The organism is Massilia sp. UMI-21, assembly GCA_015277795.1.
Classification (GTDB): domain Bacteria; phylum Pseudomonadota; class Gammaproteobacteria; order Burkholderiales; family Burkholderiaceae_D; genus Telluria.
In genome coordinates this window covers 1,551,786-1,664,622 of record CP063848.1, presented here as the reverse complement: position 1 = coordinate 1,664,622, position 112,837 = coordinate 1,551,786, and the positions used below count along the sequence as shown (strand labels likewise).

At 66.3% G+C, this 112,837-nt stretch carries 111 protein-coding genes, 2 tRNA genes and 3 pseudogenes (2 of these 116 only partly in view); 65 read left to right on the top strand and 51 right to left on the bottom strand.

Going from position 1 to position 112,837, the window contains the following annotated elements; all coding sequences use genetic code 11:
* Positions 1-493 carry the 3' end of a sugar nucleotide-binding protein gene (locus tag IM543_07420; GenBank protein ID QOY95666.1) on the top strand. Its footprint begins 1,826 nt before the window's first position, so the window shows 493 of its 2,319 coding nt (coding positions 1,827-2,319); its start codon lies beyond the left edge, outside the window; the stop codon is at positions 491-493.
* Between the two features lie 143 nt (positions 494-636).
* Entirely contained in the window at positions 637-2,406 is a 1,770-nt protein-coding gene (locus IM543_07415; protein ID QOY95665.1) for a cation:proton antiporter, read from the top strand.
* 7 nt (positions 2,407-2,413) lie between these two features.
* On the opposite strand, the gene IM543_07410 is transcribed toward IM543_07415, so the two are convergent.
* A complete protein-coding gene (locus tag IM543_07410) occupies positions 2,414-3,226 on the bottom strand; it encodes an aspartyl protease family protein (GenBank protein ID QOY96564.1) in 813 nt (270 codons plus the stop codon).
* A 327-nt stretch (positions 3,227-3,553) separates the two neighbouring features.
* On the opposite strand from IM543_07410, the gene IM543_07405 reads away from it, so the two are divergent.
* Positions 3,554-4,801: a CoA transferase gene (locus IM543_07405; protein ID QOY95664.1), complete on the top strand. Its 1,248-nt coding sequence runs from the start codon at positions 3,554-3,556 to the stop codon at positions 4,799-4,801.
* Positions 4,802-4,925: 124 nt separating this feature from the next.
* Here IM543_07405 and IM543_07400 read toward each other — a convergent pair whose 3' ends face one another.
* On the bottom strand, positions 4,926-5,249 hold the full coding sequence (locus IM543_07400) for a hypothetical protein (protein QOY95663.1): 324 nt from the start codon (positions 5,247-5,249) through the stop codon (positions 4,926-4,928).
* 136 nt (positions 5,250-5,385) lie between these two features.
* Positions 5,386-7,572: a TonB-dependent receptor gene (locus IM543_07395; GenBank protein QOY95662.1), complete on the bottom strand. Its 2,187-nt coding sequence runs from the start codon at positions 7,570-7,572 to the stop codon at positions 5,386-5,388.
* Between the two features lie 258 nt (positions 7,573-7,830).
* Between IM543_07395 and IM543_07390 the strand changes: the two genes are divergently transcribed.
* A complete protein-coding gene (locus IM543_07390; protein QOY95661.1) occupies positions 7,831-8,853 on the top strand; it encodes a DUF1311 domain-containing protein in 1,023 nt (340 codons plus the stop codon).
* 4 nt (positions 8,854-8,857) lie between these two features.
* On the opposite strand, the gene IM543_07385 is transcribed toward IM543_07390, so the two are convergent.
* From IM543_07385 to IM543_07370, 4 genes are all read right to left on the bottom strand, one after another.
* On the bottom strand, positions 8,858-9,730 hold the full coding sequence (locus IM543_07385; GenBank protein QOY95660.1) for a hypothetical protein: 873 nt from the start codon (positions 9,728-9,730) through the stop codon (positions 8,858-8,860).
* 17 nt (positions 9,731-9,747) lie between these two features.
* The gene (locus IM543_07380; protein QOY95659.1) at positions 9,748-10,533 is read right to left on the bottom strand and encodes a hypothetical protein; all 786 of its coding nucleotides are present in this window, start codon (positions 10,531-10,533) and stop codon (positions 9,748-9,750) included.
* On the bottom strand, positions 10,530-11,039 hold the full coding sequence (locus IM543_07375; GenBank protein ID QOY95658.1) for a hypothetical protein: 510 nt from the start codon (positions 11,037-11,039) through the stop codon (positions 10,530-10,532). Before IM543_07375 ends, IM543_07380 begins: the two co-directional genes overlap by 4 nt.
* Before the next feature lie 61 nt (positions 11,040-11,100).
* Positions 11,101-11,391 (bottom strand): DnaJ domain-containing protein, encoded by a 291-nt coding sequence (locus IM543_07370; GenBank protein QOY95657.1) that lies wholly within the window; start codon positions 11,389-11,391, stop codon positions 11,101-11,103.
* Positions 11,392-11,681: 290 nt separating this feature from the next.
* On the opposite strand from IM543_07370, the gene IM543_07365 reads away from it, so the two are divergent.
* From IM543_07365 to IM543_07355, 3 genes are all read left to right on the top strand, one after another.
* Positions 11,682-13,451: a glutamine--tRNA ligase/YqeY domain fusion protein gene (locus IM543_07365; protein ID QOY95656.1), complete on the top strand. Its 1,770-nt coding sequence runs from the start codon at positions 11,682-11,684 to the stop codon at positions 13,449-13,451.
* Between the two features lie 271 nt (positions 13,452-13,722).
* Positions 13,723-15,540, top strand: a complete 1,818-nt coding sequence (locus IM543_07360; protein ID QOY96563.1) for a CHASE domain-containing protein — start codon at positions 13,723-13,725, stop codon at positions 15,538-15,540.
* A gap of 243 nt (positions 15,541-15,783) precedes the next feature.
* Positions 15,784-16,575 carry a glycine-rich domain-containing protein-like gene (locus IM543_07355; GenBank protein ID QOY95655.1) on the top strand — a complete coding sequence of 264 codons (792 nt, stop codon included), beginning with the start codon at positions 15,784-15,786 and terminating at the stop codon, positions 16,573-16,575.
* Positions 16,576-16,680: 105 nt separating this feature from the next.
* On the opposite strand, the gene IM543_07350 is transcribed toward IM543_07355, so the two are convergent.
* From IM543_07350 to IM543_07340, 3 genes are all read right to left on the bottom strand, one after another.
* Complete coding sequence (locus IM543_07350) at positions 16,681-16,950, bottom strand: hypothetical protein (GenBank protein ID QOY95654.1); 270 nt, start codon at positions 16,948-16,950, stop codon at positions 16,681-16,683.
* Between the two features lie 257 nt (positions 16,951-17,207).
* The gene (locus IM543_07345; GenBank protein ID QOY95653.1) at positions 17,208-17,435 is read right to left on the bottom strand and encodes a hypothetical protein; all 228 of its coding nucleotides are present in this window, start codon (positions 17,433-17,435) and stop codon (positions 17,208-17,210) included.
* The gene (locus tag IM543_07340; protein ID QOY95652.1) at positions 17,432-18,355 is read right to left on the bottom strand and encodes an NAD(P)H-binding protein; all 924 of its coding nucleotides are present in this window, start codon (positions 18,353-18,355) and stop codon (positions 17,432-17,434) included. Before IM543_07340 ends, IM543_07345 begins: the two co-directional genes overlap by 4 nt.
* 180 nt (positions 18,356-18,535) lie before the next feature.
* Here IM543_07340 and IM543_07335 point away from each other — a divergent pair, with 180 nt between their 5' ends.
* The 3 genes from IM543_07335 to IM543_07325 all read left to right on the top strand — a co-directional run bounded on the left by IM543_07335 (position 18,536) and on the right by IM543_07325 (position 21,412).
* Entirely contained in the window at positions 18,536-19,564 is a 1,029-nt protein-coding gene (locus tag IM543_07335; protein ID QOY95651.1) for a CDP-6-deoxy-delta-3,4-glucoseen reductase, read from the top strand.
* Positions 19,565-19,650: 86 nt separating this feature from the next.
* Positions 19,651-20,919 carry an MFS transporter gene (locus IM543_07330; protein ID QOY95650.1) on the top strand — a complete coding sequence of 423 codons (1,269 nt, stop codon included), beginning with the start codon at positions 19,651-19,653 and terminating at the stop codon, positions 20,917-20,919.
* A gap of 115 nt (positions 20,920-21,034) precedes the next feature.
* Entirely contained in the window at positions 21,035-21,412 is a 378-nt protein-coding gene (locus IM543_07325) for an HPF/RaiA family ribosome-associated protein (GenBank protein QOY95649.1), read from the top strand.
* 39 nt (positions 21,413-21,451) lie between these two features.
* Here IM543_07325 and IM543_07320 read toward each other — a convergent pair whose 3' ends face one another.
* The gene (locus IM543_07320; protein ID QOY95648.1) at positions 21,452-22,261 is read right to left on the bottom strand and encodes an ABC transporter substrate-binding protein; all 810 of its coding nucleotides are present in this window, start codon (positions 22,259-22,261) and stop codon (positions 21,452-21,454) included.
* A gap of 104 nt (positions 22,262-22,365) precedes the next feature.
* Between IM543_07320 and IM543_07315 the strand changes: the two genes are divergently transcribed.
* Together IM543_07315 and sbcB are read left to right on the top strand one after the other, a co-directional pair.
* Positions 22,366-23,343 carry a GGDEF domain-containing protein gene (locus tag IM543_07315; GenBank protein ID QOY95647.1) on the top strand — a complete coding sequence of 326 codons (978 nt, stop codon included), beginning with the start codon at positions 22,366-22,368 and terminating at the stop codon, positions 23,341-23,343.
* Positions 23,344-23,427: 84 nt separating this feature from the next.
* The gene (sbcB, locus tag IM543_07310; protein ID QOY95646.1) at positions 23,428-24,876 is read left to right on the top strand and encodes an exodeoxyribonuclease I; all 1,449 of its coding nucleotides are present in this window, start codon (positions 23,428-23,430) and stop codon (positions 24,874-24,876) included.
* A gap of 111 nt (positions 24,877-24,987) precedes the next feature.
* Here sbcB and pyrF read toward each other — a convergent pair whose 3' ends face one another.
* Entirely contained in the window at positions 24,988-25,809 is an 822-nt protein-coding gene (gene pyrF / locus IM543_07305) for an orotidine-5'-phosphate decarboxylase (GenBank protein ID QOY95645.1), read from the bottom strand.
* A gap of 158 nt (positions 25,810-25,967) precedes the next feature.
* Between pyrF and IM543_07300 the strand changes: the two genes are divergently transcribed.
* From IM543_07300 to IM543_07260, 9 genes are all read left to right on the top strand, one after another.
* The gene (locus IM543_07300; protein QOY95644.1) at positions 25,968-26,579 is read left to right on the top strand and encodes a LemA family protein; all 612 of its coding nucleotides are present in this window, start codon (positions 25,968-25,970) and stop codon (positions 26,577-26,579) included.
* 12 nt (positions 26,580-26,591) lie between these two features.
* Positions 26,592-27,458: a TPM domain-containing protein gene (locus IM543_07295; GenBank protein QOY95643.1), complete on the top strand. Its 867-nt coding sequence runs from the start codon at positions 26,592-26,594 to the stop codon at positions 27,456-27,458.
* Between the two features lie 11 nt (positions 27,459-27,469).
* On the top strand, positions 27,470-27,979 hold the full coding sequence (locus IM543_07290; protein QOY96562.1) for a TPM domain-containing protein: 510 nt from the start codon (positions 27,470-27,472) through the stop codon (positions 27,977-27,979).
* Positions 27,980-28,090: 111 nt separating this feature from the next.
* Positions 28,091-28,636, top strand: a complete 546-nt coding sequence (locus tag IM543_07285) for a CPBP family intramembrane metalloprotease (GenBank protein ID QOY95642.1) — start codon at positions 28,091-28,093, stop codon at positions 28,634-28,636.
* Positions 28,637-28,777: 141 nt separating this feature from the next.
* Positions 28,778-29,542, top strand: a complete 765-nt coding sequence (locus IM543_07280) for a glucose 1-dehydrogenase (protein QOY95641.1) — start codon at positions 28,778-28,780, stop codon at positions 29,540-29,542.
* A gap of 67 nt (positions 29,543-29,609) precedes the next feature.
* The gene (locus IM543_07275; GenBank protein ID QOY95640.1) at positions 29,610-29,831 is read left to right on the top strand and encodes a hypothetical protein; all 222 of its coding nucleotides are present in this window, start codon (positions 29,610-29,612) and stop codon (positions 29,829-29,831) included.
* Between the two features lie 315 nt (positions 29,832-30,146).
* On the top strand, positions 30,147-30,461 hold the full coding sequence (locus tag IM543_07270; GenBank protein QOY95639.1) for a hypothetical protein: 315 nt from the start codon (positions 30,147-30,149) through the stop codon (positions 30,459-30,461).
* Between the two features lie 97 nt (positions 30,462-30,558).
* Positions 30,559-30,960, top strand: a complete 402-nt coding sequence (locus tag IM543_07265) for a VanZ family protein (protein QOY96561.1) — start codon at positions 30,559-30,561, stop codon at positions 30,958-30,960.
* 171 nt (positions 30,961-31,131) lie between these two features.
* Complete coding sequence (locus IM543_07260; protein ID QOY95638.1) at positions 31,132-31,725, top strand: hypothetical protein; 594 nt, start codon at positions 31,132-31,134, stop codon at positions 31,723-31,725.
* Between the two features lie 121 nt (positions 31,726-31,846).
* Here IM543_07260 and IM543_07255 read toward each other — a convergent pair whose 3' ends face one another.
* From IM543_07255 to IM543_07235, 5 genes are all read right to left on the bottom strand, one after another.
* Positions 31,847-33,673, bottom strand: coding sequence for a glycoside hydrolase family 2 (locus tag IM543_07255; protein QOY95637.1), 1,827 nt, complete (start codon positions 33,671-33,673; stop codon positions 31,847-31,849).
* Positions 33,670-34,758 (bottom strand): galactokinase, encoded by a 1,089-nt coding sequence (gene galK / locus IM543_07250; GenBank protein ID QOY95636.1) that lies wholly within the window; start codon positions 34,756-34,758, stop codon positions 33,670-33,672. The genes IM543_07255 and galK overlap by 4 nt, the downstream gene beginning before the upstream one ends.
* Positions 34,755-35,885 carry a M24 family metallopeptidase gene (locus tag IM543_07245; GenBank protein QOY95635.1) on the bottom strand — a complete coding sequence of 377 codons (1,131 nt, stop codon included), beginning with the start codon at positions 35,883-35,885 and terminating at the stop codon, positions 34,755-34,757. Before IM543_07245 ends, galK begins: the two co-directional genes overlap by 4 nt.
* The gene (galT, locus tag IM543_07240; GenBank protein ID QOY95634.1) at positions 35,882-37,006 is read right to left on the bottom strand and encodes a galactose-1-phosphate uridylyltransferase; all 1,125 of its coding nucleotides are present in this window, start codon (positions 37,004-37,006) and stop codon (positions 35,882-35,884) included. The genes IM543_07245 and galT overlap by 4 nt, the downstream gene beginning before the upstream one ends.
* 641 nt (positions 37,007-37,647) lie before the next feature.
* Complete coding sequence (locus tag IM543_07235) at positions 37,648-39,162, bottom strand: dipeptidase (protein QOY95633.1); 1,515 nt, start codon at positions 39,160-39,162, stop codon at positions 37,648-37,650.
* Positions 39,163-39,276: 114 nt separating this feature from the next.
* Here IM543_07235 and IM543_07230 point away from each other — a divergent pair.
* Positions 39,277-40,142, top strand: a pseudogene (locus IM543_07230) (pirin family protein).
* Here IM543_07230 and IM543_07225 read toward each other — a convergent pair.
* Both IM543_07225 and IM543_07220 read right to left on the bottom strand, forming a co-directional pair.
* A complete protein-coding gene (locus IM543_07225; GenBank protein QOY95632.1) occupies positions 40,128-40,535 on the bottom strand; it encodes a hypothetical protein in 408 nt (135 codons plus the stop codon). The pseudogene IM543_07230 and the gene IM543_07225 overlap by 15 nt on opposite strands.
* 43 nt (positions 40,536-40,578) lie before the next feature.
* The gene (locus tag IM543_07220) at positions 40,579-40,986 is read right to left on the bottom strand and encodes a hypothetical protein (protein QOY95631.1); all 408 of its coding nucleotides are present in this window, start codon (positions 40,984-40,986) and stop codon (positions 40,579-40,581) included.
* A 357-nt stretch (positions 40,987-41,343) separates the two neighbouring features.
* On the opposite strand from IM543_07220, the gene IM543_07215 reads away from it, so the two are divergent.
* Positions 41,344-42,366 (top strand): asparaginase, encoded by a 1,023-nt coding sequence (locus IM543_07215; protein ID QOY95630.1) that lies wholly within the window; start codon positions 41,344-41,346, stop codon positions 42,364-42,366.
* Between the two features lie 9 nt (positions 42,367-42,375).
* Here the strand turns inward: IM543_07215 and IM543_07210 are convergent, their stop codons facing one another.
* Positions 42,376-43,236, bottom strand: a complete 861-nt coding sequence (locus tag IM543_07210) for a hypothetical protein (protein ID QOY95629.1) — start codon at positions 43,234-43,236, stop codon at positions 42,376-42,378.
* Positions 43,237-43,373: 137 nt separating this feature from the next.
* Between IM543_07210 and IM543_07205 the strand changes: the two genes are divergently transcribed.
* The gene (locus IM543_07205) at positions 43,374-44,168 is read left to right on the top strand and encodes a hypothetical protein (protein ID QOY95628.1); all 795 of its coding nucleotides are present in this window, start codon (positions 43,374-43,376) and stop codon (positions 44,166-44,168) included.
* A gap of 113 nt (positions 44,169-44,281) precedes the next feature.
* Here the strand turns inward: IM543_07205 and IM543_07200 are convergent, their stop codons facing one another.
* Both IM543_07200 and IM543_07195 read right to left on the bottom strand, forming a co-directional pair.
* A complete protein-coding gene (locus IM543_07200; protein QOY95627.1) occupies positions 44,282-44,971 on the bottom strand; it encodes a fumarylacetoacetate hydrolase family protein in 690 nt (229 codons plus the stop codon).
* Positions 44,972-45,024: 53 nt separating this feature from the next.
* A complete protein-coding gene (locus IM543_07195) occupies positions 45,025-47,733 on the bottom strand; it encodes a GAF domain-containing protein (protein ID QOY95626.1) in 2,709 nt (902 codons plus the stop codon).
* A 314-nt stretch (positions 47,734-48,047) separates the two neighbouring features.
* Here IM543_07195 and IM543_07190 point away from each other — a divergent pair, with 314 nt between their 5' ends.
* Complete coding sequence (locus tag IM543_07190; GenBank protein ID QOY95625.1) at positions 48,048-49,463, top strand: beta-lactamase family protein; 1,416 nt, start codon at positions 48,048-48,050, stop codon at positions 49,461-49,463.
* Positions 49,464-49,468: 5 nt separating this feature from the next.
* Here IM543_07190 and IM543_07185 read toward each other — a convergent pair whose 3' ends face one another.
* On the bottom strand, positions 49,469-50,527 hold the full coding sequence (locus IM543_07185; protein QOY95624.1) for a galactose mutarotase: 1,059 nt from the start codon (positions 50,525-50,527) through the stop codon (positions 49,469-49,471).
* A 336-nt stretch (positions 50,528-50,863) separates the two neighbouring features.
* Between IM543_07185 and IM543_07180 the strand changes: the two genes are divergently transcribed.
* Positions 50,864-51,886 (top strand): porin, encoded by a 1,023-nt coding sequence (locus IM543_07180; GenBank protein QOY95623.1) that lies wholly within the window; start codon positions 50,864-50,866, stop codon positions 51,884-51,886.
* A 67-nt stretch (positions 51,887-51,953) separates the two neighbouring features.
* On the opposite strand, the pseudogene IM543_07175 reads toward IM543_07180, so the two are convergent.
* A pseudogene (locus tag IM543_07175) lies at positions 51,954-52,181 on the bottom strand (IS1595 family transposase).
* A 327-nt stretch (positions 52,182-52,508) separates the two neighbouring features.
* Positions 52,509-52,988, bottom strand: coding sequence for a chemotaxis protein CheW (locus IM543_07170; protein QOY95622.1), 480 nt, complete (start codon positions 52,986-52,988; stop codon positions 52,509-52,511).
* A 326-nt stretch (positions 52,989-53,314) separates the two neighbouring features.
* On the opposite strand from IM543_07170, the gene IM543_07165 reads away from it, so the two are divergent.
* On the top strand, positions 53,315-55,867 hold the full coding sequence (locus IM543_07165; protein ID QOY96560.1) for a response regulator: 2,553 nt from the start codon (positions 53,315-53,317) through the stop codon (positions 55,865-55,867).
* Between the two features lie 25 nt (positions 55,868-55,892).
* Here IM543_07165 and IM543_07160 read toward each other — a convergent pair whose 3' ends face one another.
* Positions 55,893-57,530, bottom strand: coding sequence for a M28 family peptidase (locus tag IM543_07160; protein ID QOY95621.1), 1,638 nt, complete (start codon positions 57,528-57,530; stop codon positions 55,893-55,895).
* Positions 57,531-57,668: 138 nt separating this feature from the next.
* Here IM543_07160 and IM543_07155 point away from each other — a divergent pair, with 138 nt between their 5' ends.
* Positions 57,669-58,076, top strand: a complete 408-nt coding sequence (locus IM543_07155) for an antibiotic biosynthesis monooxygenase (GenBank protein QOY95620.1) — start codon at positions 57,669-57,671, stop codon at positions 58,074-58,076.
* Positions 58,077-58,085: 9 nt separating this feature from the next.
* Here the strand turns inward: IM543_07155 and IM543_07150 are convergent, their stop codons facing one another.
* The 6 genes from IM543_07150 to acs all read right to left on the bottom strand — a co-directional run bounded on the left by IM543_07150 (position 58,086) and on the right by acs (position 65,938).
* On the bottom strand, positions 58,086-59,231 hold the full coding sequence (locus IM543_07150) for a HAMP domain-containing histidine kinase (GenBank protein QOY95619.1): 1,146 nt from the start codon (positions 59,229-59,231) through the stop codon (positions 58,086-58,088).
* Positions 59,232-59,392: 161 nt separating this feature from the next.
* Positions 59,393-60,394 carry an ADP-glyceromanno-heptose 6-epimerase gene (gene rfaD, locus IM543_07145; GenBank protein ID QOY95618.1) on the bottom strand — a complete coding sequence of 334 codons (1,002 nt, stop codon included), beginning with the start codon at positions 60,392-60,394 and terminating at the stop codon, positions 59,393-59,395.
* A 23-nt stretch (positions 60,395-60,417) separates the two neighbouring features.
* Positions 60,418-61,392 (bottom strand): lipopolysaccharide heptosyltransferase II, encoded by a 975-nt coding sequence (waaF, locus tag IM543_07140; GenBank protein QOY96559.1) that lies wholly within the window; start codon positions 61,390-61,392, stop codon positions 60,418-60,420.
* Between the two features lie 198 nt (positions 61,393-61,590).
* Positions 61,591-62,940: a hypothetical protein gene (locus IM543_07135; protein ID QOY95617.1), complete on the bottom strand. Its 1,350-nt coding sequence runs from the start codon at positions 62,938-62,940 to the stop codon at positions 61,591-61,593.
* A gap of 756 nt (positions 62,941-63,696) precedes the next feature.
* Positions 63,697-63,787 (bottom strand) — tRNA-Ser (locus IM543_07130).
* Between the two features lie 150 nt (positions 63,788-63,937).
* Positions 63,938-65,938 (bottom strand): acetate--CoA ligase, encoded by a 2,001-nt coding sequence (gene acs / locus IM543_07125; protein QOY95616.1) that lies wholly within the window; start codon positions 65,936-65,938, stop codon positions 63,938-63,940.
* A gap of 192 nt (positions 65,939-66,130) precedes the next feature.
* Between acs and IM543_07120 the strand changes: the two genes are divergently transcribed.
* From IM543_07120 to IM543_07100, 5 genes are all read left to right on the top strand, one after another.
* Positions 66,131-66,733 carry a TIGR00645 family protein gene (locus IM543_07120; GenBank protein ID QOY95615.1) on the top strand — a complete coding sequence of 201 codons (603 nt, stop codon included), beginning with the start codon at positions 66,131-66,133 and terminating at the stop codon, positions 66,731-66,733.
* A 21-nt stretch (positions 66,734-66,754) separates the two neighbouring features.
* Positions 66,755-68,290: a fumarate hydratase gene (locus IM543_07115; protein ID QOY95614.1), complete on the top strand. Its 1,536-nt coding sequence runs from the start codon at positions 66,755-66,757 to the stop codon at positions 68,288-68,290.
* 65 nt (positions 68,291-68,355) lie between these two features.
* The gene (murI, locus tag IM543_07110; protein QOY95613.1) at positions 68,356-69,225 is read left to right on the top strand and encodes a glutamate racemase; all 870 of its coding nucleotides are present in this window, start codon (positions 68,356-68,358) and stop codon (positions 69,223-69,225) included.
* 84 nt (positions 69,226-69,309) lie between these two features.
* Positions 69,310-69,385: transfer RNA gene (locus IM543_07105), tRNA-His, on the top strand.
* Between the two features lie 148 nt (positions 69,386-69,533).
* Entirely contained in the window at positions 69,534-70,337 is an 804-nt protein-coding gene (locus IM543_07100; protein QOY95612.1) for a hypothetical protein, read from the top strand.
* Here IM543_07100 and IM543_07095 read toward each other — a convergent pair whose 3' ends face one another.
* Positions 70,338-70,772: a hypothetical protein gene (locus tag IM543_07095; protein ID QOY95611.1), complete on the bottom strand. Its 435-nt coding sequence runs from the start codon at positions 70,770-70,772 to the stop codon at positions 70,338-70,340.
* A gap of 14 nt (positions 70,773-70,786) precedes the next feature.
* Positions 70,787-71,410 carry a hypothetical protein gene (locus tag IM543_07090; GenBank protein QOY95610.1) on the bottom strand — a complete coding sequence of 208 codons (624 nt, stop codon included), beginning with the start codon at positions 71,408-71,410 and terminating at the stop codon, positions 70,787-70,789.
* A gap of 133 nt (positions 71,411-71,543) precedes the next feature.
* Here IM543_07090 and IM543_07085 point away from each other — a divergent pair, with 133 nt between their 5' ends.
* The 5 genes and pseudogenes from IM543_07085 to IM543_07065 all read left to right on the top strand — a co-directional run bounded on the left by IM543_07085 (position 71,544) and on the right by IM543_07065 (position 74,279).
* Positions 71,544-72,131: a hypothetical protein gene (locus IM543_07085; GenBank protein QOY95609.1), complete on the top strand. Its 588-nt coding sequence runs from the start codon at positions 71,544-71,546 to the stop codon at positions 72,129-72,131.
* 85 nt (positions 72,132-72,216) lie between these two features.
* Positions 72,217-72,450, top strand: coding sequence for a hypothetical protein (locus tag IM543_07080; protein ID QOY95608.1), 234 nt, complete (start codon positions 72,217-72,219; stop codon positions 72,448-72,450).
* Positions 72,451-72,692: 242 nt separating this feature from the next.
* Positions 72,693-72,946 (top strand): annotated as a pseudogene (locus tag IM543_07075) (DUF1353 domain-containing protein).
* A gap of 167 nt (positions 72,947-73,113) precedes the next feature.
* Positions 73,114-73,860, top strand: a complete 747-nt coding sequence (locus IM543_07070) for a hypothetical protein (GenBank protein ID QOY95607.1) — start codon at positions 73,114-73,116, stop codon at positions 73,858-73,860.
* Between the two features lie 164 nt (positions 73,861-74,024).
* Positions 74,025-74,279, top strand: coding sequence for a hypothetical protein (locus IM543_07065; protein ID QOY95606.1), 255 nt, complete (start codon positions 74,025-74,027; stop codon positions 74,277-74,279).
* Between the two features lie 309 nt (positions 74,280-74,588).
* On the opposite strand, the gene IM543_07060 is transcribed toward IM543_07065, so the two are convergent.
* Both IM543_07060 and IM543_07055 read right to left on the bottom strand, forming a co-directional pair.
* Entirely contained in the window at positions 74,589-75,002 is a 414-nt protein-coding gene (locus tag IM543_07060) for a type II toxin-antitoxin system HicB family antitoxin (protein ID QOY95605.1), read from the bottom strand.
* A gap of 204 nt (positions 75,003-75,206) precedes the next feature.
* Positions 75,207-75,389, bottom strand: coding sequence for a type II toxin-antitoxin system HicA family toxin (locus IM543_07055; GenBank protein ID QOY95604.1), 183 nt, complete (start codon positions 75,387-75,389; stop codon positions 75,207-75,209).
* 239 nt (positions 75,390-75,628) lie between these two features.
* Here IM543_07055 and IM543_07050 point away from each other — a divergent pair, with 239 nt between their 5' ends.
* On the top strand, positions 75,629-75,799 hold the full coding sequence (locus IM543_07050; protein QOY95603.1) for a hypothetical protein: 171 nt from the start codon (positions 75,629-75,631) through the stop codon (positions 75,797-75,799).
* 247 nt (positions 75,800-76,046) lie between these two features.
* Here the strand turns inward: IM543_07050 and IM543_07045 are convergent, their stop codons facing one another.
* Positions 76,047-76,796, bottom strand: a complete 750-nt coding sequence (locus tag IM543_07045) for an MBL fold metallo-hydrolase (GenBank protein QOY95602.1) — start codon at positions 76,794-76,796, stop codon at positions 76,047-76,049.
* Positions 76,797-77,047: 251 nt separating this feature from the next.
* On the opposite strand from IM543_07045, the gene IM543_07040 reads away from it, so the two are divergent.
* Positions 77,048-77,341: a hypothetical protein gene (locus IM543_07040; GenBank protein ID QOY95601.1), complete on the top strand. Its 294-nt coding sequence runs from the start codon at positions 77,048-77,050 to the stop codon at positions 77,339-77,341.
* Between the two features lie 31 nt (positions 77,342-77,372).
* Here IM543_07040 and IM543_07035 read toward each other — a convergent pair whose 3' ends face one another.
* The 5 genes from IM543_07035 to dusA form a co-directional block, all read right to left on the bottom strand.
* On the bottom strand, positions 77,373-78,986 hold the full coding sequence (locus IM543_07035) for a chemotaxis protein (protein ID QOY95600.1): 1,614 nt from the start codon (positions 78,984-78,986) through the stop codon (positions 77,373-77,375).
* Between the two features lie 526 nt (positions 78,987-79,512).
* Entirely contained in the window at positions 79,513-79,953 is a 441-nt protein-coding gene (locus IM543_07030; GenBank protein ID QOY95599.1) for a thrombospondin type 3 repeat-containing protein, read from the bottom strand.
* A gap of 173 nt (positions 79,954-80,126) precedes the next feature.
* A complete protein-coding gene (locus IM543_07025; protein QOY95598.1) occupies positions 80,127-80,471 on the bottom strand; it encodes an energy transducer TonB in 345 nt (114 codons plus the stop codon).
* Between the two features lie 75 nt (positions 80,472-80,546).
* Positions 80,547-82,310, bottom strand: a complete 1,764-nt coding sequence (locus tag IM543_07020) for an MCP four helix bundle domain-containing protein (GenBank protein QOY96558.1) — start codon at positions 82,308-82,310, stop codon at positions 80,547-80,549.
* 354 nt (positions 82,311-82,664) lie between these two features.
* Positions 82,665-83,714, bottom strand: a complete 1,050-nt coding sequence (dusA, locus tag IM543_07015; protein ID QOY95597.1) for a tRNA dihydrouridine(20/20a) synthase DusA — start codon at positions 83,712-83,714, stop codon at positions 82,665-82,667.
* A gap of 204 nt (positions 83,715-83,918) precedes the next feature.
* Here dusA and IM543_07010 point away from each other — a divergent pair, with 204 nt between their 5' ends.
* The 4 genes from IM543_07010 to IM543_06995 all read left to right on the top strand — a co-directional run bounded on the left by IM543_07010 (position 83,919) and on the right by IM543_06995 (position 88,680).
* A complete protein-coding gene (locus IM543_07010; protein QOY95596.1) occupies positions 83,919-86,012 on the top strand; it encodes a tetratricopeptide repeat protein in 2,094 nt (697 codons plus the stop codon).
* Positions 86,013-86,208: 196 nt separating this feature from the next.
* Positions 86,209-87,060, top strand: coding sequence for a Lateral flagellin (locus IM543_07005; protein ID QOY95595.1), 852 nt, complete (start codon positions 86,209-86,211; stop codon positions 87,058-87,060).
* A 105-nt stretch (positions 87,061-87,165) separates the two neighbouring features.
* The gene (locus IM543_07000) at positions 87,166-88,023 is read left to right on the top strand and encodes a hypothetical protein (protein QOY96557.1); all 858 of its coding nucleotides are present in this window, start codon (positions 87,166-87,168) and stop codon (positions 88,021-88,023) included.
* 66 nt (positions 88,024-88,089) lie between these two features.
* Positions 88,090-88,680, top strand: coding sequence for an acyltransferase (locus IM543_06995; GenBank protein QOY96556.1), 591 nt, complete (start codon positions 88,090-88,092; stop codon positions 88,678-88,680).
* Between the two features lie 5 nt (positions 88,681-88,685).
* Here IM543_06995 and IM543_06990 read toward each other — a convergent pair whose 3' ends face one another.
* The 8 genes from IM543_06990 to IM543_06955 are packed head-to-tail and all read right to left on the bottom strand — an operon-like array spanning position 88,686 to position 96,250.
* On the bottom strand, positions 88,686-89,810 hold the full coding sequence (locus IM543_06990; GenBank protein ID QOY95594.1) for a DegT/DnrJ/EryC1/StrS family aminotransferase: 1,125 nt from the start codon (positions 89,808-89,810) through the stop codon (positions 88,686-88,688).
* Between the two features lie 53 nt (positions 89,811-89,863).
* Entirely contained in the window at positions 89,864-91,966 is a 2,103-nt protein-coding gene (locus IM543_06985) for a flagellar biosynthesis protein FlhA (protein QOY95593.1), read from the bottom strand.
* Positions 91,963-93,102 (bottom strand): flagellar type III secretion system protein FlhB, encoded by a 1,140-nt coding sequence (flhB, locus tag IM543_06980; GenBank protein QOY95592.1) that lies wholly within the window; start codon positions 93,100-93,102, stop codon positions 91,963-91,965. Before flhB ends, IM543_06985 begins: the two co-directional genes overlap by 4 nt.
* Positions 93,092-93,871, bottom strand: a complete 780-nt coding sequence (fliR, locus tag IM543_06975) for a flagellar biosynthetic protein FliR (GenBank protein ID QOY95591.1) — start codon at positions 93,869-93,871, stop codon at positions 93,092-93,094. The genes flhB and fliR overlap by 11 nt, the downstream gene beginning before the upstream one ends.
* A 16-nt stretch (positions 93,872-93,887) precedes the next feature.
* On the bottom strand, positions 93,888-94,157 hold the full coding sequence (fliQ, locus tag IM543_06970) for a flagellar biosynthesis protein FliQ (protein ID QOY95590.1): 270 nt from the start codon (positions 94,155-94,157) through the stop codon (positions 93,888-93,890).
* Positions 94,158-94,187: 30 nt separating this feature from the next.
* Positions 94,188-94,982 (bottom strand): flagellar type III secretion system pore protein FliP, encoded by a 795-nt coding sequence (fliP, locus tag IM543_06965; protein ID QOY95589.1) that lies wholly within the window; start codon positions 94,980-94,982, stop codon positions 94,188-94,190.
* Positions 94,979-95,347, bottom strand: coding sequence for a FliM/FliN family flagellar motor switch protein (locus IM543_06960; GenBank protein ID QOY95588.1), 369 nt, complete (start codon positions 95,345-95,347; stop codon positions 94,979-94,981). The genes fliP and IM543_06960 overlap by 4 nt, the downstream gene beginning before the upstream one ends.
* Positions 95,348-96,250: a hypothetical protein gene (locus tag IM543_06955; GenBank protein QOY95587.1), complete on the bottom strand. Its 903-nt coding sequence runs from the start codon at positions 96,248-96,250 to the stop codon at positions 95,348-95,350. It lies immediately after the preceding gene.
* A gap of 331 nt (positions 96,251-96,581) precedes the next feature.
* Between IM543_06955 and IM543_06950 the strand changes: the two genes are divergently transcribed.
* The 17 genes from IM543_06950 (at position 96,582) to IM543_06870 (ending at position 110,162) form a co-directional block, all read left to right on the top strand.
* Positions 96,582-96,929 (top strand): flagellar hook-basal body complex protein FliE, encoded by a 348-nt coding sequence (locus tag IM543_06950; protein QOY95586.1) that lies wholly within the window; start codon positions 96,582-96,584, stop codon positions 96,927-96,929.
* 91 nt (positions 96,930-97,020) lie between these two features.
* Positions 97,021-98,721, top strand: a complete 1,701-nt coding sequence (fliF, locus tag IM543_06945; GenBank protein ID QOY96555.1) for a flagellar M-ring protein FliF — start codon at positions 97,021-97,023, stop codon at positions 98,719-98,721.
* A complete protein-coding gene (fliG, locus tag IM543_06940; GenBank protein ID QOY95585.1) occupies positions 98,705-99,727 on the top strand; it encodes a flagellar motor switch protein FliG in 1,023 nt (340 codons plus the stop codon). The genes fliF and fliG overlap by 17 nt, the downstream gene beginning before the upstream one ends.
* Positions 99,724-100,416: a flagellar assembly protein H gene (locus IM543_06935; protein QOY95584.1), complete on the top strand. Its 693-nt coding sequence runs from the start codon at positions 99,724-99,726 to the stop codon at positions 100,414-100,416. The genes fliG and IM543_06935 overlap by 4 nt, the downstream gene beginning before the upstream one ends.
* Positions 100,413-101,729 carry a flagellar protein export ATPase FliI gene (gene fliI, locus IM543_06930; GenBank protein ID QOY95583.1) on the top strand — a complete coding sequence of 439 codons (1,317 nt, stop codon included), beginning with the start codon at positions 100,413-100,415 and terminating at the stop codon, positions 101,727-101,729. The genes IM543_06935 and fliI overlap by 4 nt, the downstream gene beginning before the upstream one ends.
* Positions 101,730-101,737: 8 nt before the next feature.
* Complete coding sequence (locus tag IM543_06925; GenBank protein QOY95582.1) at positions 101,738-102,172, top strand: flagellar export protein FliJ; 435 nt, start codon at positions 101,738-101,740, stop codon at positions 102,170-102,172.
* 67 nt (positions 102,173-102,239) lie between these two features.
* Positions 102,240-103,634 carry a flagellar filament capping protein FliD gene (gene fliD, locus IM543_06920; protein QOY95581.1) on the top strand — a complete coding sequence of 465 codons (1,395 nt, stop codon included), beginning with the start codon at positions 102,240-102,242 and terminating at the stop codon, positions 103,632-103,634.
* Positions 103,635-103,656: 22 nt separating this feature from the next.
* Positions 103,657-104,046 carry a flagellar export chaperone FliS gene (fliS, locus tag IM543_06915; GenBank protein ID QOY95580.1) on the top strand — a complete coding sequence of 130 codons (390 nt, stop codon included), beginning with the start codon at positions 103,657-103,659 and terminating at the stop codon, positions 104,044-104,046.
* Positions 104,039-104,356: a hypothetical protein gene (locus tag IM543_06910; protein QOY95579.1), complete on the top strand. Its 318-nt coding sequence runs from the start codon at positions 104,039-104,041 to the stop codon at positions 104,354-104,356. Before fliS ends, IM543_06910 begins: the two co-directional genes overlap by 8 nt.
* Before the next feature lie 8 nt (positions 104,357-104,364).
* The gene (locus tag IM543_06905; GenBank protein ID QOY95578.1) at positions 104,365-105,477 is read left to right on the top strand and encodes a flagellar hook-length control protein FliK; all 1,113 of its coding nucleotides are present in this window, start codon (positions 104,365-104,367) and stop codon (positions 105,475-105,477) included.
* A gap of 24 nt (positions 105,478-105,501) precedes the next feature.
* Complete coding sequence (locus IM543_06900; protein ID QOY95577.1) at positions 105,502-105,972, top strand: flagellar basal body-associated FliL family protein; 471 nt, start codon at positions 105,502-105,504, stop codon at positions 105,970-105,972.
* A 76-nt stretch (positions 105,973-106,048) separates the two neighbouring features.
* Positions 106,049-106,747 (top strand): FliA/WhiG family RNA polymerase sigma factor, encoded by a 699-nt coding sequence (locus tag IM543_06895; protein ID QOY96554.1) that lies wholly within the window; start codon positions 106,049-106,051, stop codon positions 106,745-106,747.
* A gap of 49 nt (positions 106,748-106,796) precedes the next feature.
* The gene (gene motA, locus IM543_06890) at positions 106,797-107,708 is read left to right on the top strand and encodes a flagellar motor stator protein MotA (protein ID QOY95576.1); all 912 of its coding nucleotides are present in this window, start codon (positions 106,797-106,799) and stop codon (positions 107,706-107,708) included.
* Positions 107,709-107,710: 2 nt separating this feature from the next.
* Entirely contained in the window at positions 107,711-108,649 is a 939-nt protein-coding gene (locus tag IM543_06885) for an OmpA family protein (GenBank protein ID QOY95575.1), read from the top strand.
* A gap of 43 nt (positions 108,650-108,692) precedes the next feature.
* Positions 108,693-108,977 (top strand): flagellar biosynthesis anti-sigma factor FlgM, encoded by a 285-nt coding sequence (gene flgM, locus IM543_06880; GenBank protein QOY95574.1) that lies wholly within the window; start codon positions 108,693-108,695, stop codon positions 108,975-108,977.
* Positions 108,974-109,414: a flagellar export chaperone FlgN gene (gene flgN, locus IM543_06875; GenBank protein QOY95573.1), complete on the top strand. Its 441-nt coding sequence runs from the start codon at positions 108,974-108,976 to the stop codon at positions 109,412-109,414. The genes flgM and flgN overlap by 4 nt, the downstream gene beginning before the upstream one ends.
* Entirely contained in the window at positions 109,401-110,162 is a 762-nt protein-coding gene (locus IM543_06870) for a glucosaminidase domain-containing protein (GenBank protein QOY95572.1), read from the top strand. Before flgN ends, IM543_06870 begins: the two co-directional genes overlap by 14 nt.
* Before the next feature lie 16 nt (positions 110,163-110,178).
* Here IM543_06870 and flgA read toward each other — a convergent pair whose 3' ends face one another.
* On the bottom strand, positions 110,179-110,892 hold the full coding sequence (gene flgA, locus IM543_06865; GenBank protein ID QOY95571.1) for a flagellar basal body P-ring formation protein FlgA: 714 nt from the start codon (positions 110,890-110,892) through the stop codon (positions 110,179-110,181).
* 81 nt (positions 110,893-110,973) lie between these two features.
* Between flgA and flgB the strand changes: the two genes are divergently transcribed.
* The 4 genes in view from flgB to IM543_06845 are tightly spaced (at most 27 nt apart) and all read left to right on the top strand, a layout consistent with a single transcriptional unit that may run on beyond the window.
* The gene (gene flgB, locus IM543_06860; protein QOY95570.1) at positions 110,974-111,333 is read left to right on the top strand and encodes a flagellar basal body rod protein FlgB; all 360 of its coding nucleotides are present in this window, start codon (positions 110,974-110,976) and stop codon (positions 111,331-111,333) included.
* Between the two features lie 27 nt (positions 111,334-111,360).
* Positions 111,361-111,765 carry a flagellar basal body rod protein FlgC gene (gene flgC, locus IM543_06855; protein ID QOY95569.1) on the top strand — a complete coding sequence of 135 codons (405 nt, stop codon included), beginning with the start codon at positions 111,361-111,363 and terminating at the stop codon, positions 111,763-111,765.
* A 2-nt stretch (positions 111,766-111,767) separates the two neighbouring features.
* Positions 111,768-112,466, top strand: coding sequence for a flagellar basal body rod modification protein (locus tag IM543_06850; protein QOY95568.1), 699 nt, complete (start codon positions 111,768-111,770; stop codon positions 112,464-112,466).
* A gap of 10 nt (positions 112,467-112,476) precedes the next feature.
* Positions 112,477-112,837 carry the 5' portion of a flagellar hook-basal body complex protein gene (locus IM543_06845; protein QOY95567.1) on the top strand. 827 nt of this gene lie beyond the right edge of the window, so the window shows 361 of its 1,188 coding nt (coding positions 1-361); the start codon lies at positions 112,477-112,479; the stop codon falls past the right edge of the window.

Below are 112,837 nucleotides of genomic sequence, written 5' to 3'. Positions count from 1 at the left end.
CTTCTTCGGCCCCTGGGACCAGCACAACTTCGTCACCCTGGCGTTGAACGCCTTGGCCCGCGGCGAGTCGTTCACCGCCTCGAACGACCTGACCATTACGCCGACCTACGTGCCCGACCTGGTGCATGCCTGCCTGGACCTGGCGATCGACCGCGAGGCCGGCATCTGGCACCTGGCCAACGGCGGGGAGCTCACCTGGGCCGAGCTGGCGCTGAAGGCGGCCGAGCGGGCCGGCATCGACGCCAGCCGGCTGGAAGCGCGTTCGATCGCCTACCCGGCGGCGCGCCCCGCCTACTGCGCCTTGACGAGCGAGCGCGGCATCCTGCTGCCGCGCCTCGACCAGGCCCTGGACCGCTACCTCGAACTGCGCAACGTGCACGACCCGGAGATCGAGGAACTCCAGCACACCGCCGAAAGCCGCCAGCCGGTGGCCAGCGGGCACCGCCAGCAGGAAGAAACGCCGCCCGAGGCGGTGCAGGCGGGCAATTGCTGATGCCTTAGCAGTACGCAGGCAAACCTGGGTCCCGGCGCAGGCCGGGACCCGATATCGTGCCTCAGCCCTTGGCTGCATGGCGCCGCTCCCTGTACGCACGCTACAATTGCCCCGCCATCCATCAACCAGCGGGCGCCACCAACGTGCAAGAACAACACGCCTTCCCCTTCCTGCGGGAAATCATTCTTTTCCTGATCCTCTCCGGCATCCTGATCCCCACCCTGCAGCGCCTGCGCATCAACCAGGTGGTCGGCTTCCTGGCGGTCGGCATGCTGGTCGGGCCCTTCGGCCTGGGCCTGCTGGCCGATGAGGTGCCGCTGCTGGCCTTCCTGACCTTCCCGCGCGACCAGGGCATCGCGGCGCTGGCCGAGATCGGCGTGCTGTTCCTGATGTTCATGATCGGCCTCGAGCTCTCGGCCGCGCGCCTGTGGGCGATGCGGCACTGGGTGTTCGGCGCCGGCAGCGCGCAGGTGCTCATCAGCGCCACGCTGATCGGCAGCGCCCTGCTGCTCGCCTACGGGCTGGACACCCAGAGCGCCGTCATCATCGGACTGGTGCTGTCGCTGTCGTCCACCGCCGTGGTGATGCAGCTGCTCGCCCAGCAGCAGGCCACCGGCAGCCCGCTCGGCCAGGCCGCCTTTGCCATCCTGATGCTGCAGGACCTGGCCGTGGTGCCGATCCTGCTGCTGATCGGCGCCCTCGGCGGTGGCGGTGGCGGCGGCGCCAGCGACAGCGTCGCGCTGCTGGCCCTGGTCACCTTGGCCAAGGCCGCCCTGGCCATCGCGCTCATCTACCTGGTCGGCGGGCGCGTGGTCCACAAGCTGTTCCGCTCCTTTGCCGAGCATCGGCAGCCGGACGTCTTCATGGCGCTGATCCTGCTCAGCACCTTCGGCATCGCGGGCCTGGCGGCAAGCGCCGGCCTGTCGATGGCGCTGGGCGCGCTGATCGCCGGGCTGCTGCTGGCCGAGACCGAGTTCAAGCACGAAGTCGAACTGATGGTCGAACCCTTCAAGGGCCTGCTCATGGGCCTGTTCTTCATGACCGTCGGGATGAGCATCGACGCGCGCCAGATCTTCGAGGCCCCGCTGCTGCTGGCCGGAATGCTGGCCGGCCTGGTGCTGTGCAAGGCGCTGGTGCTGGCAGGCCTGCTGCGCATCGGCGGCCAGCCCTGGAGCCGCGCGATCGAGGGCGGCCTGCTGCTGGGCCAGGGCGGCGAATTCGCCTTCGTGGCGATCGGCTACGCAATGACCTCGCAGGTCCTCGACCCGGGCCTGGGGGCACGCGTGATGCTGGTGGTCGGCCTGTCGCTGTTCATCACGCCGGTGCTGGCGCGCCTGGGCCGTGCCATCGGTGAGCGCCACGAGAGCGCCCGCAACGAGCTCAATGCGGCCGGCGACGCCCAGGCGCTGGCCTCGGCGCGCGGACGCGTCATCATCGCCGGCTTCGGGCGCGTGGGCCAGCAACTGGCCAAGCTGCTGGGCGAGCAGAACATCCCGTTCGTGGCCTTCGAGGCCGACGCCAAGCTGGTGTCCAGGCTGCATGGCGAGGGCAAGCCGGTCTACTTCGGCAATGCGGCGCGCCCGGAACTGCTGCGCCGCGTGCATGCCGGCGAGGCACCGGCCATCGTGCTGACCATGGACCACCCGGCCTCGGCGCTGCAGGCGGTGCGCGGCATCCGGCGCGAATTCCCGCACGCGCGCCTGTTCGTGCGCTCGCGCGACGAGAAGCACGCGCGCGCCCTGCGCCAGGCCGGCGCCAGCGTGGTGGTGCCGGAGACGCTCGAAGCGAGCCTGCAGCTGTCGGCCTTCGTGCTGGAGGCGATGGGGCTCGACGAGCGCACCGTGGGCGGCATCGTCGACCATGAGCGCGACCTGTTCAGCGCCAGGCTGCTGGAGCCGGAAAGCACGGCGTGAGTACCGTTCACGGCAGCCGCGCCCCGCCCTGGCGCTCGTTGCCTTCTCGGCGGCATAGCGCAATGCGCTTGGCGCGCTGATCGATCAGCACCACGAATTCCTGGAGCACGTGGGCGCCCACGAGCATTTCCGGGAACCGGTCCGACACGCGCACATCCACGTCGGGCAGGCTGGCGGCGCCGATCGTGACGGGGCCGGGCACGACCCCGCGCCAGGTGTCGATGCGGGTATTGGTGAGCGTTCCCGCCCCCGCCGGCGCCAACGGCGCCTGCGACACCCGCGTGTACAGGGCCTTGGGCATGACGAGGCCGATGTTGGCGCCGGTATCCAGGTTGGCCTCGGCCCGGATGCCGCCGATGGACACGGGGACGCGAAATGCGCGCTCGTAGGGCAGAATGCCTTCGCCGGCATCTGGCAAGGACATCCGGCGGCTGAATGACAGGGTTTTTCCGTGGTAGTCCAGCACCAGCAAGCCGTCGGCGAAAAAATCGCGTCCGATGATGCCGTGAAAGCGCGCCCCGGCCGGCATGCGGCTGCCATAGTCCCGGGCGATGAGCTCGACTCCCTGCATTTCCAGGCCGCCCAGCGCGAGCGAGTCGAGCCGCACCGTATCGACCACAGCCGCCTGCACGCCATCCGAGGTGCTGGCCTTGCCATGCGGCCTCAAGCCCAAGGCGCCGACCAGCGTCGTATCCGCACGTCCGACCCCGCTTGCCCCCGTATCGATGGCAAACCGGTACGGACCGCCATTGTTGACGCGGGCTTGCACATAGATGCGTCCGTCGACGACCTCGAACGGGACGTGCACCACCGGATCCATGCCTGCCGTAGCGCGCAGCCGGCAGGCGTCCGGCCCGCGTGCGGACACGGCTGCGCCGGCGGAGTCCGCCGGGGGCGCCGGGGCAGCCTGCGCCGCTCCCAGGACGGACAGGCAAAGCATGGACAACAGGGGCAACGAGGTGGTCATTGGGCGCTCCAGGAATGAGAAAGCCTCAGTATTCCGGTGACGCCCTGCTGCTGCACGGGTTTTGCGACGAATCCCCATGGGCGCCGACGAACGCATGAACGGCCGCGCGCAAGCGACGAAGCATCGCGCGCGGGCAGCTATAATCGGGCTTGGCTCGACTAGACAACCTGCAGGAACAAGATGAATCCTCACTCTCCCGCCGCGCTGCCGAAGGCGCTCGGCCACATCCGCGTGCTCGACCTGTCGCGCGTACTCGCCGGCCCGTGGTGCTCGCAGAACCTGGCCGACCTCGGCGCCGACGTGATCAAGATCGAACGCCCCGGCAACGGCGACGACACCCGCGCCTGGGGACCGCCCTACGCCACGGACGCCGAGGGCCGCGCCACCAGCGAAGCCGCCTACTACCTGTCGGCCAACCGTGGCAAGCGCTCGGTGACGGTGGACATCGCCAGCAGCGAAGGCCAGGCCCTGTTGCGCGAACTGGTGAAGCATTGCGACGTGGTGCTGGAGAACTTCAAGGTCGGCCACCTGAAGCGCTATGGACTGGACTACGAGAGCCTGAAGGCCATCAAGCCCGACCTGGTCTACTGCTCGATCACCGGCTTCGGCCAGGACGGCCCGTATGCGCACCGCGCCGGCTACGACTTCCTGATCCAGGGCATGGGCGGCCTGATGTCGGTCACCGGCGAACGCGACGACCTGCCGGGCGGCGGCCCGCAGAAGGCCGGGGTGGCCCTGACCGACCTGATGACCGGCATGTACGCCACCGTGGCCGTGCTGGCCGCCCTGACCCACCGCGACCGTACTGGCGAAGGCCAGCACATCGACATGGCCCTGCTCGACACGCAAGTGGCGATGCTGGCCAACATGGGCAGCAACTACCTCAACAGCGGCAAGCCGCCCAAGCGCTGGGGCAATGCGCACGCCAACATCGTGCCCTACCAGACCTTCGCCTGCGCGGACGGCCACCTCATCGTCGCCACCGGCAACGACGGCCAGTACCAGAAGTTCGTCGACGCCGGCGGCCGCCCGGAACTGGGCAAGGACCCGCGCTTCGCCACCAACCCGCTGCGCGTGCAGAACCGCGATGTGCTGGTGCCGCTCCTGGCGGAGATGGTGAAAGAAAAGCCGCGCGACGCATGGATCGCCCTGCTGGAAGCGGTCGGCGTGCCCTGCGGGCCGATCAACGACCTCAAGGAAGTGTTCGCCAACGAGCAGGTGCAGGCGCGCGAAGTCGCCATCGAGCTGCCGCATCCGACCGCGGGCAAGGTGAAACTGGTGAGGAACCCGATCCGGATGTCGGCCACGCCCGCCACCAGCGACAAGGCCCCGCCGCTGCTGGGGCAGCACACCGATGAGGTGCTGCACGATGTGCTGGGGCTGGGCGAGGCGGAGATTACGGCGCTGCGCGAAAAAGGCGTTGTTTAGTAGGGTGGACGGCTTCGCCGTCCGCGCGTTCAAACGGTCTTTGTTCTGCCCAGCCGGTCTTCAATTCAATAGGTGGCTGGACGCGCGGTCGGCATAGCCGACCACCCTACAATCGCGACTGCATTCAGTGCAGCTGGTGCTTCAGGTCCGACAGCACATCGTGCACCCGCGTCACCACCGACGCGACCTGCGGCGACGGCTGCTGGCTGCGGCACATGCGCTTGGCTTCGTCGCCCATTTCTTCCAGCCGGTCGATGCACTCGACCATCCGCGACTGGTCGTTCGACTGCATCACGCGCTGGGCTTGCGGCATTTCGTGGGCGATCTTCTGGATGCAGTCCCGGATCTCGTCCGGCGCCCCCTGGTCGTTCCGGGTAACCTCTTCGGCCTGGTTGACGGTCTGCTGGATCTGGCTGAAACGCTGTTGAATTTCGGCAGCTTGTAACATGATTGCCCTCCTGAAAGTGATGCGGCAAGTCCGCTGGAATCCATCACTTTAGACCTCCCGGCAGGGATAGCAAGCCCCCGTTTCAGTGGTGCGCGTGTCAAGCCTGGGGCTTGCCCGGCCGCGCGGGACAGGTAGCTCAGTAGCGCGCCTCCAGTGTCAGCCGCGCCATGGCAAGGCCCGGGAAGACGCTGCTCCGGCGCAGCGTGCCGGCCGTGTCGACGTAGCGCGCGTCGTCGATGAAATCCTGCCGCAGCAGGTTCGACACGGCAAAGCGCAGCTGGTAGCGCGGCTTGAACTTCCAGAGCGCATACACGTCGAGGTCGCGCCGCACGCTCTGGTAGCCGAACTGGTTGGCGTTGATGCGCACCGGTCCGCCGCTCTTGAACGCAAAACTGCCGCCGGCGCTGAACTTGCCGCCGGGCCTGCGGTAGTCCAGGCCCACCGTGCCCGAGACCGGGGTCTGCTGGTCGAGGCGGTTGTCCGGCCCCGGCACCGCCTCGACACGCGACCAGTTGCGCGATACGCTCGCGCGCAGGTCGAGGTCCGGCCCGCCCTGCCGCAGCGCCGACCAGGGGAACTTGGCTTCCAGTTCCAGGCTGCGCGTGAGCGCGCTGCCGTCGTTCACCGGCGTCTGGATCCAGCGGCCGTTTTCCAGCAGCAGTCCCTGGCGGGTGAAGTCCCGGATGCGCCGCATCGACACGCTGGCGCTCAGCAGGGCCTTCTCGCCCCAGTAGTGTTCATACGAGGCGTCGATGCCGGTAGCCAGTTCCGGCTTCAGAGCGGGGTTGCCGCGGTAGTCGGGTTGCGTCTGGCTGTTGTTGGGCGTGGTGAAGCGGCGCGGAATCAGGCTGCTGGCGCCTGGCGCCTTGTAGGTGCGGGTCAGGGCCAGGCGCAGCTGGTCGCGGCTGCCCTGCAGCTTGTACAGGGTCTGGGCCAGCGGGCTCCAGACGCTGCTTCGGTTGCGCGTGGTCGCGAAGGTATTGCCCTCGCTGCGCGTGTCCAGGCCTTCCCAGCGCAGGCCGGCGTACATCGACCAGCGCGGCGTGATGTTCCACTCGTCCTGCGCGAACAGCGCCAGGCGCTTGACCGTGGCTTCGTAGCGCTCGTCGGCATGCACGCTGCGTCCGGTGTCCGGGAAGGCTTCGTCCTCGATGCGCGCGTCGTCGCGCAGCGTGAGGCCGCCGTCCCAGCCCATCGACAGCGCGTGATCCGTCTTCCAGGGCGTGGAATACTTGCCTGTCGAGGACAGGCCGCGCTCGGAAGTCCGGCTCAGCACGACCGCATCGCGGCCGCGCACGCCCAGGCTGTCGTCGTGCTCGCGCCAGGTGCCGCGGCTGCGCATGCCGTTCACGCCGAACTTGAGATCGATCCTGGCGCCCTCGGCCAGGCCGCGCACCCAGTTCAGGTCGGAGCGCAGGATCGCATTGCTGCCCTGGTTGGCAGTGTCGCGCAGGTCGTAGAACGGCGCCGGCCCAAGCAGGGTGTCGGTGACCGCGTAGCCGTGGTAGTCGTTGCGGTTGGCGGCGACCAGCGACTGCCAGGTGAGCGTACCGCCCTTCCGGCCGGTCCAGTTGATGCGCGGCGCAAGGCTGAGGCTGTACGGCCGCCCCCTGTCCCTGGAACGGGTGCGGCGCAGCATGGCCAGCCGGCCGTCCGGGGTGGTCAGCGTTTCCTCCACGGGCGACTGGCGGTCGTAGTCGAAGGCCATGGCGTTCGCGCTCACGGAGTAGGACATGGCATCGCGCCGGTCGGACATCTGCAGGCTGGCGTTGGGATTGGTCGCGTCGCGGCTCCTGCCGACACCGAGGCGCAGTTCGCGCTGGGCCTTTTGCACTGCCTTCTTGAGCACGATGTTGATGGTGCCGGCGATCGACTGGGTCGAGAACTCGGCGCTGGCCGCGCGCAGGATCTCGATGCGCTCGATGAGATCGGGCGAGAGCTGGTCGATCGAAAAGCCGGCAGGCGCGCGCTCGCCGTTGACCAGGATTTGCGTATAGCCGCTGCCCAGGCCGCGCATGCGGATCTCGCCGCCGCGCCCGGATGCGCCGCTGACCGTGATCCCCGGCAGGCGCTTGAAGACGTCCAGCACCGAGGTGTCGCCGTAGCGCTTGATCTCTTCGCTGGTGACGACGATCTTGCTGGCGGTGTCGTCGCGGCGCGGGTCGTAGGCGTTGGGGCTGGCCTTGACCTCGACCTGCTGGATCGGCGCCGGCGGGTCGGCTTTCTCGGCCGGCGCAGGTGTGGTGGCAAGGGAGGCGGAGGTGGTCTGGGCGGTCGCGGGCAGCGAAGCGAGACAAAGCGCAATGATGGATGGGCGAAGCATGAAGCGAAAGCTCGGTACAAGAAGGATGTGCATTCTCTCCTGATTCGGGCATGGCATTGCCGGCCTGGCAAAAATTACCTGTCCGGCATACCGATCAGCTCCCGGCCAGGACTGGCGCGAGCAAGCGTAGCCGCAAGGCAATCAGCATCGCCACGCCCCGCCGCGCGCTGGCGACGCCCCCATCCCGGCTGGAGCCAGTGTGCCGCCGGGTCGACGAAATGCGCTAAGGTATTGCCACAATCTACTTGCCGCCTGCCTATGCCCGCCCTGTCGCATCGCCTTCCCTTGATCGCCTTCCTGTTCGCCGGCCTGGCGCAGGCAGCGCCGTTCCCGAACACCAGCCATTTCGGCCTTCCCTTTTCGCACGACGAGGCCTGGTACCGCCAATGCATGCGCGTCGAAGCGCGCAGCGCGCCCGGTTTCGGCGAGCGGGCTCCCGCGCCGGGCTGCGACGCCAGCCGGCTGTATTACGACCGGCGCGCCCAGGCCGGCGCCACGGCGGCCGAGTGGCGGCAGGTGCGCGAGTGCGCGCTGGCACGGCAGGACCATGCCGTGCTCATGATGCTGTATGCGAACGGCTTCGGGGTGCCGAGGGACACCGACATCGCGGTCCACCATGCCTGCCGGCTCGGGTTCACGGCGAAAGCAGAAATGGAGGGGCGCATCGCCCACCTGACCGGCCCGCGCCGCCCGGGGGCGGTGTTCGACCAGTGCGACGACATCACCAGCGGCTACATGTTGACGGTGTGCGCCGGCCTGCGCGAGCACCAAGCTGAACGCGGACGCAAGGCGCGTCTGGACCGGATCGCGCAGGCGCTGCCGCAAGGCGCCCGTCCCGCGTTCGCCGCCCTGCGGCGCGCGGCCGACCGTTACGCCGCCGCGGCCGAAACCGACATGCAGGGCACCGCGGCGCCGGGGCGGGCGATCGCACGCAAGGGCGCACTGCAGGCGCGCTTCGCCGCTACCCTGGACGCGGTACTGGGCGACAGCTTACCCAAGGCCTCGCAGCAGGACCTGGCCCGCATCGACGGGGAACTCAATACCGTGTATCGAACGCTGATGACGCCGACGCCCTCCGAACGCGGGCGGCCCGGGCGCATCGGCGCTTCGAGCATCACCCGTACGGAGCTGCGCCAGGCGGAGAGGCGCTGGATCGCGTACCGCGACGCCTTTCTCGCGTTTCGTGCGCGGCTGCCGTCGGGCGCCGGCCCGGATGCGATCCGGGTGGCGCTGACCGGGCAGCGGCTGGACGCCCTGAAGGACATCATGCGCTACCGCTAAGCCCTTACGGCAGGTCCGGGTCGAGTTCGGAGCCGGCGTAGCTTTCCAGCTCGGTGAAGAGCTGCTTCATGCTCGCCTTGCCCTTGATGTGCTGCAGCACCGTGCAATGCTCGCGGTAGTTCGCGATGCGCTCGGCGATGATCGCCTGGTGCGTGGCAGGCACCTGGGCCATCAGCGCGGCCCAGCCGGCTTCGAAGTCCGGGTCGTTCTTGCGCACCGACTTCACCAGGCGCTCGAACTCCTTCTGCCCGGTGCGCGCCGTGATTCGCCCGCCGCCCTCGACCGCGAAGATGATCGCCAGCGCGATCACGCCTTCGGCGTTCAGGTCAGGGTCAATGATCGGGCCTTCGTAGTGGTGGCGGCGCAGCCACTGGGCCGCGCGCACGATCGCCTGGACGCCCTGGCGCTGCTTGAGCTGGCCCAGATAGCGCTCGTAGCCCGACCAGCTTTCGCCCGGATCGGCGGTGCACAGGTCGACGAACAGTTCCTTCAGGCGGCGCTGCGAATAGACCGGGTCGAGATCGTACTCGCCCACCAGGCTGTCCTCCGGCAGCGCGGCCAGGTCCTTCACCAGCCGGAAACCCTGCTGGAACACCAGTTCGGCGCCCTCCTCGATCAGGATGTCGAGGGCGTCGAGGTCGTCGTCGGAGTCGACCAGGTGCTCGAGGCCGAGCGAGACCCCGCCCACGGTCAGCAGCATGGCGCGCCCGATGCCTTCGGCGGTGCGGTCGTTGGTGAACTTCTCGGCCACCATCGCGGTGATGCCGGACAGCTCGTCGGCCAGCACCGCGGTTTCCTCCGGCGTCGCTTCACCCGGCAGCAGCCGGATGGCGCGCACCAGGCGCGGCAGCTTCTCGATAATGATCGCTGGCAGCATTGTTCCCGATGCCCCGCTCACGAGAAGATGTCCGTGCCCATGCTGCGGCGGTTGCCGCGGCGCGGCATGCTGCGCACCGACGGCACCTGCTTGCGCAGGCGGTACAGCAGTTCGCGCGTGCTGCGCTGCATGAAGGGCGACTCTTCATCGGGGTCGTCCGGCAGCTCGACGTCGGCCATCTCGGCGCTGTGGCGGAATTCCGGGAACAGCTCGAGCAGCGAACGCTCCCAGCCGTCCTCGCTGGCCTTGGCCAGGTCGACCGCCAGCGGCGCGATGTCGCTGTCGCCGCTGGTCTGGGCGGTGACGTAGCGGCCCTTGGCCAGGATTTCGCCGGCCAGCTCGAGGATCTCCTTCGGCGCCAGCGACCACAGGATCGCGAACACGGTGGCGCCGTGGTCGGTGGCGGAGGCCTCCTGCAGCAGTTCGTGGCGGCGCGCTTCGTCGTCGTTGGCGTAGACGATGGCGTGCACGTGGTTGAACAGGTTCTCGGCGATGCGCTCCGGGTCGTCCTCGATCAGGTTGTCCGGCCAGGTGGCGGCGATGTAGGCCAGGCTCTCGGCCCAGGCCCTGGGCGGCACCAGCATGGTGGCGAGCGAGGTCTTGGAGCCGTCGAAGCCGGACAGGTGCAGCGCGGTCACTTCCGGCGGCAGGGTCGACAGCACTTCGACCACGGCGTAGTCGCCATGCTCGTCGGCCGCCTGCGAGAACGCCTCTTCGGCGTGCTCGAGCGAGCCGGCCAGCACCAGCTCGCTGACCTGCCTGGTCAAGGCCGGCAGGTTGGCCTTATTCGCTTGGTCGCTCATTCGCGCTCTCCATCGGCATCGAACAGCTGGGTGAAGTCATCGGTGGCGGCCGAGTCTTCCATGTCGTCGTCGTCGCCTTCGTCGCCTTCGGCCAGGCGGTCGAGCGAGCGGTCTTCGTCGTCCCAGCGTCCCTGGTTCTTGTACAGGAAGGCGGTGATGATCGCCTGGCGCGCCAGTTCCGGATAATTGGCGGTCATCGCATCGAACATGGCGCGGCCTTCTTCGCCGTCGCACTCGGCCATCGCGAACACGGGCGCCGGGTCGCTGCCATCGTAGTCGGCAGCCTCGCGCATCAGGCCCTTCGGGTCCTTGAACCTGATACAGTCAACGAGCGCGAAGGCCATCAGGTTGACGTCGTCCAGGCCCGCGCCGCTCGCATATTCCGAGACCAGTGCGCTGACCATCATGTTGTAGTTCTTCTTGTTGGGCGGATCGCCCAGGGTGCCCTCGATCTGCCCCTCCAGTTCGCGCGACTGGAACGAGAATTCGGGATGTACGTTTTTCATTGTGGTTCCTGTTGATTCGTTGTTGGGCGCATGGCGCGGCCCGCCAGGCAGGCGGCGCCGCCTACGCCTGCAGGTTCACGCCGTTCAGCGCGAACAGCGAGCGCCACAGCTCGAAGGCTTCGGCCTCGGCGTCGAGCACGATGCGGTGGTTGACGCTCTGGTTGTATTCGGCGCGCTTCACGGGGTCGGACAGGATTTCATAAGCCTTGGTGACGGCCTTGAAGCGGGCCTCGGCGCCCGGCGCCGCGTTGCGGTCGGGGTGGTAGCGCATCGCCAGCGAGCGATAGACCTTCTTGATCTCGTCGTCGCCGGCATTCGGGGCGACGCCGAGGATCGCGTATAAATTTTCCAACTGGAATTCTCCCGAGGAGTGGCGACAACGTAGGCCGCAGTAGCAAATGCCGCAAGCGAACGCAAGGCGGCAAAAGCGAGATTATCCTATAGAAATCGACCATGTGCCCAGAACGGGCTGCACGGTCTGTGGCAAGCGTTTTTGATGATGGCGCCTTGCGACGAGACCGAATTGTCTCGAGTATGTATCCGGCAAACGCGGCCCACCGTGCGCTTTACCACATACCGGAACGGATGCCCCCTGCCTTACGGTAAAATGTCGGCAACTTACCTATCCCAAACTCCTTTTTCATGAGCAACGAAAAGAACAACCCGGCGACCGCGGCGAAGGGCAGCAACCCGGCCCCATCGTCTAACTTCCTGCGCGCCATTATCGAACACGACCTGGCGACCGGCACCCACGTGCGCGAGGGCATGCCACCCGTGATCACGCGTTTCCCTCCAGAACCGAACGGCTACCTGCACATTGGCCATGCCAAGTCGATCTGCCTGAACTTCGGCCTGGCGCGCGACTACAACGGCCGCTGCCACCTGCGCTTCGACGACACCAATCCGGAGAAGGAAGACCAGGAATACGTCGACACCATCATGGATTCCGTGAAATGGCTCGGCTTTACCTGGGAACAGGGCGACGGCGACTACCTGCATTACGCGAGCGATTATTTCGACAAGCTGTACGAAATGGCCGAGTACCTGATCCGCGAAGGCAAGGCCTACGTGGACAGCCAGAGCCCGGAAGAAATGGCGAAGAACCGCGGCAATTTCGGCACGCCGGGCACCAATTCGCCCTTCCGCAACCGTCCGGTCGAAGAATCGCTGCAACTGTTCCGCGACATGAAAGCCGGCAAGTACAAGGACGGCGAGCACATCCTGCGCGCCAAGATGTCGGAAGACGCGATGTCTTCGCCGAACATGACCAACCGCGACCCGGCGCTGTACCGCATCCGCCATGCGCACCACCACCGCACCGGCGACAAATGGTGCATCTACCCGATGTACGACTACACGCACCCGATCTCGGACGCGCTGGAGAACATCACCCATTCGATCTGCACGCTCGAATTCCAGGACCACCGCCCGATGTACGACTGGCTGGTGGACACGCTGGCCGAGGGCGGCTTCTTCGCGCGCCCGGTGCCGCGCCAGTACGAGATGGCGCGCCTGAACCTGACCTACGTGGTCACGTCGAAGCGCAAGCTGCGCGAACTGGTGGATACCGGCGTGGTGACCGGCTGGGACGATCCGCGCATGCCGACCATCGTCGGCCTGCGCCGCCGCGGCTACACGCCGGAATCGATCCAGCTGTTCTGCGAGCGCATCGGCGTGTCCAAGGCCGACGGCTGGATCGACATGAGCACGCTGGAAGGCGCGCTGCGCGACGACCTCGACCCGAAGGCGCCGCGCGCGATCGCCGTGCTGCGCCCATTGAAACTCATCGTCGACAACTTCCCGGAAGGCGAAGCGGTCGAGTGCAGCTCGCCGGTCCATCCGCACCACCCCGACATGGGCGTGCGCAGCTTCCCGTTCACGCGCGAGCTGTGGATCGAGCAGGAAGATTTCATGGAAGTGCCGACCAAGGGCTACCACCGCTTCACCCCGCCCGTGGGCGAGCAGCCGGGTTCGCGCGTGCGCCTGAAATACGGCTACGTGGTCGAGTGCACCGGCTTCGACAAGGACGAGAACGGCAAGGTGACGGCGGTGCACGTGAAGTATTTCGAGGATTCGAAATCGGGCACCCCGGGCGCGGACAACTACAAGGTCAAGGGCAACATCACCTGGGTCAGCGCGGCCACCGCACTCGAGGCCGAAGTGCGCCTGTACGACCGCCTGTTCCTTGAACCGCAGCCGGACGCCGGCGGCAAGGACTTCAAGGCCGCCCTCAACCCGAACGCGCTCGAGACCGTCACGGCCTACCTGGAACCGGGCATGAAGGACGCCGTGGCCGACCAGCGCTTCCAGTTCGAGCGCCACGGTTACTTCGTGGCCGATCGCGTCGATTCGCAGCCGGGCAAGCCGGTGTTCAATCGCGTGACCACCCTGAAGGATAGCTGGGGCAAATAAGGCTGTACGCCATCCTGCCGATGGCATAGCCGCCGCGGTGCAGGCATAGGCAGGTTCTCCGTCCGGGCGGGGGACCTGTTTTATTTCCTGCTAGAACGTTTCCATCTTGTCCACATCGTTGCATATCTGCCATACCTAGTCGTCCTGATAGGTACTTCGTTGCGTAAAGAAGCTTAGCGTATGAATGTTTGTCGCATTATCGCGACGAGTTCACTAGCAAGCGAGATTACGGACCATGTCTGCCCGCCGTTCCTCCACCCATCTTGTCGTGCTGCCGACGACGATGTTGACTGGGGCGCTGCTGTCCGTGACGGTCGGCACCGCCCTCTACCTGGCCACCGCCGAGACGATCGAAACCGATGCCCAGGCACGCTTTCGCGGCATGGCGCGTACCGCGCAGCACGCGATCGACACCCGGATCAAGAGTTATGCCGACGTCCTGCGCGGCATGGCCGGGCTGTTCCGTGCCAGTTCCGAAGTCGGTCCCGACGAATTCCGCCGCTACGTCGAGCAGCTCGACACGCCGCGCAACTTCCCGGGCATCGAGGTCATGAATTACGCACGCACGGTCGGCCCCGAGGGTCTGCCGGCGGTCCATGCGGAAGCGCGCAGCCGCCTGCGCCGGTACGGCATGCCCGAGCCTGCGAAGCTGCATCCCATACCCGGGCGCGACAGCTACACGGTCCTGATCTATGTGGAGCCCGCCACCCCGCAAACGCTTTCCAAGCTCGGCCTCGACCTGGAAGCCCGCAGCTACATTCGCCGCACAGCGGCGGAGTCGCGTGACAACAATACCATCGCCGCCTCGGGTTTCCGCGTCAGGGCAATGCCCGGCCCCATCCAGAACGTGCTCGCGATGCGCTTGCCGGTCTATCGCAGCGACATGCCGAACGACACCGTCGCCCAGCGCCGCGCCGCCTATCTCGGCTCGGTCGGTATCGGCTTCGGCGTCAACCGGATGGTCAGCGGCGTACTCGAGGGATTCCCGGTCCATGGGGCGCGCCTCGTGCTCACCGACCTCAACGATGTGCCGCCGGAGCCGGGCGAGGACCAGTCCGACGCGGTCCTCTACGACAGCCACGCGACGTCGACGATCCGCCCGCCATTGCCCGACGGCGCCGACGTGCTCAAGGCCAGCCTGCCGATCGAATACAACCAGCGCAAGTGGCGCGCCGATTTCAGCATCGCAAAATCCGCGCTGTATACGCGCTTCGACTTCTACTATCCCTGGCTGGCCGCCCTCGCCGGCACGCTCAGCACCGCCCTGCTGTATGCGCTGTTCCAGACCATGGCCTCGGCGCGCCGCAGCGCCCTGCGCATGGCCGAGGACATGACGCGCGAACTGCGCGCCAGCCAGGCCAAGCTGCAGGCCACCAACGAGAAGCTGCGCCAGCTGGCCGCGCACGCGGAACAGATCAAGGAAGCGGAGCGCAAGCGCATCGCGCGCGAGATCCACGACGAGCTCGCGCAAAACCTGCTGGCATTGAAGATCGAGGCCGAGTTCCTCGCCAACCGCACACGCGACCGCCATGGCCGCCTGCACGAGCGCGCCGCGGCGACGGTGCGCCAGATCGACCTGAGCATCCGCAGCGTGCGCCAGATCATCAACGACCTGCGCCCGAACGTGCTCGACCTGGGCCTGAACGCGGCGGTGGACTGGCAGGTGAGCGACTTCGGGCGCCGTACCGGCATCGAATGCGAGCTGGTCGAGGATGAAACCGAATACCACCTCGACGACCAGTGCGCCACCGCCCTGTTCCGCATCCTGCAGGAGTCGCTCAACAATGTGGCCCGGCATGCGCGCGCCAGCAAGGTGCGGATCGACCTGCACCGGCACGCCGACATGCTGACCATGACGATCCGCGACAACGGCGTCGGCATGCAATCGGGCAGCCGCAACCGCAACGGCTCGTTCGGCCTGGTCGGCATCGAAGAGCGCGTCAACATCCTCGGCGGCAGCTTCTCGATCAGCAGTGGACCGGATACCGGCACCACCGTCGTCGTCAGCATTCCCGTCACCGGATGCCTGCCCGGCACTTCCGATTCCCTGTTCCTCGACAGCGATATCGCATTGCCGCTGATCGCCTGACACTGGCGTGAACGTTCTATTTGTTGTCGCGTTTCTACACAGCAGTTAATCGGTTGATAGAACTCAACGTTTAGCCTGACCGGACGCAGGACAATTGTTATCACTGCCACCGGTCAAGACGCAGTTCTTGGCTTCCGATTAATGCGAAACGTTCTTCCAGGAGGATCTTCTGAGGTACCGCTTCAAAACCAGGGATAAAAAAGAATGCCTTAACTAACAGGTCTATTACAAAAGGTGAACATTATGTCGACTAACGAATTCGCAGCATTCGAAGCACTTGATCTCGCTCCGATCAAAATGAAACTGATGCATGTGGAATCCGGTGAAGGCTGGTCCGCGCTGCGGGCCGATGCAGTCGAAACGGAGTACCGCCGTTTCCTCTTCCTGATGAAGAAATACCCCGACGCCGAGGCTTCGCCGACCGTCGACGTCGACACTTTCTGGCACTACCACATCCTCGACACGATGAAGTACGCACAGGACTGCGAAGCGGTGTTCGGTTACTTCCTGCACCACTATCCCTACGTCGGTATCGGCGTCGACGCCGTCGAGGGCGCCCAGGTTCAGGCAGGCGAGCGCATGCGCATGATCTACGAAGCGGAATTCGGCGCCGAGCCAGCTGCCAACGACGCAAATGCATTCTGGACCTTGCCGGCACAGCCGGGCAAGGCTGCCAATGCCGCCTACGCATGGTGCTCCTCGCCCAACAAGCCGGGCGCAGCCGCCAGCGCCGCGTATGCATGGTGCTCCTCGCCGAACAAGCCACGCGAAGCCGCCAGCGCCGCATATGCATGGTGCTCGTCGCCGAACAAGCCGGGCGAAGCCGCCAACGTCGCGTATGCATGGTGCTCCTCGCCAAACAGGCCAGGCGAAGCCGCCAACGCCGCGCATGCATGGTGCTCATCGCCGAACAGGCCACGCGAAGCCGCCAACGCCGCATACGCATGGTGTTCCTCCCCGGGCAAGCCACGCGAGGCCGCGAATCCCGCGTACGCATGGTGTTCCTCGCCGGGAGTGCCGTCGCAGGCAGCGTGAATCGCGGGATACGTCGCCGCACAGGGCAAGGAGCCGGGGCCTGTGCCCCGACTCCCCTTCGACGGCCGGCATGGCGACAACAGCGCCATCCCGGCCTTTTTACTTTCAAGCCGCCAGGGCCTGCGCTTCTCCTTGCGGCCTGACCATCAAGGCGCGCAGCTCACGGATGCTGAACTCGCTTTCCTCATGCATGCGCAGCAGGAGCGTGGCGCCGACCGGCAGGGTGTTGTGGCGGATCTTGCTGATCACCGGCGGGGCCACTTCGAGCAAGCGCGACAGCGCGGCGTCGTTCTTCAGGCGCAGCCGGGCAATGATGGCGTCGAGGAGGCGGTTGGGGTCGTATTCCGCACCGGGCGGAAGGCGTCTGATAGGCATGGTTTCTTTCAGGATTGTTAATAATTTGTCACTTTGCGTGATCTGTCGCGAATTATTTGCATACAAAGCCGAAACGGCGTCATTCGTACGGCGTTTGTCTTTACAGACAGAATGATACACACTCGGCTTGTTGTTTGCACAATCCAGCCCTTCCCCATTAGCATGCAGCATCCGCACAGGCGTGCCGATGCCTCCGGCGGCGGCCGGAAGCATCGGTCGATGAAGGGGATGCCGCCCCGGCGCGGGCGGCCGGCGGCTTACTTCTTCTTGCCGGGAGCGGCCTTGGCCAGGCTGCTCGCCTGGTACAGGGCGCGCGCGTCCTGGTGGGCGCGTTCGACGGTGCGCATCTCGGGCTTGTCGTCGTGGGCGACGAAATATTCCTTGTCCTGCGCGGCGACGACGAGCTTGATCGCGGCGGCGTCGGCGACACCGTATTTTTCGACGATCAGGGTGGTCACTTCGTCGAGGTATTCTTCATAGGTCATGCTGGCCTCTCTTTCTGAGGGCACGATTGTACGGGAGCCGCGGCCAGCTGCGCCAGCGCCGCCGCGACATCGGGGTAGCGCAGGCGCACGCGCAGTTCGCGCTTCAGGCGCGTATTGTCCAGGCGCCGCGATTCCGACATGAAGGACAGCAGCGCCGGCGTGACCACGGTCTGCAGCTGCGCGCGCGGCAGGCGCGGCGGACGCGCCAGCGCGAAGGCATCGGCCACCGCGTCGAAATAGTCGCCCATCTTCATGCGCGTGTCGTCCACCGCATGCACCGCCCGGCCTGCCCCGCGGGCGCGGAACAGCGCCAGCAGCACGATGCGCGCCAGGTCGTCGGCGTGGATGTGGTTGGTGTACACGTCGTCTTCGGCACGCAGGGCCGGCGTGCCCTGTTCCAGGCGCCTGATCGGCAGGCGATCGGCCGCATAGATGCCCGGCACGCGCAGGATGGACAGGCGCGCGCCGTTCGCCAGCGCCCAGGCGCGCAGCACCCGTTCGGCATCGACGCGCCGCTGCGCCCTGGCGTTGCGCGGCGCCACCGGCCGCGATTCGGGCACCAGTTCGCCGCCGCAGTCGCCATACACGCCGCTGGTGCTCACGTAGACCAGGCGGCTGACCGTCCCGAGCGCGGCCGCCAGGTGGCGCGTGCGGTGGTCGAGCGCTCCTTGCGGCTGCGGCGGCGCCAGGTGCAGGACCCAGTCGGCCAGCCCGCGCAGGCGGCGCAGGGTCGCCGGATGGTCGAGGTCGGCCACGATCGGCACGGCCCCGGCGGCGCGCAGCTCGGCGCAGCGTTCGCGCCGGCTGGTGAGCGCAAACACCCGGAAGCGCCCGGCGAGCAGCGGCAGCAGGCGCATGCCGACGTCGCCGCAGCCGACGATGAGCAGGCGTGGACGGTGGAAGGCGGAAGGCTCGGTCATGGTAGCAGGGGCGGCGGGGGCGGGATGAAAGCCTGCCACTCTAGCACAGCCGAATCGGCGCCACGGCAGCCGGCGTTTCACGGCGCGCGGAACGGCGGTGTAGAATACCGGCCTGTCGTACCGAGCAATTTTCTTTCTTATCAACGGCTTGCCGTCCGCAGCCACCAACCCAGATCCTGCATGAGCTTCCAGATCACCGTCCAGCCCAGTGGCCACCAGTTCAGCTGCGAGGCCGATGAAACCGTCCTCTCCGCCGCCCTCCGCGCCGGCATCGGCCTGCCCTACGGCTGCAAGAACGGCGCCTGCGGCTCCTGCAAGGGACGGGTGGCGCAAGGCGAGGTGGCCCACAAGCCACACCAGCAGCGCGCCCTGACCGACATCGAGAAGAGCCAGGGCATGTCGCTGTTCTGCTGCGCGGTGCCGCAGCAGGACCTGGTGATCGAGGCGCGCGAGGTCGGCGGCAGCTCGGACTACCCGGTGCGCAAGATGCCGACCCGGATCGCCGGCATCGACAAGGTCGCGCCCGACGTCGCCATCGTCACGCTGCAGCTGCCGGCCAACGAAGCGCTGGCCTACCGCGCCGGCCAGTACATCGAATTCCTGCTCAAGGACGGCAAGCGCCGCGCCTACAGCATCGCCTGCGCGCCCTCGTTCAGCGGGCCGCTGGAACTGCATATCCGGCACCTGGCGGGCGGCCTGTTCACCGACCACGTCTTCGGCGCCATGAAGGAGCGCGACATCCTGCGCTTCGAAGGCCCGCTCGGCACCTTCTTCCTGCGCGAAGAATCGGACAAGCCGATCGTGCTGCTGGCCTCCGGCACCGGCTTCGCGCCGGTCAAGGCCCTGGTCGAGCACCTGATGCACCTGAAGTCGACCCGCCCGGTGCGCCTGTACTGGGGCGGCCGCCGCCCGCAAGACCTGTACATGGACGAGCTGTGCCGCGCCTGGGAAACCACCCTGCCCGACTTCCGCTACATCCCGGTGGTCTCGGACGCGCTGCCCGAGGACGCCTGGCAGGGCCGCAGCGGCTACGTGCATGCGGCCGTGATGCAGGACATTCCCGACCTCTCGGGCTACCAGGTCTACGCCTGCGGCGCCCCGCTCATGGTGGAATCGGCGCGGCGCGACTACGTGGCGCAGTGCGGGCTGCCGGAGGACGAGTTCTTTGCCGATGCGTTTACGACCGAGGCGGATCTGGCGCAGCCCTGAAGCTTTACCCCGCCCTACGACGGCAAGGGCCCAATTCGGGCACAATGCAGAGCCAGCCTTCCCAGCATTGTCCCCGAAAGTCCTTCATGTCCCTGCTGTCTCCTTCCAGCGGCCTGGCCGTCCTGCGCAACCGCAACCTCTCCTTCTACCTGTCGGCCCGCTTCCTCGGCACCCTCGCGGTGCAGATGCAGAGCGTCGCGATCGGCTGGCAGGTCTACCAGATCACCGGCAGCCTGTTCGACCTCGGCCTGATCGGCCTGGCGCAGTTCGCGCCCTTCCTGGTGCTGATCCTGTGGGCCGGGCACGTCGCCGACCGCCACAACCGCCGCAATATCGTCCTGCTGTGCATGGCCACCCAGCTGCTGTGCAGCCTGCTGCTGGTCGGTTTCACCGCCGCATCGTCCTCGACCGGGAGCAATGTCGTCTGGCCGGTGTTCGCGATCCTGGTGCTGTTCGGCTCCGCGCGCGCCTTCATGATGCCGGCCTCGCAGGCGGTGCTGAAGAACCTGGTACCGGACCGCGACTTCAGCCAGGCCGTGGCCCTGGGGTCCTCGACCTTCCACGTGGCCGTGATCGCCGGCCCGATCGTCGGCGGCCTGCTGTACGTGTTCGGCCCGATGACCGTGCACATGGTCGCGGCCAGCCTGCTGACGGTCGCGGTGCTGTGCATGGCGCGCACCCGCGCCGCGCCGCAGGCGCGCAGCCAGGGGCCGGTGAGCTGGACCTCGCTGCTGCAAGGCTTGCGCTTCGTGCGCTCGCGTCCGATCGTGCTGGGCGCGATCTCGCTCGACCTGTTCGCGGTGCTGTTCGGCGGCGCCACCGCCCTGCTGCCGGCCTACGCGCATGACGTGCTGCACGCCGGCCCCACCGCGCTCGGCATGCTGCGCACCGCCCCGGGCGCCGGCGCGGCCCTGTGCTCGGTCCTGCTGGCCTTCTTCCCGATTACGCGCCGGGTCGGCCTGTGGATGTTCGGCGGCGTCGCCGTGTTCGGCCTGTGCACACTGGTGATGGGCTTCACCGACAGCTTCCCGGTGGCCCTCGCCGCCCTGTTCCTGCTGGGCGCGGGCGACATGGTCAGCGTCTACATCCGCCACCTGCTGGTGCAGTTCGAGACCCCGGACGACATCCGCGGGCGCGTCAGCGCGGTGAACTCGGTCTTCATCGGCGCTTCGAACGAGCTGGGCGAATTCGAATCGGGCGTCACCGCCGGCTGGCTCGGCCTGGTGCGCGCGATCCTGCTGGGCGGCGCCGCCACGCTGGCGGTGACGGGGCTGTGGGCGCTGCTGTTCCCGGTGCTCTCGCGCATGGACCGGTTCCCGCATCACGACAAGGAAACGGCGGCGCAGTCGGTGTGACAGATTACAAGATGTCGGGCTTGCAACCTGGACGAGTGCCCCAATTTCCTTAACAGGACGCGGCCGAATCGACGCCGCGGGTACCATGAGCAGTCACGACAACAGGAGCAAACCTATGCAAATCAACGTCAATACCGACCGCACCATTACCAACCACCAGGGCCTGGACGAGCACGTCGACAGCGTGGTCCGCGGCGCGATCGACCGTTTCGCTGAACACATCACCAATGTCGAAGTGCACCTGAGTAACGAAAACAAGGAAAAACACGCCGATGGCGGCAACTCTTGCATGATGGAAGCACGTGTGCGCGGCTACCAGCCGGTCGTCGTGCACGAGCATGCCGACGACTTGCGCCAGTCGATCAAGAACGCGGCCGGCAAGCTGGCACGCGCCCTCGACAGCGCCCTCGGCCGCCTGCAGGACAAGGACCGCCACGGCCACGGCGCACCGGCGCTCGATCCGCTGGAAGACAAGCACCTGACCGATTCGTAATCGGCGCGCGCACGCCCGGCTCCTGGGCGTGCGTTTTTTTCAGGCCGCGGCGCCTTCCACCATCCCCCGCAAGGTACGCAGGTAGCGCAAGCCCGCCAGCGCGCGGCTGCCGTACCACGACATCATTTCTCCATCGACCAGGAACACCGGGATGCCGAGCTGCTTCTCGAGCGCGTCCGCATGCGTTTCCGTGAAGCGATAGGGCTCGGTGGACAGCAGGACCGCGTCCAGCCCCTGCACCAGTTGCGCCGACCAGTCGAAGCGCGGGTAGCGTTGCTCGCCCAGGTCCGGCACGCGCCAGCCCAGTTCGGCCAGCATGGCGGCAATATAGGTGTCTTTCGACACACTCATCCATGGATCCTGCCAGATGCAGTACAGCACGCTGCGCGCGGGCGTCGGCGGCAGCGTCCGCAAGCGCGCGAATTCCTCCTCGAACGCGGCGCACCAGCGCTCGGCGGCCTGCGCCGCGCCGAAGATGCCGCCCATCAGCCGCGCCAGCGCCAGGTTGTCGGCCGGCGCCAGCGGATGCGTGACCACGATGTTCGGCACGAAGGCCGCGAGCTGCTCGACCGTCGGCTTTTCGTTCTCGTCGATGTTCACCACCAGGTGGGTCGGCGCCAGCTTGCGGATCTTCTCGATGTTCACGTCCTTGGTGCCGCCCACCTTCGGAATCGACGCCACGAGCGCGCCCGGATGGATGCAGAAACCGGTGCGGCCGACCAGTTGGCCAGCCAGGCCGAGCTCGCACAGCAGTTCGGTGATCGAGGGCACCAGCGAAACGATACGGGCGCCGGCTGCCGGCGCATGGTGGCGCCCGAGGGCGTCGGTCAGGTGGGAAGGCGTCGTCATGGCCGCCATTTGACCACTGTTGTTTCTGGAACGCCAGCCCACGCGCATGCGTTGCAATGAGTTATCATTCCACAACGTAATGACGCTTTCTTCTTGAGAACACCTTGGACCCGATCGGCACCTTCGGTGCATCCCCCTACACCACGCGCGACCTGGCGCTGTTCCGCGATGCCGACGACCCGGCGCTCGCCGCGGCGCTGGCCCCCTGCGCCGTGATCCGGGTGGCGGCCGGCCAGCGGGTCGAGGACGGCTTGCGCGCACGGCTCTACATCGTGCTGTCGGGCGCGCTGGAAGTGGCGCCCGACGCCCATAGCGGCAACGAAGACACCGGCGCAGGCATGCACACCTTGCGCGTGCTGCCCGGCGAAAGCGTGGGCGAGCAGGCGGTGCTGGACGACGCGGTGAACCTGGCCGCGATGACCGCGCTGGAAGACTGCGAACTGCTGGTGATCGAACCGGAACTGGTATGGCAGCTGATCGACCGCTCGAACGTGCTGGCGCGTAACCTGCTGCGCCTGCTGTCGTTCCGGGTACGCCATGCCAACGCCCAGCTCAGGCGGCGCCAGAAGCTCGGCGAGTTCTACCGCCAGATGTCGCTCAACGACGGCCTGACCGGCCTGTACAACCGCGCCTGGCTCAATGAGATGCTGCCCAAGCTGGCCGCGCGTGCGCGCCAGGACGGCAGCCCGCTGTCGCTCATCATGATCGACCTCGATCACTTCAAGCGCTTCAACGACACCTACGGCCACCTTGCCGGCGATGCCGCCCTGTCCAGCGCCGCCGGCGTGATCCGCGAATCGCTGCGCCCCTCGGACTTCGCGGTGCGCTATGGCGGCGAGGAGCTGCTGGCGGTGCTGCCGGACACCCAGGCCGGCCTGGCCGGGATGGTGGCCGAGCGCCTGGCCGAACGCCTGCGCACGGCGATGGTGTTCCCCGACATGCGCCTGCCGCTACCCCACATCACCGGCTCTTTCGGCGTGGCCAGCCTGGCGCCCGGCGGCAACGAGCACGAACTGGTGGCGGCGGCCGATGCCGCGCTCTACCGCGCCAAGCAAGCCGGCCGCGACCGCGTCAGCATCTGAAGGGCTGAGCACAACGGCTGACGGCGGGCGCGATCTGTGCCACCATGGCGCCTGCCCGCCCACGGGACGACACCACAAGAACACATGAGCACGCATACCTTCCTCTGGCACGACTACGAAACCTTCGGCGCGACACCGCGCCGCGACCGCCCGGCCCAGTTCGCCGCCATCCGCACCGACGCCGAACTCAACGAGATCGGCGAGCCGATCATGCTGTACTGCCGGCCGGCGCCCGACTTCCTGCCCGATCCGCAATCCTGCCTGATCACCGGCATCACGCCGCAACACTGCCTGGAACATGGCGTGCCGGAACATGAATTCGCGCACCAGATCGAGGCGGCGTTCAGCGAACCCGGCACCATCGGGGTCGGCTACAACACCATCCGCTTCGACGACGAAGTGACGCGCCACCTGTTCTGGCGCAACCTGATCGACCCGTATGCGCGCGAGTGGCAAAACGGCTGCGGCCGCTGGGACTTGCTGGACGTGGTGCGCATGACCCATGCGCTGCGGCCGGGCGGCATCGAGTGGCCCCGCAAGGAAGACGGCAAGCCCAGCTTCCGGCTGGAAGACTTGAGCCGGGCCAACGGCCTGGCCCACGAGGCGGCGCACGATGCGCTGTCGGACGTGCGCGCCACCATCGCCCTGGCACGCCTCATCAAGCTGAAGCAGCCCAAGCTGTTCGACTTCTGCCTGGAGCTGCGCCGCAAGGACCGGGTCGCCGCCGAGATGGGCCTGCACCTCGACCCCGGCCAGCGCCAGCCCTTCCTGCACGTGTCCGGCATGTTCCCGGTCGAGAACGGCTGCCTGGGCCTGGTCTGGCCGCTGGCCCAGCACCCCACCAACAAGAACGAGATCCTGGTCTGGGACTGCCGCCACGATCCATCCGAACTGTTCACCCTCGACATCGAGACGATCCGCACCCGCCTGTTCACCCGCAGCGCCGACATGCCGGAAGGGATGACGCGCCTGCCGATCAAGAGCGTGCACCTGAACAAGTCGCCGATGCTGGTTGGAAATCTGAAAACCCTGCAACCGGAGATGGCGACGCGCTGGGGGATCGACGTGGCGCAGGCCCGCGCGCACGCGGCGCTGGCCGCGGGCGGGCCCGACATGAGCGCGATCTGGGCCGAGGTGTTCAAGAAGCCGGCCCCCGGCGCCGCGGTGGACGTCGACGAAGACCTGTACGGCGGTTTTGTCGGCAACGGCGACCGGCGCAAGCTGGAATCGCTGCGCCACGACAAGCCGGAAGCGCTGGCCGGCGTCCGCCCCTCGTTCGAGGACGAGCGCCTGTCCGAACTGTTCTTCCGCTACCGCGCGCGCAACTTCCCGCAGACCATGTCGCCAGACGAGGCGGAGCTGTGGGAAGCGCACCGGGCGGCGCGCCTGTTCGAAGGCGCGGGCGGCGCACGCACGGTCGACCAGCTGTTCGGGGAGATCGATGCGCTGTCCGAGAACGCGGACGAGCGGGCCGAGGAGATTCTCGGCGCGCTGTACGACTATGCGGAAATGATTGCGCCGAGCAGGTATTGAGTGCGTGCACTGCAGGCGCTGCGCACGATGGGTGCGTTGGCGCCTGCAGTGCGCACCTGGTCCCCGGCCTGCGCCACGTTCCCAGTGCGCCGGCAAACCGCCAGCGCGTCCTTAGCCGCGCGCCGCATTGATCGCGTCGCGCGTCTCCAGCGCCACGCGCCTTGCCGCCGCCGCGAAATCCTCGCCGGCCTGCGGTGTCGCGTACAGGATCGCGCGCGATGAATTGATCATCATCCCGGCGCCGTTAGCGCTGCGCCCGGCCTTGACGGTCGCTTCCACATCGCCGCCCTGGGCGCCGACGCCCGGAATGAGCAGCGGCATGTCGCCCACCAGCTTGCGCACCTGCGCAATCTCTTCCGGGAAGGTCGCGCCCACCACCAGCGCCAGCTGGCCGTTGCGGTTCCATTTATCGGCCACCAGCCCGGCCACGTGCTGGTACAGCGGACGGCCGCCCACGTCCAGGAACTGCAGGTCCGAGCCGCCCGCGTTCGAGGTGCGGCACAGCACGATCACGCCGCGGTCGGCCCATTCCAGGTAGGGCTCGACCGAATCGAAACCCATGTAGGGGTTGACCGTCACCGCATCCGCGCCGTAGCGGTCGAATGCCTCGCGCGCGTACTGGTGCGCGGTGGCGCCGATGTCGCCGCGCTTGGCGTCGAGCACCAGCGGAATGTGCGGATACTGCTCGCGCAGGTAGCGGCAGATCTGTTCCAGCTGCGCTTCGGCGCCCAGCGCCGCGAAATACGCGATCTGCGGCTTGAACGCGCAGGCCAGGTCGGCGGTGGCGTCGATGATCGCCTTGCAGAACCGGACGATGGCGTCCGGTTGGCCCTGCAGCTGCGCGGGAAAGCGCGCCAGGTCCGGATCCAGCCCGACGCACAGCAGGGAGTCGTTGCGGGTCCATGCCGCGGAAAGTTTGTCGATGAATGTCACGTCGGCCCCTTGTCAGTCGATTATTGCAAACCAATATTGTACCTGCCGGCCCCACCGCCGGCAGTCCAGGGGCGGATATCGCCCCCGAAGATGCGCCAGAAGTTCTTTACATCATGTATATTTTGACCATTCGACAACTTGGCATGGACAAAGCGATCATGACATCTACCTTCTTCCCGCGCTGGATGCGCGCCCTGGCCCTGGCCATCCTGACCGGCTCGCTGCTGTCGGGCTGCGGCTACAACGAGTTCCAGACCAAGGACGAGGCAACCAAGGCTGCCTGGAGCGAGGTGGTGAACCAGTACCAGCGCCGCGCCGACCTGATTCCGAACCTGGTCAACACGGTCAAGGGCTATGCCTCGCACGAACGCGAGACACTCGAGGCGGTGACGCGCGCACGCGCTGCCGCGACCAGCTTCCAGATCACGCCGGAGGTGCTGAACGATCCGGCAGCGTTCAACAAATTCCAGCAGGTGCAGGGCGAACTGTCCGGCGCACTGTCGCGCCTGATGGTCGTGTCCGAGAAATACCCCGACCTGAAGGCCGACACCAGCTTCCGCGACCTGCAATCGCAGCTCGAAGGCACCGAGAACCGCATCACGGTGGCGCGCCAGCGCTATATCGCGGCGGTACAGGACTACAACGTCACCGTGCGTAAATTCCCGAACAACCTGACCGCCATGGTGTTCGGCTACGAGACCAAACCTTCGTTCACCGTCGAGAACGAAAAGGCGATCTCGACCGCGCCTACGGTCGACTTCGGCAAGTAAGGCCGGTACCCGATGCGCGCGCCGTCCGGACACCGCTATCTCCGCGCATGGTGGGCCCCGCTGTTGGCCTGCCTGCTGGCCTTCGTCCTGGCCGCTCCGGCATTCGCCCAGCTCAAGCCGGTACCGGCGCTGAGCGGCCGCGTGGTCGACGAAGCCGGCATGCTCGACCCGGCCCAGCGCGAGCGCCTGACCGCGGTGCTGGCCGACTACGAGGCGCGTACCGGCAGCCAGATCGCCGTGCTGCTGGTCAAGTCGACCGAGCCCGAGGCGATCGAGCAGTTCAGCATCCGCGTCACCGACGCCTGGAAGCTGGGCCGCAAGGGTGTCGACGACGGCGTGCTCCTGATGGTGGCGCGCGACAATCCGAGCGCGCTGCGCCGCCTGCGCATCGAGGCCGGACGCGGGGTGCAGGGCGTGCTGACCGACGCCCAATCGAAACGTATCCTGCAGGACGTGATCGCACCGCACTTCCGCCAGAATCATTACTACGAAGGCTTGGTGGCCGGTGTCGGCGCGATCGCCACCTTGCTCAACAAGGAAAGTTTCCCTGCACCCGCCCAGCAACAAAGCCCGCAGCGCCAAGTCCAACAGGACAGCGGCGGCGGCTTCTCGCTGTTCGGCATCATCGCGCTGTTCGTCGTCATCAGCATGCTGCGTTCGATCTTCCGGCCGCGCCGCAGCCGGCTGTCGCCGAACCACTGGGGCCAGCGCCGCAGCAGTGGCCTGGGTAATGTAGCGACCGGCATCATCCTCGGCAACATCATGGGCGGCATGGGCCGCGGGGGCGGCGGTTTCGGCGGCGGTGGCGGCTTCGGCGGCGGCGGCTTTTCCGGCGGCGGCGGCAGCTTCGACGGCGGCGGCGCCTCGGGAGACTGGTAATGGGTATCGAGATGGGATTCACTCAGCGCATCCAACGCGCCTGGCGCCACCTGGGCAGCAGCAGCGGCGACGCCAAGCGCGCCTTCCCGGAAGCGACGCTGACGGCGATCAGCGAAGCCATCACGGCCGGCGAGCAGACCCACCGCGGAGAAGTGCGCCTGATCATCGAAAAGGCCCTGCCCTTCGACGAGGCCTGGGAAGGCGTCACCAATCGCCAGCGCGCGCTGGCCCTGTTCGCCGACTATGGCGTGTGGGACACCGAGGACAATTGCGGCGTACTCATCTACATCAACCTGGCCGAGCACAAGGTGGACATCGTGGCCGACCGCGGCATCGACCGCAAGATCGACCGCGCCACCTGGCAGGGGGTGTGCCGCACCATGACCGAAGGCTTCCGCGAAGGTCGCTTCCACGACGCGGCGCTGGCCGCCATCGGGCAGGTCAACGAACTGCTGCGCCAGCATTTTCCTGCCGACGGCAACCGCGCCAACGAGTTGCCGGACAAGCCGCTGATGCTGTAAGCGGGCTCCTTCCAGGACAGGCGGGCGGGCGTGCGCCCGTTTGATTCAGGTCTGCGATCGCGCACGCCCGCCGCTTAACATGGGCGCCTCTCCAGACAAAGGAGGTGCGCCTTGGCTATCCGGATCACGACCCTCCCGCCCCGCTGGGCCCACTGGCGCTGCAGCCTGCAAAGACGACCCTTCGTCACCGCGGCGGCGCTGGGCGCCTGCCTGGGCATCCTGTCGAGCTGCTGTGCCCTCCTGTTGCTGGGCGTATCGCTGCAACTCCTGCCGCCCGAACAATGGGGAGATTCCGCGGCCTCCAGCCTGCGCAATCTCGGCCGGGGCACGATATTCGTGCTTGCCGTGATCTATGCCCCCTTGATCGAATCCTTCGTGGGCCAGCTCATACCGATGGAAATCCTGCGCCGGTTCCGGGCCCACCCGGCCGTTTGCGTGCTGCTGGGCGGCGTCGTGTTCGGCGCAGGCCATTCCCTGACGAGCGGCCTGGTCCATGGCATCGCCAGCTTCGCGGCGGGCTGCGTGTTCGCCTGCGCCTACGTCGCCATGCGCTGGGCCGGCATCAGTGCCAGCTTCCTTGCGGTAAGCAGCGCACATGCGATGCATAAGCTGATGCTGCTTTTCGTCTTCGCGCCCCTGGTCCCGCCTGCGTTCTAGCGAAGCCGGTCATTCCGGCAGCCGAGGGGCCAGCGCTGGCCGGGTGGAATTGCCGTTTGTCCGGCTGGCGTGGCGCGCCTGCTTGAGACCGCCCTGCCCGGCTGTTTACAATGGCCGTTTTTCACCTGCCAGGAACCTGCCATGAGACTAGCCAACAAAACCGCAATCGTTACCGGCGCCAGCCAGGGCATCGGCCTTGCCTGCGCCACCCGCCTGGTGCAGGAAGGTGCGCGCGTCATGCTCGTCGACGTCCGCCCTGAAGGCGCGCAGGCCGCGGCTGCGCTGGGCGAGGCCGCACGCTTTCATCAGGCCGACGTCGGCATGAAGGCCGATGTCGACGCCATGCTCGCCGCCGCGCTGCAGGCCTTCGGCCAGATCGATATCCTGGTCAACAATGCCGGCGTCACGCATGCGGCCGACTTCCTCGAACTGGCGGAAGAAGATTTCGACCGCGTCCTGCGGATCAACCTGAAATCGATGTTCCTGTGCAGCCAGGCAGCAGCGCGCGAGATGGTCAAGCGCCAGACCGGTTGCATCATTAATATGTCCAGCGTGAATGCCGAACTGAGCATCCCGAACCAGGTACCGTATGTCGTGTCGAAGGGCGGCGTCAACCAGTTGACACGGGTGGCGGCGATCAGTCTTGCCGCCCACGGCATCCGCGTCAATGCCATCGGTCCCGGAACGATCCTGACCGAACTGGCGAAGAAGGCCGTGCTCGGCAGTCCGGAAGCGCGGCACACGATCCTGTCGCGCACGCCGCTCGGCCGCTGCGGGGAGCCCGAGGAAGTGGCCGCCATCTGCGCCTTCCTGGCCAGCGAGGATGCCTCCTACATGACTGGCCAGACCCTGTACGCGGATGGCGGGCGCATGGCGCTGAACTACACCGTGCCGGTGCGCGAGTAGACGCTGTCCGGGCAGCGGTCGTGGAAAAATCGTAGAAAAATCGTGGGGGCGAATTAAACGAACAGATATGCAAAATATCAATGTCCGGTATCTGTATACTAAATTGGACATATATTTCGCGCTGCAACATACTGCAGCTGTCTCCACTATTCTCCTCCAAGAAAATAGTTTTAAGCCCGCCTCGAGCGGGCTTTTTTTTATCCTGGCGCTGCCCGGCCAGCGCCCCCTGCACGATATTGATGAGATTGCGGAAATCCGATTCCGTTCGCTGTCCAGGGTTCACCTTTGATCGCCGTCACATCGTGGTCACAATCGATCCATATAATTTGAATCACCTGCGATACACGTAACCGATATGCGTGATGGCAGCAGGTGTGCTGCACCGGGTGCAACACACCAACCGAACATGCGTTTCTTGGCCTGATCTTGGGTTGTGCCCGCCAGTTCCTGGCGGGCATTTTTTTCTTCGCATTAGCAACACGCCAATAAAAAAATGCCGGCAGAGCTTGAAGCTGCCTGTGATTTGGCTATGATGAAGCTCCCACCCTGCAGTTTTACTTCGCCGCAGGGTTGCGGAGACAATTCGATAATGGGAGCCTGTCCTATGAATCTACGTGCATCCGAGACCTACGCGCATCCACCCGAATCGAACGCCGGCCGCCGCCACCATGCCGACGGCAACCTGGTGTTGAGTGAGCTCAATCCCCTGGCCGTCATCGACCGGCTCGACGGCGACAGCGTGCCGCTGAACCTGCTCACTTTCGGCAGCGTGCGCGAAATCTGCCCCAAGTGCCGCCACACCCATCTCAAACTCGTGCTGCGGCAGGACAGCGTTCGCATTGCACACCTGTTCTGCGCGGACTGCGAAAGCTGTTTCGACGCCCATTACCCGAACGGCGCGCCCGCGCTGACGATCTGAACCCTTAAGCGCGACGCCAAGGCGCCGGACGGCGGCCGGTGTGGTCTCCAGAACGACAGGCATGGTATCGTTGGCATTTGCCCAGCGATTCATCGTCATGCCCGCTTTCCTGTCGCTCCTGCTGTTCGACCCCCGCCTGCGTTCCGCCCGCATCAAGACTTCCCTGGTGCTGTATGCGGGGGTGATTGCAGCCGGATCGATTCCCGGCGCCCGCGCCGAGGTCGGCGAATACGCGCCCGGCGTGGTGCTGCACGGCCTCACCTACGCCTTCCTGACCCTGTTATGGTTCCTCGGCAGCACGGGCAGCGGTGTCGCGCGCGCGGCCAAGGCCGTGCTCGCGATCGCCCTGATGGGCGCGGCCGACGAGCTGGTACAGAGTTTCCTGCCCTACCGCAGCGGCGACGTGAATGACTGGATGGTCGATGTCACGGCGGCGCTGCTCACCAGCGCCCTGCTGGCCGTGCTCGTGCGGCGGCACGGCCCCCTGCGCCAGCGCTGACCAGTTCCGCCGCGGAAAAGTCCGCCGGCCTCGTGGGCACTTTGATGCAGCTCAGCTCCAACCCGGGTCAGCTGGAACGCTGACGCGCTTCTTCCCTCTCACTCCAGTGGCACGTGGCATCGTCACGCATCCCAATATCCACGACCGAACAACCACCATAAGGAGTTGATCATGAAGCAAAAACACCAGAGCATGATCCTGGCGGGCTTGCTGGCTGTAGCGCTGGGCACGACCGGGTGCGCCGGCATGCGCGGCGGCGGCGAGTCATCGGGCGACGCAGGCGGCAGCGCGACCTCGGGCGGTGCGACCGGCACCGGCGGCTCCAGCAGCTATGGTGCCGGCAGCGCCACCGATGCCTCCGGCAACCCCACCGGCAGCAGCGGCAGCTCGAGCAGCTCGGGCACCATGGACAGCGGCACCTCGGGCAGCTCCGGCACCAGCGGCAGCAGCGCGTCGGGCTACGAGCAGTCCGGCAGCTCGGGCGCGCTGGGCAGCACCGGCGCTTCCGGCACCCCGGCCGCGGCCAGCGCCATCCCCAACAGCACGGTGCTCGCAATCGAGGTCATCCCGCGTGAAAGCGCGGGCAGCGCAGGGAGTTCTGGCAGCGCAGGCAGCACCGGATCGAGCGGCGCGGCCGGCGCCAACAGCTACCGCGTGACGGTGCGCATGGACGACGGCAGCACCCAGGTCATCACCCAGGACACCACGCCCGTGTTCCGTAGCGGCGATCGGGTGAGCGTCGCCGACGGGGTCATCCAGCCCTGAGCTTCCCCGGCGTCCCGTCGCGCCGTGTAACACGCAAAGAACAACGCGCATCCTGCGGTGCGCGTCCTGGCCGAGCGGTTCGGCGGCCAGCTCGCGCTCGCCGCCGCCATGCCGCGCCCACTCAAGGCATGCCCGTGCCTCCCGGAATGCCATCTCCTTCGGCTTCGACTTCCTTCCTTTGCAGCGCCACGTTGCGGGTGGCGGCGCTGATCACCTCCAGCGGCAGCTTCGGCGTGCGGTCCGCATTCAGCAGGCCGTTCGCTTCCTGGAAGGTGTCGGTGAACTGCGTGTAGCAGAAGCCGCTGAACATGAAGGTTTCGTTCACGACCCTCAGCAAGTCGCGGTACAAGGACAGGTAGCTCTCCGCCGAGTGCGCCCGCGAATAGCCCCAGGTGGTCTTGTCCGCGTCCGGATCCTGCTTCGGATCGTAGGCGATGCCGCCGAACTCGGTGAGAACGATCGGCTGGCCGCGGTGCGGGAAACCGTCCAGGGTCAGGATGCGGCCGCCCGGACGCCGCTGGTCGAACAGGGTGCGTACCGGGTCGGTGACCGCATAGCGCGCCTCCAGCTTTTCCGGGTCGCAGTCGTAGTCGTGGATGCCGAGGATGTCGGTGGCCGAGGCTTCCCAGCCATCGTTGCCGATCACCGGCCGGGTCGCATCGAGCGTGCGCGTCAGGTGGTACAGCGCCTCGACCGCGTTGCGGTGGGCCTGGGTCAGGGTCAGGTTCGGCACGCCCCAGGATTCGTTGAAGGCGACCCAGACGATGATGCAGGGATGGCTGTAGTCGCGCTGGATCGCCTCGGTCCACTCGCGCACCATGCGGGTGATCGCGCGCGAGCTGAAGCGGTAGGCCGAAGGCATTTCTTCCCACACCAGCAGGCCGAGCTTGTCGGCCCAGTACAGGAAGCGCGGGTCTTCGATCTTCTGGTGCTTGCGCACGCCGTTGAAGCCCATCAGCTTGACCAGTTCGACGTCGCGCTTCAGGTGCTCGTCGGACGGCGCGGTCATGAAGGATTCCGGCCAGTAGCCCTGGTCGAGCACCAGGCGCAGGTGGTAAGGGCGGCCGTTGAGCATGAAGCGGTCGCGGTTGATCGAGACCGAACGCAGCGCCGTGTACGAGCGGATCCGGTCGAGCACGCGGTCGCCGCAGCGCAGGGTCACCTCGGCGTCGAGCAGGGTCGGGCGTTCCGGACTCCACAGGATTTCGTTGCGCGAGTCGTCGATGCCGGGGTCGGACAGCGCGATCTTGCGGTTCGCCTCGCCCTGCAGCAGCTTGTAGTAGTCGTCCGCCAGCAGGTGCTCGCCGTGCCAGATCTTGACTTCGACAAACAGCTCCTGTTGGGTATGGCCGGCCGCGAACACCTCGCAGCCGATCTCGTAGGTCTCGAAGATCGGGGTCCAGCGCAGCGAGGCGATGTAGGTGTCTTCCACCTGCTCGACCCAGACGGTCTGCCAGATGCCGGTGGTGCGCGGATACCAGATCGAGTGCGGCTCGAGCAGCCAGTCCTGCTTGCCGCGCGGCTTGGCCAGGTCGGCCGGGTCGTCCTCGACGAAGACCGTCACCACCTGCTTGCCGTCGGCCTTCATGACGCCGGTGATGTCGGCCTGGAACGGGGTGTGTCCGCCCTCGTGCTCGGCCACCAGGCGGCCATTGACCCAGACCCGGGCCGCATAGTCGACCGCGCCGAAATGCAGGATGGTGCGCTTGTCGTTGGGCAGCAGTTCGAACTCGCGCTCGTACCAGACCGCACGGTGGAAACCGGTGTCCTGGATGCCGCTCAATTCCGTCTCGACGGCGAAGGGCACGTTGATCTCGTGGGTCCACTCCGCCACGTCGTGCGGCAGGTGGTAGTCCAGTTCGTCGTCGAAGCAGAAGCGCCACTTGCCGTTCAGGTTGATCCAGTTGTCGCGCACCAATTGAGGACGGGGGTATTCAAACTGATTCATTGTTGTCCTTTCTGTTCAGTCGGAACCGGAATGAGGATCCGGCCCTGTCGTCCGTTCTTGTTATAGGCCGCCAGCGCGGCGGCGGCCGCTTCCTGCGCCTGTCCTGCCCGGCACAAGGCCACGCAGGCTCCACCGAAGCCGGCGCCGGTCAGGCGCGCACCCAGCACGCCGGGCGCCGCACGCAGCGCTTCGCACAGCGCGTCCAGTTCGGGGATCGAGACTTCGTAGTCGTCGCGCAGGCTGAAGTGCGAGGCATTCATCAGTTCGCCGAAACGCTCGGCACTGACGCCTTGCGCCGCCTCCTGCACCCGCAGGTTTTCGTGTACCACGTGGCGGGCCCGCTCGCGCATCGGCGAGGGCAGGTTTTCCACCGCGGCCGGGTCCTGCACGTCGCGCAGCGCCTGCACGCCCAGCTTGCGCGATGCCTCCTCGCACTCGGCGCGGCGCTCGTTGTACTTGCTGGCGGCGAGCTTGCGCGCCACGCCCGAGTCGATCACGATCAGCTCGGCATCGGGCGGCATCGTGACCAGGCGGTGTTCCAGTGTGCGTGCGTCGATGAACAGCATGTTGTTCTCGTCGCACAGGCTGGACGCCATCTGGTCCATGATGCCGCAGTTCACATGCGCGAACTCGATCTCGGCGCGCTGGGCGATGCGGGCCAGCCTGACGTCGTCGAGCTCGAAGCCCAGCAGCGCGCGCAGCGCCCGCAGGGTCGCCACCTCGAGCGCCGCCGACGAGGACAGGCCCGAGCCCACCGGCAGGTCGCTCGTGATGTAGACGCGCACCGGCGGCACCTCGATGCCTTCGGCCTGCAGCAGCCGGATGCAGCCCTCGATGTAGCTGCCGTAGCCTTGGGGCGCGCTGCCGTCGTGCGGGAAGGTGACGGTATTGTCGAAGGCCGGCGAGTAGAAGTGGAAATGCTCGTCGCCGCTGCGGCTTATCGCCACCAGCGTGCGCTGCGGTGTCGCCACCGGCAGCATGAACCCGTCGTTGTAGTCGGTATGCTCGCCCAGCAGGTTCACGCGTCCGGGCGCCGACGCGTTGACATCAGGCGCGCCGCCGAAGAAGGTGTCGGGATTCATCATGATGATGCTTGCGCCTCCAGCCAAAGGGGCCGCTTGCGGCCGTGTACGTCCGCCGCCGGCCAGCCGGGGTCGAACGTGAGATTCTCGAGCCCGTCGGGGCCGAGCAGGAAAGTGTCTTCGATTTTTACGCCCGCGAAGCTCGGGTTGAGGGCGAACGCCATGCCCTCTTCCAGCAAGGTGGCGGTGCTCGGGCCGGCCACGATCTCGCGCGCCGCGTAGCCGGTGATGCCGCCCTGGTGGTGCTCGCGGATCGCCGCTTCGCGGTCGGCATGCCGGTAGGCCGCGTCCAGCGCGTGGTACACGGCCGACAGCGACTTGCCCGGCTGGACCGCGGCCAGGCCGGTGGCCTCGACCTCCATCAGGGCGCGCTGTTCGTCCAGCGGCGCCGCACCCGCGAAACTCACGAAGCGGGTCAGGTTGGCGTACAGGCCGTGGCGGCGCGCGCAGAACACCAGCATGGCGCGCGCGCCGATCCGCTCCGCGGTCGGGGTCGGATGGCGGTAGGCCGGCAGGCGGCGCTCGCCGGCGGCCAGGATCAGGGCCGGGTGGATGCCGCGCCGCCACAGCGCTTCGGCGCCGGCGCCGGCCAGTTCGTATTCGGTCCAGTCGGGCCGTGCGCGGCGCAGCACCTCGCCCATGGCCTCGGCGGCTTCGCGGCCGAGCAGGCGGTAGCGTTCGCGCTCGTTCGGGCCCAGCACCATGCGGCGCTGGCGCAGCGCGTTCGGCAACGGCTGTTCGCCCCCTGCCGGGCCGCCCATTCCTCCAGCGGCGGGCCGGTCGGAAAAGATGCTGCCCCCGGCTGCCGCATTCTGCACATGGCGCTCGCGCAGCTCGGGTTCGGCCCAGGGCGCGATGTGGAAGGTGAAGCCGGCGGGCAGCTCCTCGGCACGCAGGCGCTCGGCCTCGATGGCGTCGGTCAGGATGCAGGCTTCATCGAGCGTCACCAGCACCTCGGCCACGCCGTCGTCGGTAGTCTGCAGCACCGCACTCGAGCCGCCCGCGGTCACCCAGGCGAACCAGTCGACGCCGCGCAGGCGGATCGCACCGCCGCCTGCCGCGGCCAGGTGCGCGCGCAATACGGCCAGCTTGTCCGCGACCTCGGCGGCGCGCTGCTGGAGCGCGCTCATGCGCGGCGCTCCGCGCCATCGGCCGGAACGCCGGCCTCGTCCAGGCTGACCTCGACCTGCTGCAGTTCGTAGGCCGTGGTCTCGGGCAGCACGTCCATGGCGAACATGCCGGCCGCCAGTTCGGTGCCGGCCAGGTACTTCAGGCGGTCCCTGGTCCGGTAGGGCGGATAGAACTGCGCATGCAACTGGGTTTCCGGATGCTCGGCGCCGTCGGTCGGCGCCTGGTACCAGGCCATCAGGTAGGGGAAAGGACGGTTCCACAGGGCCTCGAACTTGAGCAGCACGGTCTTGAGCGCGCGCGCCAGGCCCTCGCGCTGCGCTGGCGCCACGGCGGCGAAGTCGCGGCAAGGGGCGGTCGGCATCACCCATACCTCGTAGGGATAGCGGGCGCAGGCCGGCACGAAGGCGATCGCGTGCTCGTCCTGGTACAGCACGCGCTTGCCGTCCGCGGCTTCGTCGCGCGCCATGTCGCACAGCAGGCTGGTGCCGTGCTGCAGGAAGTATTCGCGCTCCTGCGCCAGCTGGCGCGCCGGCACCTCCGGCACGAAGGGATAGGCATAGATCTGGCCGTGCGGATGGTGCAGGGTCACGCCGACCTCGGCGCCGCGGTTCTCGAACGGCAGTACGTAATGGATGTGCTGGAGGCGCCCGATGCGCGAGGTGCGGTCGCCCCACACCGACAGCAGCAGCGCGATGCGCGACAGGGGCAGCGCAGCCAGCGCGGTGCCCGGGTCCTGCGTGAACACGACTACCTCGCAGTGGCCGTTGGCAGGCGCGGTCGGCACCGTGACCACGGGCGGATCGTGCGATTCCAGCGCCAGCGAGGGAAAGCGGTTGTCGAACACCGCGATCTCGTAGTCGCCGGCCGGCATCTCGGTGGGATGCTGCGCATCCGTCGTCGGCGCCAGCGGGTTGTACTGCGGCGGCGGCTGGTAGGTGCGGTTCTGGCGGAAGGCGGCATACGTCACCCATTCGCCGCGCAGCGGGTGCCAACGCAGGTGCGGATTGGCATGCTGGGGATCGGCGAAGGGGCTGGGCGCAGTGATGCCTTCCGGAATCGGCTGCGTGCTGTACAAGGTGATGTTGCGTCCGTCCGGCTTCTCGAGATCTTTGCTGTGCATGGCATCCAAAAAATGTCGGGCAAGAAAAAGCATGGAACGCGAGCCGACACCGGGATCACCGGTGTCCTCGCGGTCAGTAGCAACGATCCTATCATGCAGCTTTCGCCACATTTTCCCTCTAGCACGGAGGCATTTTCCAGCCATCAATGTAACGGCGGTGCAGGGGCAAAGCCGCATGCCTGGCCCGCCCTGTGGCTCCTAGGGAAAGGCCCGAACGCCCATTCTGCGCAGCCTTGTCTTGTAGGCGCAGTCCTACACTACAATCAGAAGTATTTACACATTTTGGCGCGTCAAAAACCTACGAGCTCGACATGGCCGCGACAGTGGCCGCCCGCGCCTGGCGACCAAGAAAAAAGGCTCTGTCAGCTTTAGCGATGGATGAGGCCTGAACTGCTGAGCTTTTCCCTGGTCGAACACCTGTCTCTATCGGCAGGAAGCGGCCGTGAAAATACCCAGACTCCGGGACGCAAACCTGGATACGCGCACCAGGCGGTCAAGCTACCGGGTGCTCGACGGCGCACGGGCCATTGCTGCGGAACAGTTGTTGCGCATCGCGACCGGCGTCAACAACAGATAACGGTGACAGCGTCCAAAAAAAACCCCGGCATTGCCGGGGTCCGTCGCTGGCGATGGTGGGTGGCCTACTTCGCCAGCTCGACCAGCACCGCCGTGTACATCTGCAGGTTCAGCAGCAGCTGCTTTTCGGTGATGAACTCGTGCTCCGAGTGGCCGGTGTAGACCTTGCCCGGCATCGCCGGACCGAAGCTCACCGCTCCCGGGAACAGGCGCGAGTTGGTGCCGCCGCCGACGGCGACCGGCGCCGGGTTCCGCATGCCGGTGAAGTACGAGAACACGGACATCAGGGTCGGCAGCTGCGGCGCGCTCTTCTGCAACCACGGGTCGCTGATGCGTACCGTGACGTCGGCCAGCGGCAGCCGGCGTGCCTGCCATGCGGCCAGGGCGGCGTTGACCTCGCCCGTCAACTGCTCGCCGGTCTTGCCCTGCGGGCGGCGCATGTTGATCGACACCTCGATGCCATCCTCGCGCTGCTTGATGACGGTCGGGGCGAACGTCATCGGACCCATGAAGCTGTCGCGGTAGGCGATGTTGCCGAACTTCTCGCCGTAGATGCCGGTGCCGACCATCTCGTTGAGGAAGTTCACCACGCCGCCGGCCGTGGTGGCGGCCCAGGGGCGCACCGCCAGCGCGTCGGCCAGCATGCTCACCGCGTTGACGCCGTCTTCCGGCTTGGAGGAATGGGCCGATACGCCCTTGGCCTTGATCGCCAGATTGCTGCCCTGCCAGCTGAAACTGTATTGCATGCCCTGCTGTGTGGCGCCGCGGGCGCGGATCGCCCGCTCGATCTCGGGCGTGGCGTTGGCGATGAGGGCATTGGCGTCCTCGGGAATCTGGCTGCCGAAGAAGCCGCCGCCGAATTGCGCGACATAGGGCTGGCCTTCCGGCGCCGGCGCCGCGCCGGCCTTCGGCACCGTCACGGCCACCGTGCCGTAGCCCTTCTCCGCCGTCACCGCCGGATACTCGGCGTCGAGCGTGATGTTGACCTGCGGCGGCTGGTGGGTCTTGAGGAATTCGACCAGCGGGCCCCAGTCGGACTCCTCGCCCATGTAGACGTAGAGTTCGATGCGCTTGGACAGCGGCAGTGCCTTGTCGCGGATCGCCTTCATCGCGTACAGCGCGGTGGCGATCGGCCCCTTGTCATCCTCGGCGCCGCGCGCCAGCAGCTTGCCCGGTTCGCTGGTACGGTCGAGCACGAAGGGCGACTTCTTCCACTTTCCCGGGTCCACCGGCTGCACGTCGCCGTGGGTGATCACCCCGACGCGCTCGCTGCCTTGTCCGAGTCCGATGACCACGGTCCAGCCGTGGTCCGCATAGTCCAGGCCGAGACGCTGGGCTTCGGCCTTGAGGGCTTCCTTGAAGGCGATGTGAACGGGGTTCTTGTCGGACGGGACGGCCTTGTCGGCCACCGTGTTGTAGCTGACCAGCTTGGCCAGGGTGTCGACGATGTCCTTGCGGTAGGTGCTCGCCGCGTACTTGGCGGTCTTGACGGCGACCTCGCTCGGGGGCGTGATGGCCGCGGCTGCGGGCAAAGCGATGGATGCCAGCAGCAGGCTGGCAAGCAGGGTTTTTCTAATCATGGGTCGCCGTCTCCAGGTTGCAAAAGCGCAAAGAGTCTAGCACAGGCGTGTGCGACCGGCAGGCCGGCTTCGGGTATCGTGAGGCGCCCATCCCACTGCCCGGAGTCCACCGCCATGCCCCTTAGATCCGTCCACCGCCTGCACCCCGCGTTGCGCGACGATATCGGCGACCTGATCACGCAGCGCCCGCTGCCCGGCCGCCTGGTCGACCAGATCGATCCCTTCCTGTTCCTCAACCACCACGGCCCGCAAACCTATCCGCCGCACAACCGCGGCCTGCCCTTCGGCCCGCACCCGCACCGCGGCTTCGAGACCGTCACCTTCATCCTCGAGGGCATGCTGGCCCACCGCGACAATGCCGGCCACGAAAGCATCATCCACGCCGGCGGCGTGCAGTGGATGACGGCCGGGCGCGGCATCGTGCATGCGGAGGTGTCGCCGCGCGCCTTCCTCGAGCGCGGCGGCCCGATCGAGATCCTGCAGTTGTGGATCAACCTGCCCGCGCGCCTGAAGATGAGCGAGCCCGCCTACACCGGCCTGCAGCGCGCCGACATCCCGGCCCTATCGGTCGACGACGGCAAGGTGACCCTGAACCTGATCGCGGGGGAATGGGAGGGAAGCGCGGGTCCGCTGCGATCGCTGACCGGGGTATTCATGAGCACCCTGGAGATGCGGACGGGAGGCAGTATCCGCTTCGGCGGACTGGACGGGCGCAACGTGTTCCTCTACGTCGCGCGCGGCGTGGTCCGGGTCGGCAATCATGCCGACCCGGTGAGTCCGATGCACCTGGTGGAGCTGGACCAGGCCGGCGACACCGTCGAGATCCGCGCCAGCCAGGATGCGGTCGTGGTGTCGGCCATGCCGACCCGATCCGCGAACCGGTGGTGTTGCATGGCCCCTTCGTGATGAACACGCGCGAGCAGATCGCGCAGGCCATCAGCGACTACCAGGCCGGACGCTTCGGCTCAGCGCTGGGCTAGCGCGACCAGGCGGCCGTCCGGGCTGGTGATGCGCACCGTGTCGGGCATGCGGCGCAGGCCAGACTGCTCGAAGCTGAGCCGCACATCCTTGTCCATCGCGGCGAAGCGGTATTTGCCGACGCGGACGATCTCGGTCGGCCCGTCACCGAAGTCGGCATACAGCTTGCGCTGTTCGCCATGCCTGGTGCCGGTGATGCGCAGGATGCGGCCATCGTCGAGTTCGTATTGCCCCTGTACGCTGTGGAAGGTGAAGGCCCCGATCCGGGCTTGCTGGGCGCCGACGATGTCGACGCGGCCGGCATCGGCGCCTTGCGGCGCGGCGCCGGCGACACCCGCGGCGCTCAATGTGATGAGGGCGGCAGCGGCTGCCGGCAGGAATGTGGTGCGGATCATTGCGGAATCCTTTCAGGTCGAAGTGGATGAGCCAGCACAGCGCTTAGCGCTGGGCCAGGGCGAGCTGGCGGCCGGCCACGGTGCTGACCCGCACCGAGTCCGGCACACGGCGGCTGTTCGGACGCTCGAACGCGAGGCGCAGGTCCTTGCCCATCGCGACGAAGCGATTCTTGCCGACGTGGACGATCTCGGTCGGCCCGTCGCCGAGGTCGGCATACAGGGTGCGCTTCCGGCCGTCGACCTTGCCGGTCACGGTCAGCATGCGGCCGTCATCGAGGCCGTATTCGCCCTGTACGCCGTCGAACATGAAGGGGGCGAGCTGGGTCTGCTTTGGCTGGGCGCCGACGACGTCGACGCGGCCGGCGTCGGCTTGCGGCGCGGCGGTGGCGGCACCGGTGGCGCTCAGGGCGAGGAAGGTGGTGGCGGCGGCCAGCAGGAGTTTGGTGCGCATGATCGGTCCTTTATCGGGGAAGAGGGTCGAACCTGTGCGGCTGGGGTCTCGCGCCGCGCGGTCCACATGGTCGGTTTCGCCAGCGCTTGTGCAGGTTTGTCTGGCGATGGAGGAAGTGTAGCGAGCCGCCGCCCAGCCTCAAGCCGCAAGCGCCGAAACGCGGAAAACACATGACGAAATGCGTAAAACCGATGCCGGACGGGAGGTGCATATTCGTGTGCTTCCCGCATGTCTGCACGCCGTGCAGATGTGTCGGACAGCCTGGATTGGCGGGCGAAAACCGCTGGTGCGGAACGTGCGTCGGATGGCATGCAGATGCCTTACAGTAGGGATGTTTACCATCCACATGAAGCCTTTATGCAAGCCATTCCTCTGGTCGCCACCACGCGCGGCTACCCGGATACCGGGAACGTCGTCGAGAACCTGCACGCCGGATCGATCGCCGTGGTCGACGTGCAGGGTCGCCTGTTGCACGCGGCCGGCGACCCGCACTACCCCACCTTCACGCGCTCGGCACTGAAGCCCTTCCAGGCCCTGCCCTTCATCCTGTCGGACGGTCCGGCGCGCTTCGGTTTGCACCGCGACGAACTGGCCCTGCTGTGCGCCAGCCATTCGGGCGAGGACAAGCACCTGGCAGGCGTGGCCTCGATCCTGAACAAGATCGGCCTCGATCCCGGCCACCTGGAATGCGGCTGCGCCACCCCGCTGTTCTACGAGTTCACCGGCCAGCCGACGCCCACGGACCGCGACTGGACGCCGCTGCACCACAACTGTTCGGGCAAGCACAGCGGCTTCCTGGCCTGGTGCCGCCTGCACGGCGCACCCACGCGCGGCTACGTCGAGCGCGGCCATCCGCTGCAGGAAGCGATCCGGACCACGCTGGCCGAGACCGTCGGCATGGCGCCCGAGCGCATGCCGGTCGGGCTCGACGGCTGTTCGGCGCCGAACTACGCGATGCCCCTGTCGAAGCTGGCACACCTGTATGCACGCCTGGCGCAAGGCGCGGCCGACCCGCAACTGGGGGGCGCCATGGGCATGCTGTGCGATGCCATGACGGCGCGGCCGGACATGGTCTCGGGCACCGCGCGTACCGACCTGGCCTGGATGACGGCCGGCGGCGGCGACTGGGTGGCCAAGATCGGCGCCGATGCGGTGCAGGCGATCGGCATCCGCTCGGCCGGCCTGGGCATCGCCATCAAGATCGCGGACGGCAACAGCCGCGCCCTGCATCCGGCCGTGTACGGCGTGCTCGACCAGCTCGGCCTGCTGAACGACGCACGCCGCGCCCAGCTCGAACAGTTCCGCCAGCCGCCCATCCGCAATGCGCGCGGCGCCGTGGCGGGCGACATCCGCACCCTGTTCACGCTCGGCACGCCCTGATGCCCGCGCTCAGGCCGCCAGGCGGCGCAGCATGGCCGCGATGGCGTCGATCACCGTGGCGTTGTCCCAGTAGCTGTTATGGGCCAGCGGGTTCCAGCTGCGCAGCAGCAGGCTGGCCACGCCGCCGCTGCTGGCATTGACCACCCGGTCTTCCACCAGTTCGCGGTAGCCGCCGGGCAGCGGCTGCAGCGGCCATCCCAGCACATCGTCCGGATCGTAGAAGTTGATCCACTTGAACAGCCCGGTCGGGCGGTCGATCGGAATGATGTGCATGAGCTTGTGCGCCGCGATGAACACCGGAATATTGCAACCGGTCGTGACCAGGGCGGCGCAGGTGCCGGCCCCGAGAAAGGTCTTTTCGCTGGCGGTCAGCGCACGTCCGAGGGTGGTGGCCGCCCAGGCATCGATGTTGCGCCAGATGCCCGCGCCCACCGGCTGCCCTTTCGCCGCCTTCTGGGCATCGTAGATGTAGCTCGACAGCACATGGCAGCCGAGCGACTGGGCCACGAAGACCACCGGCATCGCCGGCCGCACGGCGTGCGCCGACAGCAAGGCCAGGGCGATCTCGCCCTGGGCCAGTTCGTAGACCGAGCCCGGAATCTCCTTGCGGTTCTCCAGACCGGCCGCGTCGCCGAAGCCGAACAGCACGAACTTGCGCAGGCCGGGGTAGCGCACGATGCCGCGCTCGCTGGTCATCTCCCAGATGGCGTGCTGGTTGTCCTGCAGGATCTTCTGGTAGTACACCGAGCGCATCACCACCTGTCCCGCCAGCGCGCCGAGCTGCCCGCGCAGCCGGTCCATCAGGCCGTCGGCATAGGTGGGCGGCGTTTCACCCATTCCGTGCACGGTAATCAGCGCCACGTCGCTCATGGCATCCTCCCCTTCCCGGCCGCGTGTTGTGGGACCGCTGCGGCTGTCTGATCGATGCAGACAGCGTACCAGTTTTTCCGCGCTTGCCGGCGCGCGCGGGTGCGCTACCATGGCGCTTTCCCTCCACGTGGATCCCGATGTCCGACCCGCTCTTTCCCCGCTACCGCGAGGCGATCCGCGGCCTCGACCTGGCGCAGGTGGCGACGCCCGCCCGGATTCCCGCGGCCTTCCTGCTCGGCCGCGAAGGCCGCTACAGCGCCCATTACATTCCCTTCGAATCGGTGCACGCGCAGGCGCGCGTCGTGGTCGTTGGCATCACCCCGGGCTTCGCGCAGTGGCGGAACGCCATGCGCGAAGCGCAGCGCCGGCTGGCCGCCGGCGGCGATGACGACACGGTGCTGCGCGCCGCGCGCCTGGCCGGCGCCTTCAGCGGCGCGATCCGCCCCAACTTCGTGGCGCTGCTCGATGCGATCGGGGTGCAGCGCTGGCTCGGCATCGCCAGCTGCGCCACCGTGTTCGACCAGGACGCGGGGCTGGTGCAGGTGAGCGCGATCCTGCGTCATCCTGTTTTCGTCGATGGAAAGAATTACAGCGGCTCGCCCTCGCCGCTGAAGAACGGCTTCCTGCGCGAGATGGTAGCGCGCTGGTTTGCGCACGAGGCCCGCCAGCTGCCGGACGCGCTGTACATCCCGATGGGCGCCAGCGTCGGCGAGACCCTCGACTGGCTGGTGACGCAAGGGGTGATCCGCCCCGGCCGCGTGCTGCACGGCTTGCCGCATCCTTCGGGGGCGAATGCGGAGCGGGTGGCCTACTTCCTGGGCCGCAAGGAGCGGGCCGCGCTATCGGGCAAGACCAACGGCGCCCGGATCGATGCGGCGCGCGAAGGCTTGCTGGCGCAGATGGCGACGCTGCTGGCGGGCCGCGGTTCGTAGGGCGGACCGGGCCACGAAAGGCGGCGATGGCGGCCGCGCGTCCAGTTCCTGCATGAGCGAATGTACCGCTATTCTTCGTCCGGTTGAGCGCGCGGTCGGCGAAGCCGACCACCCTACATGATCGACAGCGCGAAGGTCGCGACGCCATCCACGCCGCCGCGCACCTGGTCGCCCGGCTCGAGCGCCGCCACGCCGGCCGGCGTGCCGGTGTAGATCAGGTCTCCCGGCGCCAGCGTCACCAGGCGCGACAGGTGGCTGATCACGTCGGCGACCGGCCAGATCATCTCGTTCAGCTTGCCCTCCTGGCGCAGCGCGCCGTTCACCTCGAGCCAGATGCGCGCATCCTGCGGATGGCCGAGGGTGGCGGCCGGAATGAGCGGGCTGCACGGCGCCGAGGCATCGAAGCCCTTGGCCATGTCCCACGGCCGGCCGGCGTCCTTGGCCAGCGCCTGCAGGTCGCGCCGGGTCAGGTCCAGGCCCACGCCATAGCCCCAGACCAGGGCCAGCGCGGCGGCCGGATCGACGTCAGCGCCGCCGGCGCCGAGCGCCACCACCAGCTCGACTTCGTGGTGCAGCTCGCCGGTGGCGGGCGGATACGGCAGCGCGCCGGCGGCGGGCACCACGGCGTCGGCCGGCTTGGTGAAGAAGAACGGCGGCTCGCGGCCCGGATCGCTCCCCATCTCGCGCGCATGGGCGCCGTAGTTGCGGCCGACACAGAACACGCGGCGGATCGGGAAGCGCTCGAGGCTCCCCGCCACGGCCAGCGATGGCGCGACGGGGGCGGTGATGACGTAACTGGGCATGCGACACCTTTCATGGACTGGACGCCCATGATAACCGTGCGGGAAGGACTTCGTCAGGCGCCGCCTGGCGATGGCTGCGGCCGCGCGCGCGCCGCGCTGGCGCCGACCGACTCCAGCACCCGCATCAGCGCGGTCATGTCGACCGGCTTGACCAGGTGGTGCGCGAAGCCGGCTTCGACGGCCCGCTCGCGGTCGCGGGCCTGGCCGTAGCCGGTGATGGCCACCAGCACCGTGTCGCGCGTCTCGGGCATGGCGCGCAACTGCTCGGCCAGGTGGTAGCCGTCGATGTCGGGCAGGCCGATGTCGACCAGCATCGCGTCCGGCCGCTCGGCGCGGGCACGGCGCAGGGCCGAGCGGGCGTCGTACTCGACCGCGGTGCGATAGCCCTGCACGTTCAGGAGCTGCGACAGGCTGTCGGCTGCGTCGGCGTTGTCGTCGACCAGCACCAGGCGCAGCGGCCGCTCCAGCCGGGGATGCGCGTCTTCGGGCGGCGCGCCGGCGCCGCCCGCCTCCGGCGCCGCGTCCACGCATGGCAGCGCGAGGGTGAAGCTGCTGCCCATGCCGACACCTTCGCTGTGCGCGCCGACTTCGCCCTGGTGCAGTTCGATCAGGCGCTTGACCAGGGTCAGGCCCAGCCCGAGGCCGCCCTGCGAGCGAGCCAGCGTGCGCGCTCCCTGCGTGAACAGGTCGAACACGTTGGGCAGCAGTTCGGCCGGCATGCCGGAGCCGTTGTCGCTCACCGTCAGGCGCATCCTGCCGGCGCCGCTTTCCAGCGCCAGCGCGATCCGCCCGCCCTTCTGGGTGTACTTGGCGGCGTTGTTGAGGATATTCGCCACGCTCTGCACCAGCCGGGTCTGGTCGCCGCGCACGTACACGGGCACCGGCGGCAGCGCCAGCGCTATCGCATGGCCCTTTTCCTCGACCAGCGGACGCGCCTGGTCTAACGCGCCCGAGACGATGTCGCGGAAGTCCACCACGCCCAGCTTGAGCTTGACCAGGCCGCGCGTGACCCGCGAGACGTCGAGCAGGTCGTCGATCAGGCGGCTCATGTGGCGCACCTGGCGGCTGATGATGGTGCTGGTCTGGCGGATGCGCGGTTCGTCCTTGAACTGCATCGACAGCAGACTGGCCGAACTGCTGATCGGGGCCAGCGGATTGCGCAGCTCGTGCGCGAGCATCGCCAGGAATTCGTCCTTGGTGTGGCTCAGGCGCTCGGCCTGCACCCGCGCCGCGCGCTCGCTCTGCAGCAGCGCGTCGCGTTCCTGCGCCGACTTCTGCGCCACCTCGTACAGGCGCGCATTGTCCATCGCGATCGCCGCCTGCGCCGCCACCGCGGCGACGATGCGTTCGGTGCGTTCGGTGAACACGCCGGGCTCCGGATGGCCGAAGAACAGGCCGCCCAGCACCTGGCCGGCGCGCGACACGACCGGCACCGCCAGGTAGCTGCGCACCGCCACGTGGCCGGGCGGCATGCCGGCCTGCGACAACTGCGCCGGCCCGAGCGCGGCGTAGCGCGGGTCGCGCGTGATGTCGTCGCTGCGCACCGCGCCTTCGCCGGCGAACATCGGGCGGAACAGTTCGGCGGCGCGCGGCTTGCCCAGCCCTTCCACGTCTTCGCGCAGGGCGCCCGACAGCGTGTAGAGCTGGAGCCGCTGGCCATGTTCATCCTCGGCGTTGTAGAAGAAGGCGCCGAAGCGCGCGCCGGCCAGCTCGGTGCCGGCGTCGGTGATCGCCTGCAGCAGCGTGTCCAGGTCGAGCGTCGAGGCCAGCGCCTGGCCGGTGCGATTGACCATTTCGAGCACCCGCTTCTCGTCGCGCAGCGATTCCTCCACGCGGGCGCGCCGCACCACTTCGCGGGTATGGTTCGCCACGTCCTCGGCCATCGCCACCTCCTGGTCGCTCCAATGGCGCGGGCACCGCTCGTGCAGGTAGAACACGGCGGCCAGCCGTCCCTCCTCGATCAGCGGCACGATGATCATCGAACGCGCGCCGATGCTGGCATAGCCGGTCGCGTAGTGCGCGGCGCGCGTGTCGAGCGCGATATCGTCCAGGCGCAGGGTGCGCCCGGTGCGCAGCTGCGCGACGACGGCCGGGCCAAAGCTGTCGAGCTCGCGCGACTCTCCGGCCAGGCTGGGGATGCTGCCGTCGGTCCAGTCGCGGCCCACGCTGATGGTGCGCCCGGCGGCATCGATCTCGCCATAGCCGACCCGGCCCACGCCGAGGCATTCGCCGGTGAGGCGGCTGGCCGACGCCATCACGTCCACCGCGTCGACCAGCCCGCGCAGCGTGTCGCTCAGCTTCAGGTGGAAGGCGTGGCGCTGCTCGGCCTGCACCTTCGAGGTACAGTCGGACAGCACGAAGTACACGCCGATGACCTCGCCGTCGTGGCGCACCGGCGAGATCGAGGCCGAAAAATAGCGCCGTTCGAGCATGCCGTTGCGGTAGAAGTCCGTCAGGGCACTCTCGAACTGGACGGGCCGGCCCGACAGTGCTTCGAGCATGTAGGGCCGCAGGCGTGGCCACAGCTCCGGGCGCACCATCGGAAACGGCTGCCCCATGGCGGCCGGGTGCTTGTCGCCGAGCAGCAAGGCATAGGCGTCGTTGTAGAACAGCCGCAGTTCGGGGCCCCACATGATCGCCATCGGAAAATGCGAGGCGCCGATCAGGTCGGCGATCGCGCGCATGCCCTCCGGCCAGTTGTCCGGTTTGACAGATGGAAAGACAGGCCATGGACGATCGTCCGCCTGGGCGGACAGCGTCATGCCGCCGTCCGTCGGAAGGGAAAGACTGCTTTCGTTGCGCATCAGGATAGTCCCAGTTCGATTCCGCGCGGCGTCCGGTCGCAAGGATGGGCACCCTGTCGCCGTCGATTGTTGTCTCGCCGCTAACTTTTTTATAATCGGGGGATTATAGCGAGCAATCTGAATGGGCCGCGCCCGCTACGATCCGCCCCGGTGGCGGCAGCGATGCAAGAGGAATATCCGCCATGCATCAAACCGCCCGCCACGGCCGATTTGCGGCGACTTTCCTGCGCCACCGGCTTACCATACTTGCAAAACATCAATAAGAGGATGCAATGCGCGGCGACAAACCATGGAATCGGGCACGCGGCCTGGCCTTCCTGCCCTGGCAACTGACTGCCGTCCTTGCGGCGAGCCTGTGCGCCGGTGCGGTCCGGGCCGATGCGCTCGACGATGCGATCAGGCGTGAAATGCAGCGGCGCCAGGTTCCCGGCGTGGCGGTGGTGGTGGTCAAGGACGGCAGGATCGTGCGCGAACAGGGCTATGGCCTGGCCAACGTCGAGCATGGGGTGCCGGTCACGCCGGACACCATGTTCCAGTCGGCCTCGGTGGGCAAGACCTTCACCGCGGCCCTGGTGCTGCTGCTGGAGAAGGACGGCAAGCTGACACTCGACGACCCGGTTGCGCGCCACCTGCCGGGCGCGCCCGCAGCCTGGCAAGGCATCACGATCCGCCACCTGCTCACGCACACGTCCGGCCTGGGCGACCCGTACACGAAGATCGACCTGCGCAAGGATTACACCGACGAGGAGTTGATCGCGCTGGAAGCGGCGATGCCGCTGCTGTTCGCACCCGGCGAACGCTTCGCCTACAGCAATGCGGGCTACCACCTGCTCGGCTTCATCTGCAACCGGGTCGGCGGCAAGTTCTTCGGCGAGCAGCTGAAGGAGCGTCTGTTTGCGCCGCTCGGCATGGGGGCCGACGTGATCAGCGAGGCCGATATCGTTGCGCACCGCGCCGCCGGCTACGAACGGATCGACGGCAAGCTGCGGAACCAGCGCTGGGTGGCGCCCAGCCTGAACCGGACCGCCGACGGCGCAATCTACCTGAGCGCACGCGACCTGGCGCGCTGGGACCTGGCGCTCGGCGGCGAGACCATCCTCGACGCCCGCATGAAACAGGCCAGCTGGACCCCGCCCCGGCTGGCGGACGGCAGCCAGGGACCGTATGGCTACGGCTGGTACGTGGGCACGCAGAACGGCCACCGCACGATCCAGCACGGCGGCGCCTGGCAAGGCTTCAAGAGCGTGATCCTGCGCTACCCGGACGATCGCCTGAGCGTGATCGTGCTGGCCAACTCCGCCGCGGCGCGCCAGGGCAGGATCGCCGACCTGGTGGCCGCGCACTATGTGCCAGCGCTGGCCCCCACGCGTGCGCCGGCCATCGCCGACGGCAAGCCGGGCAGCACCGCACGGGCGCGCCGGGCGATCGGCGAACTGCTGGCCGGCCGCGTTCCCGCCGGCCTGTCGGACAGCGAGCGCGGCCGCTTCACGCAACACTGGGTCACCCAGATTGCCGCCGAGTTCCGTGATTTCGGCGCCCTGCAATCGGTCGAACTGCTGGCGCGCAGCAGCGAGGGCGCGCGCGAGCGGGCGCGCTACCGCTTCCTGTTCGAGAACGAGACCATGCTGGTGTCGCTGCACCTGGGCGCCAATGGCCTCATCGAACGGCTCGGGCTGTCGTTGGAATAGCGCGCTTACCGGACTGAAAAGCGAAAGCGCGACGCGGTCTGGTACACCTCTCCCGGGCGCAGGATCACGTTCGGGAAATGCGGCTGGTTGGGCGAATCCGGGAAGTGCTGCGGCTCCAGGCAGAAGCCGCTGCGGTAGCCATACATCCGCCCTTTGCCGGCCAGCGAGCCGTCGAGGAAGTTCCCGCTGTAGAACTGCACGCCCGGCTCTTCGGTGAACAGTTCCAGCACCCGGCCCGACACCGGTTCCAGCACGTGGGCGGCCCGGGTCATCGCCTTGCCCGGCGGCTTGTTCAGCGCGAAGCAGTGGTCGTAGCCCTGGCCGTTGCGCAGTTGGGTATCGTCCTGCCCGATGCGCGCCCCGATCGCCTGCGGCGTACGGAAATCGAAGGGCGTGCCTGCCACCGGCGCCAGCGCCCCGGTCGGGATCGATTCGGCGTCGATGGCGACGAACGCATCGGCGTCGATGGTCAACAGGTGCCCGAGGATGTCGCCGCTGCCGTCGGTTCCGGCGGCCAGGTTGAAATAGCTGTGCTGGGTCAGGTTGACCGGGGTGGCCTGGTCGCTCACGGCATGGAAGCGCACCGCCAGTTCGTTGCTGTCGAGGAGCGTGTACACGACGGTGACGTCGAGCTTGCCCGGGTAGCCCTGCTCGCCGTCGCGGCTGGTATAGGCCAGGCGCAGGCTGTCGCCGTCCACGCCGGCCTGCCACTTCACCTTGTCGAAGCCTGGCGCCCCGCCGTGCAGGTGGTTGTTGCCGTTATTCGTGGGCAGGCACACTTCGCGGCCGTCGAGCGTGAACTTCCCCTTGGCGATGCGGTTGCCGTAGCGCCCGATCAGGGCGCCGAAATACGGGCTCTCGTCCAGGTAGGGCGCGAGCGTGTCGAAGCCCAGCACGACGTCGGCCAGCCGGCCCGCGCGATCGGGCGCGTGCAGCTCGGTGATGATGCCGCCGAAATCGATGATCCTGGCCACCATGCCGTTGGCATTGGTGAGCGTGAACTGGGTGATGGTTTCGCCGCCCGGCAACTGGCCGAAAGGCGCTTGGCTGATACCGGTGCGCACGTTGTCGTTGTCCTTGCTGTGATGATGAGGGTCGTGGATGCGCCGATCCTAACATGGGGGCAAGCAGGCCCGCGCACGCGCTCCGCACAGCCGAGGCTGGCGTTTCCGTTACCTAATTACAACAGTGCGGTCAGTAGAAACACGTAGTTTGCGCTGGGTCGTGCGGCTTTTTGGCTACGCGCACATGCTTCACGGAAACCGAATAAGCAAAGAGCTAATGAAACATGGCATCATTTCGAACACACTGGAAGCTAAGCTTTTTGCAACAGTACGTTTCTGTCAACTGACAACAAAAACGGCGTTCGGACACCCCATTCAACCACCTGGAGAGCATCAATGAAAAAGAAGAGCCTGGCCATCGCCCTGTTATCCCTCCTGCCGCTGGCTGCAGCCCATGCGCAGACGAGCGTCCAGATCTACGGCATTGCCGACGCATCGATCGGCATCGAAGACAATGACGCGCCGGGCGAAGACCGCCGCACCGTGATCAGCTCCGGCACCCAGTCCACCAGCCGTATCGGCTTTCGTGGCACCGAAGACCTGGGCAATGGCCTGAAAGCGCTCTTCAACATCGAAGCCGGCGTCGCGCTCGACAGTGGCGCGGGCGACGCGGCCGGCACCTTCCAGCGCCGCGCCGTGGTCGGCCTGCAGGGTTCCTTCGGCACCATCACCGTGGGCCGCGAATATGGCCCGATCGCCGCGGTGGCGCAGTCGGCCGACCCGCTGGGCCACGGCTTCTACGGCTCGACCCTGACCGCCTTCGGCGCCAACCGCCTGACCCGCCGCCTGTCGAACTCGGTCAACTACAAAAGCGATACCCTGAGCGGCTTCACGGTCCTGGCGTCCTACGCCGCCGGCGAGCGCCAGACCGACGATCCTTCGGGCAGCCTGGTGGGCGCGGCGGTGGAGTACAAGAACGGCCCGCTGTACCTGGGCGCCGGCTACCAGCAGACCGAACGCCTGGCGACCGGCGACGACAAGGAATACACGGTCGGCGCCGGCTACAACTTCGGTGCGTTCGACCTGCGCGCCGCCTACATGGAAGCCGACTGGGAAGGTCCGAACAACGAGTACAAGTTCCTGACCGTGGGCGGCATCTTCACCGCGGGACCGAACAAGTTCTACGCTTCGCTGCACCAGCAGAAGCTGGAAACCGGCGCCAAGGGCAACGGTTTCTCGGTCGCCTACAGCTACACCCTGTCCAAGCGCACCAACGTGTACAGCAGCTACGGCCACGTGCGCAACAACGGCCGTGCCGCCTTCGGCATGGGTTCCGCCGGCGGCAGCTTCGCGCCGCCGGTCACCGCGCTCGGCGCCGATCCGTCGGTGTTCAACGTGGGCATTCGCCACTCGTTCTAAGCGCAGCGCGCCGGAACCAGAAAGGCAAGCCAGAAATGGCTTGCCTTTTTTTGTGGCGCTGTCACCTTTATCTGTTGATGACGCCGATTGCGATGCGTAAGAACTGTTCCGCAGCAATTGCCCGTGCGCAGTCGAGCGCCCGGTGCCAACCGAGATAATTCGGCAGGTAGCGCGATGCCACGCCGTGAAAGCGGGCCAGCCAGTCGCGCAGACGCTGATGGAAGGCGTTGACGTTCTGGACGTGGATGGCGATGGCGGCGTGACGGCGCACCCGCACGCCGGCGCGCAGGTTGACTGGCCGTGCCGGTAGCAGCGCGTGCTGGCGCAGCGCGGACACGCGCGTTGGGGTGCGCGGATCTGCTCGATGAGCGCGACGATCCGGTCCAGCCCCGCGGCCGCTTGCAGTGCCGCCAGTGTTTGTTGGCGCTGCGCCCCGTTCAGCGCGGGGAGTCGTGCGAACCATTTTTTGAAGCTGGTGTTTTCACGGCCGCTTCCTGTCGATGTAGACAGGTGTTCGACCAGGGAGGAGCTCAGCAGTTCAGGCCTCATCCATGGTTAACGCTGACAGAGCCTTTTCGTCGGCTTGCAGGCGATGCCGGCCGCGCCCTCGCCTGCCCTCCGCTTACGCGGCTTTCTGTACGGCGGTGATCAGGCCGAGCTGCTCGGAGCTCATCAGCCTGTCGATGTCGAGCAGGATCAGCATGCGCTCGCCGACGGTGCCCAGCCCGGTGATGTAGTCGCCGTCCGCGCTGCTGCCCATGTCGGGCGCGGGCCGTACCTGCTCGTCGAGCAGGGTCACGACGTCGGATACGCTGTCCACGATCATGCCGATCACATGGTTCTTGATGTTCAGGACGATGACGACCGTGAACTGGTCATAGGTCGGCTCGCCGAGATTGAACAGGATGCGCATGTCGACGATCGGCACGATCGAACCGCGCAGGTTCGTGATGCCCTTGATGCAGGCAGGTGCGCTCGGCAGCAGGGTGGGCTCTTCGTAGCCGCGGATTTCCTGCACTTTCAGGATGCTGATCGCATATTCTTCCTTGGCCAGGCGGAAGGAGAGGACTTCATTGTCCTGGGTAGTGGTCTTGGTGTCCATGGTGGTTGACTTTCTGTTGTCAGGCGCAGTATTTATTGCACACATGCAAGACACATTACGACCATTCGGCCCCGGATTCGATGGTGAAATGACAAAACGCGGTAGTATTTTTGAAAAAGCGGCACGGGTATGGCATCCACGCAACGTCCAGCGTGCGCTCAGCCTTCAGCACTTGTCGAAGCGAACACATATCGCACGATCGTGCGCGTGACTCATCCAGGCATAACTTGCCGATGCACCGGGCGAAATCTCACGTAGAATCAGGCATTACCATCAGTCCAGCGTAAAACGTGACCGGCACCGCCACTTCCATCGTCCGCAGGCCCCTGCGCGCCTACCTGCTCTGGCTGGTGCTGGCTACCCTGTTGCCCGGCCTGGTCGGCGCGTCGCTGTTGTTCGTGCACCAGTACCAGAAGGCGCGCGCCCAGATCGAGCAGAAGACCCTGCAGACGGTGCGGGCGCTGGTCCACAGCACCGACAACAAGCTGCGCCAGGCGCAGTCGATTGCCCAGACCCTGTCCACCATCGACGCGCTCGAGGTGGAAGACTTCGGGCGCACGCACTACCAGGCGCGCGAGGCGCTGGCGCTGGCAGGCGGGCGCATGAACGCGGTGCTGCGCGACCGCAGCGGCCAGCAGCTGATCAACACCGCGGTTGCCTACGGCACGCCGCTGCCACGCCATCCGTCGCCCTCGATCGAGCGGGTCTTCGTTACCGGCCGGCCGGCGGTGTCGAACGTGTTCCAGGGCGTCCTGCGCAAAAGCGCGCTGGCCAGCGTCGACGTGCCGGTGCGCGTGCATGGCGAGCTTCGCTATGTGCTGAGTATCGGACTGGGACCGGAGGAATTCGACGACCTGCTGACACCGGCCTCGGTGCCGGACGGTGCGGTCGCTTCGCTGTTCGATCGCGAGGGCATCATCTTCAACCGCAACCTCAACCGCGACAAGTCCATCGGCCAGTCGGTCAATCCCTTGCTGCGCAGCGCCGCCAGCCGCCAGCGCGAAGGCACCATCGATTCGCGCTCGCGCGAAGGCGTACCGCTGCTGAGCTCGTTCTCGCGTTCTTCGCTCAGCGGCTGGGGCGTGGCGGTCGGCATGCCGCGCGCCACCCTGCGCGCCGAGCTGATGCGGCAACTCGCCCTGATGGCCGGCGTCGCGGCGGGACTGTTCGCGATCGGCCTGTGCCTGGCATGGCTGATCGGCGGCCGCCTGGCGCGCTCGGTGCAGGCCCTGAGCGGGCAGGCGCAGGCGCTCGGCAAGGGCGAGACGCCCCCCTCCTTCACCGAGGTCCACGTGCGCGAAGCCGCCGAGGTGGCGGCCGCCATCGGCGATGCCGCCGCGCTGCTGGCCGAGCGCTCGCGCCAGCTGGCGGCCAAGGAATCGGCCCTGCGCGAGACCCACATGCTGGCGCGCTTCGGCACCTGGCACTGGAACCTGGACGGCCAGGACATCGAGGTCTCGGATTCGGTGCCGCACATCTTCGGACGTGCGCTGCCGCCTTTCGCCCAGCAGCGCGGCACCGTGCTGCTGGAAGAGTCATGGCTGCGGGTGCAGCGGCTCACGAACGAATTGATACGCGCAGGCGGCAGCGGCAAGCTGCAGCTGCAGGCCCTGCATGCGCACGGCCATCGCGTCTGGCTCGATTACCGCTGCGAGAGCGTGCACGGGCCGGACGGCCGGGTGGTGGCGCTGCGTGGCACCATGCAGGACATTACCGAGCGCGTGCGCGCCGAGGAAGCCCTGCGCCAGGCCGACCAGCGCAAGAACGAGTTCCTGGCGATGCTGGCGCACGAGCTGCGCAACCCGCTGGCGCCGATTTCATCCGGCGCGCAACTGCTCGCCCAGGACGGCATGGACCCGGCCCGCACCAGGCAGATCAGCGCCATCATCGCGCGCCAGGCGCGCCACATGGCCGGGCTGGTGGACGACCTGCTGGACGTCTCGCGCGTCACGCGCGGGCTGGTCGTCCTGAGCAAGGAGCGGATCGACCTGAACGGCGTGGTGCAGGACGCCGCCGAGCAGGTGCAGGCGCTGGTGCGCGACAAGGGGCACCGGCTGGACGTGCGCACCCTGCCGCAGCCCTGCTTCGTGCTGGGCGACCGCAAGCGCCTGGTGCAGGTAGTGGGCAACCTCCTGCACAACGCGGCCAAGTTCACCGACCGCGGCGGCCACATCGAGGTGACGGTGGCGAGCGCCGGGGAGGCCATGCTGGTGGAAGTGCGCGACAACGGCATCGGCATGCTGCCGGCGGAACTGGAGCGCGCCTTCGACATGTTCGTGCAGGGCGAGCGTACGCCCGACCGTGCGCTCGGCGGCCTCGGCATCGGGCTGGCGCTGGTACGCAGCCTGGTCGAGCTGCACGGCGGCAGCGTGCACGTGGCCAGCGCCGGACCAGGCATGGGGACCAGCCTCACGGTGCGCCTGCCGCGCTGCGCCGAGCGTGCCGGCCCCGCCCCCGATGGCGGGGGCGGCGGCGCGGCCGTGGCCGCGTCACGGGGAGCGCGCCTGAAAGTGCTGGTGGTGGACGACAACGTCGACGCGGCCCGGATGCTGGCCATGATCGTGGGTGCGCAGGGCCACGAGGTGCGGGTGGAACACGATTCGCACGACGCGCTGGCGCAGGCGGCCAGGTTCGCGCCGGACCTGTGCCTGCTCGACCTCGGATTGCCCGAGATGGACGGCTACGAACTGGCGCGCCGCCTGCGCCGGCACCCGGCCACCCTGCATGCGACGCTGGTCGCGGTGACCGGATACGGCCAGGACCAGGACCGCGACAACAGCGCGGCCGCCGGCTTCGATCACCACCTGGTCAAGCCGGTGGACATGGCGGCGCTGGAGAAAATCGTCGCCGATACGGCGACCGAGCCCTCAGGCGCCTGATTTCGCGCCTGACTTCGCGCCCGATTCAGCGTTCGACACTGCCGAAAGGATCGCCCTTCTTCCAGGACGGCATGGCAGGCGCGTTGGCCACCGCATAGCCCAGCTTGAGCGTGAACTGCGCCTGCTGCACCATGCCCGACAGGTCCCAGTCCGGCGAATACTCGTCGCTCACCTGGTGGTAGTCCTTCTTGAAGCCCACCATCTTCCGGCTCGAGGCCGCGTGCTCGTGCGCGAACTCGAAATGGCCGTCGCCCGAGAACACGGCCGAGCCCACGTTAAAGGCCGGCACGCCCGCCTTGGCGAAATTGAAGTGGTCGGCGCGGAAGTAGGCGCCCGACAGGTCGGGAATGGTCGGCGCCAGCTTCAGGCCCATCTCCTTGGCCACGCCGGCGGCGGTGTCGTACAGGCTGCTGCGCTCGGCGCCCGGCACGCCGATGTCCCGGGTCGCGCCGACGAAGTTCAGGCTGTCGAGGTTCAGGTCGGCCGCGGTCTGCGCCAGCGGCACCACCGGATCCTTCACGTAGGCGGCGCTGCCCAGCAGGCCTTGCTCCTCGGCGGCCGGCCACAGGAACACCTGGGTGCGGCGCGCCGGCTTCCTGACCGCCTCGGCGGCCATCGCCAGCAGCGCGGCGGTGCCGGAAGCGTTGTCGATGGCGCCGTTGTAGATCCGGTCCTGTTTCCCCGGCGCCGCTTCGTCGCTGCCCATGTGGTCCCAGTGCGAGGAATACACCACCGCCTGCGACTTCAGCTTCGGGTCGGTACCGGGCACGATGCCGACCACGTTGTACTGCTCCACCATGCGGATCGCCGACTTCAGCTCGACATGGGCCGCCACGTTCAGGTCCACCGGCCGGAAGTCGCGCCGCTCGGCCCGGGCGCGCAGGGCGTCGAGGTCGAAGCCGCCGGCGGCGAACAGTTCGCGCGCGGTGTCCTCGTGCAGCCAGCCTTCGATCGGATTGCCGGGGCCGGCCAGGTGGAAGCGCTCGTGCGAGAAACCGTTGGCCGGCACGCTCCAGGGATACGAGGACGAGGGCAGCGTGTGGATCAGCAGCACGCCGGCCGCGCCCTTGCGCACCGCTTCCTCGAACTTGTACAGCCAGCGGCCGTACCAGGTGTAGGCCTTGCCGTCGAAGCGCGTCGGTTCCTGCGCGGTGGGCTGCGGGTCGTTGACCATCATGACCAGGATCTTGCCCTTCACGTCGGCGTCCTTGTAGTCGTCCCATTGTTCCTCGGGCGCCGAGACGCCGTAGCCGACGAACAGCAGCGGCGCGTCGAAGGACAGCTCGGTGCGCCCGCTGCCGGTGCCGAACACGATGCCCTTGCCGACCTCGGGGCTGATGCGCTTGCCGCCGGCCTGGAAGCTGACCGCGCTGCCGGGTAGCAGCCGGGTACCCTCGATCTCGACCTTCTGGCGGTAGCCGCCGTCCTTGTTGCCGGGGTAAGCCGGCTGCAGGCCGATGATCGCGGCCTGGGTTTCGAGGTAGCGCACCGCCAGCGCGCCGCCGCGCTGGCCGGTGCCGCGGCCTTCGAACAGGTCGTCGGCCAGGAAGGCCAGGTGGCCGCGCAGCACGTGCTCGGCCACGGTGGGCGCCTGCTGGTGCTGGGCATGGGCAGTGGCGGACAGGCTGATGGCAGCGGCGAAGGCAAGACGGGAAAGTCGCATCGAATATTCCATTCAGTAAAGCGGATTGGCAAATGCTGATCTTACCCCAGCATGCAGACGCGGGCGCTGCCCGCTTATCGGTTGCGGCGGCGCCACGCGCCGGCCTATACTTGTCTTTTACTGAACAGGGAAGCCGCCATGACCATCTCACGCCGCACCGCCACGAGCGCCCTGGCTGCGCTGGCCGCCCTGCCCCTGGCCGTCCGGGCCGCACCAGACACGAAGGAAACCCCACCCATGTACGGATTGATCGGAAAAATGCGCGCCCAGCCAGGCCAGCGCGACGCCCTCATCGCCATCCTGCTGGAGGGTACCGCCGGCATGCCGGGTTGCCTCGGCTACGGCATCGCCAAGGACAAGCAGGAGCCCGATGCCCTGTGGATCACCGAGACCTGGGTGGACCAGGCCAGCCACAAGGCTTCGCTGTCGCTGCCGTCCGTGCAGGCGGCCATCGCGCAAGGCCGGCCGCTGATCGCCGGCTTCGGCGAGCGCTTCGAGACCGAACCGGTGGGCGGGCACGGCGGCATGTCGAAGCGGTCCGCCTGAGGCCCGGGCCTAGGCGGCAGTCGGCGCGCCCGCGAAGGGCCGCGCATCCAGCGGCAGGTCGATCACGAAGGCGGTGCCGTCCTCGATGGAACTGGACATCACCACGCTGCCGCCATGCGCTTCGGTCACCCGTCGCACGTAGGGCAGCCCGACGCCCCAGCCCTCCTCCAGTCCCTGGTTGCCGGCGCGGCGGTAGAGCTGGAAGATGCTCTCGCTGTCTTCCGGCGCGATCGGCGGGCCCTGGTTATGCACCATCACCTGGATACGCTCGAGGGTGGTGCTCAGCGTGATCCGGATGGCCGGTTCGCGCGCGCCGTACTTGATGGCGTTGTTGACCAGGTTCTCGATCGCGCGCCGGATCGCCTCGCCGCACCACCAGCCTTGCACCGGCGCGGCCGCGAGCTCGAGGACGATCGGGTGGAATATCTCGGCCGACTGGACGATGTCGCGCACCAGCGCCGCCATGTCGACCCGCTCGATGCGAAGCCGTACCGGGCCGGTCTTGCAGAAGGCGATGCGGTCGAGCAGTTCGCGCGCCATGCCGTCGATGCGCCGGGTGCTGGCCACGATCTTCTCGGCGAAGCGCCGCAGCTTGTCGTCGGCGGACAGGTGCAGGATCATCTCGGCCGCCATCTGGGCGGTGGACAGGGGCGTGCGCAGGTCGTGCGCCATCGAGGCGACGAACTGCTCGCGCAGGGCCGCCTGCACCACGGTGAAGGAATTGGCGCTTTCGCGGATGGTCGCGTCGAGGTGGGCGAACAGGGTCGCGCGCTGCCCTTCGTCGAGCGTCACGCCATGGCGCGCCAGCTCGCGGAACAGGACCTCGCCGAAAATCTGGAGTTCGTGGATGAGCGCGGTGGCATCGTACATGGTCAGGCGCGCCCGCTCGCCGCCATGCTCGCTGGCCACCGCCCCCAGGTCGGTGACCGCGCGCGCGGAGTAGCCTGGCGTGAGCAGCGCGGCCAGGGTGTCGAAATAGGCCGGCAGTGTGTTCTCGAGAATGGCCAGCGGCAGTTCGCGCGCCTGCGGCACCGTCCGGCGCACCTCGTCCATCCAGGCGTCCACGACCAGCCCGCGCAAGCCCACCATCGCCCGGGTCACGGGCGACAGCGTAGGGTCGTCCGGTGACAGGTGCCCGGTCAGGTTTGCATTCATGGAGGCGCTCGGTGCCCGTGACCCTGCGGTCACGTTGTCAAAAAAATACGTAACCTCAGTCTACATGACAGCCTTGCGCGACGGCGCGTGAATGCCCCCGCAAGGATTCATCAGCTCAGCTTATGAAGCAGGCTGAATCATAAGCAAACCTTCTGAATCGCTCAGCCTGCGGTCTTGAGGTACTGCATGTACCTGGCGACACCGGTGGCCACGTCGGTGAAGGGCTCGCCGTAGCCGGCAGCGCGCAGCGCGCCGATGTCGGCCTGGGTGAAGCTCTGGTACTTGCCCTTGAGCTTATCCGGGAACGGCAGGTAGTCGAGCAGGCCCTGTTCGACGATCTGCTCGAGCGTGAGCGGCGGCTTGCCCTCGTTGGCCAGCGCGTTGACCGTGGCCACGGCAAGATCGTTGAAGGGCTGGGCGCGGCCGGTGCCGAGATTGAAAATGCCGCGCTGGTCCGGGTGATCGAGGAAGAACAGGTTCACCTTGACCACGTCTTCGACGTAGATGAAGTCGCGCATCTGGGTGCCCGCCTCATAGCCGTCGTTGGCGCCGAACAGCTTGACCTTGCCCTCTTTCTGGAACTGGTGGAACTGGTGGAAGGGTACCGAGGCCATCGTGCCCTTGTGCCCTTCGAGCGGACCGTAGACGTTGAAGTAGCGCAGGCCGACCACCTGGCTGCCGTTGCTGATGCCGTGCTGCTGCCAGTAGCGGCGCATGTACTGGTCGAACAGGAACTTCGAATACCCGTAGACGTTGAGCGGACGCTCGTACTGGCGCTCTTCCTTGAACACGCTGCCGCCGCCGTACACGGCGGCCGACGAGGCGTAGATGAAGGGAATACGCTCGCGCTGGCAATACTCGAACAGCGCGATGGTGTACTCGTAGTTATTTCTCATCATGTAGCGCCCATCGGTCTCCATGGTGTTGGAGCAGGCGCCCTGGTGCAGCACGGCCGTGAACTTGCCGTCGAATTCGCCGGCCTTCAGGCGCACCAGGAAGTCTTCCTTGTCGGCGTAGTCGGCCAGCTCGGCATCGACGATGTTGAGGAATTTCTCCGGACGCGACATGTTATCGACCGCGAACACGCTGAAGGGCTTGCGCGTCGATAGCGCGTGGACCAGGTTGGCTCCGATGAAGCCTGCTGCGCCAGTAACCAGTATCATTTTCTAACCTCTTGTCTATGCGTTCAGGCTGCGGCCAGCAGCGGCCGCAGCGGTTGCCATACATCGTTTGGCAGGATCTGTTTCATGCAGTTCTGGTGGCCCAGCGGGCACTCGCGCTGCTGGCAGGGCGAGCATTCGATGTGCAGCCACAACACCTTGGCCAGTTCGGACAAGGGCGGCGTGTGACGCGGATCGGTCGGGCCGTAAATGGCCACCACCGGGCGGCGCAGCGCGGCGCCGATGTGCATCAGGCCCGAGTCGTTGGTGACCACCACGGCAGCCACCGAGATCAGGGCGATCGCCTCGCTCAGCGAGGTGGATCCGGCCAGGTTGTGCGCCTGCGGCACGATGGCCGTGATCTCGTCGCAAACCGCGCGGTCCTTCGGGGAACCGAGCAGCAGGATCTGCACATCCGGCCGCTCGGCGCGGATGGTCTGGGCCAGCTCGGCAAAATAGGACGCGGGCCAGCGCTTGGCCGGGCCGAACTCGGCGCCGGGCGCGAAGGCGACGTAGGTGCCGGCGGGCAGCTGCAAGCGGGCGATGGCGGCATCCGCCTCCGCCGGCGCTACGAGCATCTCCGGCTCGGGGAGCCTGTCTGGACGCGGCAAGTGGCGCACCGGCGCGTCGGCCAGCGCGGCATAGAACTGCGCCATCGGGCGCGGCGCGGCTTTGTCGTCGTGGTGCATCACATTGAGCAGGCCATAGCGCATCTCGCCCTTGTAGCCGACGCGCTTCTTGATACCGGCCAGCCAGGGAATCAGGGCGAACTTGAGCGTGTTGGGCAGCACGTAGGCATCGGCATAGCCGCGCGCCTTCAGCATCCGCGCGAATGCCTTGCGCTCCTTCCACTGCAGGGAACCGTGCTTGAAGGGCGATTCGATCACCTCGTCCACCTCGCGCATGGCGCGCCAGACCGGCGCGACCCAGGTCGGCGCCAGCACGTCGATCGGGCGGTCGGGATGCTGCTCGCGCAGGCGGCGCAGCAGCGGCTGCGCCATGACGGCGTCGCCGATCCAGTTGGGGGAAATGACTAGCGTACGCAAGGTGGTCCTTCTGTGTATCCGGCAAGGTGATCCGCGATTATAACAATCGCGGCTGCCGGCCGGCGGGCCCCGGGGCGTTTGCAGCCGCTCAGTTGCGCGGCCGCGCCACCTTGCCGCGCCATCGCTGGCGCATCGGACGAAGCCTCGCAAGCGTCATGGCAAGTCCGGATCGCTGTCCGGCATCGGAATCCCATGCAGCGCATTGCGCCAGCTGTTGCCGATGTTGCCGCACACCAGGCGGCAGAACGAGGCGGCCTGCTGCTGCAGCTGGCCCCGGTGATTCGCCTGCAGGAACTTCCCGAGTGCCTCGTAGAGGTCCCACATCACCTCTTCGGTGTCGTGCGCGCCGAGCCTCATGGGAATGCGCGTGTCCGGATCGAGCATGGCCTGGCGCACGGCCTCGATCATTTCCGGCACCGGCATCCTGCGCCACATTGCCGCCAGCCGCGGCACGTGGTGGAAGATGTGGCGAAAGTAGATGCGGTTGTGCGCATAGGCGTCCCAATAGGCCTGGCCACGCTCGGTCTCGCCCAGGAAGGCCTGGAAGCGGCCGAGCAAGGTGTCGCCCGGCGGGCGCACGGCATCGTTCGCGGTCAGGACGCTCACGCCGAAGGCCTCCAGGATGCGGTCGATGGGCGTGGCGACACCGATGCGGTTCGCGTTCGGGGCCTTGCCCCACAAGAGGCCGACGACCAGGTTGCGCTCCGCGTCGACCGGGTGGACGATGGCCGCGCCGGAGTCGCCGTGGTCGACGAATTCGTCGTTGCGCCCATCGATGAACAGCATGTCCTGGAAGCGCTCGAGGTTGGCGGCCACGCCGCTGTAGTGGATGGCGACGACGCTGCCGCGGGTCAGGCCGGTGGAGGCGCCGCGCTTGGCGATGGGCAGCGGCAGCGCCTCCCTGCCGATGTCGCGGGTGCCGCTGACGGCGCCGATCTCGCGGATGTGGGCCAGGCCGGCGTCGTAGTAGTAGTCGAGGCTCGCGATGGCGGCATCCATCTGCGAGCAGTCCTGCACCTCGCGCGTCACGCCGATCTCGTCGCACTTGACCTTGGCCGGCTGGTAGACGGTGGCGCCGACCTCGCCCAGCACGTGGGCGGCAGAGAGCGCATAGCAGCTGCCGTCGGGCTTCCTGACGATGCAGCCGAGGGTGCCGAAGGAATAACCGGCGCTGAGCTTGGTGCCGCCGACCAGCGGGCGGTATTTGCCGTTGTCCTCGTACACGGCACGCCGCTCGGATTGGGCTTCGCAGGGAATGACCGGCGCGTGCTCGATCACGTCGGTAAGGAAGCCCTCGACGTCGAGCGGGATCTGCTCGTCGGGCGGGATGCAGGACAGCGCTCGCTTGCGGCTGAGATGGACACAGATCGCCAAGTGGCCGCTCGGCTGGCCATTCACGCGCTTGACCCCGATGCTGGTGCCATGCACGCCGGGAATGGTCATCGCGGTGGCGTGGAAGTACTCCTTTGCCTGCTTCATCTGCTCGAACGTGACGTCGTCCATCGTTGCTCTCCCCCTTAGAAAGTAACGCTGCGGAAATTAAGTTTGTGCAAACAAAGTGGCAATTTAGCACTAAGCCATGGATGAGTCACGGAGTATTTACGCGGGTGGCATAGGCGTTGACCCGCCAAAGCCAGGGTGGCAGCGTCGGCGGTTGCAGTACTGCAGGTGCGACCGTTCACGGATCGCGAGCGGGGTCCCGCCTGTTTGTGGCGGAGCACACAGGGATTCGCCCACGTGCCGCGGGCCGCCCTTGCGCAAGTATGCGCAAGGCTTCGAATCTCCCACGCAGAGCCCGCAGGGGCTCTGCTTCTCTCCGCCATGAAACAAATAAATTGTGGCGGAGCACACAGGGATTCGCCCACGTACCGCGGGCCGCCCTTGCGCAAGTATGCGCAAGGCTTCGAATCTCCCACGCAGAGCCCGCAGGGGCTCTGCTTCTCTCCGCCATGAAACAAATAAATTGTGGCGGAGCACACAGGGATTCGCCCACGTGCCGCGGGCCGCCCTTGCGCAAGTATGCGCAAGGCTTCGAATCTCCCACGCAGAGCCCGCAGGGGCTCTGCTTCTCTCCGCCATGAAACAAATAAATTGTGGCGGAGCACACAGGGATTCGCCCACGTGCCGCGGGCCGCCCTTGCGCAAGTATGCGCAAGGCTTCGAATCCCCCACGCAGAGCCCGCAGGGGCTCTGCTTCTCTCCGCCATGAAACAAATAAAAAATGGCCACCCGAGGGTGGCCATTTTCCATTTGTGTTCCTGGCGGAGAGAGGGGGATTCGAACCCCCGGTAGGCTATGAACCTACACACGCTTTCCAGGCGTGCGACTTAAACCACTCATCCATCTCTCCTGATGGTTCTCGTGTGTCCACGAAGCCGCCTATTATAGCAAGGATTCTCTTCTATACAAGACTGTTCGGACATCAAAGTTGCAAGGGTGATCCGGTCCAGTGGACCAGATCACAAGCCGCCCACCCCACGAAAAGCCGGGCGATTGGCTGTTACGCGCTTTCTTTCAGCTGCTCCAGGATGGCCGGGTTTTCCAGGGTCGAGACGTCCTGGGTGATGTTCTCGCCCTTGGCCAGCACGCGCAGCAGGCGGCGCATGATCTTGCCGGAGCGGGTCTTCGGCAGGTTGTCGCCGAAGCGGATTTCCTTCGGTTTGGCGATCGGGCCGATCTCCTTGCCCACCCAGTTGCGCAGCTCGGTCGCCAGTTTCTTGGCGTCCTCGCCGCTCGGACGGGCCTGCTTCAGCACCACGAAGGCGCAGATCGCCTCGCCCGTGGTGTCGTCCGGCTTGCCTACCACCGCCGCTTCCGCCACCATCGGGTGCGCCACCAGGGCCGATTCGATTTCCATCGTGCCCATGCGGTGGCCCGAGACGTTCAGCACGTCGTCGATGCGGCCGGTGATGGTGAAGTAGCCGGTGTCCTTGTTGCGGATCGCGCCGTCGCCGGCCAGATAGTACTTGCCGCCCAGTTCTTCTGGGAAGTAGCTGGTGCGGAAGCGGTCCGGGTTGTTCCAGATGGTGCGGATCATCGACGGCCACGGACGCTTGACCACCAGGATGCCACCCTGCCCGTTCGGCACGTCGGCGCCGGCTTCGTCCACGATGGCGGTCATGATGCCCGGTAGCGGCAACGTGCACGAGCCCGGCACCAGCGGGGTGGCGCCCGGCAGCGGGGTGATCATGTGGCCGCCGGTCTCGGTCTGCCAGAAGGTGTCGACGATCGGGCAGCGCTCCTGGCCGACGTTCTTGTAGTACCACATCCAGGCTTCCGGATTGATCGGCTCGCCGACCGAGCCCAGCAGGCGCAGGCTCGACAGGTCGAAGTTCTTCGGATGCACTTTTTCGTCCACGTCGGACGCCTTGATGAGCGAACGGATGGCGGTCGGCGCGGTGTAGAAGATCGAGACCTTGTGCTTGGCGATGGTTTCCCAGAAGCGGCCGGCATGCGGATAAGTTGGCACGCCTTCGAACACGATCTGGGTGGTGCCGACCGCCAGCGGGCCGTAGGCGATGTAGGTGTGGCCGGTGACCCAGCCGATGTCGGCGGTGCACCAGAACACGTCGTCCGGCTTGATGTCGAAGGTCCACTTCATGCTCAGCGCCGACCACAGCAGGAAGCCGCCGGTCGCGTGCTGGACGCCCTTCGGCGTGCCCGTCGAGCCCGAGGTGTAGAGGATGAACAGCGGATGCTCGGCGTCCACCCATTCCGGCTCGCAGGAGGCGCTCTGGTCGGCGACCAGCTCGTGCAGCCAGCTGTCGCGGCCTTGCTGGAAGGCGATGTCGCCGCCGGTGCGCTTGTAGACGATGACGTCGCGGATGCTGTCGCAACCGCCCAGCGCCAGCGCGTCGTCGACGATGGCCTTGAGCGGCAGCGACTTGCCGCCGCGGCGTTGTTCGTCGGCGGTGATGACGGCCACGGCGCCGGCGTCGATGATGCGTTCCTGCAGCGATTTGGCCGAGAAGCCGCCGAACACCACCGAGTGGGTGGCGCCGATGCGGGCGCAGGCCTGCATCGCGCTGACGCCTTCGATCGACATCGACATGTAGATGATGACGCGGTCGCCCTTCTTGATGCCGCGGCTCTTGAGCGCGTTGGCGAACTTGCAGACGCGCTCGTGCAGTTCGCGGTAGGTGGCGCGGGTGACGCTGCCGTCGTCGGCCTCGAAGATGATCGCGGTCTTGTCGGCGTTGCCGTTGCTCAGGTTGCGGTCGAGGCAGTTGTACGATGCGTTCAACTGGCCGTCGGCGAACCATTTGTAGAAAGGTGCATTCGATTCGTCGAGGGTGCTGGTGAACGGCTTGTGCCAGTCGATGTTTTCACGCGCCAGGCGCGCCCAGAAACCTTCGTAGTCGCTGGCGGCCTCGGCGCACAGCTTGTTGTAGGCTTCCATGCCGGAAATCGCGGCCTTCGCGGCGAACTCGGCCGGAGGAGGAAACACGCGGTTCTCTTGCAAGCCCTGGATCTGGTTGTGGTTGCTCTCGTTCTCGGCCATCTTCGTCTCCATAGTTGGTAGGATTTTACCGAACACCTTAGGGGCGCTGGCTTACTGAGCCCTTACAGCGGCTTCGCATCGAAGTCATTCTATCAAGCTTGTCGCAAAGGGCGACAGAAGCCCGCATGCGGGCGCCGGCGGGTGTAGAATGCTCGGCTGTATTTGTCCAGCATTCCAGGAGTCAGCACCCCGATGGCGCAGTTAATCCCGCAGTCCGAAGCAAAGAAACTTACCCCGCTAAATAACCTGATCTTCGCCAGCCGCTGGCTGCAGCTGCCGCTCTACCTCGGCCTGATCCTGGCGCAGTGCGTCTACGTGTTCCATTTCTGGGTTGAACTGAAAGACCTGATCGGCGCGGCGATGGGCAATGTCGCCTCGCTCCAGCACATCCTGGATGCCGTCACCGTCCCGGGCGCGCCGCGTCCGACCAAGCTGACCGAAACCACCATCATGCTGGTGGTGCTGGGCCTGATCGACGTGGTCATGATCTCGAACCTGCTCATCATGGTGATCGTCGGCGGCTACGAGACCTTCGTCTCGCGCATGCACCTCGAAGGCCACCCGGACCAGCCCGAATGGCTGTCCCACGTGAACGCCTCGGTACTCAAGACGAAACTGGCGATGGCGATCATCGGCATCTCGTCGATCCACCTGTTGAAGACCTTCATCAATGCGGCGAACTACCCTTGGGAAACCATGATGTTCCAGACCATCATCCACATCGCGTTCCTGCTGTCGGCCATGGCCATCGCCTATACCGACCGCATTGTCATGACCACCCATTCGAAACATTAATTCCTCCTGATCGAGAACTTTATGGCAACCGTCATCACCCAGAGCGACCTCATCGAATCGGTCGCGGCAGCCCTCCAGTACATCAGCTACTACCATCCAGCCGACTATATCCAGCACCTGGCGCGCGCGTATGAGACCGAGCAAAGCCCGGCCGCGAAGGACGCCATTGCCCAGATCCTGACCAACTCGCGCATGTGCGCCGAGGGCAAGCGTCCGATCTGCCAGGACACCGGCATCGTCAACGTGTTCCTCAAAATCGGCATGGGCGTGCGCTTCGAAGGCTTCACCGGCAGCGTCACGGACGCGGTCAACGAAGGCGTGCGCCGCGCCTACGGGTTCGAAGACAACAAGCTGCGCGCCTCGATCGTGGCCGACCCGCACTTCGAGCGCAAGAACACCAAGGACAACACCCCGGCCGTGGTCCACATGGAACTGGTCGAGGGCGACACGGTCGATGTGAAGGTCGCGGCCAAGGGCGGCGGTTCGGAAAACAAGACCAAGTTCGTCATGCTCAACCCGTCCGACTCGCTGGTCGACTGGGTCATGAAGACCGTGCCGCTGATGGGCGCCGGCTGGTGCCCGCCGGGCATGCTGGGCATCGGCATCGGCGGCACCGCCGAGAAGGCGATGCTGATGGCGAAAGAGTCGCTGATGGACGACATCGACATGTACGAGCTTAAAGCACGCGGCCCGCAGAACAAGCTGGAAGAGCTGCGCATCGAACTGTGCGACAAGATCAATGCGCTGGGCATCGGCGCCCAGGGCCTGGGCGGCCTGACCACCGTGCTGGACGTGAAGATCAACATGTACCCGACCCACGCGGCCTCCAAGCCGGTGGCGATGATCCCGAACTGCGCCGCCACCCGCCACGCCCACTTCGTGCTGGACGGCTCGGGCCCGGCCTACATCGAACCGCCGGCGCTCTCCACCTGGCCGGAAGTGCACTGGACCCCGGACACCGAGAAGTCCAAGCGCGTCGACCTCAACACGCTGACGAAAGAAGAAGTCGCCTCCTGGAAGCCGGGCCAGACCCTGCTGCTCAACGGTAAGATGCTGACCGGCCGCGACGCCGCGCACAAGCGCATCCAGGACATGCTGTCCAAGGGCGAGCAGCTGCCGGTGGACTTCACCAACCGCGTGATCTACTACGTCGGCCCGGTCGACCCGGTGGGCGACGAGGTCGTCGGCCCGGCAGGCCCGACCACCGCGACCCGCATGGACAAGTTCACCGACATGATGCTGGAAAAGACCGGCCTGATCTCGATGATCGGCAAGGCCGAGCGCGGCCCGGCGGCGATCGAGTCGATCCAGAAGCACAAGTCGGCCTACCTGATGGCGGTCGGCGGCTCGGCCTACCTGGTGTCGAAGGCGATCAAGTCGGCGAAAGTGGTCGGCTTCCAGGACCTGGGCATGGAAGCGATCTACGAGTTCGATGTGACCGACATGCCGGTGACGGTGGCCGTGGATTCCACCGGCACCTCGGTGCACAACACCGGTCCGAAGGAATGGTCGGCCAAGATCGAGTCGCTGAAAGGCATCCCGGTCAACGCCGCCTGAGCGCAGCCTTTGCAGGGTGGGCGGGTTTTCCCGCCCACGCGTCCAACTCCCCTATCCGCCGCCAGATGGTATCCCCTACCACTCCAAACGACGCCCCGATCGGCATCTTCGACTCGGGTGTCGGCGGCCTCTCGGTACTGCGCCACATCGGGGCGCAGTTGCCGCACGAACATCTGCTGTACTTCGCCGACTCCGGTTTCGCTCCTTACGGCGACAAGCCGGAACACGTCGTCATCGAGCGTGTGCTGGGCATCGCCGCCTTCCTCGCGGCGCGCGGCGTGAAAGCGCTGGTGGTGGCCTGCAATACCGCGACGGTGGCCGCCGTGCGCATCCTGCGCCAGCATTACCCCGACATGCCGATCGTCGGCGTTGAGCCGGGTCTCAAGCCGGGCGCCGCCAGCACGCGCCAGGGCACGGTCGGCGTACTGGCCACCGAGCGCACCCTGGCCGGCGAAAAATTCCTGCTGCTGCGCGACCAGATCGTCGCCGCGACCGGCGCCCGCTTCCTGCTGCAGCCCTGCGTGGGCCTGGCCGACCAGATCGAATTCGGCGAACCCGGCGCTGCGGCGCTCGATGCAATGCTGGAGCGCTATATCGCGCCGCTGCTGGCGCAAGGCGCCGACACCCTGGTGCTGGGCTGCACCCACTACCCGCTGGTGCAGGCCGCGATCGAGCGCGTGATTCGCCGCCATACTGCCGGCGAGGTGACGCTGATCGACACCGGCGACGCCGTCGCGCGTCAACTGGCCCGCCTGCTCGCGGCCGCCGGCCTGCTGCGCCCTGCCGGCGGTGCAACCGCGCAGCTGACCGGTTTCACCAGCGCCAGCGGCACTGCACTGCGCGCCGCGTTCGCCGGTTTGCTGGGGCAAAATCCGCCCGTCCACGAGGTCGCGCTCGGGGCGACGCCATCCAACCCGACGGGCACGCACATTTAAACTTGCCAGTTCGCGAAGCGCTTTGTATAATCTTGTTCTGTCTCGGAAACAGCGAAACAGAACAAGAAGTAAAGCAAGACAATGGTGGCTGTAGCTCAGTTGGTAGAGTCCAGGATTGTGATTCCTGTTGTCGTGGGTTCGAGTCCCATCAGCCACCCCAAGAATTCAGCAGTAAAAACAAAGGGTTACACGCTTTTAGCTTGTAGCCCTTTTGTCTTTTTGGAAGATGACTTCCAATTTTTGGAAGATGAGTGACGGCTGCATCTCGAACGGAAGGCCATTACTCAGCCCCTCACCAAGGAGCAGCCATGGGCAAGGCAAGTCGCGGCAAGAAGAAGCTTCGTGTGTCGACGTATGTTGCTCAGGATCGACGGATCATTTTTGGCAACTCCGACTCTCCAGTTATAGACATTGCGCCTATGGCACCGGCCGCGCCAACGCGCCCCTTTAACTTCGAAATCAAGCGGGGGACGCAAAAAAGGCACATCAAGAAGGTTTATCGATTTCTCAACGAAGAATCCTATGCCGATGCATTCGCTAACGGAGAACTGAGAATATCAACTATCGAAACGTGTAGAAAATACGAAGATCCGCTACAAGGTGATGCGCATGAGGGCACGGTGCTATACCGAAGCAGAGACTATTCGAAAGCTGACTGGGACATGCCCGGATTTCGCGAGGACGCTCTTCGATCTGGAATACATATTGGGCCTGGTGTAGACGGGATCACGATGTATGGCAATACCAGCCAAAATTCTATTCAAGATGCCCTAGTTCTCTGCACTACTGTGAATTTCCGACCTGAAGATCTCTCAACATTTGGAAAATACTGCGTCGAAATTCACGATATAGATGAGTTCTTTTCGGTGCTGACCTCGGCGCTGTATCAGCGTTACCCGATCCATAAATTTTATGCTGGCCTTGTTCAATACAGAAATCGTGAATTCGTAGGAGAGGCGCCCCCGGTGCATATCGGATTTATCAAGCCTCGACACCCCTATGAACCGCAGCAAGAGTTTCGCATGCTATGGACTGTTCGAACCCGGAAACCGCTTACTGCTGGAAATATCGTAGTTCCGGAGCTGTCCCAGTTCTGTCGGCGTATCGCATGACTATTCGGTGGCCCTGGCCGCCCTCGTTTTCCGCCTGTCGTAGACTTGCCGCACCATACGGTCGCTGCTATGCCCGGTAGCGTTCGTGATCGTCTCGTCCCCCTCCTCTACCCGGTCGGTCACGGCCGCCGGTCGCATGTCCTTAAGCGTGAACCGCTGGAACTGGATGCCTTCGTCGTGCGCCTTCTTCTCGGCGTGCACCATCAGCCGGCGCAAGTTCGTGTTCCAGCCGCTAACCGTGTAGGGCTGTCCGTCACTGTTGCCGAAAACATACAGGCTGGTAGTGCGTTGCAGCGACAACGCTTCCTTGATTACCGCGCGCAGCTCGTCCGACCACTCGATCAGCTTAAACTTCTCGGCCCGGCCCTTCTTCCGCTTCCCGACCGGCATTTCCATGCCCTGCTCGGTGATCGCTTGGCGCGTGATCTTGCGCATCTCGTCCGGGCGGCTCACGGGTCAAGTATGCCGCGCGCAGGCACAGCGCGCCGACCAAGTACATTCCGCCGCGCTCGCGCACCGTGCGCATCACCAGGTCGAGCTCGGCCGGCGTGACGTAGCGATAATCCGGCCGGGTCTTGTTGTACTTGATGTCGCGGCAATGGGTTCGTCTCGAGCTCGCCCTTGCGGCGCCCAAACTCCAGCACCGCCGACAGTAGCGCGATTTCCTTGTTCGCCTTAGCCGGCGCGCCCTCGGCGGCCCGCAGGTCCAAGTATTTGTAGCTGTGCACCGGCTTACCGCTGTCCGCAGCGGCGCGCAGCCAACGGAGGATCGTCACCAAGTGGGATGAGTCGACGACGGCCGGGCCGTCCGTGCTGGCGTCGGGTTCGTCGAAGGCCAGCTGCGGGGCCGGCGGGTCGCCAGCGCGGCGGCCGCCCAGCATCGGCTCGCGGGAGTCGCTGCGCATCAGCCGGGCCACACAGTCGGTAGCGCCGACCACCATCGTGCAGGACACGACCACGCCGGGGATTTCGAAGGCGATGCAGTCGGTACCGGCGGCGCGGAGCAGTGCGCGGCCGTGCTCGATCAGCGGGGCTTTGTACGGGGCTAGCAATTCGGTTGGGGTCTGGTTCATATGTGACCTTTCGTTAGAAATCCGGCTTCAGCGCCGTGCTAGGATCTCGGACTCATAAACAAATGGGTTGGCTATGCGCATTGGGTTCTTGCAACGGTGTCGTTGGGCGTTTATTTGCGGCGCTGCTGGCGGTGTGGCTATCGCATTTCCGCTTGCAGCACCCTTCTGGAGCGCAAATATTCCAGACCCGGTCGCTACGCTTTGGGGGAATGCTCTGGGTGCCGCGGCGGCCGTTGCAGGTGCTGCTTGGGTAGCAGATCGCCAAGCACGCTCCCAGCAAAGAAGTGCAGCTGGACTCATCCATACGATCATTCAGCCGGTGGCGAACGAACTGGGCAAGATTGTCAATATCTACGGACGCCCGTCTGCGACGGGAACTGGTGACGATCAAGAGCAGGACGTGCTCGACTACCCGCAATGGGTCGATCTTCGCGCTCGTTATTTTGAGCTTCGGAAGCATTACGATGGACTCACACAAAACATGAAACGCATCGAGCCAGTGTTCAGCAACCTTGGCCCTGGCGAAATGCAGGTAGTGCTGCAACTTGACGCCTTCTACGGCCCTACAATGATGGCGATACTGGCAGAGGTTGTAGCCAGCGGAAACATGATTGTGGAAGGCGAGGCATCTAATCCGAGCCGCATTTTGCGAGATCGTCTTGCCAGCGCCTATGATTTTATCTACAGCCAGCTGACAATCCTGGAACGGGCTAGTCACTGATTTACTCACGTTGCCATTCCCAAGGCCGGCCCGCAGAGCGCCGCGACCAGCGGAGGTGGCCTTTCTTTTTCCTGAAAGGCTCTCCATGAGCAAGATTAGCGCGCCCGAACTGGGCAGCTACGCCGGCGGCGCCGTATCCGTTGGCGCATCTCTCACCCTGACGGAGATCGGCGTACTGGTCGGCATCGGTACCGCCCTGCTGACGTTCGTCCTTGACGCCTGGTACACCCGTCAGAAGAACGCCCGCGAGCAGATGCTGGCCGAGCTCGACCGCCGCGAGCGCGAAGTGCGCCTGGCCCAGATGGAAGCCGCCAAATGACCCCGCTCCACCTCCTCTGTACCGCAATTATCCCCGCGCTCGGCGCGCTGGCCTTGCGCACGGTCTGCAGGAACATCCCTATGGGAACCTGGCGCCGGCTGTACGGCACAAACCCGACCCGGGCGAAGGCCTGGCGGGAACTGTGCGCGAACCCGGTCGATACGCCGGCGGGCTCCTGATGGAAGCCCGGTTCCTATCAACACTCCGGGCCGGTCTCGCCAAGCAGCGACAACTGGAAGCGGCTGGCCGAGCTGGCGTTCTCCTCGGCGGTGCTGGGCCGGCTGATCATCGTGCCGCCCAGGCTCGTCACAGACTTCGCCGCGTGCCGTGGCTGCCGCTGGCCTACCTGCTGTTCGGGAACGTGGCGCGTGAAGCAGCTGTGGTGCACGACTGGCTCTATCACTCCGGGGCTTGCTCGCGCAAACTGGCGGACGAGGTGTTCGCTGAGGCGTCAGAGACCTGTGGCGTCTCAGCCTGGCGCTGCGGCCCCATGTAGCTGGGCGTTCTCCTGTGTGGTGCCAGCCAGTACCGCGCCGCGCTGACGTCCGGGCTGGAGCAATACCGGTGGGCGGACTGCATACAGGCCCGCCGTGACAATGTCACATATCATGCTTTTTTGTATCTTGCTGACTTATCGGCGAATTTCTGCGTACAATGATGCTTATGGCCGTTGCAAAAACAAAATCGTCCGAGGTAGTTGACAAGCTCAACAATGTCCTCGAAGAAGGCAAATACGCTGATTCGAACAGCTTCGCAATGAGAGCAATCCTTCGGGACTGCGAACAGGTGCGCGCTGTTGATCCGGCGCATGGGTGGTCCTTGCTCGGGTGTTACCATACGTTGCTTGGTGACGAGGAGGAAGTAGAAAGATGCTTCCGTGCTTCGCAAAACCTGATGAAGTCCCCGCACGCTTGCAGCAATTACCATACGAATCTGACAAACCTTGGGTTCTTCAGTCGAGCCCATGCCTTTTACAAGGCTAATGGGAATCCGGAGAGCGGCAATTTTTCGATGATCTCGTTAATTGGATTCCTTTCTGGATCGTTCCAGACCTTCGTGTCCTATTACGATAGGGCGGTAGCTATGAATATGGAACTGCCGCAGTATCCGATCACCCAGCTTCGCCGGGTCGCAGAGCTTTTGTCCCGTGCCGGCTGGTCGGATGAAATGACCACCAGACACATGGATGCAGCTGGCCTAATTTTACGGCGCCATCGTTTGCTTTGCTCCGAGGATTCCCAGGTCGATGTCGTTGACGAACCAGGGGTATTCCAAGGCGTTACCTGCGCGATTCCGTTGCAGATGAATGCTGAGAAAGTTTTTGAGCTCAACATGGAACTTGCTGCAGCCGAAGAGGAACTCCAGGTCGAAAAGTCGCCTGTGTTCGACGTGATGTTTCTGTCCGCATGAGTTGCAGCCCCGATGAATTGCTCGCGGCCGCAAAAGCAGTGCGTGACATGGCCAGTAATCAAGCACTATACCGTAGTGCTACGAATCGGTTCTATTACGCGAGCTACCACTGCTGCAGGGCATATAACGCCGAGCTCCCAATTGCTCCTATCCAGGGCGCCGGCGTGCACGAACAGCTGATCAATCAGCTCACGTTTCCCTCTAAAAAACTCACAGCAAACGGGCGCCATCGTGCTGCGGCGATTGGGAAGTATCTTCGTGCAATCTGTACTCGCCGTGCGTTAGCGGACTACGAACTGGCTACGGAATTTTCTAGGGAGCAGATGGATCAAGCGTCCCAGATTGCCGAGATGATCTTCGCGGGATCGAAAGTAAAGACCGGCCTGATTGAGGAGGGTCCGCAGGTCAAAATCGTTTGAACGAAGCGCGCGGATATGCCGAGTTCGAATGAAGACGACTACCCTCCCGAGGCATACGACGACCCGCGCCTTTCGCCCCCGGCGGGCGCGCTCGATCGGGAGCCCGAGCTGGAATAGTTCGCGGGCGCCGGCAGCGACACCGTGCGACCCGGCCAGATTGATGGCCAGGTCGACGTGGAACGCGGTCAGGCGGTCAGTGTGCTTGTGCATCGAGGCAGAATAGCAGGGGCCGGCCTGCTCGGCTTGATGCTGCTCAACTTTAAACGAAAAAGCCCGCACAAAGCGGGCTGTCTTTCGACGCGTAGTTGGTTACGCGTGCTCGGTTTCCTCAGCAATTACAGCCAAAGCGGCACGGGAAATGAATCCGCTTCGAGTTTCATGCTTTGATTCCGCATAGCTATCGATCTTCTTTAAAACAAAACGCGGAACAGAAATATTAATCCTTTCCGGTTTTGAGTCAAATTTTGAGGCGTCAACTTCGACCAAGGCCCAGATTGCCCCGGCATATTCCTCATCGTTCTGCAGATCCTCAATCTTTGATACCTTAAGATTTATAGCCTCGCCGGTTTCCGCGAGTACTTCATAGTGGCTATAGATAGCTTCCTTAGCGTTCTTGATTGCTTCGTCAAGAGTGTCACCCCAAGAATAACATCCTGGAGCATCTGGAACAGTCACGCCATACACGCTATCCCCATCTTTGTGAATTGCGATCGGCATTTCCATATCTAATTCCTTCCTTCTTATAATCCAACTCCTTGTTGCTACTTTTTTGCTACTTTGCGTTGGATACCTAATGGGTTCTACTTGTGTGGTCCTACTTGTGTGATCCTACTGGTGTGGTCCTGCTTCTTAAAGGTCGTACCTGTAACCTCCTCTAACTCCGGATCTACATTTAAAAATGTAAATCCGGAGGTGGAAAAAACCGGGCTATTTCAGCCCGGCTTTCTTTAGGATGCTATTTACAGTCCCGATCGGTAGATCTTTCTTAGGGTGAGGTACCGTTAGAATCATCGCCCGGTCAGGGTGCTTAAAGGTGTGGTGACTTCCAACTACTCGAACTTCTTTCCACCCACCCTCAACAAGCATCCGAATCAAGGCTTTTGAATCCACAGGATCTCCCTTCTTCGTATTGCTGTGTGTGTAATTATACACACGAATCCTACTTGTGTGTAGTCGTGTGTAGAAATATTTGATTCAATGCACTCGGTCTCGTACACTGGCCACATGCACGGAAAAGTGAAAGCCCTGCGCAGCCGCGGCGTGCGCCTCTCGGACCACGACATTGGCCGGGTCCAACCTGCGCAGGGAGAAGTAACGCTGGCCGCCTCGGCGCCACCCTGGTGCTGACCGTGGTCGAACCGAATTCCCAGATCGGCGATTCGCTGCTGCCCCAGCTGTACGACGCCCGCCTGATCACGATGATCGAGCACAAGATGCTGTTCAAGGGCGAGGAGCGGCCGCAGGGCGATGCCGGGCCGGCCTACGTGCAGAAGTGGGCGCCGGTGGTCGAACGCCCTTGAAAAGCGTTGGAAGATGCTGAACTAGGGCCTCTATCCATGCGGGTTTCAGCGTGGACCATCTTCCAACAAGTTCACGCAGCAACCTCGAACAATCAACTACTTAGCCCATTCTGCGCACCGGATTGTGATTCCTGTTGTCGTGGGTTCGAGTCCCATCAGCCACCCCAAGAATTCAGCAGTAAAAACAAAGGGTTACATGCTTCGGCCTGTAACCCTTTTGTTTTTCCCCTTTCCGCAGCCGCAAGGCTTAGCCCTGGGGACTTTCACTCATCTGCCGGCAATACTTTCCGAGCTTCTCCGGCAGGTCATCCGGACACACGCCACATTGCTCGTTTCCGGGCACCGCATAGTCGATGAACTTGGGGTACGGCAGATTGAGCCCAGCCATGATCTCGCGAAACTCCTCGATGCTGCGCTCACCGCCGAGACGGGGGTTGCGCTGTTTCTCTTGCATGACGGAAGATACCCATCGGTTTTGGTAATCGTGGGCAGGGTAGACGAGCGTGTCGTCAGGTAATGCGAACAGCTTGCCCCGCACGCTGTGATACAGCGCATCCGCGTCCCCCTGCTGGAAGTCGGTTCGCCCGCATCCTTCGATCAGCAGTGCGTCACCCGTGAACACACGCTCTCCCAGCACATAGGCGAAGTGGCCCGCGGTGTGGCCGGGTGTGTGGACAGGTTGGAACGCCATCGCTCCGACCCGGAATGGCCTCCCCTCCTCCAATTGGACATCGGCGCAGGAAACGCGCTCGGCGGCAGGCGCGGCGATCGCGCTCCCCACCTTCTTCTTCAGTTCTAGGGCGGCCGTGATGTGATCGGCGTGGACATGCGTATCGATACTGTATGAAAGCGTCAAGCCCAGGCGCCGGACTTCTTCCAGGTCACGCTCGAGCGTGACGATGACCGGGTCGATCAAGACAGCCTTTCCGGTTTCCGGACAGCCGATCAGGTAAGTGTAGGTGCTCGACAAAGGCTCGAAAAGCTGACGGAAGATCATGCGGTTTCTCCTCTGGGAAAACGGTCATGCGTCCCTCTCGCGTGGGTAAGCGACTCGCTGTCGCGCAACGCCATTCGTAGGCGCAGTATAGGCCGCGGCCGCGATATCGGGCGCGCGCGGCAGCACTGGCCGGTCCCGCTGGAATGCTAACGCTCCGTTAATCCCGGGCCGATAACATGCGCGCGAAGTGGCCTGGCAGGGCGCCGGGGCCGCGCATGACAGCCAGGCCGGCTGTCCACCGGGAGCGCTTGATGGACGATGTCGACCTGAGTAGATGGGGCGTGCCGGCGCTGGCCATGTCCGCCAGCGCGGTCGTCAGCAGCTGGTACCGGCGCAGGCATGGCTGGCGCAGATGGCCGGTGATATGGAAAACGATTCGTGTCCGGGAGACAGGACGACGAACCGGATCGTTCGCCATGCCGGCCACGCTCTTCTACGGCAAGGATGGGCGCCTGTTGCTGCGCCACATGGGTGAACGCGACCGTGACGGCATCGACCAGCGCCTGAAGATGCTCGCGGCCTCGGGAACAGGTCACCCGCGCTGAGCAAGGCCCGGCGGGCCCTTCGGTTTTCAGATCACGCTGCCATCGCCGGCAGCGCAAGACGGGACGGGTGCACACCGGCGCCATCCAAGCGGGGCGAACGTGGAGCTGACTCCGGTGCGAGCTTGAAGGTAGCAACCACTGCCAGCAGCTCCTGTGCCTGTACCTGCATCGAGTCGGCTGCCGCGGCGGCTTCCTCCACGAGCGCCGCATTCTGCTGCGTGACCTGGTCCATCTGGGCAATGGCCTGGTTAACCTGGGCAATGCCGGCGCTCTGTTCCTGCCCAGCAAGCGTGATCTCGGCCATGATGTCGGTCACGCGCTTCACGCTCGCAACGACCTCGGTCATGGTGTCGCCCGCGACATTGACGAGCTTGCTACCGGCATCGACCTTCTCCACGGAATCGCTGATCAGCGTCTTGATCTCCTTCGCCGCGGCCGCGCTGCGCTGGGCCAGGTTGCGCACTTCGGATGCCACGACGGCGAAACCACGGCCCTGCTCGCCCGCACGGGCTGCTTCCACCGCAGCGTTCAGCGCCAGGATGTTGGTCTGGAAGGCGATGCCGTCGATCACGCCGATAATGTCGGCAATGCGCCTGGATGCCTCGTTGATCGCCCCCATCGTGCCCACGACTTCCTGCACGACCTGGCCGCCTTTCAGCGCGACCCCGGAAGCCGTCGTGGCCAGCGCGTTGGCATGACGCACGCTTTCGGTATTCTGCTGGACGGTGCTGGTGAGCTCTTCCATCGAGGCGGCGGTCTCTTCGAGCGAGCTGGCCTGCTCTTCGGTGCGGGCCGACAGGTCCAGGTTGCCCGCGGCGATTTCGCCCGAGGCGGTCGTGATTGTATCGGTGCCGTCGCGCACCTTCTGCACCAGGGTGGCAAGGCTTTGCTGCATCTGGCGCATGGCGAACATCAGGCTGTGCTGGTTGCGCTCGTCTTCGAGGAGAATCTGCACGGTCAGGTCGCCGGCTGCAATCGACCCGGCGATGCGCGCGGCGTAGTCCGGCTCGCCGCCGAGCTGGCGGGTGATGCTGCGGGTCAGCCAGAACGCGACGGCGCCACCGGCGACGATGGCGAAGGCGGCAAGCGCCAGGCTCAGCGAGAACATCATCTGCGTGCGTGCGGCCAGTTCGGTCTTGACCGCCGCTGCCGCCGCATTCTTTTCCTTCAGGATCTTCAGCAAGTCCGCACGCATTTCCCGCCATACCGGCGTTTCCTCGCCGTTCAGGATCGTGGCGCTGGACGCCGCATCGGTCTTCACCAGTGCGACGATACGGTCCTGTACCGCGGCGCGCTGCTGCTGCAGGCTTGCCAGCCTGGCCAGCCTGGCATCGATGGCGGCATCGCCTTTTGCAAGTGCGCGGGCCGACTGCATGGCCTTGTCAAAGTCCTTGCGTGCCGTCGCCAGGTTCTTGTAGCCGGTCTCGTTCTCGGGCGACAAGATCACATTGCGCAGCGCCTGGCCCATCTGCAGGCCCTGCGCATACATCGTGTTCGCTTCGCTCAGGAAGGCCTGGTCCTGGTCCACGAAACTGCCAAAGCGCGAGCTGGCGTCGCGCATGCCCGAGATCGCGACCGCCAATGCGACCGCAAATAACATAAAGACAATGGCCATGCACAAGGCCATCTTGTTCCGTAGTTTCATCCGTTCCTCACCCGATATCCGTCGCGCTGTCATCCAGCAATCAACAAAATTATCAGTGGTAAATCAAGATTCCACACAGAAATAAATGACGAATTCGGTATGTACTTCCCGGGATGACGCGGCCAAGCAACAGATGTCGCTGTTGATGGACCGGTGCCAGTTTGCCTCCTTCAAATAGCAAGCAGGCTGGAGCGACTAGTCGCTCGTCACGTCATCCGCGCTTGCCGCGAAAGCCGGCGCATACCCTTTGCCATGCCCCGTGGATGAAGGCGGCATCAACAAAAATGAATAGCAAAGCCAGCTCGACGCTAGTCGGGCATCGGCAGATCATCGACGGCTGGCCGCGCCGGAGGTGGAATCGCCATGCAAGCGATCGTGCTTATCCGTCCAGCGGGTCGCGGCACCAAAGCCAGTACGGCGGCATGCAAACACAGGCTTCGGTGCCGCCGCATCGCCGCCTGTCAAGCGCGTCACCGAAAAACAAACCGCCTGCATGCAGGCGGTTTGTCTCTCACAAATCCCGTGCTCAGTAACGGCTCGGATTGTTCGGACGCGCGTCGCGGCGGTTCGGGATGCCGTCGCCGTCACGGTCGCGGTCGAAGCGGTTGCGGACGCCGTCGCCGTCACGGTCATTGCGGGCCATGCGGTGGTCGTCGCGCACCCAGCCGCCGCGCACCAGGTACCAGCCCTTACGGTCCTGGCGCCATTCCGGGCGATGGTAGACATAGCCCGCACGCATCCGCTCGTAGTGGCCGCGTTCCCACTCGTAGCGGCGGCCGTTCCAGCTCCAGTAGCCCGGCACCCACTCGTAGCCGCGGCGGACCGCGGGAACCGCCTCGCGACGCAGCGGCGGCGGGGCCTTGTGCACCACGATCACTTCAGTGCGACCCTGGGCCTGGGCCTGGACCGGCGCGAAGGCTGCGGTGCTGATCAGGACAGCTGCGGTAGCGGCAAGAATCGTTTTCATGGTACTTCTCCTTTCGGTTGGTGTTGGAACCACTATAGCCAGCCTCATCCGCATTAGGGGGAATTGAAAAGAGTTCTTACACTCGAAACAAGCTGCCATGAAAATGTAACCGAGGGGCCAGGCACCAATGAAAAAAGCCGGCAAGGCCGGCTTTTTTCGGGAGGAAACCTGGATTAGTCCAGCTTCCAGGCGTAGTCGACCTTGGTCCAGGTCGCGGCCGGTGCGCCGTCCTTGGTGCCCGGCTTGAACTTGCACGACGACAGGCCTTTCAGGGCGGCACGGTCCAGGTTCTTGAAGCCGCTCGACTTGTCCAGCTTCGACTCGGCCACGGTGCCGTCCGCATTGACCAGGAACGATGCCGAGGTGGTGCCCTGCTCTTCGTTCATCAGCGACGCCTTCGGGTACTCGACCGCGCACTTCTTCGGGTCGAACGAAGCCGGCACTTCGGCGGCGAAGGTGGCGCCGGCGGCGGTGGCGAGGGTCATTGCAGCGATCAGTTTCACGGTCAGGTTTTTCATGGTTTCCCCAGTAGGTTTTTGTTTAAGGTTGGCAGTCTCACTGCGTGCCGGCGCGGAGGCCGGCGTTCTTCTCTCTTAGAATTCTTCCCACTCGTCGCTGGCGACGGTGGCGGCCTTCTTCGGCTTGGCGGCCGGCGCCTCGTCCTGCGCGGCGGCCGTGGCCGCTGCTGCAGGCTTCTTCACTGCCGGCTTCTTCAGGGCCGGGGTCGGACGCTTGGCGGCGGCCGGGCGCACCGCCACGGCAGTGCTGGTGACGGCCGGGGCCGGGGCCTCCACCTGGTACTGCTCGCCCTCGCTCAGCTTGAAGATGCTGACGACGCGGGTCAGTTCGCCCGCCTGGTCCTGCAGGCTCTGCGCGGCGGCAGCGGCCTCTTCGACCAGGGCGGCGTTCTGCTGGGTCATGCTGTCCATCTCGATGATCGACAGGTTGACCTGTTCGATACCGGCGCTCTGCTCGGCGCTGGCGTCGGCGATGTCGCTCATGATATCGGTCACGCGCTTGACGCTCGCCACCACTTCGTCCATCGTCACGCCGGCCTGGCCGACCAGCTTGCTGCCGCGCTCGACCTTCTCGACCGAGTCGCCGATCAGGGTCTTGATCTCTTTGGCCGCCGCGGCCGAGCGCTGGGCCAGGTTGCGCACTTCCGATGCCACCACCGCGAAGCCGCGGCCCTGCTCACCGGCACGCGCCGCCTCCACCGCGGCGTTCAGCGCCAGGATGTTGGTCTGGAAGGCGATGCCGTCGATCACGCCGATGATGTCCGAGATCTTGCTCGCCGAGCTGTTGATCTCGCCCATCGTGCCGACCACCTGCGACACCACTTCGCCACCCTTGCGGGCCACGTCCGAGGCGGTTGCGGCCAGGGCATTGGCTTCACGGGCATTGTCGGCGTTCTGCTTGACGGTCGCGGTCAGTTCTTCCATTGCCGAGGCCGTCTTTTCCAGCGAGCTGGCCTGCAGTTCGGTACGCGAGGACAGGTCGATGTTGCCGGCTGCAATTTCACGCGAGGCGGTGCCGATGGTCTCGGTGCCGCGGCGCACCTGTTCGACGATGCCGACCAGGCTATTGCGCATTTCCTTCATTTCGACCAGCAGGCTGCCACGGTCCGACTCTTCGGTCTCGATGGCGATCGACAGGTCGCCGTGGGCGATGCTGCCGGCGATCTTGGCGGTATAGGCCGGCTCGCCGCCCAGCTGCTTGCGCAGGCTGCGCGAGATCACCCAGGCTGCGGCCACGCCGATGGCGACGGCGGCCAGCAGCATGCCGATCATCAGGTTACGGGCATTGACGAATTCCGACTCGGCGTCCATCTTGCTCTGGGCATTCTGTTTCTCTTCCAGCAGCGCCAGCTGGTCCAGGGCTTCGGTCCACTTCTTCTGCACCGGACGCACTTCGCGGATCATCACGCGGGTGGCATCCATCGCGTTATTGGCCAGGTAGAGCTCGGAAGCCTTGGCGATGGCCGGCATGGCCGCGCCTTCGAATTCCTTGATTTGGGCCAGCAGGGCTTTTTCCTTGTCGCTGGCGTGGGCCGCGAACAGGGTCGACAGCTTCTTCTGGGCGTCGTCGTACTTGCGGGTCTGCTCCTTGAACTTGACCAGCTCCGGTTCCATGTCGGCCGGATCGGTCATCAGGGTCAGTACGCGCAGCGAAGTAAGACGATCGCTGACGTTGTTGCGCATGTCGATCACGAGGCCGGTCGAGACATTGCTGACGCTCACGACCTTGTCCAGGCGGTCCTGGATCTGCGCCATGCGCACGATGCCGACCGCAGTCACCACGATCAGCAGCACCAGCACCAGTGCGAAGCCGAGTACGAGGCGGGTGCCGACCTTCAAGTTATTCAAAAAAGACATTCCTGTTTATCCCTGTATCTATTGATCGAATTCGCTCGGAACCTGGCGCCGTGCGACGCGTGTCGTATGCTTCATGACATACGGATATTTCCGACAGGATAAATCAAAAGTTCTGCCTGGAAACCCGAAATCGACCTCGGCAACCGAACTTGTTTCAGCTCAACAACGGTGTTGATCTCGTTCAACTTGTGGGAGCGAAGGAAATTATGCGCGTCCAATTTCCATACGGCAAGTCCTTCAGAGCATGTCTATACAATCCGACAATAAAATGTCGCGATTTGCCGACAAGAAATAACAAAGGCGTACCGAAGTACGCCTTTCGAGGGGCCCAGCTGCTCAGGCAGCGGCCGGCATGCGCCCCGCGGCCTCCAGCAGCAAGGCCGGATCGGCGCCGGCCAGCCGCTTCGGATCGGACAACATCTGGCGGAAGGCGCGCGCCCCCGGCAGGCCGGTCATGATGCCCAGCATGTGGCGCGTGATGCTGTTCAGCTTCAGCCCGTGCTGGCCGTACAGGCGCAGCTGCTCGGCGATGTACGGAACCATGGCTTCCAGCACCTGCACCCGGGTTTTGACGGGGGCATCGGGGTCGCCGTAGAACAGGCGGTCCCAGCTCGCCATGACCCAGGGGTTGTGATACGCCTCGCGGCCCAGCATGACGCCGTCCACATGCGCCAGGTGCAGGGCAATCTCCTCGTCGGTCTTGACCCCGCCGTTGATGATGATCTCCAGCGCCGGGAACTCGCGCTTGAGCTGGTAGGCCACTTCGTAGCGCAGCGGCGGAATCTCGCGGTTTTCTTTCGGCGACAGGCCCTTGAGCACGGCATTGCGGGCGTGGACGATGAATGTGCGGCAGCCGGCGTCGGCAATGGTGCCGATGAAATCGCGCACGAAACCGTATTCCTCGTTGTCGTCGATGCCGATGCGGTGCTTCACCGTGACGTCGACCGACACGGCGTCGCGCATCGCCTTGACGCAGTCGGCCACCAGCCCAGGCTCCTGCATCAGGCAGGCGCCGAAGGCGCCTTTCTGCACCCGTTCGGACGGGCAGCCGCAGTTCAGGTTGATCTCGTCGTAGCCCCACTGCTCGCCCAGCTTCGCGCTTTTCGCCAGGTCGGCCGGGTCGCTGCCGCCCAGCTGCAGCGCCACCGGGTGCTCCATGGCGTCATGGCGCAGGTGGCGCTCGACGTCGCCGTAGACCAGGGCGCCGGTGGTCACCATCTCGGTGTACAGCCAGGTATGGCGGGTGATGTGGCGATGGAAGACGCGGCAGTGGCGGTCGGTCCAGTCCATCATCGGCGCCACCGACAGGCGGCGGCTCGGCAGGGAGGATGCGGGAACGGAACCGGCGGCCTCGAGGCCGGGGTCGATGCGATGGGAAGAATGCATGCGTGAAGTCGAGAATGGCCGGCAAACGCCGGAAAACCCGACATATTAAGCCATCCACGCCAAACCCGCCGCGCCTGGCCGCGCAGGACGGAGCGCTTTGCCAACACCGGCAAATTTTCTCGGCGGCGCTGCAACAAACCCGGTACGCGCAAGCGCGAGTCGATCTACAATCGCGACTAATTTCCGCACAGAAACCGTTTGCCCATGACCGTCCTTCCCCGCTCCACCGCCCAGGATCCGCTTGCGCAGCACTGCCGCGCCGTGCGCCTGAACCCGCGCGACGCCAATGCCCATGCCCTGCTCGGCCTGGACCTGCTGCGGGCGCGCCAGCTCGACGAAGGCGTCGCCTGCCTGAAGCGTGCGCTCGAACTCAACCAGAAACTGCGCGGTCTGCAAGGCGTGCTGGCCGCCGCCCTGTTCGACCAGGCGCGCTACGAGGAAGCGGCCGAGGTCTATCGCGCGGCCTTGCGCTTCGAAAACGGCGCCGACCTGCGCCGGGGCCTGCAGGACTCCCTGCTGCGCCTCGCTTCCGTCCTGCACAAGGACAAGAAAATCGCGGAAGCCGCGGCCGCCCTGCAGGACGTGCTCGCGCTGGATCCCGAGCTGCTCGACGCCCGTTACGACCTCGGCAACCTGCTCTACCAGTTGCACCGGCACGAAGAGGCCGTGGCCTGCTACCGCGCGGTGCTGGCACAGCGCCCCGAGCACCTGTCGGCGCTGATCCGCCTGGCGCAGGCGGAGCGGGTCCTGAAACGCTTCGAGGCGGCACGCGAGGGTTTCGAGCGCGCCCTCGCCCTGTCTCCGGAACGGCCCGACCTGATGGTCGACATTGCCAATACCCTGCGTTCGGAAGGCAGGCTGACCGAGGCCGCCGCCCTGCTCGCACGCGCCGAAGCGCTGGCCCCGGACAGTGTCGACGTGCTGCATGCGCAGACCGGCATCCGCTTCGCCCTGGGCGAATGGGAAGAAGCCCTGCGCCTGGCGCGGCGCGCATTCGAACTGGCGCCCTCGCCGGCCGCGCACAGCGTGATGCTGTTCATCCTGAGCCACACCGCCTTCGATCCCGAGGAACTGACGCGCGAGCACTTCGCGTTCGGCGAGCGCTGGGAGCCGCCATTGCGCGCGCTGCGCCAGCCGCATGCCAACGAACGCGACCCGGAGCGCAAGCTGCGCATCGGCTTCGTGTCGGCCGACCTGTACGAGCACGCCGTCACCCGCTTCCTGGCGCCCGTGTTCGACGCGCTGCGCGAGCATGCGCGCGTCTCCCTGTATGTCTATTACAACAACAATATTCAGGACGGCATGACCGCCGGGCTGCGCGCCTGCACGGCCGGCTGGCGCCAGATCGCCGACCTGGACGACGAAGCCGCCGAGCGCCTGATCCGCGAGGACGGCATCGACATCCTGATCGACCTGTCGGGCCATTCGGCCCTGAACCGCCTGGAACTGTTCATGCGCAAGCCGGCGCCGGTGCAGGCAAGCTGGATCGGGTATGCCGGCACCACCGGCATGGAAACGATGGATTATTTCTTGTCGGACCCGTTCGTCCTGCCGGAAGGCCGCTACGACGACCAGTTCAAAGAGCAGATCCTGCGCCTGCCGCTGGTCGCGCCCTTCCTGCCCGACCAGCACGCCCCGCCACTGAACGACTTGCCCGCCCTGCGCAACGGTTACCTGACCTTCGGCAGCTTCCACCGCGCATCCAAGCTCAGCCGGGCCGTGATCGCCCAGTGGTCGAAGCTGCTGCATGCCATTCCCGACGCCAGGATGCTGCTCGGCGGCCTCCAGGCGGGCATCGACGACGTCCTGATCGACTGGTTCGCCGCCGAAGGCATCCCGCGCGAGCGCCTGCTGCTGCGCAACCGCGCCAGCGTGCACGAATACCTGAAGCAGCACTACGACGTCGATATCTGCCTCAGCCCCTTCCCCTACAGCGGCTCGACCACGGTCGGCCATGCGCTGTGGATGGGCGTGCCGACGCTGGCGACGGTCGGCGCCACCAACCCGAGTCATGCCGCGGTGTCCTTCCTGGCCCACCTCGGCCTGGGCGACTTCATCACCGACAGCGACGACACCTACGTCAAACTCGGCGTCTTCCTGTCGCGGAACGTGCCGGCGCTGGCGGCCATGCGCGCCGGCATGCGCGAGCGCTTCGTCAATTCGGTGCTGGGTTATCCAGGCATTACGGCGGCCGGACTGGAAGTCGGCCTGCGCCGGATCTGGCAGCACTGGTGCGCGGGCCAGGCGCCGGCGGCGCAGCGGGTACGCCTGTCCGACCTGGCGCCTGCCCAGTCCTGAACAAGCGCAGCGCGCTCGATGCTGCGTTCACGTCCGGACACCGCACCGCATGGCCATTTCGACAAGTTTTTACCGAATCAAAAAATATCTTAAAAAATTTCCATGCGGCACTTAATGCCGGATTGAAACCGGTCGCCCTGTACTTGTGAGAGCGAGTGACGCACTCGACCACGAATCGAATTCCCTAGGAGCTACCATGCTGAGCCTTCACACCAACAACGCCGCACTGTCCGCACAAAACTCGATCAGCCGCACCCAGAGCTCGCTGTCGACCTCGATGACCCGCCTGTCGACCGGCTACCGTATCAACTCGGCAATGGACGACGCCGCCGGCCTGCAGATCGCTTCGCGCCTGAAAGCCCAGACCTCGGGCATGGCCGTCGCCATGCGCAATACCCAGAACTCGACCTCGATGCTGCAGACCGCCGAAGGCGCGCTGGACGAAGTCGGCAACATGCTGGTCCGCATGAAGGACCTGGCAACCCAATCAGCCGACGCCTCGTCGACCGCCGACGACAAAAAAGCCATGCAGTCGGAATACGATGCCCTGGGCCTGGAACTGTCGAACGTCCTGAAGAACACCACCTTCGGCGGCACCAAGCTGCTGGTGGGCGGCACCGTCGCTTCCTCGATGACCTTCCAGATCGGCGCGTCGTCGAGCGAGACCATGACCGTGAACCTGGCGACCGACATGTCGCAAGTGGTGTCGGACGTGACCTCGGCCACCGTCAACTACGCCGGCACCGCCGGCGGCACCGAACTGACCAGCGCCGCCAACGCGTCGATCACCAAGCTGGAAACCGCACTGGCATCGGTCAACAAGGTCCGTTCGGGCCTGGGCGCCGCGGCGAACCGCCTCGAGCACGTGTACAACAACCTGTCGAACATCAGCACCAACAGCAAGGCCGCGGCCGGCCTGATCATGGACGTGGACTTCGCGACCGAAAGCGCGAACATGACCTCGAACCAGATGCTGCTGCAAGCCGGTACCGCCATGCTGAAGCAGTCGAACAGCATGTCCTCGATGGTCATGTCGCTGCTGCAGTAATAAAATAGATCGTTTCGCGGCTTAGTTCCCGGCTGATCCAGCCGGGTTCCGCACAAGGCCAGCCGCATTGCGGCTGGCCTTTTTCACTTGGACTTCCCGATTGCCATGGCCAGCCTGAGCTTCAGCCCCCTTCCGCCGCCTCCCGCAACCACGCTCGCGGTCGGCGCCGTGCCCGCGGTCACGCCGGCCGCCTTCGTCGCCGCCGAGCTCGCCGAGCTGCCGCTGCCGGCGGCACTGGCTTCCCCTGCCCCGGCGCCCGGCACGCCGGCAGCCCCCACGGGCGATGCGCTCGATGGCGCGGCCATGCGGCCCGACCAGCTGGCCATGGCACGCCAGCTGTCGTTCCAGCGCGCCGACGCCGAGGCGCTCGGCAGCAGCTGGCGCGCGATGGTGCGCCATTACGGACGCCAGCTCGAAGCCCGCGAGCAGCAGGCCCTGGACCGGCAATTGCCGGCGGCTGTGCTGCTGGCGGCACAGCACGGCAAGCTGCCGCCGCAGCCCGACCCGCGCCATCCGCCGGCCGACGCCTGGCGCTTTACCGTGCATGCCGGCAGCGCGCAGGCGCAGCACCTGAACGTGATCGCGCAGGAAGGCGACACGCCGCCGGGACGCCGCCGACGCGGCCGCGCCTCGCTGCGCCTGGAACTCGAACTTCCCGACGGCACCCGGGTCACGGTCCAGCTGGAGCCGGTGCCGGGCGGCGTGGCGCTGGAACTGTGCGCGCCGGACGCCGGCGCGACGAAGCGGCTGCGCGCCTTGCAGCCCTTGCTCGAGCGCGCGGTGCAGCGCGCCGGCCTGCTGGTACAGCGCTGGTCCTTCCGCGACCACCTGCCGGCCGCGCCGGCGCACGCCTCGATCGCCTACTGGCAGGCCGAATCGGTGCTGACCCTGCCGGTGTTCAAGGCGGTGGCCGAACTGGCCCTGCTGCTGCCGCGCGCGCCTGAGGCGCCGGGCGGTGCCTGAGCGGCGCGTACAATACACACCCAGTCAACCACCACCAGCGAGGTCACCGTGGAGCATTCCCCAGCAGTGCCGAATCCGTTCAATCCGGGCTATGCCGAGACGGCGGAACTGCGGCTACTCGGGTTCCGACGGGTCGGCCGCAACGTCAGGATCGCCCGCAACGCCACCATCATCGGCCTGGAAAACATTGCGATCGGCGATAACGTGCGCATCGACGGGGGCGTCGTCATCGCGGCGCATGCGGGCCGCCTCGAACTGGGCGACTACATCCATATCGGCGGCGGCTGCTACCTCGGCTGCGCCGGCGGCATCACGCTGGCGGATTTTTCGGGGCTGTCGCAGGGCGTGCGCATCTATTCCGGCACCGACGATTATTCCGGCGAGGCGCTGACCAACCCGACGGTGCCGCATGCCTACCTGAATGTGAAGACCGCGCCGGTCGCGCTGGGCCGGCACGTCATCGTCGGCTCGGGCAGCGTGATCCTGCCCGGAGCGTCGATCGGCGACGGCAGCGCGGTCGGCGCGCTGTCGCTGGTGGCGCGGCCGCTCGCCGACTGGGGCATCTATGCCGGCGCCCCCGCCAGGCGGCTGAAGGCGCGCAGCCGCAAGCTGCTGGAACTGGAGCAGGCCTTGCGCGCCGGCACGCCGGCCGGCTGAGCGGTTCAGGCGCGGCCCGGTCCCCCGTCGGCGATGACGGCGGCGATCCGTTCCACGTCGGCGTCCGCGAGCGCCGGGTACATCGGCAGGCACAGCACCCGGCTCGACGCCGTGGCCGCCACCTCGAGGTTGTCGCGCCGTGCCGAAGGCAGGCCGCGGTACATCGGGAAATCCGAAATCAGGGGATAGAAGTAGCGCCGCGCATGCACGCCGTGCTCCTTGAGCTTCTGGTACAGGGCGTCGCGGCCGAGCGCGTAGCCGGGACCGACCAGGATCGGGAAGTACGAATGGTTCGCGACCGTATCGGCGGCGGGCGTCATGCACGCGATCCCCTCCACCCCGGCCAGCAGCGCGCGGTAGCGGGCATCGATATGCCCGCGACGCGCGATCGCCTCGTCGATCCCGCGCAGCTGCAGCATCCCGAACGCGGCATTGATCTCGCTCATCTTGGCATTGATGCCCGGCGCGACCACGGTCACCTCGTCGACGAAGCCGAAGTTCTTCAGGTGGTCGATCCGCTGCTTGGTCCGGGCGTCGGGACAGATGATGGCGCCGCCCTCGAAGGTGTTGAACACCTTGGTCGCATGGAAGCTCAGCACCGACAGGTCGCCATGGCGCAGGATGCTGCCGCGCGCATCGCGCACCCCGAAGGCATGGGCGGCATCGTAGATCACTTTCAGGTTGTAGTTGTCGGCGATCTTCTGGATCGCGTCGACATCGCACGGACGTCCGTAGCAGTGCACCGGCATGATGGCGGTGGTCTGCGGCGTGATCGCCGCCTCGATCTTCACCGGGTCGAGGTTGAGGCTGACCGGGTCGACGTCGACGAATACCGGCTTGATCCCGTTCCACAGCAGCGAGTGCGCGGTCGCCACGAACGAGTACGGCGTGGTGATCACTTCGCCGGTCACGCGCAGCGCCTGGAGCGCCGTCACCAGCGCCAGGGTGCCGTTCGAGAACAGCGCCAGGTGCTCCACGCCCAGGTAGGCGCACAGCGCCGCCTCCAGCTGCTGGTGGAAGGGGCCACCATTGGTGAGGATCTTGTTCTCCCAGATCTGCTCGAGGTAGGGATAGAACTCTTCCAGCGGCGGCATCTGGGGCTGGGTGACGTAGATCGGCTTAGGATTCATGGGAGCTTCCCGGTGTGGAATCGTGACGGTTCGGATGCGTTCAGGCGTCCCGCTCAACCCACCGTGCCGACGATCGACACGTCGCGGTTCTCGGGAATCTCGTTATACGACAGCACATGCAGGCCAGGCGCGAACAGGCGGGCGTAGCGCGCCAGCAGCGGGCGCACCTGGGGCAGCACCAGCAGCAGCGGCGGCGTGTGCTGCTGCTTCATCTGCTCGCGCGCCACCGGCATGTTGATCTGCAGTTGCGACAGCAGTTGCGGATCGATCGGGTAGTTGTCGAGCGCCACCTTGCCGCCGCCGTTCTGGCGCGCCTGGTTCAGGGAACCGAGCAGCATGTTTTCCAGCTCCGCCGCCAGGTTAAAGGCCGGCATGTCCTTCTTCTTGCCGTACAGGCCGGCCACGATCTGGCGCCGCAGGGCGCAGCGCACTTCGGCCGCCAGCAGGATCGGGTCCTTGGTGGTCTCGGAACTGTCCAGCAGCGTGGTGGCGATCACCACGATGTCCTTGAGCGACACGCCCTCCTGCAGCAGCACGCGGAACACCCGCAGCAGCTGGGTGTGGGTCAGCGCCTTTTCCAGCGCCCCGGCCAGCTTGGGCGACAGCGCCTGCAGGCGCTCGATGATGGCCGGCACGTCTTCGTGGCGGAACAGCTCGTGCAGGTACTCGCGCACCACCTTCGAGGTGTGGGTGGCGATCGCGCTCGACACCTCGACCACCTGGTAGCCCAGGCCCAGCGCGTCGGCTTTCTGCTCGGGCAGGATCCAGGTGATCGCCATGCCGTAGGCCGGCTCGATGCCCGGCACGCCATCGAGTTCGCCGTAGACGTTGGGCGACGGGATCGCCATCAGGTGCTCCGGCATCACCTCGGCCTCGGCCACCACCACGCCCGACAGGCTGATCGCGTACTGCGAGGGACGCAGCGCCAGGTCGTCGCGCACGCCGATGCTGGGGACCAGCATGCCCATCTGCTCCGACAGGCTCTGGCGCACGCCCTTGATGCGTTTGGTCAGCGGCTCGCCCTGGGCCTGGTCGATCATGCCCACCAGCTTGTAGCCGACCGCCACCGTCACCGGCTGCACCACGGGCAGTGCCTGCCAGTCGAGGTCGGGCGCGCGCTCGTCGCGCAATGCCGCTTCGATCGCGGCCACGCCGGCGTCGTCCGGCGCCTTGACGACCTTGGTCAGCTTCCAGCCGACAAAGGCTACCACGCCGGCGAAAATGAAGAAGGTGATGGTCGGCATGCCCGGCACCAGGCCCAGGATCACCATCACGCCGGCCGCCGAGAACAGCACCGCCGGTTGGGCCAGCAGCTGGCCGCCGACCTGCTTTTCGAGGTCGCCCGATTCGCCGATGCGGGTCACCAGGATCGCCGCCGCCGCCGACAGCAGCAGCGCCGGAATCTGGCCGACCAGGCCGTCACCGATGGTGAGCAGCGCGTAGACGCGGAACGACTCGCCCAGCGGCAGGCCGTGCATCAGGGCGCCGATCGCGATACCGCCCACCAGGTTGATGATCAGGATCAGGATCGACGCCACCGCGTCGCCGCGCACGAACTTCGAGGCGCCGTCCATGGCGCCGTAGAAATCGGCTTCGGCCGCCACGTCCTTGCGGCGCTGGGTGGCCTTTTCCTGGTTGATCAGGCCCGCGTTGAGATCGGCGTCGATCGCCATCTGCTTGCCCGGCAGCGCGTCCAGGGTGAAGCGCGCCGACACTTCGGAGATGCGTTCCGCGCCCTTGGTGACCACGATGAAGTTGATGATCATGAGGATCACGAACACCACCAGGCCGACCACGTAATTGCCGCCAATGACGACATTGGCGAAGGATTCGATCACGTTACCGGCCGCGTGCGGGCCGTTGTGGCCGTTGAGCAGCACCACGCGGGTCGAGGCCACGTTCAGCGCCAGGCGCATCAGGGTGGTGCCGAGGATCACGGTCGGGAAGACCGAGAAGTCGAGCGGTCGCTTGGCGGTCACCGACACCAGGATCACGATCAGCGCCAGCACGATGTTGAACGTGAACAGCACGTCCAGCAGCACCGGCGGCAGCGGCAGCATGATCATGGCCAGCAGCGCGATCAGGAAAATCGGCGCGGCGAACTTCTGGCGCTTCAGCTCGGAAATGAAGACCTTGAAGTTGGTGAAAAAGCTCATGCAGAAACCTCGCTCAGATGAGATGGAACGACCACCTCGTTGGGGAACCGTGGGGGCGCCTGGCGCCGGCCTGCACGGAACGCGTTCAGTTGTAGGACGTAATTCAATACCTGCGACACCGCCCCGTACAGCTGCGCCGGGATCTGCTGCTGGACCTGGCTGGTGTTATAGATCGCGCGCGCCAGTGGCGGCAGCGACAGGGTCTCGATCTTGTGCTCGCGCGCGACGCTGCGGATGTACAGCGCCATCTCGTCCACGCCCTTGGCCACCACGAAGGGCGCCTCGGCGCGATCGGTATCGTACTTCAGGGCCACCGCGTAGTGCTCCGGGTTGACGATCACCACGTCGGCGGTCGGCACGCTCTTGCGCACGCTGCGCTGGGCCAGCTGGTGCTGCAGCTGGCGGATGCGCTGCTTCACCTCGGGCTTGCCCTCGTTGCTCTTGTGTTCTTCCTTCTGTTCCTGCTTGCTCATGCGCTGGTTTTTGGTGAACAGGAAGGCCTGCACCGGCACGTCGACCAGCGCGAACACCACGAACACCGCCACCATCGCCATCAGGCCGTCCAGCATCAGGGAGGTGCCGCCCACCAGCGCATCGCTCAGGGGCATGCGCTGCAGCTCGACATAGGCCTTCATGCCGGAGCTCATCACGTGCCACAGCACGAAGCCCAGTACCGCCGCCTTGGCGGCGGAGGTGGCAAACCCGATCCAGTGCTTTTGCGAGAACAGGTTGCCCAGGTTGGTGATCGGGCTCAGGCGGCTGAACTTGGGCGCCATGTTCTTGCCGGAGGCGACGAAGCCGCCCGGGATCGCGCCGGCGGCGATGATCGCGACCGGCACCGCCAGCAGCGGCAGCACCATCTTCACCAGCAGCATCAGGGCGCCCGTGAACACCACCGACATCGCGTTCTCGATCGCGCCGGCCTCGCCCAGCGGCACGAACACCAGCCGGAACAGCGAGCGGAACGACTCCAGGTAGCCCGGCACCAGCATCGAAAACAGCTTCAGGCTGCACAGGATGCCGACCGCGGTCGCAAGGTCGCGCGAACGGACCACCTGGCCCTCCTGGCGCGCCTTCTTGAGTTTCTGCGCCGAGGGCTTTTCTGTCTTGTCGCCGCCGGTACCGTTATCGGCCATGCGCTATCCTCATCTGCTCCTGCAGCATCTCCAGGATCTGGTTGGTCATCGCGACGTAGTGCTCGGGGATGAAACGCACCACCTGCACCAGCATCAGGAGACCGAAGATCGTCACCAGCGAGAAGCCCAGCGAGAACAGGTTCAAACTCGGCGCCACCCGGTTCAGGAAACCGAACCCGATCTGCACCACCATTGTCGAAAACACGATCGGCAGCGCCAGCAGCACCGCCGCCGAAAACACCCAGGCCAGGTTCAGCGCCACCGCTTCCAGCAGCAGCGGCGCGTAGCCGGCGCCCACCGGCCAGGCCTTGAAGCTCTGGGCCACCACGCCCATCAGCACCAGGTGGCCGTCGATCCCGAAGAACACCAGGATCGCCACCAGCGACATCAGGCCGGACACCACGTCCGAGGCCTGGCCGTTGACCGGGTCGTTCATCTGCGCCATCGAGAAGCCGATCTGGCTCGAGGCCAGGAAGCCGAGCATCGTGATGACGGCCATCGCGAACTGCAGCGCCAGCCCGATCACGGCGCCGATCACGGCCTGCTCGGCCATCGCCACCACGCCGGCCAGCGAGAACGGGTCGGGCATGGCGCCGCCCTTGGTCACCGGCAGCATCACGAAACTGAGGGCCACCGACAGCAGCGCGCGCACCGGCACCGGCACCGAGCCCTCGCCCAGCACCGGCGCGGTCGAGAGCATGGCCATGATGCGGGCGAACGGCCACCACAGGGCGGTCATCAGCGGCAGCAGGAAGCCGACCAGCTCCATTCGTTCGCGCTTTCCGTCAGGACGCGAGCGTGGCCGCGCGCTGGAACACCGACACGCAGTAATCCATCAGCGTGGACGTCATCCAGTGCCCGGCCAGGATCACCGCAGCCAGCGTCACCAGCAGGCGCGGCAGGAAGCTGAGGGTCTGTTCGTTGATCTGGGTCGCGGCCTGGAACAGGGCCACGATCAGGCCCATGACCAGGCCCGGCACCACCAGCACCAGCACCAGCAGCATCACCACCTTCAGGGCTTCGGCCACCAGGTCGACCGCGATATCAGGACTCATTGGACAATTCTCTCGTTCGGTCGCGTGCGGCTAGTAAGCATGGATGCTGCCGACCAGCGTGTTCACGGTCAGGGTCCAGCCATCCACCAGCACGAACAGCAGCAGCTTGAACGGCAGCGAAATCACCAGCGGCGAGAGCATCATCATGCCCATCGCCATCAGCACCGACGACACCACCAGGTCGATGATCAGGAAGGGAATGAACAGCATCGCCCCGATCTGGAAGGCGGTCTTCAGCTCGGACAGCACGAAGGCCGCCAGCTTGACGGTGAAGCCGCGCCGTTCGGGCGCCAGGTTGGCCGGCTCGCCCGCCAGGTGCGCGACCTGGGCCAGCGAGGTCTTGCTGGTCTGGGCCAGCATGAAGCGCGACACCGGCGCCTCGGCGATCTTGAGCGCCTGCTCCAGGCCGATCTTGTCGCTATCGTAGGGCAGGAAGGCGTCACGCCAGACGGCCTCGCCCACCGGGCGCATCACCAGGAGGGTCAGGATCAGGGCGATGCCGGTGATGATCCGGTTCGGCAGGCCCTGTTGCAGGCCGAGGGCCTGGCGCAGCAGCGACAGCACGATCACGAAACGGGTGAAGCTGGTCATCATCATGACCATGACCGGCAGCAGCGCCAGCAGGGTCATCAGGACCAGGATCTGCGACTTCACGGTCATGCCCTGGCTCGAGCCGGGAATCACGCCGGGCAGGATGCTCGGTTGCTGCTGGGCCGCGGCGGGCAGCGCGCAGGTCAGCAAGATGAGGCAGAGCGCACCGCCCAACAGCGGCGCCGCGCGGCGCAAAGGTGGTCCCACCCGAGCACCGCCGGTACACAGGATCATGACGTCAGGGCATCCAGGTTCAGGCCGTCGAGGTCGATGACCTTCAGGCCATACTGCTCGCCGGCGACGACGACTTCGGCGCGGCCGATCGGCGCGCCGTTCACCTTGATGACCAGCGGCTCGCCGGCCAGGGCGTCGAGCGGCACCACCGAGGCCGGGCCGATCGCCATCAGTTCCTGCAGCGAGATGCGGGCCGAGCCCACTTCCAGCGTCAGGGTCACCGGAATGCGGCGCATCATCTGCGGCAGCTGGCGCGCAGCGTTCTTGCCCGCGATCGCGGTGGCGGCTTCGACGCCTTCGAGGTCGTCGATGATCACGTCGCCGCTCATCTGGTCGCTGAGTTGCTCGTTGATGTTCATATCCATTTACTCGGCATCTTCAAAAGAGGTTAAACAGAGTTTTCCTTTGTGCTCGGCCACGGCGGCCGTGAACAGGCGCGATTCGTCCAGCAGCACGTCGGCGCGCCCGACCGACACCGGAATGATGTCGCCCACCTTCAGCTCGAACAGCGCGCCCAGCGTGGTCTCCTTGCTGGCCAGGCGGCCGTCGAGCTTGACGAACAGGCCGGAAGACAGGCCGTCGTTGCCGGCGCGCGCCGTGCGCACGCTGCTGCGCTCTTCCTTCAGGCCTTGCAGCACATGCGACATCAGTTCCTGGTCCAGGCCGATCCAGCAATGACTCTGCTGCTCGCCCGGGATGTCCTTCGGTCCCTGCGTGGTCAGGGTCACGCGGATGACCCAGCCGGCCTTGCCGGGCGGACTGGCCAGGCCAGGCGCTTCCACCACCGCGGCGTCCGCGCCCGGCACCTCCACGCCCACCGCCGCCAGGCCCTCGGCCACGCGCGCATGCAGCTGTTCGGCCAGTTGCGCAGTGAGGGTCGCCGCCAGCCGCTCCTCGGTCGCGGTCACGCGCTCGAGGCTGGGGTCGCGCGGCGCGCTGGGGGCGGCGTTCTTGCGGCCATAGCGGCCTTCCAGCAGTCCCAGCAGCAGGCTGCGCTCGAACGCCACCGCGGCGGTGCCCAACGGCCCCGCCACTGCCAGCCAGCGCAGTCCCTGCGCATCCGGAGCGCGTTCGAACGCCAGGCTGACCAGGCGCCAGGCGCCCCAGTAGCGGCGCCCGCCCGGCCCGGCCATCGTCGTGCCCAGGGCATCGGCGAAACGGCGCGCGAACTTCGGCAGCAGGTGCACCGGACGGCCCAGCAGGCTGGGGTCGAGTACCTGGTAGTCGGCCCCGTCCTTGCGCGATCGGTCGAGTGGATTCATCGGCATTGTTTATTGGTCACTAGGAAACGACGAATGACTTTTTTTCATTCCTCAGGGAAACTATTATACATGGAGATTTATGCCAAAGACTTTGACATTCGCCTTTGATTTCCCACTTGCCCTACGGTAATATCTCTTCTATCGCAGCGGATCAAGCAGCCTCTTCCGAGCACGCACGAAGGGGAATCCCAGCCAGAGGGTCAAGAATAAGACGGCCGTTCGTAGACATCGATTTAACAAACACCGCTCTTTATCGGGCTTTAAAACGACAAACGATGACACAATTTGTCGCCTCCACACAACAAGCGCAACACATCTTTTCGTACTGGACGACGTAATGGGAACTGAACTTGCCGGTTTGATCAAAGCTGACCTTGCCGCACTGACAAATGAAGCCAATCGCCTTGCGATCGCCCCGGCTGCGGACCTGTCGGCCGGCTCCACATTTAACAATTCTCCAGCTTCGTTCTCGTTTACCCAAACCATGAAGGACGCGATCGCCAGCGTGGACCACGAAGACCGCGCTGCGGCGGACCGCATGGCGGCCGTCGATGCCGGCAAGAGCGACGACCTGGTCGGCGCCATGCTGGCCAGCCAGCAGGCCAGCCTGTCGTTTTCGATGCTCATGCAAGTCCGGAACAAGGTCATGGGCGCCGTCGACGAGCTGATCAAGCTGCCGGTCTGAGCCCGCCCCTGTTCAAGAAAAGCCAAGAGAACATCCTGTGATTTCCTCCCTGAGAGCCGCCGTCGGCGGCAAGAAGCTGGCACTGCCCGACATGCCGCCGGCGCTGCGCAACAACCTTACCCTGCTGCTCGGCCTGGCCGTGGCCATCACGGCCGCCGTCATGCTGTTCCTGTGGCAGGACCAGTCGAACTACAAGCCGGTCTTCGGCGCGCGCGAGAAGGTCGCGGCCAGCGACATGATGACCGTGCTCGAGGCCGAAGGCGTCCCCTACCGCATCCACCCGGACAGCGGCCAGGTGATGGTGCCGTCCGGCGAGTTGGGCAAGGTGCGCATGCTGCTGGCCGCCAAGGGCGTGACCGCCCAGCTGCCGGCCGGCCTGGAGCTGATGGACCGCAACGATCCGCTCGGCGTGTCGCAGTTCGTGCAGGACGTGCGTTTCCGCCGCGGTCTCGAAGGCGAGCTGGCGCAGAGCATCCTGACCATGGATGCGATCGCCACGGCGCGGGTGCACCTGGCGATCGCCAAGTCGAGCTCTTTCGTTGCCGGCGCCGGCGACCAGTCTTCCGCCTCGGTGGTGGTCGCGGTCAAGCCGGGCCGCTCGCTGTCGAACGAACAGATCGCCGCCATCGTCAACATGGTGTCGAGCAGCGTCGCCAACCTGAACCCAAGCCGGGTGTCGCTGGTCGACCAGGCCGGCAACTACCTGTCCTCGCGGGTCGACCTGGCCGACGGCTTCGACGGCCAGGCGCAAGGCGACACGGCCGCCAGGCGCTACACCGACGAGGTGCGCAACAACGTCAACGAACTGCTGGCGCCGGTGCTGGGCGCGAACAACTTCAAGCTGAGCGTCACCGCCGACGTCGACAACGACAAGATCGAAGAGACCCAGGAAAAATACGGCGAAGCGCCGAAGGTCACCAGCGAAGCGATGCGCGAGGAGATGGAGCGCAACCGCATGGCGCTGGGCGTGCCGGGCACCCTGTCGAACCGTCCGCCGCAGATGGCCGATCCGGCCGCTGGAGGCGGAGCCAATGCGGCCGATGCGCAGAACCCGGACGCGGCCAAGGACAACGGCAGCGCGCGCAAGAACGCCACCACCCGCCAGTACGCCTACGACCGTGCGATCACCCAGATCAAGCGCTCGCGTGGCCGCCTGAAGAAGCTGTCGGTGGCAGTGGTGCTGAACAATGCCAGCGCCACCGACCCGAAAGTCGGCTACACCCCGGCCGAACTGGCCAACATCGAGAAGATCCTGAAGGGCGGCCTGGGCATCGACGCCGCCCGTGGCGACGTGCTGACCGTCTCCAGCCTGAACTTCCCGGCCGCGCCGGTGGCCCAGGAATGGTGGCAGGAACGCGACAACGTGGTCGACATGACGAGCTACGGTATGTATGCTCTCGGCGCGCTGCTCGCCTACCTGCTGCTGGCCCGTCCGCTGCTGCGCGCGGTGACCTCGCGCCTGGCGCCGCAAGCGCCGCTGATGCCGGCCGCGCCGGCCCTGCCGGGCATGCCTGGTGGCGCCGCGGCAAGCGCGGACAAGGTCGTCGCCCTCCCGGCTGGCAGCGCCGCCGCGCTGGCCGCCCCGGGCGCCGTTGCGATCAGCGGCGCTGGCGCCGATGCCGCCGGCGCGATGCCGGTGGTCCCCCTGCTCGAAAACTACGACCTGCCGCCGGCCGGTTCGGCCGTCGACGTGATGGTCGACCATCTCAAAGTCCTCGCCGGCAAGGAACCCGAGCGCGTCGCCGAAGTCGTCAAACAATGGGTACAGAAAAAACATGGCCGAACTGAATAACGATGACGGCATGGAAGCCGTCCTGACCCCGGTCGAGCAGGCCGCCATCGTCCTGCTCTCGATCGGCGAAGAAGGCGCCGCCGCCGTGCTGCGTTGCCTCGAGCGCGAGGAACTGCTGGAACTGACCCAGGTGATGTCGCGCATGAGCGGCATCAAGGTCGACACCGTGAAGTCGGCGGTCCAGAACTTCTTCGACGACTACCGGCAGCAAAGCGGCCTGCACGCCGCCTCGCGCAGCTACCTGAAGCGCTCGCTCGACCTGGCGCTCGGCAGCGATATCGCCAACAGCGTCCTGAACACGATCTACGGCGACGAGATCCGCCCGATGATGGCGCGCCTGCAATACGCCTCGCCCAAGTGGCTGGCCGAATTCATCGCGACCGAGCACGTGCAGATGCAGGCCGTGTTCCTGGCCTTCCTGCCCCCTAGCCTGGCTTCGCAAATCCTCGAATCGCTCCCGGCCGACGGCCGCGAACTGGTCCTGCTGAACATGGCCCATCTCGACGAGATCGAACGCGACGTGCTGCACGAACTCGAAGAACTGGTGAACCGCTGCCTGTCCGCGCTCGATACCCAGAGCGCGAGCGTGGAAGGCGTGCGCCAGGTCGCCGAGATCCTCAACCGCCTGCAGGACAACCGCGCCGGCATGGTGGAACTGCTGCGCGCCCACGATCCCGAGGTGGTGTCGCAGATCGAGATGTCGATGTACGACTTCTTCATCCTGTCGCGCCAGACCGAACAGGTCATCACCCGCCTGCTCGACGAAGTGCCGCTCGAGCAGTGGGCGATCGCGCTCAAGGGCGCCGAACCGGCGCTGCGCGACGCGGTCCTGGGCGCCATGCCGAAGCGCCAGGCGCAGAGCTTCGAGGACCTGATGCGTCGTTCGGGCCCGATTCCGATGTCGCGCATCGAGCAGACCCGCCGCGAGATCATGGCCACCGTCAAGGCCCTGGCCGATGCCGGCGAAATCGACATCGCCCTGTTTGCCGAGGCGACCGCCGAATGAAGCAATTCCGGTCCTATCACTTCCCGCCGCTGTACCAGCTCACCAGCGCGCTGCCGAAAGGTTCCGGCGCCGCCGGCTCGGGCGCGGGCGCCGGCTCGGCCGAGGAATGGCAGGCCGCCCTCAGCGACGGCTATCGCCAGGGGCAGCGCGAAGGCTACGAGGCCGGCCTGGACCAGGGCCGCGCCGACGGCTACCCGACCGGCCAGGCCGAGGGCCTGCAGCGCGGCATCGAGGAAGGCCGCGCCATGGCGCTGGCCGAGTTCGAGCAGCTGTCCAAGCCGATCGATGCCATGCTCAAGGGCCTGAAAAAACTCAAGACCGACATGCGCGCCGCGCAACGCAAGGAAGTCGTGGAGCTGGTCGGCAAGATTGCGCGCCAGGTAATCCGCGCCGAGCTGGCACTGCAGCCTGTGCAGTTGCTGGCCCTGGTCGAGGAGGCGCTCAGCGTGATGCCGCCTTCGCGCGACCAGGTCGAAGTGTTCCTGAATCCGGAAGAACTGCGCCGCGTGCTCGAACTCGATCCGAAACGCGCCAAGAAATGGACCCTGCTGCCCGACCCCGCCCTCGAGCCGGGCGAATGCCGGGTGCGCTCCGGCGACAATGAAGTCGATGCCGGTTGCCAGGGCCGCCTGTCGGCGGTGATGGACCAGGTGCGCGAACAGCTCCTCGACGAGGAGGACGGCGAATGACGGCCCTCGCCGCCAGACTGCGCGCGGTCGAGCTGGGGACGGTGCCGGTCGCCACCCCGACCGGCCGCCTGGTGGGCGCCCAGGGCCTGCTGCTGGAGTCGAGCGGCTGCCCGCTGCACACCGGCCAGCGCTGCCGCATCGAGACCGTCGATGGCGGCTGGCTGGACGCGCAGGTGGTCGGCTTCAAGGAGAAGATCAGCTACCTGATGCCCTTCAAGAAGGCATCCGGACTGGCGACCGGCGCGCGCGTGCTCCCCAGCCAGGAAAAGGCCGAACTGATGATCGGCCAGTCCTGGATGGGCCGGATGGTCAACGGCATGGGCGAACCGATCGACGGCCTCGGCAAGCTGGGCGGCGACCAGCCGCTGTCGATCACGCCGCCGAAAGTCAATCCGCTCAGAAAAGCCCCGGTCGACGAGCCGCTCGACGTCGGCGTGCGCGCCATCAATGCGATGCTCACCATCGGCAAGGGCCAGCGCGTCGGCCTGATGGCCGGCTCGGGTGTCGGCAAGTCGGTCCTGCTCGGCCTGATCACGCGCCAGACCGTGGCCGATGTGATCGTGGTCGGCCTGATCGGCGAGCGTAACCGCGAGGTGCGCGAGTTCGTCGAGAAGTCGCTCGGGCCGGAAGGCCTGAAGCGCGCGGTCCTGGTGGTCGCGCCGGCCGACGAGTCGCCGCTGATGCGCGTGATGGCCACCGAACTGTGCCACTCGGTCGCGGCCCACTTCCGCGACCGCGGCCAGAACGTGCTGCTGCTGTGCGATTCGCTGACCCGCTACGCGATGGCGCTGCGCGAAGTGGCGCTGTCGCTGGGCGAGCCGCCGGCCACGCGCGGCTACCCTCCCTCGGTGTTCTCGAACCTGCCGCAGCTGGTGGAATCGGCCGGCAATGGCGAGAACCCGAACGGCAGCATGAGCGCCATCTATACCGTGCTGGCCGAAGGCGACGACCAGCAGGACCCGGTGGTCGACTCGGCCCGCGCCATCCTCGACGGCCACATCGTCCTGAGCCGCGAACTGGCCGAGCGCGGCCACTACCCGGCGATCGACGTCGCCCAGTCGATCTCGCGCTGCATGGCGCAGGTGGTCGGCCAGGAGCACGCCCTCGCCGCGCGCAAGCTGAAGGCTGCGCTGGCCAAGCATGCGCGCGTGCGCGACCTGATTCCGCTCGGCGCGTACGTGCCGGGCGCCGACCCGGAAACCGACAAGGCGGTGCGCCTGCACCCGCATATCGAAACCTTCCTGTGCCAGGGCACCCGGGAACAGGCGCCGATGGACGGCTGCGTCGAACAATTGAAAGCGATGATGGCATGAGCGCAGGCATGAAAGAGCGCACGATCGCCAGCCTCGGCACCCTGGTCCAGCTGCGGTCGCTCGACGTCGACCGCCTGCAGGCCGACCTGGCGAGCCAGGAAGCGACCCGCGCGCGCTACCAGAACAACCTGGCGCGCCTGGACTCCCTGGCGAACGGCAGCGGCGCCTCCGGCGCGCTGCCCCCGGTGCTGGCGCTGAACTGCGGCGCCTACAAGCAGAACGTGATGGCGATGGCCGACCTGCACCGCACCGACCTGGCGCTGCACGAGGCCAACATGGCGGTGTCGCAGCGCACGCTGAGCGACGCCTATACCCGCCGCGAGCTGCTGGGAAAAGTGCTGGAGCAGCAGCAGGACCTGCACGCCCGGGACCAGGAACGTGCGCTGCGCAAGCGCGAAGACGATATCGCCACGCAGTCGTGGTTGGCAGGCCGGGCCGCGTGAGCGGAACGGCATCACAACAGCAGCACGCAGTACGAAGCACGGCACACAGCAGAACAAGGAGAACGACATGGCATCCGCAATCACCGCACCGACCTACGATCCGATCAACACCGCGAATTCGCTGGCGGACAAGTACGTCATGGCGCGCCAGCAGATCCTGAATACGCAAGGCGCGGAAGCCAAGGGCACCCTGAAGGGCCTGAACGAGCTGAACTCTGCGATCCTGGCATTCCAGAGCAGCCTGCTCAGCGTGACCGGCATCGGCAAGAGCATGTATGCGCAGGCCGCCACCTTCAACGACACCGCGTTCGGCAGCGCCACCGCCAGCGCCACCGCGGCCGCCGGCACCTACTCGTTCTTCGTCAAGCAGCTCGCCAGCGCCAGCCAGGTCTCCTACGCTGGCCTGGCCGACAGCAACAGCACCGGCACCCTGGCCGTCAACATGGGCGGTTCGCTCGCCTTCGACGTCGACCTGGACGCCGCCGACACCGATGCCAACGGCAGCCTGTCCCCGCGCGAACTGGCGGCGGCGATCAACGGCGCCAGCGGCAACACCTCGCTGGTCACGGCCTCGATCGTCACTACCGGCACCACGTCCGAACTGGTGCTGACGGCGAAGAACACCGGCGCCAACACCGCGATCACCATCGACACGTCGGCGGTGGGGGGAAGCGCCAGCATCGCGGCGGCGAACGCCGACCCGGCCCGGGTGCGCACCCTGGTGGCGGCGCAGGATGCCGAGATCCGCATCGGTTCCGAGAACGGCACCGCGATCACCAACACCACCAACACCTTCACCAACATCGACGGCGTGAAGATGAGCTTTACCAAGGCGCACCAGACCGGCGACACGCCGCTCACGATCACCGTCGGCGCCGACAGCGCCGGCACCACGGCCAACGTGCAGGCCTTCGTCGACGCCTACAACAAGCTCAAGCTCATGCTGAACAAGCTGACCGACGCCGGCGACCCGTCCACCGGCGCGGCCGCGGGCGCGTTCGCCCACGACGGCGGCATCCGCGCCCTCAACGACCGCCTGGTCACCTTGCTGCGCCCGACCACCACCGGCGACACGCTGGCCTCGTTCGGCATCATCGCGACCCGGGACGGCAGCCTGGAAGTGCGCGCCGACCGCCTGCGGTCCCAGCTGGCGCTCAAGCCCACCGGGCTCGACGCCATCATCGGCAGCGCCTCCTCGTCGTCCCCGACCGGCATCGCCGGCGCGCTCGACACCTTCCTCAAGGGCTGGAGCAGCAGCGCCGACGGCCAGATCAAGAAACGCAAGGAAGCAGCCACCGACAAGCAGGAACTGCTTGCCGACCGCCAGGCCTTCCTCGACCAGCAGCATGAAGCGGCCTACAACCGCTACCTGAAACAGTTCACGGCCCTGGCCTCGATGCAGGGCGTGATGAACAACAACGTGTCGATGTTCGATGCCCTGTTCGGCAACGACAAAGACTGACAACGCCTAACCGGGATCCACCATGTCCTATCAAGAAGCCTACGGCAGCTACCATGCCGTCAACCTGGATGCGCAGACCTCGCGCGCCTCGCCGGTCGAACTGGTCCTGCTGCTCACCGACGGCCTGCTCGACGAGCTGGCCCGCGCCCGCGCCCACATCGCCGCGCGCCGCTACGAACAAAAGGCAGCCAGCATCGACAAGTGCGTCGAGATCATCAACGGCCTGTCCAGCTCGCTCGACTTCGAGCAGGGCGGCGAGACCGTCGCCAACCTGGCGCGCATCTACGATTTCTGCGCCAACCACCTGCACGGCGCCGGGATCAAGCTCGACCCGGCCATGGTGGACGAAGTGATCCGTATCCTGACCACGATCCGCCAGGGCTGGAAAGGTGTCCAGGAACGCAATGGATAGGACGCGCGCCATCGACGGCCTGGCCCGGGTGCTGGTCGACGCCGGCGCCGGCGCCGACTGGGATCTGCTGGGCCGCGCCGTGCGCGAGCTCGGCCCCCGGCTGCAGGCGCTCGCCGCCGGCACGCCCTGGAACGCCGGCGAGCGTGCCGCCCTGGCGCGCCTGCGCCTTGCCCACGCGGGCGCGGCCGAGGCGGCAAGCGCCGCCAGCGCCCAGCTGCAGGCGAAGATGAGCGACATGATCGCCAACAAGGAAGGCTGGCTGGCCTATGCCCTCGCGGGCGAACCCGAACCTGGTATGACCCAACGATGAACATCACGATGAATAGTGCTTCCCTGCCGGCCTCCGACGCCGCAGCCGCAGCCGCGCCCAAGGATGCCGCGCCGGCGGACGGCCTGCCGCTCGACCCGGCGCTGGCCGCCGCCCTGCCGGGCGCGCCCGTGCCGCTGCCCTTCCTGCAGTTCATGCAGGCCGATGCGGCGCTGCCGGCCGAGCCGCTTCCGGAAGAAACTGCCGGCGCCGTCCCGCCGGGCGCGGATGCGCAGGAAGAAGACAGCGCGGCCAGCGATGCCGCCCAGCCGCAGCTGGTCGCGATGAACATGCCGCTGATGCCGTCGATGATGGCAACGCCGGCCGCCCTGTCCGCCGCCATGCGCCTTGGCGCCGGCACGCCGGAGCGCCAGGCGCGCGCCGCCGACGCGGTTCCGGCCACGGCAGGCGACGCCGGCGCGGTCGAGCCGCCGCTCGCGGCCGCCCTGCCCGCGCCGCGCGATCCGGCCGGCGCGCTGCAGGCCCGCGCCGCCACGCTGCCGCAGGTGCCGCAGGCGTCGCAGCCGGCCGCCGCGGCCCAGCCGGTCGTGGCCGCGGCAGGCGACGGCGCCGACAGCCAGGCCCCTGCCCCCCATGCCGCCACCGGCGCCCATGCCGGCTTCGGGGTGGCCCCGGCCGCAGCCAACGCCGCGCCCCGCGACGGCGGCACCCTGAGCCTGTCCGGCCCGCCGACCGCATGGCGCCAGAACCTGCACGAAGCGCTGGGCGATCGCCTGAACCTCCAGCTCGGCAAGAACGCCGAGCAGGCCGTGATCCGCCTCGATCCGCCGATGCTGGGCCGGGTCGAGATCTCGATCCGCCACGCCGCCGGCAGCCTGGAAGTGAACATCACCGCGACCCACAGCGAAGTGCTGCGCCAGCTGAACAGCGTGAGCGAGAACCTGCGCAGCGACCTGGCACAGCGCCAGTACACCGACGTCTCGGTCAACGTCAGCCAGGCCACGCCGCGTGCCCAGGCCGGCGCACAGGCCGGCGCCTTCGGCGCCGATGCACAGGGCCGCGGCCGCCAGCAGGGCCAGGACCAGGACGAGCGCACCCCGGGCGCGGCCCTGGCCGAGGCCAACCAATCGAACGCCGCGTTCTCGCTGGGCGGACGCGCCTGAGTACCGGCTACTAAGGACTGATCCATGAACAGCAAAGCCAAACTGACCGCCGCCTTCCTCGGCGTCGCCCTCCTCGCCGCCGGCGCCGCCGGCGGTGCGATGTGGTACCTGGCGCCCGCCCAGCAGCATGCCGGCGGGACCAAGGCGGAAGCGCCGAAAAAAGCGCTGGAGAAGAAACCCACCAAGTACGTCACCCTGGACAAGGTGATCGTGATGCTGCGCCGCGCCCCGAACGAGGCGGCGGCGCACTACCTGTCGGTGGACCTGGTGCTGGCCACCACCACCGAGCTCGAAAAGGAAACCAAGGAACACCTGCCGCTGCTGCGCAGCATCGTGGTGTCCTCGCTGTCCGCACACACGCTGGCCGAGGCCAATGCCATGACCGTGGAACAGTATGCCGAACAGCTGAACAAGACCTTCAACGCCAGTTATGAAAAGGAAAACCACGAAAAGCCGTTTTCCGAAGTCATGATCGGCAAGCTGATCATTGAGTAACAGTGAACACTGAGCAGCGGACAGCGGGGACATCGTGGCCTATCTAGCCGACTATGCCGACACCGGCGCCGCCGCCATGTACGGCGAGGCGCCTGCCAACGCCGGGATGACGCCGGGCGAGGAACAGCGTCACCTGCTGGCCTATGCGCCGCTGGTCAAGCGCATCGTGCGCCAGATGAACTCGCAGGTATCGGGCGCGGTCTCGCGCGAGGACATGGAGCAGATCGGCCTGGTGGGGCTGCTCGAAGCGCTGCGCCGCTACGGCATCCCGGACCAGGGCTTCGGCGGCTATGCCAGCCTGCGCGTGCGCGGCGCCATCCTGGACGAGCTGCGCCGCCAGGACTGGCGCCCGCGCGCGGTGCGCCAGGACAGCCACCGGGTGCGCGACGCGCTGCGCGAACTGACCCGCAAGCTGGGCCGCGAGCCGACCGACAAGGAAGCCGCCGCCGCGCTCGGCGTGACGGCGGAAGAGTTCCGCCAGCATGTACTGGACGACTGCGCCGAAGAGATGCTCAGCTTCGACGAAGTGCTGCAGGAAACGCTCGACCCCGCGCACAGCGCCCCCAGCCCGGAAGAGGCCTACCTGGTGCGCCGCAGCCTGGAGCAGGTGCTGGGCAGCCTGAACGACAAGGAGCAGCGCGTGATCCAGATGATCTACGAGTTCGAACTGAGCTACAAGGAAATCGCCGCCGTGCTCGACCTGTCGGACGCCCGCGTCTGCCAGCTCAACAAGAGCGCCCTGGCGAAGATGAAGGCCGCCCTGCAGCGTGCCTGAGCGGACCAAGATAGATAAATAAGCAGGCCAACAAGAAAGGCAGTACGTCATGCAGCAATTACTCGGTATCGCAATCGTGCTCGGGTGCGTGTTCGGAGGTTTCACCCTGATGGGTGGCACCTTCTCCGCGATCTTCCACCCGACCGAACTCCTGATCATCGGCGGCGCGGCCCTCGGCGCGCTCGTGCTCGGCAATCCGAAGCACGTGCTGGCCGAACTGGCCCACCAGCTCAAGAAGGTCGCCGCGCGCAAGAAGCACGATTCGGAATTCCAGCGCCAGCTGCTGCTGCTGATGTACGAACTGCTGCAGACCGCCGCCGGCGGCCTGAAGGCCCTGGACGCGCACGTCGAGGCGCCGTCGGAAAGCCCGCTGTTCCAGCGCTATCCGCGCGTGCTGGACGAGCCGAAGCTGCTGGCTTTCATCGTCGACAATTTCCGCCTGATGGCGATGGGCAAGATCAACGCGCACGAACTGGAAGGCGTGCTGGAACAGGAACTCGAAGCCATCCACGAAGAACTCACCCAGCCGGCCAAGTCGCTGCAGAAGATCGCCGAGGCGATGCCGGGCTTCGGCATCCTGGCCGCGGTGCTGGGGATCGTGATGGCGATGTTCTCGGTGTCGGGCGGCGCCGACTCGGGCGAGATCGCCGAAAAGATCGGCGCCGCGATGGTCGGCACCTTCATCGGTATCTTCTTCTGCTACGGCCTGCTGGAACCGCTGGCCAACCTGATGAAGCAGTCGGTCAATTCCGAAGCCTCGACCATGGAAACCGTGAAGGTGGTGCTGTGCACCCACGTGGCCGGCAAGCCGGCCCTGCTGGCGATCGATGCCGGCCGCCGCCTGATCCAGCTGAACACCAAGCCCAGCTTCGCCCAGCTGGAACAGTGGATCAATGCGATGGGCGGCGAGGATGAGTCGCAGAACAAGCGGCGTCGCGGCACCGACCGCATGGCGGGTTGATCGTGTCGGGCACCAAAGACAAGCACGAAGCCACCATCGTCAAGCGCGGCGGCGGCAAGCACGCGCACGACGAGCACGGCGGCGCCTGGAAAGTGGCCTTCGCCGACTTCTGCCTGGCATTGATGGCACTCTTTCTCGTCCTCTGGTTGATTGCCTCGCGCGAACAACAGAATCTCAAGAAAATCGTGCGCGACGCCACCGACAGCGGTATGCTCGAGGGCATGGGCCACAAGCCGGCGATCGCTTCCGAGCCGAGCGGCAGCATGATCGAACGCTTCCAGCTGCCGACCGCCGGCAGCAGCGGCAGCAACGATCCGGGTGCGCCCAGCCAGCCGCGCGTGGCCTACGAATCGCCCGCCGACCTGGCGGCGCTGTCGAAGGCGCTGGGCGAGATGAGCCAGGAAGCGGGCCTGGCCGCCAACCTCGACGCCGTGGTCACCCCGTACGGCCTGCGCGTGATGCTGCACGATACCGACCGCCAGGGCATGTTCATGCGTGGCAGCGCGCTGCCCACCGGCCGCTTCGTGAAGCTGTTGCGCAAGATGGGACCGCTGTTCGCGCAGATGGAAAACCAGATGCTGATCGTGGGCCACACCGACTCGTCGCGCTTCGCCGGCTCCGACAAGGGCGGCTATTCGAACTGGGCGCTGTCGACCGACCGTGCATTGTCGGCCCGAGCCGAACTGATGGACGGCGGCATGCGCAGCGTGAGCGTGCTGCAGGTGGTCGGCATGGCCGACCGCGCGCCGATCGACGCGCAGCAGCCGCTGGCAGGCGTGAACCGCCGCATCGAGCTGCTGATCCTGACCAGCAAGCAGTCGCGCCTGGTCGCTGCGATGTTCGGCAAGCCCGGCGCCACCACCCCGCTGGGAAAGGAAGCGTCGATCGAGATGCAGGACGGCGCCGCCCTGGACCGGCTGCGCGGCCAGTTGCCGAAGTAAGGGCCAGCACATGAGCATTCAATCGAAAACCCGAGGAACCCGCATGAAAATCACCGGCGCGATTGTCCCCACCGCCACCGTCGGCATCCAGCGCACGACGGTGGAAAGCGTGCCGGCGCCTGCCGAGGCCGCAAGGTCGGGCGGCGCCGCTCCCGCCCTGCAATCCGAGGTGCTGCAGCCGGCGGCCGGCGCCCTGCGCGCGATGCCCGATTTCGACGCCGCCCGCGTGGCCGAACTGCGCGACGCGCTGGCCAAGGGCGAGCTGCCCTTCGATCCGGGCCGCCTGGCCGGCCTGATCCAGCGCTTCCACGGCGGAGGCCGCGGATGAGCCCGAACCCGCCGCGCATGACCCGCCAGCAGGCCAACCTTCTGCTTGCCGATGGCGTCCAGGCCGACGTGCGCGACAGCGCCGAGGTGCTGGCCCTGCTGGAACGCCAGTTCGAGGCTGCGCTGCGCCACCGCAGCAGCGAGCTGACCGGGCTCGCCGAACAACTGGCGCCCCTGCTCGATGCGATGGAAGCCCGGCGCCAGCAGCGCGTCGCGCTGGTGCGCGCCCTGCTGGGCGAAGGCGCGACCATGGCCGATTTCATCGCCAGCCTGGCCGCGCCGGCACAAGCCGCGCTGGCGGCCGCCTGGGCCGACCTGGAGAGCACCGTGCATGCCTGCAAGGCCGCCACGGCCCGCAACGGCGGCCTGCTGGCCGAACAGTACACCGTGATGCAGCGCGTGCTGCACGGCGAGGACGACACCTATGCGCCACGCTGATTTCTCGATGCCTTCCCTGCAGCCCACCGCGGCCACCGCCAGCACCCGTCCGACCGCCGGCCTGGGGGATGGCGGCGGCCCCGGTTTCGGGCGCATGTTCAGCGAAGTGCAAGGCGAAGTGGCCGCCTACATCCAGAACGGCGACCCGGCCGGCTCCGATGCGGGCGGCGGCGCGGCGGGCCTGTCGGCCGAAGGCGCCATGTGGCGCGCCCGTGCGGCGGGGCTGATCAGCGGGGAAACCGGGGTCGATGGTACGGATGGCGTCGGCGCCGGGGCGACCACGCCGGAACAGCAGGCCTTCCTCGAAAGCATCGCCCCCTGGGCGCAGCAGGCCGCGCGCCAGCTGGGGGTGGCGCCGGAACTGGTGTCGGCCCACGCCGCGCTGGAATCGGGCTGGGGCCAGCGTCCGCTGAAGAACGCCGGCGGCGAATCGAGCCACAACCTGTTCGGCATCAAGGCCGGCGCCGCCTGGGACGGCGCGGTGAACGAATCGGCGACCACCGAATACGTGGGCGGCGCCGCGCTCAAGACGCGCGCGCGCTTCCGTTCCTACCCGGACGCCGGCGCCGCCTTCCGCGACTATGCGCGGATGCTGAGCGATAACCCGCGCTACCAGGGCGCGCTGGGCGTCGGCAGCGACGCGCGCGCCTTTGCCCAGGGCCTGGCCCGCGGCGGCTATGCCACCGACCCCGCGTACGCGGCCAAGCTCGAGCGCCTGGCCACGAAACTGCAGCGCAGCGAAGGATAAGCCGATCGGCGCCGATTCAGCGGCTGGCGCCGGCGGGCATGTCGAGCGGTTCGACGCTGCCTGCGCCGGTGACGCGCATCCGCAGCACCTGCCCGCTTGCCGCATTGCGCACCCGCACCACGGCGCCCTCGGCGCCGGCGTCGAGCGCCTCTCCCGCCATGCTGACCTCGATGCCTTCGTGGCGCGCCACCATCAGGACCTGGTCGCCGCGCTTGACGACGAGCGGCGCGGCCAGCTGGTTGGCGCGCAGCACTTCGCCGGCGCGCAGGCTGCGCCGGCTGGCCTGCCCGACGGCGGCCTCGGGCGCGCCGATCGCGTCGCCGATCAGGGTGACGTCGCGCCGCTCGAGCGTGACCTGCTCGTCGGTCAGCACTTCGCCGGCCTTGATCGGCATGGCGCTGACGGCGACCTGGGCGCTGACCCGCGCGCGCACCACGAAATCGTGGCGCCACCCGGGCGCAACAGGGCAGCGCGCGACGAAGCGCATGCGCGCGAAGCGGCGGGTGTCGACGGCGTCGACCTCGACCGGCGCACTGCATGGCGGGGCCGGACGCGCGCTGAGCACGCTGAGTTCGACTTGTGGTTCGGACAGGCCGCTGCTTAGCAGTTGTTTGTCGATTTGTCCACGCGCTGCTTGTTCTATTGTTAAAGAAATAGATTGCGCAGCATCGACTGTGGCGCATAAAAGACATGTTAGCATGCCGATGGTTGCCGTACGGAAAGCAATCATTGTTAAATAGAGGGTCGCGATCGAAACAAATGAGCGGCCATTTTACAGAAACAAACTGCAGTTCACCGACAGAGGTTCGTTATGACGATTAATTTCAAGGAAGCCCTCGGCGTGCACGCCGACGCGCTGCAACTGCGCGCCGAACGTACCCGCGTGCTTGCCGCCAATATCGCCAACGAGAGCACGCCGGGCTATACGGCGCGCGACATCGACTTTGCATCGGCCCTGCAGGAGCAGATCGATGCCGAAGCGGGCGAGCCGACCCTGTCGACCGACGGCCCGCTGTACCGCGTGCCCTTCCACCCGAGCGCCGACGGCAACACCGTCGAGATCGGCGTCGAGCAGGCCGCGTTCTCGCAGAACGCTTCCGACTTTCAGACCAGCCTCACCTTCATCAACATGAAGCTGCGCGGCCTGGCCAAAGCCATCAACGGCCAGTAATCCAAGCCACTCACCAGGATACCCAGCATGGGCTTCAAGGACATTTCGACTATCGCCGGTTCGGCCATGGCGGCGCAGACCGTGCGCCTGAACACGATCGCCAGCAACCTGGCCAACGCCAACGCCGTGGCCGGCTCGGAAACCGAAGGCTACCGCGCGCGCAAGCCGGTGTTCGCGTCGGTCATGGGCGAGGACGGCGGCGCCCGCGTACAGGTGCTGGACGTGGTCCAGTCGAGCGAGCCGCTGCGCAAGATGTACGAGCCGGACAATCCGGTGGCCGACGCCGACGGCATGGTCTACTACGCCAACGTCAACGAAGTGGCCGAGATGGCCGACATGATGGCCGCCTCGCGCGCCTTCGAGACCAACGTCGAGGTCATGGGCCGCATCAAGAACATGCAGGCGTCGCTGCTGAAGATGGGCGAGGGCTGATCATGGTCACGACCACCAACAACGGCTTCGGCTTCCCGGCCTCGGCCACGCCCGCCAGCGACAACGCGGTGGCCACCAACTCCACCGGCGTCGCCACCAGCGAAAACAAGGACATGTTCACCAAGCTGCTGGTCGCCCAGATCCGCAACCAGGACCCGCTCGCGCCTTCGGACCCGAGCCAGTTCGTCAACCAGCTGTCGCAGCTGTCGCAGACCGAAGCGCTGCAGAATCTGGCCCAGACCACCAGCGCCAGCGCCAGCGTGCTGCAAAGCCTGCAGGTGCTGGCGATGGGCGCCCAGGTCGGCAGCGAGGTCTCGGTCGAGACCAGCCGCGTGCGCCTGGCCGAGGACAAGCTCAGCGGCACCGTGCAGCTTGGCGGCGCCAGCAGCGTCACCAACCTGGTCCTGACCGGCGCCGACGGCCAGCAGCACCGTATCAGCCTGCCCTCGCACGGCGCCGGCAACCTGCCCTTCACCATCGATCCGGTCGCCCTCGGCCTGGCCCCGGGCAACTACAGCATCGCTGCCGAAGCCGCGGACGGCACCCGGCCCGCGGTCGAAGTCACGGGCCGCCTCGACGGCGTCCGCATGTCGGCCGCCGGCGGCATCCTGCTGCAGGTCGCGGGCATCGGCGACGTCGCGCCATCGGCAATCACCGGCTTCAACGGCAAGGCCACTGCCCTCGCCTCCACCGAACACTGAAAGGAACGCCATGAGCTTCAATATCGCACTGTCCGGCATCCAGGCCATCAACGAGCAGCTGGAAGCCGTCTCGAACAACATCGCCAACGCCAGCACCTACGGCTTCAAGAGCAGCCGCGCCAACTTCGCCTCGGTGTATGCCGGCGAACAGGCGAACGGCGTCGAGATCGCCTCGCTGACCCAGAACATCGGCCAGAACGGCAGCCTGCAGACCACCGGCCGCGGCCTCGACGCCGCCATCCAGGGCCGCGGCTTCTTCACCAGCCGCGACGCCCAGGGCGTGATGCAGTACACCCGCGTCGGCATCTTCAACGCCAACAAGGATGGCTATCTGGTCGACGCCGCCGGCCGCAATGTGCAGGGCTACGGCC

Excerpts from the sequence above, each read along its gene's own strand:
- IM543_07410 (QOY96564.1), bottom strand. The coding sequence starts at position 3,226 with ATGGATCCGGTGGTGCACGTCCCGTTCGAGGTCGTCGACGGACGCATC.
- IM543_07405 (QOY95664.1), top strand. The coding sequence starts at position 3,554 with ATGAATCCTCACTCTCCCGCCGCGCTGCCGAAGGCGCTCGGCCACATC.
- IM543_07400 (QOY95663.1), bottom strand. The coding sequence starts at position 5,249 with ATGTTACAAGCTGCCGAAATTCAACAGCGTTTCAGCCAGATCCAGCAG.
- IM543_07395 (QOY95662.1), bottom strand. The coding sequence starts at position 7,572 with ATGCTTCGCCCATCCATCATTGCGCTTTGTCTCGCTTCGCTGCCCGCG.
- IM543_07390 (QOY95661.1), top strand. The coding sequence starts at position 7,831 with ATGCCCGCCCTGTCGCATCGCCTTCCCTTGATCGCCTTCCTGTTCGCC.
- IM543_07385 (QOY95660.1), bottom strand. The coding sequence starts at position 9,730 with ATGCTGCCAGCGATCATTATCGAGAAGCTGCCGCGCCTGGTGCGCGCC.
- IM543_07380 (QOY95659.1), bottom strand. The coding sequence starts at position 10,533 with ATGAGCGACCAAGCGAATAAGGCCAACCTGCCGGCCTTGACCAGGCAG.
- IM543_07375 (QOY95658.1), bottom strand. The coding sequence starts at position 11,039 with ATGAAAAACGTACATCCCGAATTCTCGTTCCAGTCGCGCGAACTGGAG.
- IM543_07365 (QOY95656.1), top strand. The coding sequence starts at position 11,682 with ATGAGCAACGAAAAGAACAACCCGGCGACCGCGGCGAAGGGCAGCAAC.
- IM543_07355 (QOY95655.1), top strand. The coding sequence starts at position 15,784 with ATGTCGACTAACGAATTCGCAGCATTCGAAGCACTTGATCTCGCTCCG.
- IM543_07350 (QOY95654.1), bottom strand. The coding sequence starts at position 16,950 with ATGCCTATCAGACGCCTTCCGCCCGGTGCGGAATACGACCCCAACCGC.
- IM543_07345 (QOY95653.1), bottom strand. The coding sequence starts at position 17,435 with ATGACCTATGAAGAATACCTCGACGAAGTGACCACCCTGATCGTCGAA.
- IM543_07340 (QOY95652.1), bottom strand. The coding sequence starts at position 18,355 with ATGACCGAGCCTTCCGCCTTCCACCGTCCACGCCTGCTCATCGTCGGC.
- IM543_07335 (QOY95651.1), top strand. The coding sequence starts at position 18,536 with ATGAGCTTCCAGATCACCGTCCAGCCCAGTGGCCACCAGTTCAGCTGC.
- IM543_07330 (QOY95650.1), top strand. The coding sequence starts at position 19,651 with ATGTCCCTGCTGTCTCCTTCCAGCGGCCTGGCCGTCCTGCGCAACCGC.
- IM543_07325 (QOY95649.1), top strand. The coding sequence starts at position 21,035 with ATGCAAATCAACGTCAATACCGACCGCACCATTACCAACCACCAGGGC.
- IM543_07320 (QOY95648.1), bottom strand. The coding sequence starts at position 22,261 with ATGACGACGCCTTCCCACCTGACCGACGCCCTCGGGCGCCACCATGCG.
- sbcB (QOY95646.1), top strand. The coding sequence starts at position 23,428 with ATGAGCACGCATACCTTCCTCTGGCACGACTACGAAACCTTCGGCGCG.
- IM543_07300 (QOY95644.1), top strand. The coding sequence starts at position 25,968 with ATGACATCTACCTTCTTCCCGCGCTGGATGCGCGCCCTGGCCCTGGCC.
- IM543_07295 (QOY95643.1), top strand. The coding sequence starts at position 26,592 with ATGCGCGCGCCGTCCGGACACCGCTATCTCCGCGCATGGTGGGCCCCG.
- IM543_07290 (QOY96562.1), top strand. The coding sequence starts at position 27,470 with ATGGGATTCACTCAGCGCATCCAACGCGCCTGGCGCCACCTGGGCAGC.
- IM543_07280 (QOY95641.1), top strand. The coding sequence starts at position 28,778 with ATGAGACTAGCCAACAAAACCGCAATCGTTACCGGCGCCAGCCAGGGC.
- IM543_07275 (QOY95640.1), top strand. The coding sequence starts at position 29,610 with ATGCAAAATATCAATGTCCGGTATCTGTATACTAAATTGGACATATAT.
- IM543_07270 (QOY95639.1), top strand. The coding sequence starts at position 30,147 with ATGAATCTACGTGCATCCGAGACCTACGCGCATCCACCCGAATCGAAC.
- IM543_07265 (QOY96561.1), top strand. The coding sequence starts at position 30,559 with ATGCCCGCTTTCCTGTCGCTCCTGCTGTTCGACCCCCGCCTGCGTTCC.
- IM543_07260 (QOY95638.1), top strand. The coding sequence starts at position 31,132 with ATGAAGCAAAAACACCAGAGCATGATCCTGGCGGGCTTGCTGGCTGTA.
- IM543_07255 (QOY95637.1), bottom strand. The coding sequence starts at position 33,673 with ATGAATCAGTTTGAATACCCCCGTCCTCAATTGGTGCGCGACAACTGG.
- galK (QOY95636.1), bottom strand. The coding sequence starts at position 34,758 with ATGATGAATCCCGACACCTTCTTCGGCGGCGCGCCTGATGTCAACGCG.
- IM543_07245 (QOY95635.1), bottom strand. The coding sequence starts at position 35,885 with ATGAGCGCGCTCCAGCAGCGCGCCGCCGAGGTCGCGGACAAGCTGGCC.
- galT (QOY95634.1), bottom strand. The coding sequence starts at position 37,006 with ATGCACAGCAAAGATCTCGAGAAGCCGGACGGACGCAACATCACCTTG.
- IM543_07235 (QOY95633.1), bottom strand. The coding sequence starts at position 39,162 with ATGATTAGAAAAACCCTGCTTGCCAGCCTGCTGCTGGCATCCATCGCT.
- IM543_07225 (QOY95632.1), bottom strand. The coding sequence starts at position 40,535 with ATGATCCGCACCACATTCCTGCCGGCAGCCGCTGCCGCCCTCATCACA.
- IM543_07220 (QOY95631.1), bottom strand. The coding sequence starts at position 40,986 with ATGCGCACCAAACTCCTGCTGGCCGCCGCCACCACCTTCCTCGCCCTG.
- IM543_07215 (QOY95630.1), top strand. The coding sequence starts at position 41,344 with ATGCAAGCCATTCCTCTGGTCGCCACCACGCGCGGCTACCCGGATACC.
- IM543_07210 (QOY95629.1), bottom strand. The coding sequence starts at position 43,236 with ATGAGCGACGTGGCGCTGATTACCGTGCACGGAATGGGTGAAACGCCG.
- IM543_07205 (QOY95628.1), top strand. The coding sequence starts at position 43,374 with ATGTCCGACCCGCTCTTTCCCCGCTACCGCGAGGCGATCCGCGGCCTC.
- IM543_07200 (QOY95627.1), bottom strand. The coding sequence starts at position 44,971 with ATGCCCAGTTACGTCATCACCGCCCCCGTCGCGCCATCGCTGGCCGTG.
- IM543_07195 (QOY95626.1), bottom strand. The coding sequence starts at position 47,733 with ATGACGCTGTCCGCCCAGGCGGACGATCGTCCATGGCCTGTCTTTCCA.
- IM543_07190 (QOY95625.1), top strand. The coding sequence starts at position 48,048 with ATGCGCGGCGACAAACCATGGAATCGGGCACGCGGCCTGGCCTTCCTG.
- IM543_07180 (QOY95623.1), top strand. The coding sequence starts at position 50,864 with ATGAAAAAGAAGAGCCTGGCCATCGCCCTGTTATCCCTCCTGCCGCTG.
- IM543_07170 (QOY95622.1), bottom strand. The coding sequence starts at position 52,988 with ATGGACACCAAGACCACTACCCAGGACAATGAAGTCCTCTCCTTCCGC.
- IM543_07160 (QOY95621.1), bottom strand. The coding sequence starts at position 57,530 with ATGCGACTTTCCCGTCTTGCCTTCGCCGCTGCCATCAGCCTGTCCGCC.
- IM543_07155 (QOY95620.1), top strand. The coding sequence starts at position 57,669 with ATGACCATCTCACGCCGCACCGCCACGAGCGCCCTGGCTGCGCTGGCC.
- IM543_07150 (QOY95619.1), bottom strand. The coding sequence starts at position 59,231 with ATGAATGCAAACCTGACCGGGCACCTGTCACCGGACGACCCTACGCTG.
- rfaD (QOY95618.1), bottom strand. The coding sequence starts at position 60,394 with ATGATACTGGTTACTGGCGCAGCAGGCTTCATCGGAGCCAACCTGGTC.
- waaF (QOY96559.1), bottom strand. The coding sequence starts at position 61,392 with ATGGCGCAGCCGCTGCTGCGCCGCCTGCGCGAGCAGCATCCCGACCGC.
- IM543_07135 (QOY95617.1), bottom strand. The coding sequence starts at position 62,940 with ATGGACGACGTCACGTTCGAGCAGATGAAGCAGGCAAAGGAGTACTTC.
- acs (QOY95616.1), bottom strand. The coding sequence starts at position 65,938 with ATGGCCGAGAACGAGAGCAACCACAACCAGATCCAGGGCTTGCAAGAG.
- IM543_07120 (QOY95615.1), top strand. The coding sequence starts at position 66,131 with ATGGCGCAGTTAATCCCGCAGTCCGAAGCAAAGAAACTTACCCCGCTA.
- IM543_07115 (QOY95614.1), top strand. The coding sequence starts at position 66,755 with ATGGCAACCGTCATCACCCAGAGCGACCTCATCGAATCGGTCGCGGCA.
- murI (QOY95613.1), top strand. The coding sequence starts at position 68,356 with ATGGTATCCCCTACCACTCCAAACGACGCCCCGATCGGCATCTTCGAC.
- IM543_07100 (QOY95612.1), top strand. The coding sequence starts at position 69,534 with ATGGGCAAGGCAAGTCGCGGCAAGAAGAAGCTTCGTGTGTCGACGTAT.
- IM543_07095 (QOY95611.1), bottom strand. The coding sequence starts at position 70,772 with ATGCGCAAGATCACGCGCCAAGCGATCACCGAGCAGGGCATGGAAATG.
- IM543_07090 (QOY95610.1), bottom strand. The coding sequence starts at position 71,410 with ATGAACCAGACCCCAACCGAATTGCTAGCCCCGTACAAAGCCCCGCTG.
- IM543_07080 (QOY95608.1), top strand. The coding sequence starts at position 72,217 with ATGAGCAAGATTAGCGCGCCCGAACTGGGCAGCTACGCCGGCGGCGCC.
- IM543_07070 (QOY95607.1), top strand. The coding sequence starts at position 73,114 with ATGGCCGTTGCAAAAACAAAATCGTCCGAGGTAGTTGACAAGCTCAAC.
- IM543_07060 (QOY95605.1), bottom strand. The coding sequence starts at position 75,002 with ATGGAAATGCCGATCGCAATTCACAAAGATGGGGATAGCGTGTATGGC.
- IM543_07045 (QOY95602.1), bottom strand. The coding sequence starts at position 76,796 with ATGATCTTCCGTCAGCTTTTCGAGCCTTTGTCGAGCACCTACACTTAC.
- IM543_07040 (QOY95601.1), top strand. The coding sequence starts at position 77,048 with ATGGACGATGTCGACCTGAGTAGATGGGGCGTGCCGGCGCTGGCCATG.
- IM543_07035 (QOY95600.1), bottom strand. The coding sequence starts at position 78,986 with ATGAAACTACGGAACAAGATGGCCTTGTGCATGGCCATTGTCTTTATG.
- IM543_07030 (QOY95599.1), bottom strand. The coding sequence starts at position 79,953 with ATGAAAACGATTCTTGCCGCTACCGCAGCTGTCCTGATCAGCACCGCA.
- IM543_07025 (QOY95598.1), bottom strand. The coding sequence starts at position 80,471 with ATGAAAAACCTGACCGTGAAACTGATCGCTGCAATGACCCTCGCCACC.
- dusA (QOY95597.1), bottom strand. The coding sequence starts at position 83,714 with ATGCATTCTTCCCATCGCATCGACCCCGGCCTCGAGGCCGCCGGTTCC.
- IM543_07010 (QOY95596.1), top strand. The coding sequence starts at position 83,919 with ATGACCGTCCTTCCCCGCTCCACCGCCCAGGATCCGCTTGCGCAGCAC.
- IM543_07005 (QOY95595.1), top strand. The coding sequence starts at position 86,209 with ATGCTGAGCCTTCACACCAACAACGCCGCACTGTCCGCACAAAACTCG.
- IM543_07000 (QOY96557.1), top strand. The coding sequence starts at position 87,166 with ATGGCCAGCCTGAGCTTCAGCCCCCTTCCGCCGCCTCCCGCAACCACG.
- IM543_06990 (QOY95594.1), bottom strand. The coding sequence starts at position 89,810 with ATGAATCCTAAGCCGATCTACGTCACCCAGCCCCAGATGCCGCCGCTG.
- IM543_06985 (QOY95593.1), bottom strand. The coding sequence starts at position 91,966 with ATGAGCTTTTTCACCAACTTCAAGGTCTTCATTTCCGAGCTGAAGCGC.
- flhB (QOY95592.1), bottom strand. The coding sequence starts at position 93,102 with ATGGCCGATAACGGTACCGGCGGCGACAAGACAGAAAAGCCCTCGGCG.
- fliR (QOY95591.1), bottom strand. The coding sequence starts at position 93,871 with ATGGAGCTGGTCGGCTTCCTGCTGCCGCTGATGACCGCCCTGTGGTGG.
- fliQ (QOY95590.1), bottom strand. The coding sequence starts at position 94,157 with ATGAGTCCTGATATCGCGGTCGACCTGGTGGCCGAAGCCCTGAAGGTG.
- fliP (QOY95589.1), bottom strand. The coding sequence starts at position 94,982 with ATGATCCTGTGTACCGGCGGTGCTCGGGTGGGACCACCTTTGCGCCGC.
- IM543_06960 (QOY95588.1), bottom strand. The coding sequence starts at position 95,347 with ATGGATATGAACATCAACGAGCAACTCAGCGACCAGATGAGCGGCGAC.
- IM543_06955 (QOY95587.1), bottom strand. The coding sequence starts at position 96,250 with ATGCCGATGAATCCACTCGACCGATCGCGCAAGGACGGGGCCGACTAC.
- IM543_06950 (QOY95586.1), top strand. The coding sequence starts at position 96,582 with ATGGGAACTGAACTTGCCGGTTTGATCAAAGCTGACCTTGCCGCACTG.
- fliF (QOY96555.1), top strand. The coding sequence starts at position 97,021 with ATGCCGCCGGCGCTGCGCAACAACCTTACCCTGCTGCTCGGCCTGGCC.
- fliG (QOY95585.1), top strand. The coding sequence starts at position 98,705 with ATGGCCGAACTGAATAACGATGACGGCATGGAAGCCGTCCTGACCCCG.
- IM543_06935 (QOY95584.1), top strand. The coding sequence starts at position 99,724 with ATGAAGCAATTCCGGTCCTATCACTTCCCGCCGCTGTACCAGCTCACC.
- fliI (QOY95583.1), top strand. The coding sequence starts at position 100,413 with ATGACGGCCCTCGCCGCCAGACTGCGCGCGGTCGAGCTGGGGACGGTG.
- IM543_06925 (QOY95582.1), top strand. The coding sequence starts at position 101,738 with ATGAAAGAGCGCACGATCGCCAGCCTCGGCACCCTGGTCCAGCTGCGG.
- fliD (QOY95581.1), top strand. The coding sequence starts at position 102,240 with ATGGCATCCGCAATCACCGCACCGACCTACGATCCGATCAACACCGCG.
- fliS (QOY95580.1), top strand. The coding sequence starts at position 103,657 with ATGTCCTATCAAGAAGCCTACGGCAGCTACCATGCCGTCAACCTGGAT.
- IM543_06910 (QOY95579.1), top strand. The coding sequence starts at position 104,039 with ATGGATAGGACGCGCGCCATCGACGGCCTGGCCCGGGTGCTGGTCGAC.
- IM543_06905 (QOY95578.1), top strand. The coding sequence starts at position 104,365 with ATGAATAGTGCTTCCCTGCCGGCCTCCGACGCCGCAGCCGCAGCCGCG.
- IM543_06900 (QOY95577.1), top strand. The coding sequence starts at position 105,502 with ATGAACAGCAAAGCCAAACTGACCGCCGCCTTCCTCGGCGTCGCCCTC.
- IM543_06895 (QOY96554.1), top strand. The coding sequence starts at position 106,049 with ATGTACGGCGAGGCGCCTGCCAACGCCGGGATGACGCCGGGCGAGGAA.
- motA (QOY95576.1), top strand. The coding sequence starts at position 106,797 with ATGCAGCAATTACTCGGTATCGCAATCGTGCTCGGGTGCGTGTTCGGA.
- flgM (QOY95574.1), top strand. The coding sequence starts at position 108,693 with ATGAAAATCACCGGCGCGATTGTCCCCACCGCCACCGTCGGCATCCAG.
- flgN (QOY95573.1), top strand. The coding sequence starts at position 108,974 with ATGAGCCCGAACCCGCCGCGCATGACCCGCCAGCAGGCCAACCTTCTG.
- IM543_06870 (QOY95572.1), top strand. The coding sequence starts at position 109,401 with ATGCGCCACGCTGATTTCTCGATGCCTTCCCTGCAGCCCACCGCGGCC.
- flgA (QOY95571.1), bottom strand. The coding sequence starts at position 110,892 with ATGATTGCTTTCCGTACGGCAACCATCGGCATGCTAACATGTCTTTTA.
- flgB (QOY95570.1), top strand. The coding sequence starts at position 110,974 with ATGACGATTAATTTCAAGGAAGCCCTCGGCGTGCACGCCGACGCGCTG.
- flgC (QOY95569.1), top strand. The coding sequence starts at position 111,361 with ATGGGCTTCAAGGACATTTCGACTATCGCCGGTTCGGCCATGGCGGCG.
- IM543_06850 (QOY95568.1), top strand. The coding sequence starts at position 111,768 with ATGGTCACGACCACCAACAACGGCTTCGGCTTCCCGGCCTCGGCCACG.